The 115,343-nt window shown below is 47.3% G+C and carries 110 protein-coding genes and 2 pseudogenes (1 of these 112 running past the window's edge); 69 read left to right on the forward strand and 43 right to left on the reverse strand.

Features of this window, described 5'->3' with window-relative positions; genetic code table 11:
* Positions 1–256: 256 nt before the first annotated feature.
* The 7 genes from KNO96_RS09830 to dnaA form a co-directional block, all read right to left on the reverse strand.
* Positions 257–1,246, reverse strand: a complete 990-nt coding sequence (locus KNO96_RS09830; protein ID WP_214703525.1) for an HD-GYP domain-containing protein — start codon at positions 1,244–1,246, stop codon at positions 257–259.
* A 59-nt stretch (positions 1,247–1,305) separates the two neighbouring features.
* Positions 1,306–3,873, reverse strand: coding sequence for a DNA gyrase subunit A (gene gyrA, locus KNO96_RS09835; protein ID WP_214703526.1), 2,568 nt, complete (start codon positions 3,871–3,873; stop codon positions 1,306–1,308).
* Positions 3,874–3,895: 22 nt separating this feature from the next.
* Positions 3,896–5,824: a DNA topoisomerase (ATP-hydrolyzing) subunit B gene (gene gyrB / locus KNO96_RS09840; RefSeq protein WP_214700766.1), complete on the reverse strand. Its 1,929-nt coding sequence runs from the start codon at positions 5,822–5,824 to the stop codon at positions 3,896–3,898.
* Positions 5,825–5,873: 49 nt separating this feature from the next.
* Complete coding sequence (recF, locus tag KNO96_RS09845; RefSeq protein WP_026824744.1) at positions 5,874–6,992, reverse strand: DNA replication/repair protein RecF; 1,119 nt, start codon at positions 6,990–6,992, stop codon at positions 5,874–5,876.
* A gap of 1 nt (position 6,993) precedes the next feature.
* Positions 6,994–7,209 carry a S4 domain-containing protein YaaA gene (gene yaaA / locus KNO96_RS09850; RefSeq protein ID WP_015880213.1) on the reverse strand — a complete coding sequence of 72 codons (216 nt, stop codon included), beginning with the start codon at positions 7,207–7,209 and terminating at the stop codon, positions 6,994–6,996.
* Between the two features lie 126 nt (positions 7,210–7,335).
* The gene (gene dnaN / locus KNO96_RS09855; protein WP_026824743.1) at positions 7,336–8,475 is read right to left on the reverse strand and encodes a DNA polymerase III subunit beta; all 1,140 of its coding nucleotides are present in this window, start codon (positions 8,473–8,475) and stop codon (positions 7,336–7,338) included.
* 197 nt (positions 8,476–8,672) lie between these two features.
* Complete coding sequence (gene dnaA, locus KNO96_RS09860) at positions 8,673–10,049, reverse strand: chromosomal replication initiator protein DnaA (protein WP_026824742.1); 1,377 nt, start codon at positions 10,047–10,049, stop codon at positions 8,673–8,675.
* Between the two features lie 763 nt (positions 10,050–10,812).
* Here dnaA and rpmH point away from each other — a divergent pair.
* The 4 genes from rpmH (at position 10,813) to KNO96_RS09880 (ending at position 13,063) form a co-directional block, all read left to right on the forward strand.
* Positions 10,813–10,947, forward strand: coding sequence for a 50S ribosomal protein L34 (rpmH, locus tag KNO96_RS09865; protein ID WP_015880216.1), 135 nt, complete (start codon positions 10,813–10,815; stop codon positions 10,945–10,947).
* A 154-nt stretch (positions 10,948–11,101) separates the two neighbouring features.
* The gene (rnpA, locus tag KNO96_RS09870; RefSeq protein WP_214700767.1) at positions 11,102–11,446 is read left to right on the forward strand and encodes a ribonuclease P protein component; all 345 of its coding nucleotides are present in this window, start codon (positions 11,102–11,104) and stop codon (positions 11,444–11,446) included.
* Positions 11,447–11,551: 105 nt separating this feature from the next.
* Positions 11,552–12,412, forward strand: a complete 861-nt coding sequence (yidC, locus tag KNO96_RS09875; RefSeq protein WP_026824740.1) for a membrane protein insertase YidC — start codon at positions 11,552–11,554, stop codon at positions 12,410–12,412.
* Positions 12,413–12,517: 105 nt separating this feature from the next.
* The gene (locus tag KNO96_RS09880) at positions 12,518–13,063 is read left to right on the forward strand and encodes an HdeD family acid-resistance protein (RefSeq protein ID WP_214703527.1); all 546 of its coding nucleotides are present in this window, start codon (positions 12,518–12,520) and stop codon (positions 13,061–13,063) included.
* A gap of 13 nt (positions 13,064–13,076) precedes the next feature.
* Here KNO96_RS09880 and KNO96_RS09885 read toward each other — a convergent pair whose 3' ends face one another.
* Positions 13,077–13,835: a nucleotidyltransferase domain-containing protein gene (locus tag KNO96_RS09885; RefSeq protein WP_214703528.1), complete on the reverse strand. Its 759-nt coding sequence runs from the start codon at positions 13,833–13,835 to the stop codon at positions 13,077–13,079.
* 170 nt (positions 13,836–14,005) lie between these two features.
* Between KNO96_RS09885 and mnmE the strand changes: the two genes are divergently transcribed.
* The 5 genes from mnmE (at position 14,006) to KNO96_RS09910 (ending at position 19,793) form a co-directional block, all read left to right on the forward strand.
* The gene (gene mnmE, locus KNO96_RS09890; protein ID WP_214703529.1) at positions 14,006–15,385 is read left to right on the forward strand and encodes a tRNA uridine-5-carboxymethylaminomethyl(34) synthesis GTPase MnmE; all 1,380 of its coding nucleotides are present in this window, start codon (positions 14,006–14,008) and stop codon (positions 15,383–15,385) included.
* Positions 15,386–15,400: 15 nt separating this feature from the next.
* A complete protein-coding gene (gene mnmG / locus KNO96_RS09895; protein WP_214703530.1) occupies positions 15,401–17,287 on the forward strand; it encodes a tRNA uridine-5-carboxymethylaminomethyl(34) synthesis enzyme MnmG in 1,887 nt (628 codons plus the stop codon).
* A gap of 4 nt (positions 17,288–17,291) precedes the next feature.
* Entirely contained in the window at positions 17,292–18,008 is a 717-nt protein-coding gene (gene rsmG, locus KNO96_RS09900; protein ID WP_214703531.1) for a 16S rRNA (guanine(527)-N(7))-methyltransferase RsmG, read from the forward strand.
* A gap of 81 nt (positions 18,009–18,089) precedes the next feature.
* The gene (gene noc / locus KNO96_RS09905; RefSeq protein ID WP_015880224.1) at positions 18,090–18,974 is read left to right on the forward strand and encodes a nucleoid occlusion protein; all 885 of its coding nucleotides are present in this window, start codon (positions 18,090–18,092) and stop codon (positions 18,972–18,974) included.
* Positions 18,975–19,010: 36 nt separating this feature from the next.
* The gene (locus KNO96_RS09910) at positions 19,011–19,793 is read left to right on the forward strand and encodes a ParB/RepB/Spo0J family partition protein (protein ID WP_214703532.1); all 783 of its coding nucleotides are present in this window, start codon (positions 19,011–19,013) and stop codon (positions 19,791–19,793) included.
* Here the strand turns inward: KNO96_RS09910 and yyaC are convergent.
* The gene (gene yyaC, locus KNO96_RS09915; RefSeq protein WP_026824733.1) at positions 19,766–20,392 is read right to left on the reverse strand and encodes a spore protease YyaC; all 627 of its coding nucleotides are present in this window, start codon (positions 20,390–20,392) and stop codon (positions 19,766–19,768) included. The genes KNO96_RS09910 and yyaC overlap by 28 nt on opposite strands.
* A gap of 170 nt (positions 20,393–20,562) precedes the next feature.
* Here yyaC and KNO96_RS09920 point away from each other — a divergent pair, with 170 nt between their 5' ends.
* The 18 genes from KNO96_RS09920 (at position 20,563) to rlmH (ending at position 37,353) form a co-directional block, all read left to right on the forward strand.
* Positions 20,563–21,504, forward strand: a complete 942-nt coding sequence (locus tag KNO96_RS09920; protein WP_051545930.1) for a mechanosensitive ion channel family protein — start codon at positions 20,563–20,565, stop codon at positions 21,502–21,504.
* The gene (locus tag KNO96_RS09925) at positions 21,494–21,697 is read left to right on the forward strand and encodes a DUF951 domain-containing protein (RefSeq protein WP_026824731.1); all 204 of its coding nucleotides are present in this window, start codon (positions 21,494–21,496) and stop codon (positions 21,695–21,697) included. Before KNO96_RS09920 ends, KNO96_RS09925 begins: the two co-directional genes overlap by 11 nt.
* A gap of 153 nt (positions 21,698–21,850) precedes the next feature.
* Entirely contained in the window at positions 21,851–22,951 is a 1,101-nt protein-coding gene (gene ychF / locus KNO96_RS09930; RefSeq protein ID WP_026824730.1) for a redox-regulated ATPase YchF, read from the forward strand.
* A gap of 130 nt (positions 22,952–23,081) precedes the next feature.
* Entirely contained in the window at positions 23,082–23,369 is a 288-nt protein-coding gene (gene rpsF, locus KNO96_RS09935) for a 30S ribosomal protein S6 (protein ID WP_026824729.1), read from the forward strand.
* A 37-nt stretch (positions 23,370–23,406) separates the two neighbouring features.
* Positions 23,407–23,922, forward strand: coding sequence for a single-stranded DNA-binding protein (ssb, locus tag KNO96_RS09940; protein WP_026824728.1), 516 nt, complete (start codon positions 23,407–23,409; stop codon positions 23,920–23,922).
* Between the two features lie 43 nt (positions 23,923–23,965).
* Positions 23,966–24,196, forward strand: coding sequence for a 30S ribosomal protein S18 (gene rpsR, locus KNO96_RS09945; RefSeq protein ID WP_015880232.1), 231 nt, complete (start codon positions 23,966–23,968; stop codon positions 24,194–24,196).
* Positions 24,197–24,347: 151 nt separating this feature from the next.
* The gene (locus KNO96_RS09950) at positions 24,348–26,339 is read left to right on the forward strand and encodes a DHH family phosphoesterase (protein ID WP_214703533.1); all 1,992 of its coding nucleotides are present in this window, start codon (positions 24,348–24,350) and stop codon (positions 26,337–26,339) included.
* Entirely contained in the window at positions 26,336–26,779 is a 444-nt protein-coding gene (gene rplI, locus KNO96_RS09955) for a 50S ribosomal protein L9 (RefSeq protein ID WP_214700773.1), read from the forward strand. Before KNO96_RS09950 ends, rplI begins: the two co-directional genes overlap by 4 nt.
* A 17-nt stretch (positions 26,780–26,796) precedes the next feature.
* Positions 26,797–28,149 carry a replicative DNA helicase gene (gene dnaB, locus KNO96_RS09960; protein ID WP_026824725.1) on the forward strand — a complete coding sequence of 451 codons (1,353 nt, stop codon included), beginning with the start codon at positions 26,797–26,799 and terminating at the stop codon, positions 28,147–28,149.
* A gap of 158 nt (positions 28,150–28,307) precedes the next feature.
* Positions 28,308–29,597: an adenylosuccinate synthase gene (locus KNO96_RS09965; RefSeq protein ID WP_026824724.1), complete on the forward strand. Its 1,290-nt coding sequence runs from the start codon at positions 28,308–28,310 to the stop codon at positions 29,595–29,597.
* A gap of 120 nt (positions 29,598–29,717) precedes the next feature.
* On the forward strand, positions 29,718–30,428 hold the full coding sequence (yycF, locus tag KNO96_RS09970; RefSeq protein WP_026824723.1) for a response regulator YycF: 711 nt from the start codon (positions 29,718–29,720) through the stop codon (positions 30,426–30,428).
* A gap of 3 nt (positions 30,429–30,431) precedes the next feature.
* The gene (gene walK, locus KNO96_RS09975) at positions 30,432–32,273 is read left to right on the forward strand and encodes a cell wall metabolism sensor histidine kinase WalK (protein ID WP_026824722.1); all 1,842 of its coding nucleotides are present in this window, start codon (positions 30,432–30,434) and stop codon (positions 32,271–32,273) included.
* A complete protein-coding gene (gene yycH, locus KNO96_RS09980) occupies positions 32,273–33,655 on the forward strand; it encodes a two-component system activity regulator YycH (RefSeq protein ID WP_026824721.1) in 1,383 nt (460 codons plus the stop codon). The genes walK and yycH overlap by 1 nt, the downstream gene beginning before the upstream one ends.
* On the forward strand, positions 33,642–34,466 hold the full coding sequence (locus tag KNO96_RS09985) for a two-component system regulatory protein YycI (protein WP_214703534.1): 825 nt from the start codon (positions 33,642–33,644) through the stop codon (positions 34,464–34,466). The genes yycH and KNO96_RS09985 overlap by 14 nt, the downstream gene beginning before the upstream one ends.
* Positions 34,467–34,479: 13 nt before the next feature.
* Entirely contained in the window at positions 34,480–35,271 is a 792-nt protein-coding gene (locus tag KNO96_RS09990; RefSeq protein ID WP_214703535.1) for an MBL fold metallo-hydrolase, read from the forward strand.
* A 51-nt stretch (positions 35,272–35,322) separates the two neighbouring features.
* On the forward strand, positions 35,323–36,591 hold the full coding sequence (locus KNO96_RS09995; protein WP_214703536.1) for a S1C family serine protease: 1,269 nt from the start codon (positions 35,323–35,325) through the stop codon (positions 36,589–36,591).
* Between the two features lie 37 nt (positions 36,592–36,628).
* The gene (locus tag KNO96_RS14475; RefSeq protein ID WP_084483554.1) at positions 36,629–36,790 is read left to right on the forward strand and encodes a CxxH/CxxC protein; all 162 of its coding nucleotides are present in this window, start codon (positions 36,629–36,631) and stop codon (positions 36,788–36,790) included.
* Positions 36,791–36,873: 83 nt separating this feature from the next.
* Complete coding sequence (gene rlmH / locus KNO96_RS10005) at positions 36,874–37,353, forward strand: 23S rRNA (pseudouridine(1915)-N(3))-methyltransferase RlmH (RefSeq protein WP_214703537.1); 480 nt, start codon at positions 36,874–36,876, stop codon at positions 37,351–37,353.
* A 207-nt stretch (positions 37,354–37,560) separates the two neighbouring features.
* On the opposite strand, the gene KNO96_RS10010 is transcribed toward rlmH, so the two are convergent.
* Positions 37,561–38,139 carry an NAD(P)H-dependent oxidoreductase gene (locus tag KNO96_RS10010; protein WP_214703538.1) on the reverse strand — a complete coding sequence of 193 codons (579 nt, stop codon included), beginning with the start codon at positions 38,137–38,139 and terminating at the stop codon, positions 37,561–37,563.
* 175 nt (positions 38,140–38,314) lie between these two features.
* Here KNO96_RS10010 and KNO96_RS10015 point away from each other — a divergent pair, with 175 nt between their 5' ends.
* From KNO96_RS10015 to KNO96_RS10040, 6 genes are all read left to right on the forward strand, one after another.
* Complete coding sequence (locus tag KNO96_RS10015; protein WP_214703539.1) at positions 38,315–38,857, forward strand: TetR/AcrR family transcriptional regulator; 543 nt, start codon at positions 38,315–38,317, stop codon at positions 38,855–38,857.
* Between the two features lie 84 nt (positions 38,858–38,941).
* Positions 38,942–39,496: a GNAT family N-acetyltransferase gene (locus KNO96_RS10020; protein WP_214703540.1), complete on the forward strand. Its 555-nt coding sequence runs from the start codon at positions 38,942–38,944 to the stop codon at positions 39,494–39,496.
* 171 nt (positions 39,497–39,667) lie between these two features.
* Positions 39,668–39,913, forward strand: a complete 246-nt coding sequence (locus KNO96_RS10025) for an acyl carrier protein (RefSeq protein WP_214703541.1) — start codon at positions 39,668–39,670, stop codon at positions 39,911–39,913.
* Positions 39,910–41,316: an AMP-binding protein gene (locus KNO96_RS10030; RefSeq protein WP_214703542.1), complete on the forward strand. Its 1,407-nt coding sequence runs from the start codon at positions 39,910–39,912 to the stop codon at positions 41,314–41,316. The genes KNO96_RS10025 and KNO96_RS10030 overlap by 4 nt, the downstream gene beginning before the upstream one ends.
* Before the next feature lie 49 nt (positions 41,317–41,365).
* The gene (locus tag KNO96_RS10035) at positions 41,366–42,817 is read left to right on the forward strand and encodes an MBOAT family O-acyltransferase (protein WP_214703543.1); all 1,452 of its coding nucleotides are present in this window, start codon (positions 41,366–41,368) and stop codon (positions 42,815–42,817) included.
* Between the two features lie 21 nt (positions 42,818–42,838).
* Entirely contained in the window at positions 42,839–43,753 is a 915-nt protein-coding gene (locus KNO96_RS10040) for a hypothetical protein (protein WP_214703544.1), read from the forward strand.
* An 8-nt stretch (positions 43,754–43,761) separates the two neighbouring features.
* Here KNO96_RS10040 and KNO96_RS10045 read toward each other — a convergent pair whose 3' ends face one another.
* Positions 43,762–44,019: a hypothetical protein gene (locus KNO96_RS10045; RefSeq protein WP_214703545.1), complete on the reverse strand. Its 258-nt coding sequence runs from the start codon at positions 44,017–44,019 to the stop codon at positions 43,762–43,764.
* Positions 44,020–44,091: 72 nt separating this feature from the next.
* Between KNO96_RS10045 and KNO96_RS10050 the strand changes: the two genes are divergently transcribed.
* The 3 genes from KNO96_RS10050 (at position 44,092) to KNO96_RS10060 (ending at position 46,427) form a co-directional block, all read left to right on the forward strand.
* The gene (locus KNO96_RS10050; protein ID WP_214703783.1) at positions 44,092–44,568 is read left to right on the forward strand and encodes a peptide-methionine (S)-S-oxide reductase; all 477 of its coding nucleotides are present in this window, start codon (positions 44,092–44,094) and stop codon (positions 44,566–44,568) included.
* A 237-nt stretch (positions 44,569–44,805) separates the two neighbouring features.
* Positions 44,806–45,999, forward strand: a complete 1,194-nt coding sequence (locus tag KNO96_RS10055; RefSeq protein WP_214703546.1) for a DUF4317 domain-containing protein — start codon at positions 44,806–44,808, stop codon at positions 45,997–45,999.
* Between the two features lie 14 nt (positions 46,000–46,013).
* Positions 46,014–46,427, forward strand: coding sequence for a hypothetical protein (locus tag KNO96_RS10060; protein ID WP_214700790.1), 414 nt, complete (start codon positions 46,014–46,016; stop codon positions 46,425–46,427).
* Positions 46,428–46,628: 201 nt separating this feature from the next.
* On the opposite strand, the gene KNO96_RS10065 is transcribed toward KNO96_RS10060, so the two are convergent.
* Positions 46,629–48,074, reverse strand: a complete 1,446-nt coding sequence (locus KNO96_RS10065; RefSeq protein ID WP_214703547.1) for a DEAD/DEAH box helicase — start codon at positions 48,072–48,074, stop codon at positions 46,629–46,631.
* Positions 48,075–48,183: 109 nt separating this feature from the next.
* The gene (locus KNO96_RS10070) at positions 48,184–48,555 is read right to left on the reverse strand and encodes a hypothetical protein (protein WP_214703548.1); all 372 of its coding nucleotides are present in this window, start codon (positions 48,553–48,555) and stop codon (positions 48,184–48,186) included.
* A gap of 120 nt (positions 48,556–48,675) precedes the next feature.
* Here KNO96_RS10070 and KNO96_RS10075 point away from each other — a divergent pair, with 120 nt between their 5' ends.
* The 7 genes and pseudogenes from KNO96_RS10075 to KNO96_RS10105 all read left to right on the forward strand — a co-directional run bounded on the left by KNO96_RS10075 (position 48,676) and on the right by KNO96_RS10105 (position 55,218).
* Positions 48,676–49,749, forward strand: coding sequence for an alpha/beta hydrolase (locus tag KNO96_RS10075; RefSeq protein WP_214703549.1), 1,074 nt, complete (start codon positions 48,676–48,678; stop codon positions 49,747–49,749).
* Positions 49,746–52,520 (forward strand): glycoside hydrolase family 3 protein, encoded by a 2,775-nt coding sequence (locus tag KNO96_RS10080; RefSeq protein ID WP_214703550.1) that lies wholly within the window; start codon positions 49,746–49,748, stop codon positions 52,518–52,520. The genes KNO96_RS10075 and KNO96_RS10080 overlap by 4 nt, the downstream gene beginning before the upstream one ends.
* A gap of 245 nt (positions 52,521–52,765) precedes the next feature.
* Positions 52,766–53,032 carry a CD3324 family protein gene (locus tag KNO96_RS10085; RefSeq protein WP_026824703.1) on the forward strand — a complete coding sequence of 89 codons (267 nt, stop codon included), beginning with the start codon at positions 52,766–52,768 and terminating at the stop codon, positions 53,030–53,032.
* Positions 53,033–53,153: 121 nt separating this feature from the next.
* Entirely contained in the window at positions 53,154–53,804 is a 651-nt protein-coding gene (locus tag KNO96_RS10090) for a FusB/FusC family EF-G-binding protein (RefSeq protein WP_214703551.1), read from the forward strand.
* A gap of 125 nt (positions 53,805–53,929) precedes the next feature.
* Positions 53,930–54,070, forward strand: a pseudogene (locus KNO96_RS10095) (nucleosidase); the annotation flags it as partial.
* Positions 54,071–54,167: 97 nt separating this feature from the next.
* A complete protein-coding gene (locus tag KNO96_RS10100; RefSeq protein WP_214703552.1) occupies positions 54,168–54,662 on the forward strand; it encodes an LURP-one-related/scramblase family protein in 495 nt (164 codons plus the stop codon).
* Positions 54,663–54,675: 13 nt separating this feature from the next.
* Positions 54,676–55,218, forward strand: coding sequence for an NUDIX hydrolase (locus tag KNO96_RS10105; RefSeq protein ID WP_214700800.1), 543 nt, complete (start codon positions 54,676–54,678; stop codon positions 55,216–55,218).
* A 124-nt stretch (positions 55,219–55,342) separates the two neighbouring features.
* Here KNO96_RS10105 and mprF read toward each other — a convergent pair whose 3' ends face one another.
* Entirely contained in the window at positions 55,343–57,838 is a 2,496-nt protein-coding gene (gene mprF / locus KNO96_RS10110) for a bifunctional lysylphosphatidylglycerol flippase/synthetase MprF (protein ID WP_214703553.1), read from the reverse strand.
* A gap of 172 nt (positions 57,839–58,010) precedes the next feature.
* Here mprF and KNO96_RS10115 point away from each other — a divergent pair, with 172 nt between their 5' ends.
* The 4 genes from KNO96_RS10115 to KNO96_RS10130 all read left to right on the forward strand — a co-directional run bounded on the left by KNO96_RS10115 (position 58,011) and on the right by KNO96_RS10130 (position 60,897).
* On the forward strand, positions 58,011–58,559 hold the full coding sequence (locus tag KNO96_RS10115) for a bifunctional transcriptional activator/DNA repair enzyme AdaA (protein WP_026824696.1): 549 nt from the start codon (positions 58,011–58,013) through the stop codon (positions 58,557–58,559).
* Positions 58,556–59,449 (forward strand): DNA-3-methyladenine glycosylase family protein, encoded by an 894-nt coding sequence (locus tag KNO96_RS10120; RefSeq protein WP_214703554.1) that lies wholly within the window; start codon positions 58,556–58,558, stop codon positions 59,447–59,449. Before KNO96_RS10115 ends, KNO96_RS10120 begins: the two co-directional genes overlap by 4 nt.
* Entirely contained in the window at positions 59,436–59,918 is a 483-nt protein-coding gene (locus KNO96_RS10125) for a methylated-DNA--[protein]-cysteine S-methyltransferase (RefSeq protein WP_214703555.1), read from the forward strand. Before KNO96_RS10120 ends, KNO96_RS10125 begins: the two co-directional genes overlap by 14 nt.
* A 115-nt stretch (positions 59,919–60,033) precedes the next feature.
* Complete coding sequence (locus KNO96_RS10130) at positions 60,034–60,897, forward strand: DegV family protein (RefSeq protein ID WP_214703556.1); 864 nt, start codon at positions 60,034–60,036, stop codon at positions 60,895–60,897.
* 26 nt (positions 60,898–60,923) lie between these two features.
* Here the strand turns inward: KNO96_RS10130 and KNO96_RS10135 are convergent, their stop codons facing one another.
* Both KNO96_RS10135 and KNO96_RS10140 read right to left on the reverse strand, forming a co-directional pair.
* A complete protein-coding gene (locus tag KNO96_RS10135; RefSeq protein ID WP_214703557.1) occupies positions 60,924–61,466 on the reverse strand; it encodes a histidine phosphatase family protein in 543 nt (180 codons plus the stop codon).
* Positions 61,467–61,494: 28 nt separating this feature from the next.
* Positions 61,495–61,953, reverse strand: coding sequence for a DUF2691 family protein (locus tag KNO96_RS10140; RefSeq protein WP_214703558.1), 459 nt, complete (start codon positions 61,951–61,953; stop codon positions 61,495–61,497).
* 191 nt (positions 61,954–62,144) lie between these two features.
* Between KNO96_RS10140 and KNO96_RS10145 the strand changes: the two genes are divergently transcribed.
* Complete coding sequence (locus tag KNO96_RS10145; RefSeq protein WP_214703559.1) at positions 62,145–63,644, forward strand: malate:quinone oxidoreductase; 1,500 nt, start codon at positions 62,145–62,147, stop codon at positions 63,642–63,644.
* A 270-nt stretch (positions 63,645–63,914) separates the two neighbouring features.
* On the opposite strand, the gene KNO96_RS10150 is transcribed toward KNO96_RS10145, so the two are convergent.
* From KNO96_RS10150 to adhP, 3 genes are all read right to left on the reverse strand, one after another.
* Positions 63,915–64,442, reverse strand: coding sequence for a CarD family transcriptional regulator (locus KNO96_RS10150; RefSeq protein WP_026824688.1), 528 nt, complete (start codon positions 64,440–64,442; stop codon positions 63,915–63,917).
* 107 nt (positions 64,443–64,549) lie between these two features.
* Entirely contained in the window at positions 64,550–64,975 is a 426-nt protein-coding gene (locus KNO96_RS10155) for a MarR family winged helix-turn-helix transcriptional regulator (protein ID WP_026824687.1), read from the reverse strand.
* A gap of 114 nt (positions 64,976–65,089) precedes the next feature.
* A complete protein-coding gene (gene adhP / locus KNO96_RS10160; RefSeq protein ID WP_214703560.1) occupies positions 65,090–66,118 on the reverse strand; it encodes an alcohol dehydrogenase AdhP in 1,029 nt (342 codons plus the stop codon).
* A 184-nt stretch (positions 66,119–66,302) separates the two neighbouring features.
* Here adhP and KNO96_RS10165 point away from each other — a divergent pair, with 184 nt between their 5' ends.
* Entirely contained in the window at positions 66,303–67,052 is a 750-nt protein-coding gene (locus KNO96_RS10165; RefSeq protein ID WP_214703561.1) for a hypothetical protein, read from the forward strand.
* Positions 67,053–67,099: 47 nt separating this feature from the next.
* Here the strand turns inward: KNO96_RS10165 and KNO96_RS10170 are convergent, their stop codons facing one another.
* The 3 genes from KNO96_RS10170 to KNO96_RS10180 all read right to left on the reverse strand — a co-directional run bounded on the left by KNO96_RS10170 (position 67,100) and on the right by KNO96_RS10180 (position 69,311).
* The gene (locus KNO96_RS10170; RefSeq protein ID WP_214703562.1) at positions 67,100–67,936 is read right to left on the reverse strand and encodes an aldo/keto reductase; all 837 of its coding nucleotides are present in this window, start codon (positions 67,934–67,936) and stop codon (positions 67,100–67,102) included.
* Between the two features lie 78 nt (positions 67,937–68,014).
* Positions 68,015–68,977, reverse strand: coding sequence for an HAAS signaling domain-containing protein (locus tag KNO96_RS10175; RefSeq protein WP_214703563.1), 963 nt, complete (start codon positions 68,975–68,977; stop codon positions 68,015–68,017).
* Positions 68,964–69,311 carry a PadR family transcriptional regulator gene (locus KNO96_RS10180; protein WP_026824682.1) on the reverse strand — a complete coding sequence of 116 codons (348 nt, stop codon included), beginning with the start codon at positions 69,309–69,311 and terminating at the stop codon, positions 68,964–68,966. The genes KNO96_RS10175 and KNO96_RS10180 overlap by 14 nt, the downstream gene beginning before the upstream one ends.
* 128 nt (positions 69,312–69,439) lie before the next feature.
* Between KNO96_RS10180 and KNO96_RS10185 the strand changes: the two genes are divergently transcribed.
* A complete protein-coding gene (locus KNO96_RS10185; RefSeq protein ID WP_214703564.1) occupies positions 69,440–69,841 on the forward strand; it encodes a hypothetical protein in 402 nt (133 codons plus the stop codon).
* 38 nt (positions 69,842–69,879) lie between these two features.
* Here the strand turns inward: KNO96_RS10185 and ahpF are convergent, their stop codons facing one another.
* Positions 69,880–71,403 (reverse strand): alkyl hydroperoxide reductase subunit F, encoded by a 1,524-nt coding sequence (gene ahpF, locus KNO96_RS10190; RefSeq protein ID WP_214703565.1) that lies wholly within the window; start codon positions 71,401–71,403, stop codon positions 69,880–69,882.
* An 11-nt stretch (positions 71,404–71,414) separates the two neighbouring features.
* Positions 71,415–71,978 (reverse strand): alkyl hydroperoxide reductase subunit C, encoded by a 564-nt coding sequence (gene ahpC / locus KNO96_RS10195; protein WP_214700819.1) that lies wholly within the window; start codon positions 71,976–71,978, stop codon positions 71,415–71,417.
* 318 nt (positions 71,979–72,296) lie between these two features.
* Between ahpC and KNO96_RS10200 the strand changes: the two genes are divergently transcribed.
* Positions 72,297–72,983: a BglII/BstYI family type II restriction endonuclease gene (locus KNO96_RS10200; protein WP_214703566.1), complete on the forward strand. Its 687-nt coding sequence runs from the start codon at positions 72,297–72,299 to the stop codon at positions 72,981–72,983.
* Between the two features lie 13 nt (positions 72,984–72,996).
* Here the strand turns inward: KNO96_RS10200 and KNO96_RS10205 are convergent, their stop codons facing one another.
* Entirely contained in the window at positions 72,997–73,443 is a 447-nt protein-coding gene (locus KNO96_RS10205; protein WP_214703567.1) for a very short patch repair endonuclease, read from the reverse strand.
* A gap of 55 nt (positions 73,444–73,498) precedes the next feature.
* Positions 73,499–74,869 (reverse strand): Sau3AI family type II restriction endonuclease, encoded by a 1,371-nt coding sequence (locus KNO96_RS10210; RefSeq protein ID WP_214703568.1) that lies wholly within the window; start codon positions 74,867–74,869, stop codon positions 73,499–73,501.
* Between the two features lie 159 nt (positions 74,870–75,028).
* On the opposite strand from KNO96_RS10210, the gene dcm reads away from it, so the two are divergent.
* Positions 75,029–76,363 carry a DNA (cytosine-5-)-methyltransferase gene (gene dcm / locus KNO96_RS10215; RefSeq protein ID WP_214703569.1) on the forward strand — a complete coding sequence of 445 codons (1,335 nt, stop codon included), beginning with the start codon at positions 75,029–75,031 and terminating at the stop codon, positions 76,361–76,363.
* A gap of 147 nt (positions 76,364–76,510) precedes the next feature.
* Positions 76,511–77,200 carry an HNH endonuclease gene (locus KNO96_RS10220; protein ID WP_214703570.1) on the forward strand — a complete coding sequence of 230 codons (690 nt, stop codon included), beginning with the start codon at positions 76,511–76,513 and terminating at the stop codon, positions 77,198–77,200.
* Between the two features lie 34 nt (positions 77,201–77,234).
* Here KNO96_RS10220 and htpG read toward each other — a convergent pair whose 3' ends face one another.
* Positions 77,235–79,103 (reverse strand): molecular chaperone HtpG, encoded by a 1,869-nt coding sequence (gene htpG / locus KNO96_RS10225; protein ID WP_214703571.1) that lies wholly within the window; start codon positions 79,101–79,103, stop codon positions 77,235–77,237.
* Between the two features lie 302 nt (positions 79,104–79,405).
* Positions 79,406–80,032 (reverse strand): TetR/AcrR family transcriptional regulator, encoded by a 627-nt coding sequence (locus tag KNO96_RS10230; protein WP_214703572.1) that lies wholly within the window; start codon positions 80,030–80,032, stop codon positions 79,406–79,408.
* Positions 80,033–80,155: 123 nt separating this feature from the next.
* Between KNO96_RS10230 and KNO96_RS10235 the strand changes: the two genes are divergently transcribed.
* Entirely contained in the window at positions 80,156–80,905 is a 750-nt protein-coding gene (locus tag KNO96_RS10235; RefSeq protein WP_026824673.1) for an SDR family NAD(P)-dependent oxidoreductase, read from the forward strand.
* A gap of 32 nt (positions 80,906–80,937) precedes the next feature.
* Here KNO96_RS10235 and rluF read toward each other — a convergent pair whose 3' ends face one another.
* Complete coding sequence (gene rluF / locus KNO96_RS10240) at positions 80,938–81,648, reverse strand: 23S rRNA pseudouridine(2604) synthase RluF (protein ID WP_026824672.1); 711 nt, start codon at positions 81,646–81,648, stop codon at positions 80,938–80,940.
* A 92-nt stretch (positions 81,649–81,740) separates the two neighbouring features.
* Between rluF and KNO96_RS10245 the strand changes: the two genes are divergently transcribed.
* Entirely contained in the window at positions 81,741–82,565 is an 825-nt protein-coding gene (locus KNO96_RS10245; RefSeq protein ID WP_214703573.1) for a hypothetical protein, read from the forward strand.
* On the opposite strand, the gene KNO96_RS10250 is transcribed toward KNO96_RS10245, so the two are convergent.
* Positions 82,531–83,181: a C39 family peptidase gene (locus KNO96_RS10250; RefSeq protein ID WP_214700825.1), complete on the reverse strand. Its 651-nt coding sequence runs from the start codon at positions 83,179–83,181 to the stop codon at positions 82,531–82,533. The genes KNO96_RS10245 and KNO96_RS10250 overlap by 35 nt on opposite strands.
* 73 nt (positions 83,182–83,254) lie before the next feature.
* Positions 83,255–84,622 carry a YjiH family protein gene (locus tag KNO96_RS10255; protein ID WP_214703574.1) on the reverse strand — a complete coding sequence of 456 codons (1,368 nt, stop codon included), beginning with the start codon at positions 84,620–84,622 and terminating at the stop codon, positions 83,255–83,257.
* Between the two features lie 259 nt (positions 84,623–84,881).
* On the opposite strand from KNO96_RS10255, the gene KNO96_RS10260 reads away from it, so the two are divergent.
* From KNO96_RS10260 to KNO96_RS10275, 4 genes are all read left to right on the forward strand, one after another.
* Entirely contained in the window at positions 84,882–85,874 is a 993-nt protein-coding gene (locus KNO96_RS10260) for an LLM class flavin-dependent oxidoreductase (protein WP_214703575.1), read from the forward strand.
* A 139-nt stretch (positions 85,875–86,013) separates the two neighbouring features.
* Complete coding sequence (locus KNO96_RS10265; RefSeq protein WP_214703576.1) at positions 86,014–89,184, forward strand: EAL domain-containing protein; 3,171 nt, start codon at positions 86,014–86,016, stop codon at positions 89,182–89,184.
* 31 nt (positions 89,185–89,215) lie between these two features.
* Positions 89,216–90,073 (forward strand): MBL fold metallo-hydrolase, encoded by an 858-nt coding sequence (locus KNO96_RS10270; protein WP_214703577.1) that lies wholly within the window; start codon positions 89,216–89,218, stop codon positions 90,071–90,073.
* A complete protein-coding gene (locus KNO96_RS10275) occupies positions 90,070–90,501 on the forward strand; it encodes a GNAT family N-acetyltransferase (protein ID WP_214703578.1) in 432 nt (143 codons plus the stop codon). Before KNO96_RS10270 ends, KNO96_RS10275 begins: the two co-directional genes overlap by 4 nt.
* Positions 90,502–90,524: 23 nt before the next feature.
* Here KNO96_RS10275 and guaC read toward each other — a convergent pair whose 3' ends face one another.
* The 7 genes from guaC to KNO96_RS10310 all read right to left on the reverse strand — a co-directional run bounded on the left by guaC (position 90,525) and on the right by KNO96_RS10310 (position 102,871).
* Complete coding sequence (gene guaC, locus KNO96_RS10280; RefSeq protein ID WP_214703579.1) at positions 90,525–91,508, reverse strand: GMP reductase; 984 nt, start codon at positions 91,506–91,508, stop codon at positions 90,525–90,527.
* Positions 91,509–91,694: 186 nt separating this feature from the next.
* The gene (locus tag KNO96_RS10285; protein WP_214703580.1) at positions 91,695–93,755 is read right to left on the reverse strand and encodes a PAS domain S-box protein; all 2,061 of its coding nucleotides are present in this window, start codon (positions 93,753–93,755) and stop codon (positions 91,695–91,697) included.
* A gap of 112 nt (positions 93,756–93,867) precedes the next feature.
* Entirely contained in the window at positions 93,868–95,052 is a 1,185-nt protein-coding gene (locus tag KNO96_RS10290; protein ID WP_214703581.1) for an MFS transporter, read from the reverse strand.
* Between the two features lie 163 nt (positions 95,053–95,215).
* Positions 95,216–97,225 (reverse strand): catalase, encoded by a 2,010-nt coding sequence (locus KNO96_RS10295; protein WP_214703582.1) that lies wholly within the window; start codon positions 97,223–97,225, stop codon positions 95,216–95,218.
* 133 nt (positions 97,226–97,358) lie between these two features.
* Positions 97,359–98,012 (reverse strand): hypothetical protein, encoded by a 654-nt coding sequence (locus tag KNO96_RS10300; protein ID WP_214703583.1) that lies wholly within the window; start codon positions 98,010–98,012, stop codon positions 97,359–97,361.
* A gap of 47 nt (positions 98,013–98,059) precedes the next feature.
* A complete protein-coding gene (locus tag KNO96_RS10305; protein ID WP_214703584.1) occupies positions 98,060–99,262 on the reverse strand; it encodes an NAD(P)/FAD-dependent oxidoreductase in 1,203 nt (400 codons plus the stop codon).
* Between the two features lie 102 nt (positions 99,263–99,364).
* Entirely contained in the window at positions 99,365–102,871 is a 3,507-nt protein-coding gene (locus KNO96_RS10310) for a lamin tail domain-containing protein (RefSeq protein WP_214703585.1), read from the reverse strand.
* Between the two features lie 372 nt (positions 102,872–103,243).
* On the opposite strand from KNO96_RS10310, the gene KNO96_RS10315 reads away from it, so the two are divergent.
* The 6 genes from KNO96_RS10315 (at position 103,244) to KNO96_RS10340 (ending at position 108,358) form a co-directional block, all read left to right on the forward strand.
* The gene (locus tag KNO96_RS10315; RefSeq protein ID WP_214703586.1) at positions 103,244–104,005 is read left to right on the forward strand and encodes an alpha/beta hydrolase; all 762 of its coding nucleotides are present in this window, start codon (positions 103,244–103,246) and stop codon (positions 104,003–104,005) included.
* 132 nt (positions 104,006–104,137) lie between these two features.
* Positions 104,138–105,793, forward strand: a complete 1,656-nt coding sequence (locus KNO96_RS10320) for a glycoside hydrolase family 13 protein (protein WP_026824657.1) — start codon at positions 104,138–104,140, stop codon at positions 105,791–105,793.
* A gap of 54 nt (positions 105,794–105,847) precedes the next feature.
* A complete protein-coding gene (locus KNO96_RS10325; RefSeq protein ID WP_214700843.1) occupies positions 105,848–106,186 on the forward strand; it encodes a hypothetical protein in 339 nt (112 codons plus the stop codon).
* A gap of 57 nt (positions 106,187–106,243) precedes the next feature.
* Entirely contained in the window at positions 106,244–106,447 is a 204-nt protein-coding gene (locus KNO96_RS10330) for a YwbE family protein (RefSeq protein WP_015880320.1), read from the forward strand.
* 1 nt (position 106,448) lies between these two features.
* A complete protein-coding gene (locus KNO96_RS10335) occupies positions 106,449–106,616 on the forward strand; it encodes a hypothetical protein (RefSeq protein WP_015880321.1) in 168 nt (55 codons plus the stop codon).
* A 269-nt stretch (positions 106,617–106,885) separates the two neighbouring features.
* Entirely contained in the window at positions 106,886–108,358 is a 1,473-nt protein-coding gene (locus KNO96_RS10340) for an alanine/glycine:cation symporter family protein (RefSeq protein ID WP_214703587.1), read from the forward strand.
* A 48-nt stretch (positions 108,359–108,406) separates the two neighbouring features.
* Here KNO96_RS10340 and KNO96_RS10345 read toward each other — a convergent pair whose 3' ends face one another.
* Positions 108,407–109,207 (reverse strand): formate/nitrite transporter family protein, encoded by an 801-nt coding sequence (locus KNO96_RS10345; protein WP_026824654.1) that lies wholly within the window; start codon positions 109,205–109,207, stop codon positions 108,407–108,409.
* Positions 109,208–109,300: 93 nt separating this feature from the next.
* The gene (locus KNO96_RS10350; protein ID WP_214703588.1) at positions 109,301–109,690 is read right to left on the reverse strand and encodes a VOC family protein; all 390 of its coding nucleotides are present in this window, start codon (positions 109,688–109,690) and stop codon (positions 109,301–109,303) included.
* Positions 109,691–109,769: 79 nt separating this feature from the next.
* Between KNO96_RS10350 and KNO96_RS10355 the strand changes: the two genes are divergently transcribed.
* From KNO96_RS10355 to KNO96_RS14435, 4 genes and pseudogenes are all read left to right on the forward strand, one after another.
* The gene (locus KNO96_RS10355; protein ID WP_214703589.1) at positions 109,770–110,888 is read left to right on the forward strand and encodes a GTPase; all 1,119 of its coding nucleotides are present in this window, start codon (positions 109,770–109,772) and stop codon (positions 110,886–110,888) included.
* A gap of 14 nt (positions 110,889–110,902) precedes the next feature.
* A complete protein-coding gene (locus KNO96_RS10360; protein ID WP_214703590.1) occupies positions 110,903–112,045 on the forward strand; it encodes a YcjF family protein in 1,143 nt (380 codons plus the stop codon).
* A gap of 48 nt (positions 112,046–112,093) precedes the next feature.
* Positions 112,094–113,056: a 2-hydroxyacid dehydrogenase gene (locus tag KNO96_RS10365; protein ID WP_026824650.1), complete on the forward strand. Its 963-nt coding sequence runs from the start codon at positions 112,094–112,096 to the stop codon at positions 113,054–113,056.
* Between the two features lie 318 nt (positions 113,057–113,374).
* Positions 113,375–113,488, forward strand: a pseudogene (locus KNO96_RS14435) (hypothetical protein); the annotation flags it as partial.
* Between the two features lie 226 nt (positions 113,489–113,714).
* Here the strand turns inward: KNO96_RS14435 and KNO96_RS10375 are convergent.
* From KNO96_RS10375 to KNO96_RS10385, 3 genes are all read right to left on the reverse strand, one after another.
* On the reverse strand, positions 113,715–114,320 hold the full coding sequence (locus KNO96_RS10375) for a YflT domain-containing protein (RefSeq protein WP_026824649.1): 606 nt from the start codon (positions 114,318–114,320) through the stop codon (positions 113,715–113,717).
* A gap of 12 nt (positions 114,321–114,332) precedes the next feature.
* The gene (locus KNO96_RS10380) at positions 114,333–114,848 is read right to left on the reverse strand and encodes a YflT domain-containing protein (protein WP_026824648.1); all 516 of its coding nucleotides are present in this window, start codon (positions 114,846–114,848) and stop codon (positions 114,333–114,335) included.
* Positions 114,849–114,963: 115 nt separating this feature from the next.
* Positions 114,964–115,343, reverse strand: the end of a protein-coding gene (locus KNO96_RS10385) for a hypothetical protein (RefSeq protein WP_251125163.1). Its footprint extends 523 nt past the window's final position; only the last 380 of its 903 coding nucleotides appear in the window; the start codon falls outside the window, past its right edge; it ends in the stop codon at positions 114,964–114,966.

Genomic DNA, 115,343 nt, shown 5'->3' on the forward strand with positions numbered 1-115,343 from the left:
CGTCCTGAGCCAGGATCAAACTCTCCAAAGAATTTGATATAGCTCTTAAATTGACGAAGCTTGCGCTTCATTCAAAAATTGTAAAACTTATTTTTGCCTCATCGTTCAGTTTTCAAAGTTCGTCTGCCGCTCTTAGCGACTCATTTATAGTAACACCTGTATTTATATCCGTCAACTATAAAAATAAAGTTTTTTGAAAAAGAATAAATAAAGACAATTCCCATCTATTTTTGTGAAAGGAATCGTCAGTTTCTTCTTATTGGAACGCTACAATCCGAACTTCATTCAAACGGGATAAATCATATTCTTTTTGATTCGTATTTTCTATGACGATAGGCTGATCGATACAAGTCGTATATGCATGAATCTTCCCACGCACCCCGCTACTTAATAAAACGGATCGACCAATCTCATAAAATCCTAGTAAAGTAGCAATATGCGACAGCGCTTCTTCATCATATGCTTTGTTCTGACACATATAAAAATATGCTTCTTCTGGAGAGAGTGGTTTTCGAAACGTTCTTTGGGCCGTTAACTGACAAAAGCGGTCCGCTACAATAAATAGAGGAGAAGCTGGATTTAGTTCGCGCTCAGTTAGACGTTTCGGAAACCCAGCTCCATCTAATCGTTCATGATGTTCTTCGATTAATTGATACACGCGTCCTCGTAACGTTTGAGTGCTTGGCAACATCGCTGCTGAGACAAGCGGATGTTGATACAAAAGTTCCCGCTCCATTTTTGTGAAATAACGCATATGAGACCATTTCCGAATTTTAGCATAACTTGCATCCGCAAAATAAGAAGCGAGTCCATAATCAAATTGAAGTTGATGCTCATCACCTCGATACTTCGATAAGGCATGAGAAACGAGAGCTCGATAGATTGCATGATAAATAACATGGTTCTTTCGTAAGGGCTGATCTGTAAAGAAATGAACAACTGCTGACAACGGTACTTCTTGACGAAAGAGTTGATGAATGAATTCTAGAGCCTCATAAGGATTAGGGGCAATCCGTTCTTCCCATTGATTGTAATGCTTTTCATATTGAAGCACCTGGCCATATAAAATATCCTTTTCTTTTGAAGTGAGGGTCGTTCGTTCTACAGGCGCGACATCAATCTCTTCGATTTTTAAGAAACGGAGTAAACGAAGGTGTTCATTCGTTAAGTGAATTCCGGCCTCTAAGGAAGAAACTGGTGACAATAAAGTCATGCCAACATGTACAGTAGATAAGTTCAAACGCACGCGAATCCCTCCTATATATAGAAAAAAGGTCGAACGGAAACACCGCTCGACCTCTCGTCTTACTCATTCACATTAGACGATTCGTCAGGTTTAGGTGCTTCATCCTCAAACCCATTCTCCAAATCGACTGCTAATTCCTCTTCTAATTCATCTTTTTTCAGTTTAGCGATAGTCGCTAAACGATCGCCTTCTTCAATGTTCATCACTTTTACACCACGTGTGCTTCGACCCATCTGAGAAATCGTTTGCGAATCGATACGAATCGCGACCCCATGTTCTGTCATCAACATAATGTCATCATCTTCATCTACGACACGCATACCAACGACTGTCCCACGGTCTGTCTTGATTCCAATGATTCCGGAACCACCACGACCTTGTGTGCGGAATTGCTCCATGGCCGTACGTTTTCCGTATCCTTTTTCCGTGATGATCAAGACATCTTGTGTTGTTCGAACGATTTCCATTGAAACGACCAAATCGTCTTCTTTCTTCAAACGAATCGCGCGTACTCCTCGTGCCGTACGTCCCATCGAGCGAACTTCTCCTTCAAGTGGGAAGCGAATCGACATTCCTTGGCGTGTGACAATCAACATCTCATCATCACTCTTCGCAAGACGGACCGTGACGAGTTCGTCTGTCTCATTCAAGCTAATAGCGCGGAGACCGTTTTTGTTGATTCGAGCGTATGCCGAGAGTGGGGAACGTTTGACCAAGCCCTCTTTTGTGATAAACACAAGAGACAACTGCTCATCTGCCACTTCTTCTGATTCATCCTCTGCCTCTTCTACTACCGTTTGGTTAGCCAAGTAACTGTTGAAATCGACCGGAATCATTGTTTCGACTTTTTCACCCTTGTCGATTTGAAGCAAGTTAATGATTGGCATTCCTTTCGCGGTACGGCTCATCTCAGGAATTTCGTATCCTTTGAGACGGAAGACGCGTCCAAAGTTCGTAAAGAACAGGATGGTATCGTGTGTCGATGCTGAAAGCAAGCGAAGGACGAAATCTTCATCGTTCGTTCCCATTCCTTGTTTTCCACGTCCTCCGCGGCGCTGTGTCCGATAAGAATCCGATGGAATCGATTTGATATAGCCTTCACTCGTGAGCGTGATCATCATGTCACGAACCGGAATCAAATCCTCATCCTCAAGCTCGACGATATCTGTACGAATCACCGTACGACGTGCATCGCCATATCGTTCTTTGATTTCAAGCAGTTCGTTGCGGATGATATCGAGGAGCAACTCCTCATCTCCAAGAATCGCACGAAGTTCTTCAATCAACGCTTTCACTTCACGATATTCGCCTTCAATCTTCTCACGTTCCAATCCAGTCAAGCGTTGGAGGCGCATATCTAAGATTGCTTGCGTCTGTTCAGTCGAAAGTCCAAAACGGGCAATCAACTTTTCACGAGCCTCGTCACCTGTACGCGTACTACGGATGATGGCGATAACTTCATCCAAGTGATCCAAGGCAACACGAAGACCCTCTAAAATGTGAGCACGTGCTTCCGCTTTGTCCAAATCGAATTGCGTACGACGACGTACGACCTCTTTTTGGTGTTCGATGTAGTAATAAATCGCTTGTTTGATGTTCAACGTTTTTGGACGACCGCCTACAAGGGCGAGCATGTTGACCCCGAACGTCGTTTGCATCGGTGTTTGTTTGTATAAATTGTTTAAGATGACACTCGCATTCGCGTCGCGGCGAACCTCAATGACGATTCGCATCCCGTTCCGGTCCGATTCATCTCGTAAGTCTGTGATGCCCTCAATCTTTTTATCGCGGACCAAGTCGGCAATCTTTTCAACGAGACGTGCTTTGTTGACTTGGTAAGGAATCTCGTGCACGAGAATGCGCTCACGGCCATTTTTCAACGTCTCGATTTCGGCTTTCGCACGCATCGTAATCGACCCACGTCCGGTTTCATACGCACGACGAATTCCGCTACGTCCCAAAATCTCTCCCGCTGTCGGGAAGTCAGGACCTGGGATGTGTTGCATCAATTCAGCAATCGTAATGTCTGGATTGTGAGAAAGGGCCAAGACGCCATCGATGACTTCGTTCAAGTTATGTGGTGGAACGTTTGTCGCCATCCCAACGGCAATCCCGCTCGTTCCGTTCACAAGGAAGTTTGGGAATCGAGCCGGGAGTACGACCGGTTCTTTTTCTTCACCATCGAAGTTCGGTTGATAATCGATTGTGTTTTTTCCGATGTCTCGTACGAGTTCCATCGCAATTTTAGACATCCGTGCCTCGGTATAACGCATCGCAGCGGCTGAATCACCATCGACTGAACCAAAGTTCCCGTGACCGTCGACTAATTCATAACGATAACTGAAATCTTGAGCCATACGGACCATTGTCTCGTAAACGGCTGAATCACCGTGAGGGTGGTACTTACCGATTACATCCCCGACGACGCGCGCCGACTTTTTATGTGGCTTGTCCGCACGAATCCCAAGTTCGTTCATCGCATATAAAATACGACGGTGAACCGGCTTCAATCCATCTCGCACGTCCGGAAGGGCACGTGATACGATGACACTCATCGCATAGTCCATGAATGACGTCCGCATCTCTTGGCTAATATTTATATCCTTGATATTTTCTTGTTCTGCCATTCGTTATTGCCTACCCTTCTTATTAAATATCGAGGTTCTTCACGTAATGGGCGTGAGATTGAATAAAGTCACGGCGTGGCTCGACGTTGTCCCCCATGAGTGTTTCGAAGATTTCATCCGCTTCAATCGCATCTTGAAGATCGACACGGAGCATCGAACGCGTTTCTGGGTTCATTGTCGTATTCCATAACTGCTCAGGGTCCATTTCTCCAAGACCCTTGTAACGTTGAACGCTATAACGTGCATTTTCAGGAAGTTGTGCAATCGTAGCTTGCAACTCACGCTCGTTTTGAACGTAGGTTGTTTCTTTACCATGCTTCACACCATAGAGCGGTGGTTGTGCGATATAAACATATCCACTTTCAACGAGTGGGCGCATATAACGATAGAAGAACGTCAACAATAGCGTCCGAATGTGTGCACCATCGACATCGGCATCGGTCATGATAATCAATTTGTGATAGCGCGCTTTTGATAAATCGAACTCGTCCGCAATCCCTGTTCCAAGAGCCGTGATGATCGTCCGGACTTCTTGGTTGGCCAAAATCTTATCAAGACGTGCTTTCTCGACGTTGATGATTTTACCTCTAATCGGCAAAATCGCTTGGAAGTGACGGTCACGTCCAGACTTCGCTGAACCACCCGCCGAGTCACCCTCGACGATGTACAATTCAGACTTCGATGCGTCTTTTGAAGAACAGTCGGCCAATTTCCCTGGCAATGAACTGACTTCGAGTATTCCTTTACGACGCGTCATCTCTCGTGCCCGCTTCGCTGCAAGGCGTGCGCGTGCCGCCATCAAACCTTTATCGACAATGAGACGACCGACCGATGGGTTCTCGAGCAGGAATTGTTCGAACGTATCGCTGAACAACGTGTCCGTTGCCGTCCGTGCATCGGCATTCCCGAGTTTAGTTTTCGTTTGCCCTTCAAATTGAGGAGAAGGGTGTTTGACCGAGACAATCGCCGTCAATCCTTCACGGACATCGTCTCCGGAAAGACTACCATCGGCTTCTTTCATCAATCCGAACCGTTTCGCATAATCGTTGATGGAACGTGTGAGGGCTGTTTTAAATCCAGTCTCGTGTGTTCCCCCCTCATGCGTCGGAATATTGTTCGTGAACGAATAGATGTTACTAGCAAAACCTTCGTTGTACTGAAGTGCAATTTCCACTTCGATTCCATCTTTTGTACCGTGTACATACACAGGTTCTTCATGAATCGAAGCTTTCGAACGGTTCAAGTGCTCAACGTAAGATTTGATTCCACCCTCATAGTGATAATTACGCTCGATCGTCTCATCACTACGATCATCTTTTGCAACGATTCGTAGTCCCTTATTCAAAAAGGCAAGCTCACGCAGACGTGTCGCCAACAGATCAAAGTCATACTCGAGAGTTTCTTGGAAGATGTCCCCGTCTGGGAAGAAGCGGACAGTCGTCCCTGTCGTATCTGTCGTCCCGACGATCTCGAGTTCACCCTGTGGAACACCTCGCTTAAACGCTTGGTAATACACATTTCCATCGCGACGAACGAACACTTCAAGCTTTGTCGATAAGGCGTTAACAACCGACGCCCCGACACCGTGAAGACCTCCAGATACTTTATATCCGCCACCGCCGAACTTACCACCCGCATGCAACACTGTGAATATAACTTCAACGGCAGGTCTACCTGTTTTCTTTTGAACGTCGACTGGAATTCCGCGCCCATTATCTTCGACAACAATCGAGTTTCCTGGCTCAATCGTCACTGTGATTGTGTCACAGTAACCTGCAAGCGCCTCATCGATGGAGTTATCGACAATTTCCCATACTAAATGGTGGAGACCGCGAGAGCTTGTGGAACCGATATACATCCCTGGACGTTTACGAACAGCTTCTAAGCCTTCAAGGACTTGAATCTGATCGGCGCCGTACGCTTGCAATTCTTTTTCATTTTCATTACTCATCGGTTATTTTCACCTACTATACATGTTTTGGTGTTCCTGTTTGACACGATCACATTGACTCTATTTCAACTTCACCTTGTTTCACGTGAAACACTTTGGCTTGTTGAATCGTTTCATGTGCAATCCCATCAATGTTTGTTGTTGTCAAAATTGTTTGTACTTTCCGTCCCATCGTATCGAGGAGATGGGTTTGGCGATGATCGTCAAGCTCAGATAACACATCGTCTAATAACAACAGAGGATACTCGCCTACTTCTTCATGAATCAACTCAATTTCAGCTAGCTTCAATGACAAGGCCGCCGTTCGTTGCTGACCTTGTGAACCGAACGTTTGAACATTTCGATTGTTGACGTACAATTCAAAATCGTCGCGATGTGGACCAAACAAGGTCACACCTCTTCGTCGTTCGTTCTCTCTTATTTTATCAAACTTTTGACGATACGTTTCAAACATCTGTTCTTTTGAGAAGCGTTCTTTTTGGAACGTATCCGAAACGTATTGAATTGTCAGTGTTTCCAGTTCTCTCGTAATCCCAGAATGAATCGGATTAGCCCATTTTTCGAGCTGGTCGATGAAATGATAGCGTCTCATCACGATTTTCACAGCGAGTTCAATCAATTGATCCGTTAACACCTCGAGTAACGTCTCATCGCCACCTTTTGCAGATAACTGCTTCAACAAGGCGTTTCGCTGTTTCAGCGTCTTCAAGTATTGATTGAGTTCATGTAAGTACACCGGACTGACCTGACCGATTTCCATATCTAAAAATCGCCGTCTCCCTTGTGGACTGCCTTTCACGATGGCTAAGTCTTCAGGCGCGAACAAGACGACGTTAAATGCGCCGACATAGTCACTGAGACGACGTTGTTCTAAATGATTGAGCTTTGCTTTCTTTCCTTTAGGAGAAAATGAGAGACTTTGTACTGCTTCACCAGTACGTTTATGAATCCGTCCTTCGATACTCGCAGCGTCAGCTTCCCATCCGATTAATTCACGGTCTTGTGTCGTCCGATGCGATTTCGCCAGCGCAAGTACGTAAATCGATTCGAGAAGATTCGTTTTCCCTTGGGCATTCTCACCAATTAGAACATTTGTCTGTTCTGAAAAATCTAGCTCGAGGGTTTCGTAGTTGCGATAGTTTTGCAATCGGATCGACTTTAAGTACACGTCAATTTCCCTCGATTTGATATTCCCCGAAGCCTTCGACTTCGATTGTATCTCCATCTCTTAATTTACGGCCACGGCGTTGATCTTGCTCACCGTTTACTTTAATCATGACATCCTCTAAAAAGAACTTCGCTTGTCCCCCACTCGAGATGATGTCTGCTAATTTTAAAAATTGTCCGAGTGTCACATACTCGGTTGTAATCGACACTTTTTCCATGTCGTCACTCCCTTTCCCATATGCTGATCTGAAAAAATCGCCATACATATTAGTTTATCGAAAATCGTCGAATAAGGCAAAAAGAGGGATGATAAGGTAAGACACCTCATCATCCCTATCCGCAGCTTACGATGTACGGACTGGCAAAATCAGTTGAAGAACGCTATCTTGTTCAACCGGTCGTAAAATGAACGGTCGCATCGAACCAGTGAACTGGATTTCGATTTCAGATGCATCGAGTGCCCGAAGTGCGTCCATCACGAATTTTGAGTTAAAGGAAATTTTTAGTTCTTCCCCTTCAAGCGATAAAATACTGACACGTTCAGACACTTTCCCGACTTCTGGTGAGTGTGAAGACACTTCAACTGCCGTTGTATCTTCCGCTACAAATTTAATGACGTTGTTGCGGTCTGCACGTGCCAAGAGTGAAGCACGATCAATGGCTTGTAAGAATTCTTTCGCGTTCATGCGTACCGCAGTACGATATTCTTCTGGAATGAGACGTGACGTATCAGGATACGCACCGTCTAACAAGCGAGAGAAGAATGAGATGTTCTTCATTCGGAACAAAATCTGTTGATCTGTGAGGACGATCTCAATCGGTAATTCTTCGCGGTCGAGTAACTTTGCCAATTCGTTAAGTGAACGACCTGGAACGACGACATTTTGGAACGTTAAATCATTATCCGTCTCAAAGCGGGCACGACGAAGTGCCAATCGGTGACTGTCCGTTGCGACACATGTAAGGAATCCTTTCTCAGCTGAGAAGTTGACTCCAGTTAATACTGGGCGTGTCTCTTGTGATGAAACAGCAAAACTCGTTTGACGAATGATCGTCTTCAAAAGATCGGCCGGTAAGTAGAACCGACGGTCACTTGCAAGTTCCGGTAGACGAGGATATTCGTCCGGGTCGAGTCCATTCAAGTGAAACTCCGCCTGTCCAGACTCAATTCGAGTCATGAAGTTCGGAGATACTTCGAGGGTGACTTCATTTGTCGGTAACTTCTTCACGATTTCTCCTAAGAAGCGAGCGTTTAAAACGACGCTTCCCGCACGTTGAATTTGAATGAGTTCAATTCCACCCTCTTCGATTGGAATCAAGCGTTCAATCGAAATTTCGGTGTCACTTCCTGTCAGTGTCAAACCGTCCGCATGTGCTTCAAGTTTTAATCCTGTCAAAATTGGAATTGTTGTACGTGAAGCCACAGCTTTTGATACATCTTGTACTGCTTGCATAAATACATCTCGTTGAATCGTTAAATGCATGTGGATAATTCCTCCTAAGGTGAAATGAGTCAATTTCCTAATGATAATAATAGTATTAATTAAGTCATAATAGTAGTAAGGGCTGTGGATACTGGGGATAAGTCCCTTTAAGCCTACGTATAAAGCCATTCCGCTTGTGAATAACTTGTGGATAACTAAGGTGGTTTATCCACAGGATATCCACAGAGAATTCTTCATTAGTTAGACAGTGCCTTTTTCAACGTTTGAATCGTCTCTTGCATTTCCACATCGTTTTTCAGGAGTGTACTAATCTTTTCATGGGCATGAATCACAGTCGTATGATCGCGTCCTCCGAACTCCTCCCCGATTTTAGGCAATGAACTCTCCGTCATCTCTCGAGACAAATACATCGCAATCTGGCGTGGAAATGCCAGTGTTTTAGTACGCTTTTTCGAATTTAATTCTTCTACTTGAATGTTGAAGTGTTGACTGACAATTTCTTGAATGTCACGAATGACTATCTTCTTCGCTTCCTGAACGGGCATGATATTATGAAGCGCTTCAGCTGCAACGTCCGGATCAATTGGTCGTCCGACTAGTTTTGCGTAAGCGACGACACGTGTCAATGCCCCTTCTAGCTCACGAATGTTCGTATCGATTTGATTAGCGATATAAAGCATGACTTCATTAGAGATATCAAGACCTTCAGCAGTCGCTTTTTTACGAAGAATCGCAATACGTGTCTCGAGGTCTGGCGGCGTGATATCCGTAATCAGCCCCCATTCGAAACGCGAGCGCAGCCGATCTTCTAATGTTGGAATTTCTTTCGGTGGTCGATCACTTGAAATCACAATTTGTTTTTGATCGTTGTGTAACGCGTTGAAAGTGTGGAAAAACTCTTCCTGAGTCTGCTCTTTCCCTGCTAAGAACTGAATATCATCAATGAGCAGCACATCGATATTCCGATAGCGATTACGAAACTCACCGGTTTTGTTGTCCCGGATCGAGTTGATAAATTCGTTCGTAAATTTTTCAGAGGAAACATAGGCAATTCGAGCTCCCGGTTTTTGAGCTTTTACGTAATGACCGATTGCATGCATCAAATGCGTCTTCCCAAGTCCGACGCCTCCATAAATGAATAGTGGATTATACGCGCGTGCAGGTGCTTCGGCGACAGCGAGAGATGCTGCATGGGCAAATCGGTTCCCTGAGCCGATGACAAATGTCTCGAAAATGTATTTGTCATTCAGTTGTCCAAGATCCCCTTCCTCTTTTGAAGGTAATGGTAAGGGTTGTTCTTTTGTTTCTGTCACAGCAATTGATTCGTGAGATCCATCAGCTGGAGCATACTTGTGTGCTTGAGATTCTTCAATAAAATGAATTTCAAGTTTGTTATTTGTGATCTCTTCGACTGTATCTTGTAAAAGAGATAGATACTGCCGCTCTAACCATGTAACGATAAAACTAGCAGGTGCCGACACGACGAGTGTCGTTCCCATCAAGGATATTCCTTCGGTTGATTTTAACCACATGTCAAAACTAGCTTTTGGCGTTCGCTCTTCTTCTTCGATTACCGATAAGACATTTCTCCAAATCTCGCGAGCATTCTTCAATAAAAGACCTCCTTTACTCACATGTTAGGTAAAACTTATTCACACGATATACACATACACTATTTTATAGTAGAAACTAGGGTTATCCCCAAAGAACAAAAACTGTGGATAAAGTTATCCACATGGTGTTCATTATGGGGATAACATTTATCCACAGCCTGTGTATATCTTGGAATCACGAATTGTTCATCCACAAGTTTGTGCACATTCAGTTTAGCAAAATAAAATAGACGTGGCAATGCTTTTTGGTATTTATCCACAGATTAAGAAAAGTATCCACACCCACTTATCCACATGCTGTGTAGTTTGTGGATAACGTGTGGATATGTTGTGGATAACGATATATTCGGGTATGAAAGAATAAAAAAGTTATACACAAAAGAGGAAGAAGGAAACTGTAGAAATGTTTTTGTAAAAGAAGAAAACGAAAAAATGAAGAATTTAATTATGAAAAAAGAGGAGTTATTCACATATAAATGTGGATAACTTCGAGTGATTGTGGATAAAATGGCTCAACATCAATATTTATAAAGACCATTTATAAAATGTGTAAAGGTTGTGTATGAATTTTTCCTCTACTAGCATATGAACTAGATCAATTTCACCTTCAAGTAGAGATTCCAGAACGCTTCCTTCGTTGAATTCGAAAACTGCTCGAAAATACATTGACAATTGGTGAAACGATTTATATAATCTTAAAGACTGCCTTAAATGAAACTATAACTTGCTAATAGAGCGTTAATCTTGAGGAGGTGCTGTAACCATGAAACCAACTTTCAATCCTAACAACCGTAAGCGTAAGAAAGTCCACGGATTCCGTGCACGCATGGCGACTAAAAACGGTCGTAACATTCTTGCTGCTCGTCGTCGTAAAGGCCGCAAAGCCTTGACTGTATAATTTCGAATAAAAATTGCCCGGGGATCCTGTCCTCGGGCAATTTTTTAGTTCGTCACAGAAACGTAGCATTTCATCGATTCTCCCTCGTTCAAATGATGCGGATATGATATGATGTTAGTTGACGATTTTTGAAGCGAAGGATGGAGTGAGAATTTTGAAAAAAGAATACCGCCTGCAAAAGAATGAAGAGTTCCAAGCGGTGTTTCGCGAAGGACGCTCCGTGGCCAATCGTCAGTTTGTCGTCTACACGCTCAAAGCGGATCAAGCGCATTTCAGAGTGGGCCTTTCCGTCAGTAAAAAGCTTGGCAATGCTGTGGAACGGAACCGTATGAAACGATTGATGCGTGAGTCGCTTCGATTGCTCGAACCAAACGTTGCACCAAATGATTATGTCATCATCGCCCGGAAGCCTGCGACTGCATTAACGCAGTCGGAAGTGACCGAGAGTTTGAAACACGTATTCAAACGGTCGAAAGTTTGGCAAAAGCAAGGCCGGTGACCATGACAATCTGAATTTGTTCTCTCATATAATCAGAGTCTTATAAGATTGCCCGATCGACGTGTGCGTTAAAAAAGAATTGATAATGAAAGTGTAGGAGGAACTATGAGCAAAAAGCTAAAATTAGGATTACTCGCTGCCATGACTGCGGTCATCATGCTGATGGCAGGCTGTGTGGATCCGTCTACCATCCAAGCCGAACCAGTTACGGCTGACACAGAAGGTTTTTGGTCGAAGTACTTTGTATGGCCGCTCGCATGGCTTTTGAAGGAAGTTGCTTACTTAGTAGGTGGCCCTTGGCAATACGGGATTTCAATCATCATTGCGACAATCATCGTTCGTTTGTTGATTCTCCCACTCATGATCAAGCAGACGAAGAGTATGGGGGCAATGCAAGTGTTGCAACCAGAAATGCTGAAGCTTCGTGAAAAGTACAGCTCGAAAGACCAAGAAACACAACGTAAACTCCAAGAAGAGATGATGAAACTTTATCAAGAGTATCAAATCAACCCGCTCGCAGGGTGTTTGCCAATCTTGATTCAAATGCCAATTCTCTTCGCGTTCTATGATGCGATTCGTCGTACACCTGAGATTTTTGAGGCGAACTTCTTATGGTTTGACCTCGGTGCTCCGGATCCGACATTTGTTTTGCCAATTTTAGCGGCAATCTTGACGTTTGCACAACAAAAAATCTCAATGGCGGGTCAAGAACAGAACCCACAATTGAAGATGATGCTCTATATCTTCCCGGTCATGATCTTTATCATGTCAATCAACCTTCCAGCTGCCCTCTCATTGTACTGGGTAGTCGGATATATCATCTCAATCATCGTCACGATGGCAATCATGCTCCCGATGCGTGAGAAGATGAAGGTAGCAGCAGAAGCGAAAATCGCTGCGAAAGAAGCAGAGCGTGCAGCTCTTGCTGAAGAAGAAAAGAAAAACAAAAAGAAAAAGCGTAAATAATCATTAAGCTGGGTGTCTCATGACACTCAGCTTTTTTTTGTGGGGTTGCGTGTCGATGAGACGGGAATAAAGAAAGAAAGGAATAAAAAAAGGAGGTGTAGAAAAATGGAAGCATTCATTCACCGCTTGGAGCGATCGACATTATGGCAAGCTGTCATTTATTTTGTGCTCGGTGTTCTTATTCTGCTGTACCCTCGATTTTTCTTTGATGTTATGGTGTATGTGATTGCTGGATATTTGGCCATTATGGGTATATGGATGGTTTTTCAAGGCATCCGCAGACGACAGGAAGGTTTACCACCATCTTTCTTTATGGGGGTAATTTATTTGATATTGGGGGCGATTGTCTTCTTCTTCGCAGAGACGTTAGCGAGCCTTCTTCCGATTTTAATCGGAGCACTGTTTTTATTTGGTGGAATCATTCGCCTGATTCAAGCGCGTGGATACCGTCAATCAATGGCAGGACGATGGCTCTGGTTTTTGATTGGAAGTATATTGTGGATTGGTGTTGGGATTCTCATGTTGACGAATCCATTTAGCAGTCTGCTCGTCCTGTTCCAACTGTTCGGTGGGATTATCATCGCTATTGCTGTGCTAGAACTCGTTCTCTATTTCACGATTCGCTCGACGAAACGGCAAACACGTTACTAAAGAACAAGCCGCCCTATACACGGGGGCGGCTTGTTTCTCGTTGAATCAACTGTTCCATGAACGGTCCGAATACGTCGTAACCGGGTAATGTCGCGAAGAACGGTTGCTCCTCTTTGAGTCGCTCGATATACATGCGGGCGGCCTTTTCGTGCGAAGCGGGGGTCAATTGGTCATAAAACGAATGTAAATCGATTGTTTGTCGTTGTGCCACATCTTTTAAGCCGAGCGATGCCCGTTCAGGTGTGTGGTGGGCGGCTAACACATATGCGAAATGAACCATCCCTTGCCGAAGCATCTCGGTCGCCCAGATGCCGTTACCTCGATTGCGAGATTTCGTATATTGGAAAAAGAACCAAATCGTATCGAACGCATGCTCACCCGTCGACACATCATCTAACTGCAAAGAACTTTCATGCGCGCAGAGAAGGTGAGCCGGATCATAGAGCACATGAATCGAGTCTTGATGATTCAACGAATCTTTCGTGACGGTGAACAGGTCGACGTGAAGAAAATCATCGTATACGACAATGAGTTGTGGGGCGACGATGTGAATCTCATCTTTCAACAAGACTGGGCGATACGCAAGGAGGTGCTCGAGACGTCTTGACAGGAAGGATATCTCTTGGTCAGGCTGAACCATTACATAGAGGTCCACATCGGAATGTTCATCTTCTTCTCCTCGACCGAACGAACCTTTCATAAAGACGGCTTGAACCGCTTCGTCCTGCTTAAGTCGTTCGGTGATAACTTGAATCGCTGTCTGTTGTTTCACATCCATACCCTCTCTTCTATGTAAATATATTCCTTTATTGTACGAAAATAATGGGAAGATTCGCAATGACTTTATTGATGGACGAACGCTTTCGTTCAAGTCGAATATCGTGTATAGTAGGTTCGTTATGCATATGATAGAAGAAGATGTTTAGGTTTGGAGGGAGAAAGATGCTAGAGTTTGACACGATTACAGCGATTTCGACACCGATGGGTGAAGGTGCCATCGGGATTGTCCGATTATCGGGCGATTTGGCGGTCGAAACGGTGAACAATGTGTTTTCTGGAAAAGACTTAACAACAGTCGATTCACATACGATTCATTATGGAACGTTGAAATATCCTGATACGGGCGAGGTCGTCGATGAAGTCATGGTCAGTATTATGCGCGCACCGAAGACGTTCACACGAGAAGATGTCGTCGAGATCAATTGTCATGGGGGCGTCGTGGCGGTCAATCGTGTCCTGGAGCTCATTCTCGACCAACCCGACATCCGCTTAGCAGAACCAGGCGAGTTCACAAAACGCGCCTTTTTGAATGGTCGTATCGATTTATCTCAAGCAGAAGCGGTCATGGACCTGATTCGAGCGAAGACGGACCGGGCAATGAACGTTGCGATGTCTCAAATGGAAGGACGATTATCACGACTCGTTCGTGAGTTACGCCAACAATTACTCGAGACGATTGCGGCAGTCGAGGTCAACATCGACTATCCGGAATATGATGCAGAAGAGATGACACAGGCCATCGTCGAAGAGAAGGCTGGCGAAGTCAAGCACATCCTTGAGCAGTTGCTTGAGACAGCAAAGCAAGGGAAAATCTTACGTGAAGGTTTGGGCACGGCGATTATCGGGCGACCGAACGTCGGAAAGTCCTCACTCATGAATACGCTTGTTCAAGAGACGAAGGCAATTGTCACAGAAATCGCTGGGACGACGCGTGATACGATTGAGGAATACGTCAATGTGAAAGGCGTTCCGCTCAAATTGATTGATACTGCAGGGATTCGGGAAACAGAAGACATCGTCGAACGAATCGGTGTGGAGAAGTCGAGGAAGGCATTGGAAGCTGCGGACTTGGTCCTTCTCGTCTTGAACGGTCATGAAGGATTGACAGTTGAGGATGAGGCGTTGTTTGAAGCGGTCAAAGACATGAATGCCATCATCATCATCAATAAGACGGACTTGCCACAAAACATGGATTCTTCTAAGCTAGAGAAACTAGCGGCAGGACGTCCGATCGTGGCGACGTCGCTCTTACTAGATGAGGGAATCGATGCGCTTGAAGCGGCCATTGCAAACCTCTTCTTCGCAAAAGGCGTCGAGTCGCAGGATATGACATATATCTCGAACGCTCGACACATTCAGTTAATCAAACGAACGATTGGCCAAATTGATGAGGCGCTCGGCAGTGCCGTCATGAATATGCCGATCGATATGGTCCAAATCGATTTACGTCGTGCGTGGGATACGCTCGGTGAAATCAATGGAGATACCGTACAAGAGAGCTTGATTGACCAGCTCTTTTCACAATTTTGTCTTGGGAAATAATAAGGAGGAACGAATATGGCTTATACGGCAGGCGAATTTGACGTCATCGTCATCGGGGCCGGGCACGCAGGGATCGAAGCGGCACTCGCATCGGCTCGAATGGGTGCGAAAACAGCGATGCTGACGATGAATCCAGACATGGTCGGGTTCATGTATTGTAACCCTTCAATCGGTGGACCGGCGAAAGGGATCGTCGTACGTGAAATCGATGCGCTCGGTGGTGAGATGGGTCGTGCGATTGACGCGACATACATTCAAATGAAGATGCTCAACACATCGAAAGGTCCGGCGGTACGTGCGTTACGAGCACAGGCGGACAAATTCCAATACCAAAATCATATGAAGAAAGTGCTAGAAGACGAGCCGAATTTACTTCTTCGTCAGGCACTCGTTGAACGCTTGTTGATTGAGGACGGGGTAGTACGCGGCGTGGTAACGAACACGGGTTCAGAATATCGCGCGAAAGCTGTCATCGTCACAACGGGAACGTTCATGCGTGGTCAAATCATCATCGGTGAATTGGCTTATGAAAGCGGTCCGAACAACCAAATGCCATCGGTCGAGCTGTCGAAGCATCTAGAAGAGCTCGGTCTCGACTTGGTTCGATTCAAAACGGGGACACCACCACGAATCGACGGAAAGACAATCGATTACTCGAAGACGGAGATTCAGCCAGGAGACGAGAATCCATCATTCTTCTCGTACACATCGACGGATTTGAACCCGATCGAACAAATTCCATGCTGGCTCACATACACGAGTGAGCGCACGCATCAATTGATTGATGAGAACCTTCATCGTTCACCGATGTATTCGGGCGCGATCAAAGGGACGGGACCACGTTATTGCCCATCAATCGAAGACAAAGTCGTTCGATTTAACGATAAACCGCGTCACCAAATCTTCTTGGAGCCAGAAGGTCGCGACACAGAAGAAATTTACGTCCAAGGCTTCTCGACGAGTATGCCAGAAGATGTGCAGCATCAAATGCTTCGGACAATCCCAGGTCTTGAAAACTCAGAGATGATGCGTCCGGGTTATGCGATCGAGTACGATGCGGTCGTACCGACTCAACTTTGGCCAACTCTCGAAACAAAAGCAGTCCCAGGTCTCTTCACAGCGGGACAAATCAATGGGACGAGTGGTTATGAAGAAGCGGCCGGACAAGGCATCATGGCGGGAATCAACGCCGCATGCAAAGTGCTCGGTAAAGACTCTGTCATCTTGGACCGTTCGCAAGCGTATATCGGCGTCTTGATCGATGACCTCGTGACGAAAGGGACGAACGAACCGTATCGTCTACTCACTTCGCGTGCCGAATATCGTCTCTTGTTGCGTCATGACAACGCGGACTTGCGACTTAGCGACATCGGGTATGAGATCGGATTACTTTCAGAAGATCGTCATGCCCACCTCAACGAGAAGCGTATAGCGATTGAAAAAGAAGTGAAGCGACTTGCGTCACTTGTCGTTAAATCGACACCTGAAGTCAATGAGATGCTCGAATCACTCGGTGCACACCCGCTCAAAGAAGCGACGCATGCCAACATCTTGTTGAAACGTCCGGAAGTATCTTATGAAGCGCTCATGACGGTCGTTCCATCCGCGGAAGAATTGTCGTTTGAAGTGAAAGAGCAAGTTGAGATTCAAGTGAAGTATGAAGGCTATATTTCCAAACAGCTTGAACAAGTCGAGAAGATGCGTCGTATGGAAGAAAAACGAATCCCAGAAAACTTGGATTACGATGCAATCGGTGGTCTCGCGACAGAAGCAAAACAAAAACTAAAACAAGTTCGTCCCCTTTCGATCGGACAAGCGTCACGCATCTCAGGCGTAAATCCGGCAGACGTGTCAATCTTGCTCGTCTACATCGAACAAGGACAATACGCAACGGTGGAGTGAAACGATGAACGAATCTCAATTTATTGAAGCGTTACGAGCTGAAGGGTTTGAATTGAATGAGACACAACTCACTCAGTTCAAACGCTACTTCGAAATGCTTGTCGAATGGAACGAAAAAATGAATTTAACAGCCATCACAGATCAGGAAGAAGTGTATTTGAAACACTTTTATGATTCGCTCAGCGCAGCGTTTCACTTCGATTTCACGAAAGTCGAAACGGTATGTGATGTCGGGGCGGGGGCGGGATTCCCGAGTCTTCCTCTTAAAATTTTATTCCCGCACTTACACGTCACAATCATCGATTCATTGAATAAGCGCATCACGTTCTTGAACGAGTTGGCCCTTGCCCTCGGACTAGAAGGTGTCGCTTTCCATCATGGGCGGGCCGAAGAGTTCGGGAAAAATAAAAAGTTCCGTGAACAGTTTGATGTCGTCACAGCGCGTGCGGTTGCCCGCATGACCGTGTTGGCGGAATACTGTTTACCACTCGCGAAATTAGGCGGAAGCTTCGTCGCGCTTAAAGCGGCCAAGGTTTCTGACGAGATGGCAGATGCCAAAAACGCTTTAGCTGTTCTAGGCGGAAAAGAAAAATCGACATACCAGTTCCTATTGCCAGGAGAGATGAGTGAGCGTAATATCGTAGTTGTAGATAAACTACGAAAAACGCCCGGGAAATATCCGCGTAAAGCGGGGACGCCGGCGAAAGAGCCACTTATCTGATGATGTCGTTTCACGTGAAACAAAAGCAGATTCCAGTGGTGGAGTCTGCTTATTTTTTTACATAAAAAGGGGTGCCCGACGTTGAAGAATAGATTTGCGAAATTGTTCGGTGTGAATCGAAAAGACGAAGTTGCCGTGACTCAGATTGCGGAAGTTCGAGCGGATGACACGGTACAGGAACTCTCGTTATCACGATTACGTCCCAACCGTTACCAACCACGAAAAGTGTTTGAACCGGCTAAAATTGAAGAACTGGCAACGACGATTTCGGAACACGGGCTGCTTCAACCAATCGTGGTCCGAAAGGCAGACGGGGACTGCTATGAAATCATTGCCGGAGAGCGTCGCTTCCGAGCGGTGAAATCTCTCGGTTGGTCAGCAATCCCGGCAATCGTTCGCGATATGGACGATGATACGACAGCCGCACTCGCCCTGATTGAAAACTTGCAGCGTGAGCAGTTGAGCCCAATCGAAGAGGCAGAAGCATACGATCGTTTACTTGCCTTGAACGGCTTGACTCAAGATGCGCTCGCGAAGAGTTTAGGGAAGAGTCAGTCGACGATTGCCAATAAGTTGCGTTTGTTGAAATTACCTGAGGATGTAAAACAGTCGCTTCGCGATCGTCGGATCAATGAACGACATGCGCGTGCACTGCTACCGTTAAAAGAAGAAGGATTACAACTCCAAGTTCTCGCTGAAGTATTGGAGCAAGACTTCAACGTCAAGGAGACGGAAGAGCGAGTCGCCTTTTTGACAACGCCAATCGAGGAAGAAAAGCGTAAACCAAAAAAACAACGTCGTCGGACGAAGAGTTTTGCGCGCGACACGCGAATCGCCATTAACACGATTCGTGACTCAATCGATTTGATTGGGAAAACAGGGATTGATGTCCAAACTGAAGAAGTAGACGAAGAGGAATTTGTTGAAATTCGAATTCGCATCCCGAAAGCGCGGCCTCAAAAATGAGTCCGTGCTTTTTCATACGATGAAGGAGGTTTGTAGATGGAACGATTAGCCTTAAAATTCATTCGCCCAAACCCGAATCAGCCCCGGAAACAATTTGAGGTGGAAAAACTCGAAGAATTGCGTCAATCGATTGAGCGCTACGGGGTATTACAGCCGATTGTCGTTCGAAAAGCGACTGGATACTATGAAATCATCGCCGGAGAAAGGCGATTTCAGGCTGCGAAACTCGCCGGGCAAGAAGACATTCCCGCTTTAATCGTCACGGCCGACTCGGATCGGGTCATGGAACTAGCTTTGATTGAAAACATACAGCGAGCAGACTTGAACGCGATCGAAGAAGCGGTCGCATATGAACAATTGATGAAGACGCTAGGACTGACGCAACAACAGTTGGCAGACCGTGTCGGGAAAAGTAGAAGCCACGTGACGAACAGCTTACGTTTGCTTCGCTTACCGAGTGCGGTTCAGCACGCGGTCATGGTCGGAGATTTAACGATGGGTCATGCGCGGGCCATTACAGGTGTGAAGTCGGAACAATTGATGGAACAGATCGCAAAACGCGTCATCACCGAGCATTGGACGGTCCGACGCCTTGAGCGTTACTTACAAAAAGAGCGCACAGAAAAAAAGACGCTGAAGCAATCGAACGCCGATATCGAAGCGGTCGAAGCGGTGCTTGCAGAGCGTCTTCAAATGGATGTATCGATTCGCCCACGCAGAAAAGGGGGCGTCCTCGAGTTGAAGTATTTTTCACAAGACGACTTGGAACAATTGTTGACGTTATTATCACCTCAAGACTTTGACTCGTCCCGTGACTGACGAAGTCGTGTGATGGCGGCCTCTTCATGATGAAGACGTCCGATGCGTGCATCAAAGTCGACGAACCCGTCTGTAATGAAGCGTGCGAGTTCATAAACGAGATGAAGGCGGGTATTCTGCAAAATCATCATTTCCATGAACCCGCTCACGTTTACGACGGCTTTTATATTATAAGCGCCTACTGCCGGAAGTTCTTTTTGAACACCCGCGCCAGGGGCAAGTGGCCCTTCTGAGAAAAAGACATACCCGACACTCGACAAACGACCGAGGCAAGCATCAATAGCAATAATGAGCGGCTGATGAAAGCGTGTTTGAATCTCATGCAACGTTTCCACCAAGTTAAGCGCATGTACGGGCTTGGTTAACGTGCCGTAAACGTGTAAATTCCGGATGTGACGTTCTTCCAAGAACGTCCCGACGAGGGGACCGAGAGAATCACCGGTCGAACGGTCCGAACCGATGCAAACAAGGACGATGGGGCGATGGGCTTCATTGGCCAACTGTTCATGAAGCTGGTCCGCAAGCAGTCTGGATCCACTCCGCTCAGTGTGTTCAATGAAGAAGGAGTATGGTTTATGAGGTTTTAAGCGAAACGGCATGAATCTCATCCTCTCTTCTAAGCTGCCTATTCCTAGTTGCGATGGGGGATTGATCTCGTATTAAACCATTCCCAAAAGTGGAAAACATCTAAACTTCCGAATGCAGTGTTTGAGAAAAGTCACGAAATGTGTTTTGATGATTTAGAATCTACGACTTTTGAGGTGAAAAGATGGCTTCGCAAAATACAGAAAAAGATTTAAACACGGTTGCGGATGAAACGATTGATAGCGTGAACCGATTCGTGGAATATTTCAAAGATACGGACATGTGGATTGGGCTTGGGATTAAACTCGCCGGTGTGGCGCTCATTATCCTTGGTTTATACATCGCGACAAGAATCTTGACCACGATGGTGGAACGCGTGTTTACGCTCCGAAAAATAAAAGAAAATGACATTGTCGCACAACGACAGAACGAAACGTTATTGAAACTGGCACAAAATACGATTCGTTATGTCATCGGATTGATCATGGTCCTGACGGTGCTTGGGCAATTCGGCGTAAATATTGCCGGGTTGATTGCTTCGGCCGGTGTGGCAGGTCTCGCTATTTCATTTGGTGCCCAAAGTTTGGTGAAAGACGTCATCACCGGTGCGTTCATCATTTTCGAAAACCAGTATAAAAATGGGGATTACGTCAGCTTGAACCAAGAAGTTGAAGGGATCGTCATCGAAGTCGGCATCCGGACGACAAAGTTAAAAGGATTGAACGGACAAGTATCCATTATTCCGAACGGACAGATCATGCAAGTGACGAACTACTCACTTGAAAACAGTGTGGCGGTCGTCGATGTTGGTGTTGCTTATGAAGAAGACATGGAACGCGTTGAATCGGCGATTAAAGAAATCGCAAAAGAAGTTGAGGCAAAATATCATGACCTCTTCATCGAACCGATTACCCTTGCTGGCGTGCAATCGCTCGGGGCTTCAGAGGTCGTCTATCGCTTGATGGCAGAAGTACCACCGACCCAACATTTCACAGCCGGCCGGATTCTGCATAAAGAATTGAAAGCCGGATTCGACAAACGCAATATTGAAATTCCGTACCCACGTACGGTTATGTTACCCCCTAACCCGACTCCTAAAGGAGGAGAAGTAGAAAATGCACAGTAAAACTTATGCGTTGAACGATATTGTGGAAATGAAAAAACCACATGCCTGCAAGACGAATCGCTGGCAAATCACACGTGTAGGGATGGACATTCGCATCAAATGTCAAGGTTGTGGAGCAAGTGTGCTCATGCAACGCCGGGACTTTGATAAGCGATTCAAGAAAGTGCTTGAGCAAGGCAACGCCGCGGAATAAGCGGCGTTTTTCTTTAGGTTATGAACGTGAGTTGCGGTTTAATCGTGGACTATCTATAATTGTGAAGGATGTGACGGTGTGGTGTACTGAATGTACCCACTCCACAGACGGTTTAACATTTCCCGGGAAACACCGGATGAGGAGGAACTATTAGTGGGATTAACAGCAGGAATTGTCGGATTGCCAAACGTCGGGAAATCGACATTGTTTAATGCGATTACACAAGCAGGAGTCGAAGCGGCTAACTATCCGTTCGCGACGATCGACCCGAATGTCGGCGTCGTAGAAGTACCAGATGCACGCCTTGATCGATTGACAGAACTCGTCAAACCAAAAAAGACGGTTCCAACAGCGTTTGAATTTACAGATATCGCCGGAATCGTTAAAGGGGCTTCAAAAGGTGAAGGACTCGGAAACAAGTTCTTAGCGAATATTCGCGAAGTCGATGCAATCTGCCAAGTCGTTCGTTGTTTTGAAGATGAGAACATCACGCACGTCGCGGGTCGTGTCTCACCAATAGACGACATTACGACAATTAACCTTGAATTGATTTTAGCCGACCTCGAGTTAGTTGAAAAACGGATCACGCGTGTTCAAAAAATGGTCAAATCAAAAGATAAAGGTGCCGCACAAGAACTCGAGGCACTTGAAATCGTGCAAGCCGTCTTAGAAGAAGAACGTCCTGCCCGTGTCGCAGAGCTCACGGATGACCAATTGGCAATCGTGAAGCACTTCCAACTATTGACGATGAAACCGATGTTGTACGTGGCAAACGTCAGTGAAGAAGAAGTAGCGGATGCGGATGCAAACGAACATGTTCAAGCCGTCCGTGATCACGCGACAACAGAAGGGGCGCAAGTGATTGTCATCTGTGCACGCATCGAAGAAGAAATTTCAGAACTCGAACCTGAAGAACGTCTTGAGTTCTTACAAGATCTCGGCATCGAAGAGTCTGGACTCGATCAATTGATTCGTGCGGCTTATTCGACACTCGGTCTTGCAACGTACTTCACTGCAGGTGAAAAAGAAGTTCGTGCTTGGACGTTCAAACAAGGGATGAAAGCACCACAGTGTGCTGGTGTCATCCACTCAGACTTCGAACGGGGCTTTATTCGTGCCGAAGTCGTCTCATATGACGATCTTTCAACGGCTGGCAATATGACGATGGTAAAAGAACAAGGGAAACTTCGTTCTGAAGGAAAAGAATACGTCTTCCAAGACGGCGATGTTGTCACATTCCGTTTCAACGTATAAGTTGATTTTCGGAAACGTATTGTAAAAGTTAAGTAAGTTTGATAGTATATTATGACGTGAGTAAAACAATTGTTTGCTCCTTGCTCCTGCAATTGGTAGGGGCCGCTAGTCCAAGAGGAGGTGAAAGATAATGCGTAAATACGAACTTCTTTACATTATCCGTCCATCAGTTGATGAGGAAGCGAAGAAAGCTTTAATCGAACGCTTCAACAACGTCATCACTGAAAACGGTGGTACTGTTGAAAAAACAACAGACATGGGTAAACGTCGTCTCGCTTATGAAATCAACAAGATGCGTGAAGGACACTACGTTCTTCTTAACATCGTTGCTGAACCTAAAGCGATCCAAGAAACAGAGCGTCTCATGAAGATCTCTGACGACGTTGTCCGTCAAATGACAACAAAAGACGAGCGTTAATCCTTAACGTTTCGTATCGTGAAAGGGGATCTTGGAGATGATTAACCGAGTTGTGTTAGTTGGTCGATTGACTCGCGATCCGGAAATGCGTTATACGCAGAGCGGAATCGCCGTAACACGCTTTACTCTCGCTTGCGATCGTCCATTTGCTGGGCAGGATGGGAAGCGCGAGACGGACTTTATTGATTGTGTCGTTTGGCGCAAACAAGCAGAGAACGTAGCACAATACTTGAAAAAGGGCAGCATGGCCGGCGTTGACGGTCGCCTTCAAATCAGTAGTTACGAAGGACAAGATGGCCAACGTCGTTACCGGGCAGAAGTAGTCGCCGACAGCGTACGCTTCCTTGAACCACGCGGAGCTTCAGGGCAACGTGAGCAAGCACCATCTGGAGATGTCTTCAGTGGTGGTGAGTCAAGTGGATCAGGATGGGGCGCAGGAGCTGCTTCGACTTCATCTCAGTCCTCAAACCAGTCTTCAAATAAAGGTTTTGATGCAGATCCGTTCTCGGGTGGCAACAAAATTGACTTGTCAGATGATGATTTGCCATTCTAATCATCGTTGACATGAAAAACTAACTTATAAAGGAGGTCTTCACATGGCACGTCGTCCAGGAGGTCGTCGTCGTCGTAAAGTATGTTTCTTTACGTCGAACAACATCACTCATATCGATTATAAAGACGTAGAATTACTCAAACGCTTCGTTTCAGAGCGTGGTAAAATTCTTCCACGTCGTGTGACTGGTACTTCAGCGAAATACCAACGTCCACTTACTGTCGCTATCAAGCGTTCACGTCAAATGGCTTTGCTTCCATACGTTGCAGAGTAATGTTTGACGAACGACTTATCCTTTTGGATAAGTCGTTTTTTTGTATTTCATCTCGTCTGTAAGTGTGTAAGTGAAACCGACGAATATGGTATGATAGAGCAGAAACCTTTACGATTCCATGGGTGAACATTACTCATTTTAGGAGGCATACATGCACAGTGGTGAAGCATTAACATCCGTGAAGAACCAATACGCGCGTCACATGGTTCCATATGTGATTGGAGTCCTTGTCTCGTTAGGATTGGCGTTCTACAATATTGTGGCGGCAATCACCCTGTTTATGGGCACGCTGATTTTCTTCATCTATCAGCAAGTAACAATGCGACGGGAGCGTAAAAATTGGGAACAGTATGTCCTCTCACTCTCTCATCAAATCGAAGAGGTCGGGAAAGAAGCGTTGACGACGATGCCGATTGGAATTTTAGTCTTTGATCAAGACCGGCGCATCAGTTGGTTTAACGAACAATCGCGATTGATCTTCGAACTCGATATGGCGATTGGAGTCCCGCTCGACGCGCTCCATTCTGCATTCGCTGAATTGATTGAAGAGGAAGAGGATGAAGCCACGATTGAAGTAGGCGATCGTGTCTACCGCGTCTACTACAATCAAATACATCAAACCCTTTATTTATTTGACATGACCGAGGAAGCAGAAATTGAGCAAAAGTATGTGCAATCGCAAACAGTCATTGGTATTTTGTACTTGGATAACTATGATGAGATGTCGACTGCGGTGGATGAACAAGTGCGTAGTGAGATCAATCGTCGTGTGACGGTACTTCTCAATCAATGGGCACAGCAGCATCACATCTACATGCGCCGTACAGCGGCGGATCGCTTTTTCCTCGTCATGAACGAGCGAACGTTATCTGAACTTGAAAACAACAGATTCTCAATTTTAGATGAAGTACGTGAAGCGACGAAAGAGCAGAGGATCCCGTTGACGTTATCGATCGGGATTGGATGTGGAGAGACAACGCTAACGGAGCTCGGCAACTTATCTCAGTCAAGTCTAGACCTCGGACTTGGTCGTGGTGGTGACCAGGCTGTTGTCAAACGTCACAACGGAAAAGTACGTTTCTTCGGAGGGAAGACAAACCCGACCGAAAAGCGGACGCGCGTCCGGGCACGTGTCATCTCGAACTCGATGCGTGACTTGATTCGAGAATCGAGTCGTGTTCTCATAATGGGACATAAAAATCCAGATATGGACTCACTCGGGGCGTCCATCGGGATTATGAAATTGGCTGAGTTTGTCGGACGTGAGGCGTATGTCGTGATTCCGTCTGGCGAAACGAGTATCGGAATTCAACGCCTCGTCCAAGAAGTAGAGAACGATGACGCGTTGATTAGCCAGTTCCTAACCGAATATGAAGCACAACCCCTCATTGATGAGCAGACGCTTCTCGTCGTCGTCGATACACACCGTCCATCGCTCGTCATTTCAAAAGATATTCTCTACCGAGCGGAACGAGTCGTCGTCATCGACCATCACCGTCGCGGGGAAGAGTTTATCGAAGATCCGGTCCTCGTTTATATGGAGCCATACGCGTCATCAACATGTGAACTTGTCACGGAGCTGATTGAGTATCAGGCGGGAAGCCGCAAGCTTTCCATTTTGGAAGCGACATCGCTTCTTGCAGGAATCATGGTCGACACGAAAGGATTTACGCTCCGAACAGGCTCGCGTACGTTTGACGCGGCATCTTTCTTACGAATTCAAGGGGCGGATACGGTTCTCGTACAGCATTTTATGCGCCAGGACCTCGATGCTTATATCGAGCAGTCTCAGATTTTGAGAAACACCGAAATTTATGCAGGCGGCATGGCGATTGCGGTCGCTTCTGACGATGAGGCGCATCATCAAGTGTTGATTGCCCAATCGGCAGACCAACTGTTAAATATGGAAGGCGTGAAAGCATCATTCGTCATCGCGATTTTACCGGATGGACGAACAGGGATTAGCGCAAGATCCCTCGGTGACGTCAATGTTCAAGTCATCATGGAAATGCTTGATGGTGGTGGACATTTGACGAATGCGGCGACGCAGCTCGAAGTGAGTCGCGAACAAGCGAATGCCATGTTGAAAGAGGCAATCGATCATTATGTAACAGATGAAACTGAAGGAGAGGAATTAGAATGAAAGTCATTTTGAAAGTAGATGTAAAAGGGCAAGGAAAAGCTGGAGAAGTGAAAAATGTGGCAGACGCTTACGCGAAAAATGTCTTGTTCAAGAAAAATTTGGCGGTAGAAGCGACACCTGGGAACCTAAAAGCGTTCGCAGCGAAAGAACGTCGTGCCGAAGAGGCCGCAGAAGAAGAGTTGAACGAAGCGAAACAACTAAAAGAGAAGCTTGAAAAAGAGACGATCGCCGTCACGACGAAAGCAGGGGAAGGCGGTCGCGTGTTCGGGTCAGTCACAAGCAAACAAATCGCGGATGCCCTTAAAACAATGGGCTACAAGATTGATAAGCGTAAAATTGAACTCGAGCACCCAATCAAGGCGCTCGGCTTCACGAAAGTGCCTGTGAAGTTGCACCATGACGTCGTCGCGACGTTGAACGTACATGTACAAGAAGCTTGAAGGTGAGGTAGAGACGGATGAGTGATGCGATTCAAGTCAATACACCACCGCATAGCGTGGAAGCGGAGCAAGCCGTCTTAGGGGCAATCATCCTCGATTCGGATCGGTTGATCACGGCCTCAGAGCGCGTCGACCCGGACGACTTTTATCGTGTCAGCCACCAACGCATCTTTGAAGCGATGTTAAAGATCAATGACCGGGGCGAACTCGTCGACTTAGTCACGCTCAGTTCAGAGTTACAGGCTCAAGGCATTCTTGACGAAATCGGCGGTCTCAACTATTTGGCAGAAGTCGCTGAATCTGTACCGGCCATTGGAAACATCGGCTATTACTTGAACGTCGTCGACCAAAAAGCGGCACTCCGTCGCCTGATTCGAACAGCGACCAATATCGTGTCAGACGGTTATGAGCGCCAAGATGAGGTCGATTCCGTGCTGTCAGATGCCGAACGGAATATTTTAAAAGTATCGCAGCGAAAAGGACAATCGAGTTTCCATCCAATCGGATCGGTTCTCTCGGATGCATATTCAACGATTGAAAAACTACATCAGTCGAGTGGTGAAATCACTGGAATTGCGACCGGCTTCACCGATTTGGATAAGATGACGGCCGGTTTCCAACGAAACGATTTGATTATCGTGGCCGCTCGTCCATCTGTCGGGAAGACCGCGTTCGCTTTGAACATCTCGCAAAACGTTGCCGTCCGTACGGGCGAGAACGTCGCCATCTTCAGTTTGGAGATGGGTGCCGAGCAACTCGTTATGCGTATGTTGTGTGCGGAAGGGAACATCGATGCCCAGCGTCTCCGGACCGGTCGTCTCGAAGCAGAAGACTGGGGCCGTCTGTCACTCGCAATGTCGTCGCTTTCGCAAGCAGGCATCTACATCGACGATACGCCGGGTCTCCGTGTCAACGAGATTCGAGCGAAGTGTCGTCGTTTGAAACAGGAGTACGGCCTCGGGATGATTATGATTGACTACTTGCAGCTCATCGTCGGGAACGGGAAACCGGGCGAGAACCGCCAACAAGAAGTATCGGAGATCTCGCGTACGCTCAAAGCGATTGCGCGGGAACTGCAAGTACCGGTTATCGCCTTGTCACAGCTCTCGCGTGGCGTAGAGAGTCGTCAAGACAAGCGACCGATGATGTCGGATATCCGGGAATCGGGAGCGATCGAGCAGGATGCCGATATCGTCGCCTTCCTCTATCGTGATGACTATTACGATAAAGAGAGTGAAGACGCCAATACGATTGAGATCATCATTGCGAAACAACGTAACGGTCCGACCGGTACGGTCAAGCTCTCCTTCCGGAAAGAGTATAACAAGTTCGTCAATATGGAGACACAAGCCTTCGCACCACCGATGTAACGTCGGTGGTGTCTTTTTTTTAATAGGTGATTTAAAAAATAACGAACGAATAGTTACATCTTATATAAAACGTTCGGTATTAGATTGACTTTTTCACTTTTCAAGTGTACACTTACGGATGGTTTGAACAGAACGTTGATTAATAAGGAGGATTCATTATGTCATCAGTAGTCGTAGTGGGAACGCAGTGGGGCGATGAAGGAAAAGGAAAGATCACCGATTTCTTATCGAAACAAGCCGAAGTCGTCGCGCGTTATCAAGGGGGAGACAACGCTGGTCACACGATCGTCTTCAATGATACGAAATATAAACTTCACCTCATTCCGTCTGGGATCTTCTATTCGGACAAAACGTGTGTCATCGGAAACGGAATGGTCGTCAACCCGAAATCACTCGTGACCGAACTCGCTTACTTACATGAGCGCGGTGTGAGCACGGATAACCTTCGGATCTCGAACCGGGCGCACATCATCTTGCCGTATCACCAGCTTCAAGACCGTCTAGAGGAAGACGCAAAAGGTGACGCAAAAGTCGGTACGACGCTCAAAGGAATCGGTCCGGCATACATGGATAAGGCGGCACGTATCGGGCTTCGCATCGCTGACCTTCTTGATAAAGAAGTGTTTGCGGAGAAACTAAAGACCGTGCTTGAGTTGAAAAACCGCATGTTCGTGAAAATGTATGAGGTCGACCCGATCGAGTTTGATGATATCTTTGAAGAGTACTATGCGTATGGCCAACAGTTCGCTAAATACGTGTGTGATACATCGGTCGTCTTAAACGATGCACTCGACGAAGAAAAGAAAGTTCTCTTTGAAGGGGCACAAGGGGTCCTTCTCGATATCGACCACGGAACGTACCCGTTCGTCACATCGTCGAACGCCGCGTCAGGTGGCGTATCGAGCGGTGCCGGAATCGGACCATCGAAGATTCATCACGTGGTCGGTGTCTGTAAAGCATACACGTCACGTGTCGGTGACGGTCCGTTCCCGACAGAACTTGACGATGAGATCGGCCATACGATCCGTGAAGTCGGTAAAGAGTACGGGACAACAACAGGTCGTCCCCGTCGTGTCGGCTGGTTCGACTCGGTTGTCGTACGTCACTCACGTCGTGTCAGTGGAATCACAGATCTTTGCCTCAACTCCATCGATGTATTGACAGGTCTTGAGACGCTCAAGATTTGCACATCGTATGAGTACGAAGGGAAGCATCTTGATGAGTACCCGCCGAACTTCCGCGTCCTCGAGAAGTGTGTACCAGTATACGAAGAACTTCCGGGTTGGACAGAAGACATCACGGGTGTCCGCAACTTCGATGACCTTCCGAAGAATGCACAGCGCTACGTTCGTCGCATCGAAGAATTGACAGGAATCGAATTGTTGACGTTCTCGGTCGGACCGGCTCGTGAACAGACGGTTATCTTGCGTGATATTTACGAAGCATAAGAAAGGGAGCCATCGGGCTCTCTTTTTCATTTCCGCGGAAATGGACCACGCTTTCTAAGCTGTATAAAAAGAGTTACAATGTAGGCATGTACGTTTAATGATAAGAGGAGGACTCACTGAATGGATCGTACGATTTTAGTGGTAGATGACGAACAACCAATCGCAGATATATTGAAGTTTAAACTTGAAAAAGAAGGTTATCAGGTGCATGTCGCCTATGACGGTGAAGAAGCCCTCGTAAAAGTAGAGGAGATTCAACCGGACCTCATCTTACTCGACATCATGCTTCCGCTCAAAGACGGCATGGAAGTATGTCGTGAGGTACGGAAGAAGTATGATATGCCGATCATCATGTTGACGGCGAAAGACTCCGAGATCGATAAAGTACTCGGGTTAGAGCTCGGAGCGGATGACTACGTCACGAAACCGTTCAGCTCACGTGAACTGTTGGCTCGTGTCAAAGCGAATATGCGACGTCACGCGACGGCGCCGGCGCCAGAAGCGAAAGGGGCGAATGCGAACGATATCGCGATCGGCGACTTGACGATTCATCCGGATTCGTACATGGTGACGAAACGGGAAGAGAAAATCGAATTGACGCATCGCGAGTTCGAATTAATTCATTACCTCGCGCAAAACATTGGACAAGTGATGACGCGTGAACACTTGCTCCAAACGGTATGGGGCTATGATTACTTCGGTGACGTACGTACCGTGGATGTTACAGTACGTCGTCTTCGCGAAAAAGTAGAGGATAACCCATCGACGCCGACGTACATCATTACGCGTCGTGGCGTCGGATATTATTTGAAGGCAGGAGAAGAAGACTAAACGATGAAACGGACGAACTTCTTTAAATCAATCCAGTGGAAGCTCGTCGTCATCTATGCGCTGCTCATTCTCGTTGCGATGCAAGTCATCGGCGTGTACTTTGTACGTTCTTTGGAACGACAATACATCAACAACTTCTCGCAGTCACTCGTCGACCGGGCGAACCTACTGAGCTATAACGTCAGTGAGGGAATCGCAGCGAACGAGAGTGACTCGACTACGGACCAGCAGTTGAACCAGTTACTGGATCAGCTGCTGTCTGAATTTACAGAGAGCACGACGCTAGCTGACGACATTCGGGAAGTCCAAATCATCGACACGAACAGTGTCGTGCGGGCGACCTCGAATCAAAATAATCAAAGTCTCGTCGGACAACGGACGGCGAGTACGTTTATCCAGAAGTCATTCGCGACAGGCGGGGCGCAGGAGACGCTCGTCTATGAGGATTCGAATGACCGAATGCGCGTCGTCGCCGTTCCGATTAAATCAGAAGTGGATGGGACGACGACCGGGATGATTTATATCGAGGCATCGATGAAGTCCATCTACAACCAGATGGAACAAGTGACACGTATCCTCGCAACGGGGACGTTGATTGCACTCATCATCACCTCGTTCCTTGGTATTCTCTTATCGCGCACCATCACGCGACCGATTGCCGACATGCGCAGGCAGGCCGTAGAGATGCGGAAAGGGAACTTCTCGCGGAAAGTTAAAGTGTACTCGGATGACGAGGTCGGTCAACTCGCGTATGCGTTCAACGAATTGACAGACGAATTGATGGAAGCAAATGCGACGACGGAAGCGGAACGACGTCGCTTGACGAGTGTCCTTGAGAACATGTCGGACGGGGTGGTCGCGACCGACCGCTCGTTACGCGTCATCTTGATGAACGACCAAGCGCGCGACATGATCGGGGTTGCGGAGGAAGAGGCGATGGGGACGAATTTACAAAGTCTCCTCGCGTTCGAAGAGGAAATCGTTATTCCAGAAGATGGGACGATGCCGACGAAGCTGATTGACCTCAGTACGGATGAAGAATTGTTCCTCGTCCGTGCCTACTTCTCACCGATTCAAAAGCACAGCGGACCGATCACAGGTCTCATCGTCGTCTTGCATGATGTCACGGAACAAGAACAAGTCGAACAGGACCGCCGTGAATTCGTGGCGAACGTCAGTCACGAGTTGCGTACACCGCTCACGACAATGCGCAGCTATTTGGAAGTCCTCGCGGAAGGCGCTTATCAAGACGATGAGTTGGCGCCACGCTTCTTAGAGACGACACAAAACGAGACGGAGCGGATGATTCGCCTCGTCAACGACTTGTTGCAACTCTCGAAGATGGACAGTAAAGAATACAAGATGCAGAAAGTGAAGTTCGACTTCGTGCAATTCTTTAACGACATCATCGACCGTCACGAGATGACGAAAGGAGAGGCGATTCAATTCCGTCGCAAACTGATGAAGCGTCGTGTCTACGTGCATGCCGACCAAGATAAGATGACCCAAGTCATCGACAACATCATCACGAATGCCATCAAGTTCTCACCAGAAGGCGGGACGATCACGTTCCGGACGATGCTTCGGGCGAAGCGCCTCGTCATCGGGATCAAGGATGAAGGGGTCGGGATTCCGAAGTCGAACTTGAAGAAAATTTTTGAGCGCTTCTACCGTGTCGATAAGGCACGGGCGCGTAACATCGGTGGAACCGGACTCGGTCTATCGATTGCCAAAGAAGTCGTATCCGCTCACGGGGGCGACATCTGGGCAGAGAGTGAGTTTGGCCGCGGTACGACGATTTACTTCACCATCCCGTTCGATACGATTGTGGAGGTGAATGATTGATGAAACGGTTTACGATTGCAAAGCCGGAACTGTGGAAGTCGTTCATTTTGCTCACGTTAATCGTCACGTCGATTGTTCAAACCATCATCTTGTGGGATTACCATCCCACGTATCAGGCCGTTCAATCGGAGACGCAGCTCACGACGGTGGACGAGTCCCTGCAGCGCCGGGCGAATCAGGTCATCATCCCGACTCAAGCGGTCGTACATGACAACAATGCCGTCTTCGCTTCGAAGAATACGCCGAAGCAACTGATGCGCGTCATTCGGGATTCGTTTGAAGCGAGTGAGTTCAAACCACTCGCCGTGAAAAATGTCCCGAGCTTCTATACGGATATCAACGAGGGACTCGAGTTGATCTTACCAGAGGCCTACTATGCGGATACGCTCAGCTATATGTTGCCGGGAACGTATAGTCTGTCTGGGAAAATTCCACAACGGATCCTCATCTATATGGACGAAAATGCGTTCAACATTCGCACCATCATGAGCGACCAATCGATTTGGGAAGGAAAGTTGACGAAAGTCGGAAACGGCGATGTGAACAGTCTCTTCTTGAAAAATTCGAGTCGAACGATGAAGCGGGTGACGTACACCGATGAGCGGGTGAATTACATTCCGGTCATTGGACCTGAGATGAATGAGTTGTTTGCTTACGACGTATCATCGATTCAAATCGATACCCGTCTTGACTGGATGCGGGACACGTTCTTCCCGGGCGACCCGAATGTTCAGGAGGTCGACCCGGCAAGTTCGATTGGAGCCTTGACGAATGGTGTCAGCGTTGGGGAATATGATGCGACCCTGAACGCCAGTCGTTACCGAAACTTGTCTCGGAACAGTACAGAACGTGACACGGCACTCGGATTAGATTCGATTGTAGAATTCGTGAACTTCCACGGTGGATGGGTCGATGAAGCTTCTGAGAATCAAGGGCTCTCACTTCGCTTTGATGCCATCACACCTGCAAATAAAGGTTTTGAAACGACTGTGTTCCGTTTTCATGTGAAAGGGTATCCGGTCTTTAGTCAGCGCGAGGCATTTATCAACAACGATGCCATCGACTTATCCACATTACGTGTGGAAAACGACGGGGCACAGGTCCGGTCGATCACACGTCACCACTTGGAAATCGATCGGCTGATCACGGTCGGTACGACACAGTTGGCTAATGCGAACGAGGTGCTCAGTACCCTCATCAACTCCGGACGGTTTGAGAACGTAACGGAGATTCGAATCGGTTATGAAATCGAATATAACGAAGATACGAGCCGCTACGTGACGTTCTCACCGAACTGGTTCGTGCGTGAGGCGGGGCGTTGGGTCCCATATAATCAAGCAGACGGTTGGACAGAAAGGATGATGTATCGTGGATTGGAGTAAAGCGAAAACAATTTTAATCTTCGCCTTCCTCGCCTTGAACATCTATCTATTGTTCCAATTGTTGACGGAAACGTGGGCGACCGAAGTCGTGACGAATGACAACACGTCGATTGCACAAATTTTAGATCAGCGGAATGTCGATCCGGCAAAATTGCCACGAATGGGTCGCGATATCGGATATTTGACGGGATCGTCTGAAGAGATGTCCGCCGCGATGATTACAAAGAATCGGGAAGCGCAGCTAGCGACGACGCTCGATAACATGCAACTTGAAGTCGAATTGAAGCAACCTGTGCCACTCGATGCGAAAGATTTACGAACGACCGCTTCGACGTTTGTGGCGGAATATGTTCCGTTCGGAAGCGAGTATGCCTACTGGCGATACGATGAGTCGACGAAACAAATCGCCTTCGTGCAAACGTTCGAGGAGAACAAGATTTTTTCAACACCTGAAGTCGAGGGGGACACGGAAATGTATATCGGTCCGTCCCTCATCCTCATTCAGTTGAACGAGGCATTTGAAGTGACAGATTATAAGCAGCGTCATTTAAAAAACCTGTCGTCGAAAACGCAAGACGACCTCGTGTTGACGGCGAGCGAAGCGATTTCTCAACTAGCATCCCGGAAGTATTTTCAGCCGAACCAAGAGATGCGAGCCATCAACACCGGGTTTTATAGCTTGCCGCTCGATAGCTCGGGCAGTTTGATTATCATGCCTCCGCTCTGGTCGATTGGGATAGATGATCAAGTCTATTTCGTCAATGCGATCGATGGAACGGTCGAGCACGTCGAGTTTGAAAAGAAAGAATGAAAGGAGTGATCGCGTGACTTTACAGTATAGTGTATTAGCGAGTGGATCGACCGGAAACGCACTCTATATCGAGACGGAACGGACGAAGCTGCTCGTCGATGCCGGATTGACCGGAAAAGCGATGCAGCAACGCATCGAAGCCATCGGTCGGTCGTTTGAGGGGATCGACGCACTACTCGTCACCCATGAGCACTCCGACCATATTAAAGGTGTCGGTATATTAGCACGAAAGTATAACTTACCGATTTATGCGAATGCGAAGACATGGACGGCGATGGAAGCGAACATCGGCAAGATTGATCCCGCCTTGAAGTTTCAAATCGAAGTCGGAGATGTGAAACAGTTCGGCGATATCGAAATCGAGACGTTCAACGTGAGCCACGATGCGGCAGACCCGATGTTTTATCAGTTTGCCCATGACGGGAAACGTTTGGCTCATATCACCGATACGGGTTATGTCTCGGACCGGATGAAAGGAGTCATCCGTGGAGCAGACGACTTCATCTTTGAGTCGAATCATGACGTCTCGATGCTGCAGATGGGGCGTTATCCATGGAGCGTCAAACGACGAATTCTTGGCGATTATGGGCACGTCTCGAACGAAGATGCGGCCATTGCGATGAGTGAGGTCATCGGTGACAGTACGAAACGGATCTATTTGGCCCACTTGAGCAAGGACAACAACATGAAGGAGCTCGCGCAAATGAGCGTCTCGCAAACACTCGGTATGCGAGATATCGATTTAAATCGAATCAAATTGTGCGACACGGACCCGACAAACCCCACTTCACTCGTTTCTTTATAAGGAAACTTGGGAAAAGACAGGTATCACACTGTCTTGAAGGGGGGACGCGTCGTGAACGAAGAGAGACACCATGAGTATGAACCTCAAGACGTCGAACCTGAAGCACACGAAGCAAATGAAACAAACGAACAACAATCGACGTACCCATCTCGGAGCGAATGGCGACCGAAGCAAGAGGAGCACGTACGCCATAAGCCGAGACCAAATATAAAACCGTTGTTACTCGGAGGGGTTGGCGGATTCTTAGGAGCGGCTTTGTTTTTTGTCATTGTGATGCTCTGGGATTCGCCGACCTCTCGTTTTGTGACGAATGAACTGACACGGACCGAACAGGCCGTCACCGTCACAGAATCGGACGTCACGACGGCCGTACTTGGTGCCAAGACGTCCGTCGTCAGCATCACGAATATCCAGCGCGCCTTCACCTCGGACTCGCAGTGGGAGGCGGGTGCCGGCTCTGGCGTCATTTATAAAGTAGAAGGAAACACGGCCTATATCGTCACGAACTTCCATGTCATCGAAGAAGCGGACGAGGTCAACATTGCCTTTTCCGATGGTCAAATCGCATCGGCAACCATTTTAGGCGAAGACCCGCTCAACGACTTGGCTGTCGCCGAAGTTGAACTGCCGAAAAATATCGATGTGGAGCCGATTGTTCTCGGTGACTCTACCGTCCTACAGGCCGGCGAGACCGTCATGGCCATCGGAAATCCGCTCGGTGTCTTCTCAAACTCGGTCACCCGTGGTATCGTCAGTGGTGTCGAGCGGACGGTGCCGGTCGATACGAACAGCGACGGCTTGATGGATTATAACGCGGAAGTCATTCAGACGGATGCGGCTATCAACCCGGGGAATTCGGGTGGTGCCCTCATCAACATTCGTGGAGAGCTCGTCGGAATCAATTCGATGAAAATCGCCGAGGCGAGCGTAGAAGGGGTCGGATTCTCCATTCCCGTCAACGTGGCGCTACCGGTCATTGACATGTTAGAACGCGACGGTAAGGTGACACGGGCTCAGCTCGGGGTCACGATTCAGGAAGTCATCGCCGTACCTGGTAACATCCGGGAAGAGTATGGAATCTCATTCGACCAGGAAGACGGTGTCTTCGTCGAAGAGGTGACACCGGGTAGTCCGGCCGAGGAAGCAGGACTTCGGGTCGGCGATGTCATCACAAAAATCGGAGACCGGGAGATCAAACGATACGTCGATTTACGTGATGCGTTGTATCGTGACGCGACGGTCGGTGATACGATCTCCATTGAGTATTTACGTCGCGGGGAAGCAAGAGAAACTGAGGCGACATTAACTGAAGCAACATAAAGAAGCGGCGACGCTTCTTTTTTAAGGAGGAAAAACTGTGGAAAAAAAAGTATGCAAGGAACATGTTGAAATCGCTTTAGACATCATTGTGGATGAGACGGGGGAGTACCCGTTACTAGAGGAATTATCCACAAGTGGACAAGTGGCATGTGAGTTCTGTGATGCCGATGCAACATATGTTGTGTCAAGCAAAAACTAATTATCAACATGTGGATTTGTGGATAACTCTGTGGATAACCCTATGGATAACTCCAAAAAAACTGTGGAAAAAGGAAGAATTGGATGAATATTTCAATTATCACGGTCGGCAAACTGAAAGAAAAATATTTAAAACAAGGAATTGCCGAGTATACAAAGCGGCTTTCCGCCTACGCAAAAGTGCAGGAAATCGAGGTGTCAGACGAAAAAGCACCCGAGCATTTGAGTGAGGCAGATATGTTACTAGTAAAACAAAAAGAAGGCGAGCGTATTTTGGCGAAGATATCCCCAGATACGCACGTCATCGCCTTGGCGATTCAAGGAAAGCAGCGGACGAGTGAAGAGTTCGCCCGTGAACTCGATCAACTCGCGACGTATGGAAAGAGTAAAATCGCCTTCGTCATCGGAGGATCACTAGGATTATCCGATGATGTAATGAAACGAGCGAACGATACGATCTCGTTCTCGAAAATGACATTCCCCCATCAACTCATGAAGCTCGTATTGTGTGAGCAGATATATCGGGCGTATCGAATCAATCGGAATGAACCGTATCACAAATAAACGTTATTTCTCAGGTACAGATATTAACGAACCCTCTTCTCTTTGTTATTTACGTGAAGCAAATGAATTTAACAAAAGCGAAGAACGTGACTATTCATGAAAATCATCTAAGTTGGACCTCAAATTTATGTTGCTACTGGCTATTAATACAAAATTTGAGGTCATGGATGATATATGAATCACAAAAGTTTGGTTGTGCACTGTAGATTACACTGAAATACGCTTCGCTACTCTATCTAAAAATCTTTTTCTTCGATGATCTTTCCCACTACTCGTAAACGGACTATTCAACCATTTCACATTTTTAAGTCCAATCCCTTTGAATGTTCTACGAATAAGAGTCCCTTCAATGGGATTCCCGGCCAGATATCTTAAATACCACGTTGGCACTTCCGAAGTAGAAATGACAGTGGTTTTTTTAATATGAGTTAGTAATCCTTTCAATCCAGTAGATTCCTCTACATAGGCAAAATTTTTTAACATGACCTTGTCAAAAAAACCTTTTAAAATGGCTGGAACATCAAACCACCAAACAGGGAAGATAAAAACTAACTCATCACTGTCACTTAGCATCTTCTGATATTGATTCACTAAGGGATCTTGGGATTGACCTTTCGAGTAAAGAGATAAATCAGATTCACATAATACAGGATTGAATTGATCCTTATTTAAGTCAATGATTTGGTAATCTTTTTTCCGACGGACTAACTGTTCAATTGTTGTATCCATGATAGATTTATTGAAACTACCATGCCATGGATGAGCAAGAATGATTGTTGTTTTCATAGGTAACCCTCCTACTATTTTTAGAATTTAAATAACCTTTAATTTGAGCATATGCTTTTATTTGAACAATTGCTCAAATAATATATCTGCAATATAATGTTAGTGTAGACGCTAGGTCAATAAGTAGAGAGGTATTTATACAAATCCCTCATTTTGTACAAATTAAGGAGTACTTATGCTAAAACAAAAACCAATAAACACGAATTCTAAGAGATCAATCAATCTTTTAGTGGATACTATGTTGGAATTAATGCGTCGAACGAACTTTACGAGTATCACCATATCAGAACTTACGAAAACTGCGGGATTGGCGCGAAATACATTTTATGCTCACTTTGATACGAAAGAGGATGTACTAACCTATCATATGTATCAAATATTTAGACAGAGGATTCAACTTGCATCAACAGAAGCAAAACAAGAGCAACTTGATTTCGATACGTTGTATTTTGAGATATGGAGTGACAATCTTGAATTTTTGAATCTTCTAAAAGAAAATGATTTACTTCCGCTTTTGAATCGCTTTGAGGAGCATTTTGATTTACTTTGTACAGATTTTCAAATTTATGAGAATTGTAATGTATCTGAAAAAGCGGAAGCATATGCGAATGCGATATACGCGGATTCATTGGCAAGCATTATGAAAAGGTGGATGAAGACCGGCATGAAAGAAACTCCACAAGAGTTAAGTGAGATTTTTAAAGAGTTTATTCGGTAAACGTTGTTTAAAGTTTGCTCGGAATTGACGCAGGATTCACATATTCAGTTTCACAAATAACGAATCAAAACATAGGAGCGCTTTATGAACCACACCATCAATCTTCTTACAAAAAGAATAAATCAAGACTTTTTAAACACTTTCGAACGTTTCCAGGAAACGCATCGCATCTATGCCGTGGATTCGAGCGGCGAACTTTATCAAAAAGACGAGCATTACATTGATGAATGGGACGATGCGAAGAAACAACAGGTCATTGAGATTCTCAACTACTACATCGACCGTGGCGGAGTTGTTGTGGCAATCCAAAAAGGCGAGACGCTAATCGGTTTTGCCGGACTAAATGGACGACCGCTCGGAAAAGAGGGACAATATCTGAACCTCGGTTTCATTCATGTGAGTCGTCCTAATCGCGGACATGGGCTTGGGAAAGTACTGTTTGAACAAGTCTGTCAGGCAGCGGTCGAACGAGGCGCGAAAAAGTTATACATCGGTGCGAATCCGGCTATTGATACGTATCATTTTTATAAAGCGATGGGGTGCACATTAGCCGAGGAGATTGTGTCAGAAGTGTACGAAGAAGAACCACTCGACTTACAACTCGAATATGTCTTACCGTCTCCTGAGACCACATCGTAACGATGTGGTCTTTTTCTTGTCAAAAGCGCGCAACTCCAAGCGTTATCCCATAAAGTGAATTGACTGATTTCGAAAAATTGTGATAGAATCACAAGGCAAATGATTATCATTATCAGTCGATAAGGATAGATGAAATCGAACAGGTTGAGTGAATGTGAAAGGATGAATACAATGAGCAAGCTTGAAGTATATAACATGGCATTTCGAAATGGATTGGAATTAGAGGGCGATGTGGTCCTTGAAGAGATGAAGCTCGGGGAATCCACAGAATGGGATTCCATCGGGCACATGACGCTCATCGCAGAGATTGAGGATGCGTTTGACGTCTATATCGACTCGGATGAAATGACAGAGTTCCATTCGTACAAGTCTGGTATCGCGTTGTTGCAGCGTCTCGGTATGGACATTAAATCATGACGCTTTTTCAAACACTCGAGCAGTATGCGAATCGTGAGGCGGTCTATGCGGACCGCTCTTATTCATATAGAGAGATGCTGGAAGTCGGGGATTCGATTTGTCAGGAAGTCGGCGAACGGTCACTCGTCTTCTGTTTATGTGCCAACCGAGTCGAGTCGCTCTTCGGATATATCGGCTTTCTCCGTGGGCGGGTCGTCCCGGTCTTACTCGATGCAGATATTCCAGTAGAACAATTACAGAAGTTGATGTCACGCTATCAACCGACTCACGTCTGGGCTCCTGAGTCGAGAGAGGATTTGGCGAACTCATTGGATGTCTTCTATGGTTATGGTGGCTACGCCTTATTTGAAACCGAAACATCGGTTCACCACCAACTTCATGAAGAATTGGCCCTTCTGCTGACGACATCAGGTAGTACCGGAAGTCCGAAACTTGTTCGCCTCACATACAAAAATCTGACGGCGAACGCTTCATCGATCATCGACTATCTCGAGATCGATCAGACGGATAAGCCAATCACGACACTTCCGATGAACTATTCATATGGGCTCTCCATCATCAACAGTCATCTGTTGAAAGGGGCGACCCTCATCCTGACAGATCGCTCGATCGTTCAAAAAGAGTTTTGGGAGCTGTGTCGTGCCGAGCAGGCGACGACGTTTGGTGGGGTCCCGTTTCATTATGAGATGTTGAAACGATTGAAGTTTGAGACGTACGACCTCCCAAGTCTGAAGAAGTTGACGCAAGCCGGTGGCAAGTTAGATCCGAAGCTTGCGCAGCACTTCTCAACAGTATGTGAAGAAAAAGGGATTCAATTTTTCATCATGTACGGTCAGACGGAGGCGACGGCCCGGATGTCGTATTTACCGGATCGGATGCATGCGAAAAAAGCCGGTAGCATCGGAATTGCCATCCCTGGTGGAACGCTCACGTTGCGTGACGAAGCCGGAAATGACATCAAAGAGGCGAACGTGACGGGCGAATTGGTGTATCAAGGCGACAACGTGTCGTTTGGGTATGCGACCTTGTTAGCGGACCTTTCAAAAGGTGATGACAATCACGGTGTTTTACGAACAGGTGACATGGCGTATCGCGACGAGGATGGATATTTCTTCATCGTCGGCCGAATCAAGCGCATGATTAAACTGTATGGCAGTCGAATCAGCCTAGACGAAGTCGAGGCGCTCCTTCGAGAGCATGGACATGATTGCGTCTGTGCCGGGGAAGACGACCGACTATATGTGTATACGTTACAGGACGACGTTACGCATATAAAAAAAATCATGAAAGAACAAATCAAGGTGAAAGGTGTTCGGGTGATGCAGATTGACGAGATTCCGCGTAATGCGTTCGGAAAGATTCGTTATGCCGCGTTACCGAAGCGAGAACTTGTGACCACCTGATTGTCAGGAATCGGTACATCATCAAGTTTCATAGCATCAGGTGGTAAATATGACTTTTATTTCGATTGAATTTCTCTTATTTTTAACACTCATCGTTGGAACGTACTATATGATTCCACATCGATTCCGTTGGATACTCCTTCTCCTGGCGAGCTATGTCTTTTACGCCACGTTGAGCATTCAATTCATACCGCTCCTGCTGATCAGTACCGCTTTCACCTATGTGATTGGAATTCTGATTGAGAAGCAGGAAAAGAAAGGGCAGAAGAAACGACTCATGTGGGTCGGTGTCTCGGGGCTCGTCTTCTGCCTCGGCTGGTTCAAATATTTTAATTTCGTCAATGACTCGCTTCGTTCGTTCGCTGTATGGAGCGGGTTTGATTATGATGTTCCGTATAAAGAAATCGTCTTACCATTGGCGATTTCCTTTTATACGTTCCAGGCCATCAGTTACGTCGTGGACGTCTCGCGAGGGAAGCAAAAAGCAGAGCGTCATTACGGCTATTTCTCGGTCTATTTTGCCTTCTTCCCGCAACTCGTGGCGGGTCCGATTGAGAGGGCGAAAAAGCTGCTTCCGCAACTGAAGACGGAGCAACATCTCGACTACGACAATATCAGCTATGGGATTCAGCGCATCATTTGGGGATTCTTCAAGAAGACGTTGATCGCTGACCGATTGGCCCCGATTGTCGCAAGTGTGTTCAATAGCCCGGACCCGACTGGTTCGGAGATTGTGCTCGCGACGATGTTGTTCTCGATTCAACTGTTCGCCGACTTCTCGGCATGCAGTGACATCGCCATCGGCTGTGCACGCTTACTCGGGATTCGCTTATCGGAAAACTTCAAGCAGCCACACTTCGCCGTCTCAATCGCCGACTTCTGGAACCGCTGGCATATCACGCTTTCGATGTGGCTACGGGATTATATCTTCATGCCGCTCGCAAAAGGAAAGAAGAAGCGCGAACAGATTTATGGTGCCATCCTTGCGACGTTTTTAGTAAGTGGAATTTGGCACGGAGCCGCGTGGAACTTTGTCTTATGGGGACTCATTCACGGAATCTATCGCGTGTTCGGAGACCATACGAAACAGCAACGTGAAAAAATGGCGTCATGGGTCGGGTTTGACCGCGTGCCGACACTGCATCGGTGGTGGAAAATCGCCATCACGTTCCAGCTCGTCTGTTTCTCGCGCGTCTTCTTTCAGTCGCATTCGATGGCAGAGGCGTTCTCACACGCCAAACTATATGTGACACCTTCTTCATGGTCACCGTCAGGCATGGTGCAGGCGATTCAAATGTTCTCGTTACTCGATTTGATCATCTTCCTCGTCGTCTTTGTCGTCGTTCATCTGTTCCAACATATCGAGCGGACGAGAGGGTCGGCGTGGGACTGGATGGCACGTCAGTCTGCCGTGACGAGCGTAGCCATCAACTTGTTCTTGATTGTCTCGGCGTTCTTGTTCGGTGTGTCGAGCCAAGGATTCGTATACGGTGGGTTTTAAGGTGAATGGAAAGGAATTAGCATGAAGCGTTTAGGAATTAAAATCGTCGTTGTGTTACTCGTCATGATCGCCATCTTCATTCCCGTTAACGAGTTTGTGAAAGATTCGTGGGAATATAATAATAACCGAGCTGTCCTAGCGTTTAAAGAAGACCCTCATCCTGTCGACATCATCAATTTGGGGACGTCCCACGCGATGTACGGGTATTATTTTAAACCGACCGGATTGTCGCATCTCGATTTGGCGTTACCGAGTCAACCGATTGAATATGACTTGAAGATGTTAAAAGAATACGATGAGCACCTGAAGCCAGGTGGGGTCGTGATCGTGTCCTTATCTCAAATCACCTTCAGCAACTCGGACGTCGGACGGAAGGAAATCTACTACCGTGTATTGGAACGGGAAGACTTGGAGTCGGTCAGTTGGTTCAACTACTATACACACGAACGCTTCCCAGCATTGAACAGCGGAAGTGCCTATGCCGCCATTTCCCGGGAAATCCGAGATTTTCGCTTTGATGCGCATAAGCCATGGGAGAATGGTGGACTGAACTACTCAGAGCGTAAGTATGAGGAAGTGGCCGCTCAATATGAGAACGCTGTGAACAATCATGAGATTGAAAAAAACATGGCACATTTACAAGACATCATCGACTACTGTAAACAACAAGGGTATCGTGTCGTCTTGGCGATGGAGCCGGTCCACGCGTCATACCATACGTATTTTGATGAAGAAGTCATGGAGCGCCTCGTGTTTCAGCATTTAGAGAAGCTGGATTTAGATGTCCCGTTCCTCAATTATATGGGGGATGAACGATTCATTTATGAGCAGTCGTTCTTCCATAACCCTGACCATTTGAACGGGGACGGACGGGAGTTATTGTCTACGCTTGTCTATGAAGATTTGAAGCGATTGGGATATGTTCAAGAAAAATGACTTCGTATTCAATCAAAAAGAATGCTCGCAAAGGTCCAAAATACTACTAGTATCGACAGGAACGAGAAGAATACTGTCTTATTCGATACCCGTTGCTCCGCAAAGCGTCGAAATAATGGGATGGCTATCGCTTGACCGATGACGACCGCTAAAAAGATAATCACCATTTCAGTGAATAGAGAAAAGTCGTTAAGGGCAGTAAATGTAACTACTATAAAGATGATAATAGAACTGACCAATGAGATGAAGAAACGTTGTTTATTCAAGTGAACCTCTCCTTTCTCTCATCAATACGTGTATGCTTTAGAAAAGATTCAAATAGACGGGGAGTGATTCAAATCGAAACGATCTATTTAGCGGGCGGATGTCTATGGGGTGTCCAGGCATTTGTGAAGACATTACCTGGCGTCCTTTCAACTGAAGCAGGACGCGCGAACGGTACGACCGATACGTTAGACGGAGAGTATGACGGTTACGCGGAGTGTGTCAAAACAACGTTCGATCCGGACGTAGTGACGGTCGAAGATTTGATGCATTACTTGTTCGAAATCATCGACCCATACAGTATCAATCAACAAGGGATTGATGTCGGGGAGAAGTATCGAACGGGTGTCTACAGTGAGGAGTCACGACATTTGCTCGAGGCGCAAGCGTTTATAGATCAACGCGCGGATGCAGAACGAGTCGCTGTTGAAGTCAAACCGCTCACGAACTATGTGCGAAGTGCGGACGAACATCAGGACCGTCTGACACGTTGCCCGGACGATTATTGTCATATCCCGAAAGACGTGTTAATAAAATATCAGACCATATAGCCATTGAAAGCGTCTCTTTTTGAGGTGCTTTTTTAGATGAAAAAGTAAAAGAAGTAGTCTTTCACTCGAATTGAACTGAACCCAGAAAGGGGCACATTTATAAAAATTGCCCCATTCGTGAATATTCATGAGCATCTGAGTGACTGTTCAGCCTCCTATTGTTTCTTTGGAACTAGTAACCAATCAGGACTGGTATAATGGGTGACATGGATTGATAGAAAAGAAGAGGTGGATGGAATGAACAAGAAAGAGATTGCGGCGATTCGCCGACAGTTTAAAGTAAATGCGACCAAACTCAAGATTGCTGATCTATATACGATTTACATCCGACAGGAAACGAATGAGATTTATTACGAAGAGTTGCGCCCGTTCCCGTTCCTTGAAGAAGAACAGCAAGAACTGTTTTTGACGAACTTCAAAAAAGTGCTCGGCGGGAAGCTAGATGAAAAGTTGTTCGAAGTGAAGTTCCAATATCCTGAGGAAGGTCAAGTCGACCATACGCAAGGGTTGCTCTATGAAGGACTCCGTACGGAAGAGACAGACGTATGGACGGACTATATGCAGCGCATCGCGTTGAAGATGGTGAAGGACACGCCGTTTGAGAAAGACATGGTCGTGACGTTCATTCGGGGGAATTACAATAAACCGACGAACCGACATTCGGAAGAGTCTGAGATTCACGCGAACGATGAAGTGTATACGACGAAGTTCATCCTCGGCAGTATCAGCCCGACAGAACTTCCGAAAAAGTCACTCGTTTTTGACTTCGTCGAGCGGGAATTCAAAGCCAGCTTGATTGTAAATCCGATCATCAAACTCGAGGCGCCGATCGGTGGATTCTTATTCCCGTGTTTCACGGATAACGCGGCCGATGTGAACCATGTGCTTTACTCGGCGCATAAAGCGCATCAACCGGATATGACGTTCATCGAGAACGTGTTGAACGGTTCGGAAATCGTCACGGCAGTTGAAGAGAAGGCTGTCTTTGAAGAAGTCATCAAAGCGGTCATCGGCGAAGAAGTTAATTCCCGGACACTCGCGACCGTTTACGATGAGATCAATCAAATCATCGTCGCCGAGGAAGAGAATGAGCAAGAAGAAGAGACGGTGGCCATGCTCGACTCTCGGGCGGTCGAGGTCGTCTTACGGGCGAGCGGTGTGGAAGATGTGACGACGGAGAAGGTCGAGCAGGCGTTCAAGCAAGTCGTGGATGACACGAAATATGAGATGAAAGCGACGAGTGTCGTTCCGAAGTATACGTCAAAATCAATCAAGATCAATACAAAGGTCGCCAATATTTCGGTCAGTCCACAAGATTTGAAATACGTGAAGCAAGTGAATTATAAAGGAAAACCATGTCTCTTAATCGAAGTGGAAGAGGAGACAGAAATCGAAGGGTTCAAGCTCATCTCTGAAGAGTCGTTAGACTGATTGGGGGAAAATCGATGCATCCGATCGAGTTGATTGAATATGTTGCATTTTTCATCCTGGTTGCTATCCCACTATTACTTGCGCTAGCATTGCGTGGAAAATGGAGACTCGGTATGGTTGGCGTTGCATTGCTGATTGTTATGACGTACGGTACGTTCTATTTTTCACGCCCTGTTCTTATAGCGGAGCGGGTCGCAGAAGACAAGCACCTCGTTGACATGTATCTCGCTGAGCAGTATCCGGACGAAACATACAGCATAAGAACAATCCCGTTTCGCGCGGATGGTTTCGAACACACGAATCCGTATACGATCTACGTCACATTTACAAATGAACCGAACGCAGAATACTACTATCGCGTCGATGAAAAGAATGACGTGTCGATCTCGGGATTCACAGGGAACGTTCAAGATTTTCGATTCAAGTGAAGGGTCCAAGGCTTAAACCTTGGGCTCTTTTTTGACAATCAAGTGAGGAAGGTTGAATTCAATCTTTGATACAGGTATGATGCAGATGAAAACGTTTTCTAAAAACTATATTTTTTTACCGTTTATCGAAAGCGCTTTCGATGTTTGTCGAATAACGAAAAAGCCTCAAAGACGAACATCATCTTTGAGGCTGGGTATGCATTATTTATAAGCTTTGCTTACTTTAAGTTTCTTCCCTTTGATTGGCGTCGTTTCCATCGCCTGAAGGACGATCGAACCTTTTCCGTTGAGGATATCGACGTACGTCATCTGGTCGTTGATTGTGATGATTCCGATGTCGTCAGCGGATACTCCAGGGATTTTTGCAATCGTTCCAACGAAGTCGACGGCACGAAGTTTTTTCTTCTTCCCGCCACTGAAATGGAGCTTCATGATGTCTTGATTGATGCGAGCCGTCTTGTTGTTGCGAACGACGCGTCGTCCGCTCAACTTTTGCTCAAAGGCATCTTGGTTAGCCGCTACTTCCGCTTCTGTCGGAGCATCGATTATCGGAATTTCGAATTGAACGTAAGATTCGATGGCTCCGATGAGGCGCTCTTCCTGACGGGTCATGAGCGTGATGGCCGTCCCTTGTTTGCCGGCACGTCCGGTACGACCCGTACGGTGCACGTAACTTTCTTTTTCGACAGGAACGTCATAGTTGACGACGAGCTCGACGTTATCGACATCGATTCCGCGCGCTGCGACGTCTGTCGCCACGAGATAACGGAAGTTGCCCATCTTGAATCCGTTCATGACGGCGAAGCGATCCTCTTGCTCGAGTCCACCGTGAAGACGTTCAGTCGAATAGCCAGCTTTGTCGAGCTCGGCGTACACCGTGTCGACGTTCTCTTTCGTTCGACAGAAAATCATACAGCTGTCGGGGTTCTCGACGACCGTGATGTCTTGAAGGACAGCAAGTTTCTCATTCCGATGAACCGGGAGGAGACGGTGTTCGATTGTCGAAGCGGTCATGCCGGTCGATTCGATGGCGACACGCGCAGGAGCATTCATATGCTTCTGACAGAGGCGTTCGATATCTTGTGGGAACGTCGCTGAGAAGACCATCGTCACGCGTTCGTTTGGCAACTGCTGAAGAATCTTCTCGACGTCAGCGAGGAAGCCACGGTTGAGCATCTCATCCGCTTCATCGATGATCAAGTATTCGATACGGTCGAGTGAGAGGGTTTCGCGCTCGATGTGGTCCATGACGCGTCCTGGCGTACCGACGACGATATGTGTCTTTTGCTTCAACTCTTCACGCTGTTTCGAGAACGGTTCTTTCCCGTAGACGGCAGTCGCTTTGATTCGTTTGAAACGTCCGATGTTCGTCATATCTTCTCGGACTTGAACGGCGAGTTCGCGTGTCGGTGTCAAAACGAGCACTTGGGGTTTATTTTCAGCCCAGTCGATGAGCTCGATGACCGGAATCCCAAAAGCGGCAGTCTTTCCGCTTCCTGTCTGTGCTTTGACGATTAAGTCTTCGCGCTCGAGCGCACGGGGGATGACCTGCTGTTGTACTTCGGTAGGTGATTCGTATTTCATAATGCCTAACGCACGAGTGATCTCGTCGCTCAGGCGATAATCAGTAAATTGCTGTTTGTTCATGGGTAACCTCATTCTTTCGTGAAAACTTCTGCTACAGAAAATTTCAATGTCTATTTGCAATACAGTCCATTATAGACCGAAAGTTGGTAGGAAAGCGAATGACAATCCATTATCCGAAGTCAGGCAGCGTCGGATCGGGTTGAATTGCATAAAAAATAAATTGATCATGAACATCTTCTAACTGGTCAATCAACTCTTCATTTTGTTGTCGATATGCGTCTAGTAGTTGAGGGCATATGTAGTGGATGGTTCCATCTTCTCGAGCCAGACTAGCGGTCTCTTCCGCATCATATTGTAAAACTAACGGTTGTTGGCATGCTGTGCAACAACCAATCTCCATCTTGTTAAAACCGATTTTCGCTCCTTCGATGAAACAAGAATCACAATAATGTTTGATTGGATCACCAAAGTGACCGAGTTCATCTGTATGGATGACGTCATGTTCGTTCAATGATTTGTTGCAGCTAACGCAGTTGTACATCAATAACACTCCTTTAGTGATCTGTTCCAACAACGTATCATGCGATGAGTCGATGTACAACTTTACCCATAAACAATATTTTTACAGGCTAAAGAATATCGAAAGAAAGGGGCTTACATAATGGAATCCGATTATGAACATCTCGTCCAACACCTTCAACAAGACCAATATCGAACATACGCGAACCACCTCGAAACCATCATCAAACCTATTCCAGATTCAGACCGTACTGGAGACCTCGATCCACGCGTGTTCGCGACACTGGCCATGAATCATTCAGATGACGAACCGGACGTGGCGTTCAATCTCGAGGCAGCACGCGCCGGCATGGGCTGGCCAAATCAGGATCAGACAACGATTGAGATCGCAACGGAATCTCTACTCATTCCAAGTGAGGACGGCGACATCCGGGCCCGTCTGTATCGTCCGCATCATACTGAAGCAATCCCGGCCATTCTCTTCTTCCACGGCGGTGGATTCTTCGGGGGGACGCTTGAGACGATCGAGAATCCATGTAAGCTACTCGCGGAACGGGCGAATGCGGTCGTCATCTCTGTTGATTATCGTCTCGCCCCGGAGCATGCGTTCCCAGCCGGATTGAATGACTGTTACCGCGCCTTTGAATGGGTGTATGAAAATGCGACTGAGTTGAACGTCCATCGCGACCGAATCGGCGTCGCCGGTGACAGTGCCGGTGGCAACTTGGCGACCGCTTGCTGTCTGATGGACCAAGAACGAGGGGAACATCGAATCAGTTATCAAGCGCTCGTCTATCCCGTCGTCAATCTAGGATCGATTCCGACAGATGATTTTGAATGGACATTCGATGCGTACGCCATCTCATACCACCACGATTTGATTCGTGGTGTCGTGCTTGCGCTTGCGGATCCAGATTCGCTACTAAATGATCTCTATCTTCAAGGGAAGACGGATCTCAAACATCCCCTCGTATCGCCGTTGTTCGCAGACGATGTCTCGGGTCTACCACCGACTTTGATTGTGACGGCCGAGTACGATTATTTACGACTTGAAGGTGAAGCCTATGCACGGAAACTGTCGAGAGCAGGTATTCCGACACGGCTCATTCAATATCGAGGGATGGACCATGCTTTCATCGATAAGTTGGGAGACTATCCACAAGCAGAAGATTGTATGTATGAAATCGCAAATGGACTAAAGGAGCTGACGAAATGAAACAGTATACATTAGATTGGACACGTTATGAGGAATTGTCCCGTCAAGCGGTCGCGGAAGGCGTCGTGTTAGTCAAAAACGAACAGAAGACCCTCCCGTTACAGCCTGAAACAAAGCTCGCCGTATTTGGTCGTAGCCAGTTCCATTACTATAAGAGCGGTACCGGATCAGGCGGGATGGTGAACGTCGGACACGTCACGACACCGCTCGAGGCACTACGTGAGCGTACGGACATTCACATCAATGAATCGCTCTATGCGACGTATGAAGAGTGGGTGACGGAGAATCCATTTGACCAAGGTGTCGGTTGGGCGGGTGAACCGTGGTCGCAACAGGAGATGGACGTAACGGACGAACTCGTCGATCAAGCCGCACAAGAGTCAGATGTCGCGCTCATCATGATTGGACGCACGGCAGGGGAAGACCGTGACAACACGGCCGACCCGGGTAGCTACTTGTTGACGGATATCGAACACGCGATGATCGAGTGCGTCACGAAACGCTTCCAAAAGACAGTCGTCGTCCTAAACGTCGGGAACATCATCGACATGAAATGGGCAGAGCAACCGAGTGCCATCCTCTATGCTTGGCAAGGCGGGATGGAAGGTGGAAAAGGACTTGTCGACGTTCTCGTCGGAGACGTGACTCCTTCCGGGAAACTGACAGATACGATCGCTCGTTCGATCGAGGATTATCCGTCGACAAAGAACTTTGGTCACGCAGACAAGGGAATTTATCAAGAAGACATCTATGTCGGCTATCGCTATTTCGAGACGTTCGCGAAGGATGATGTCTTGTACCCATTCGGATTCGGACTGTCTTACACGACGTTCAAAACGGAGGTCAAACAGACTAAAGAAGTCGATGGCGTCCTAACGGTTGACGTGGAAGTGACAAACACGGGTGACTGTGACGGGAAAGAAGTCGTTCAGCTCTATGTCGAGAAGCCACAAGGGAAGCTCGGGAACCCACTCCGGTCAATGGTCGCGTTCGAGAAGACGTTGCTTCTTGAGCCAGGTGAGCGACAGACACTTTCTTTCACCGTCCACATGACTGACTTTGCGAGTTATGACGACTCTGGCGTGACGGGTCATGAATCGAGCTTCGTTTTAGAGGCGGGGACGTATCGGTTATATGTCGGAACAGACGTGCGTTCGGCTGCACTCGCTTTTGAGGTCGAGCAGCGTGAGCAACGTGTCCTTGAGACGTTGAGCGAGAATATGGCACCTGTCCTCCCGTTCGAACGGATGAAACCGATTCAAGGCGAACGAGGGTTTGAAGTGAGCTATGAGTCGACACCGCTTCGCGCCGTTGACGTCGAGACACGTTATTTGGAAGAACGCCCTGAGACGCGAGCGTTCACGGGTGACCAAGGCATCAAATTGAGTGATGTGTACCACGGGAAGGCGTCGCTCGACGCATTTCTAGATCAATTGACGGATGAGGACTTGGCTTGTATCGTCCGCGGACAAGGGATGAACTCACCACGCGTCACACCGGGAACGGCCGCTGCGTTTGGTGGGGTGTCCGACCGATTGAACGAGCTTGAGATTCCAGCGGCCTGTTGTGCCGATGGTCCATCAGGGATTCGCATGGATATCGGGATGAAGGCGTTCGCGCTTCCGAACGGCACACTCTTGGCGTCCACGTTCAACGTCAATCTCGTCGAAGACTTGTTTGAGATGACAGGACTCGAGATGCGGAAAAATCGCGTCGATACGTTGCTTGGACCAGGGATGAACATTCACCGAAATCCGTTGAACGGACGTAACTTCGAGTACTTCTCGGAAGACCCACATGTGACTGGGAAGATGGCAATCGCCCAACTAAATGGGATGCATCGTGTCGGCGTGACGGGCACACTCAAACACTTCAGCGCCAACAACCAAGAGGCACATCGTCACGATATCGATTCGGTCGTCTCGGAGCGGGCATTACGCGAGATTTATTTGAAAGGCTTCGAAATGGCGGTGAAAGAAGGACGTGCAACGTCAATCATGACGACTTATGGCGCGGTCAACGGAATCTGGACGGCTGGACTGTATGACCAAAACACGCGTATCTTACGTGACGAGTGGGGCTTTGAAGGGATTGTCATGACGGACTGGTGGGCAAAAGTGAACTTCCGTGAGGATGAGTCGGCCAACCGTAAAAACACGGCAGCGATGGTTCGTTCGCAAAACGACTTGTATATGGTCGTCGACCGCCCGGACCTCAACTCATTCGAGGACAACACGATGGCATCGGTCGAAGAAGGCGTGGTCACACGAGGCGAGTTGTTGCGGAGCGCGCGCAACATTTGTTCATTTATCTTGAAATCACCAGCGATGGAGCGTCTGCTTGGGATTCATGATGGTTCGGTCGAGGTGCTCGGCTTTGAAGACGAAACGAATCAACAGGATGCATTTGAGTTGGACTATCAACATCTCGAAAACGGGGAACACGTCGATTTGTCAGGAATCGATACCTCGACAGGGAACACGCACGTCTTCGCCATCTCGGTCGACCAGACCGGAACGTATGACATCACGTTGACTGCCCGTTCGAATGCGGGAGAATTGGCACAGATGCCGGTGACGTTGTTTGCGAACAATATCCCAGGTGCGACGTTCACGTTTAACGGGACGGACGGAGAATGGGTGACGCAGACGAAGCAGGTCTTCTTCTTGAACCAGCATAATTATCTCCAGCTCTATTTCGCGTTGAGCGGATTAGAAGTGAAGGACGTGTCCTTCACGCTCGCAGATGAATTCAGTATGAAGAACGGCTGAGTCGCCCTTTTGCCGATTCATTGAATTCGGTATAATTGAAGGAACGACACATCGCAAAGGAGGCGCATACCCGTGGAAAATCGGCTTCGATTTTCTAGGTCTTCACGCACTCATGCAAAGCCATTTGGACGAAAGGCGATCACTTGCATGGGGCGAAACGAATACCTTGATCGCTTGATTTAACGTAACCCACTTGGCTTTGCTCCCTTATCGAATTGGATTCATTCAATAAGGAGCGAGGTATGATGAAGTACGTCAATGCGCAACACATTCTGCCAGAACGATTGTTGCAAGAGGTGCAACAATACGTACAAGGTGAAACGTTATATGTGCCGACCCCGACCGACACGAAACGGAAGTGGGGAACGGTCAACGGAGGGAAACAATTACTTGAAAAACGAAACGAAGCCATACGCGCAGCGTTTCGGAACGGAGAGCGAATCGAAAGTCTGGCTATATCCTATCATTTGGCGACGCACACGATTCGAAAGATTGTATACTGCTCGACATGAAGGAGGTACGACTAGTTCGCTAGTCGTACCTTTTTAGGTCGACTATGTTTCTTAATCAAAGTGTACACAGTAAGGAAGCGTCGTCTCCTGTAAACTGAGGATTGAGGAAGGGGGCGACAAAATGTCAGATCCATTTATTCAAAACGAACAATATAATCTCATCAAAGAACAAGTGAGGCTCGTCAAAGAGAGTCGAATGCAAAGCTTGCCGCCTTCTGTTTTGCGGGCAGTCATCGACTTGGCACAGTCGAAAGTGATTTATGCATTCCCTGAGGCAACGACTGAACAATTGAAGCTTTTACAGTTCTCGACGTTACAGACGAACGAAGCGTTCGAAGAGTACATGCAACAATTACGAGAATGGGTTCAACCATTTCCCGTCGTATCTGCCGAGCAGCTGAAGGATTTGTTCCCGAAACAGAAGAAGCTTCGCTTACCGGAGCTAGCCGATGTTGATTTTGGACGACTCACTTATTTGAGTTGGAACGATGAACGTTCCAAGCAAAAGTTGATGATTTGTCAACATGAAGGTCGATTGATTGGCATCGTATGTAAACCGAGCACGAATACGAAGAAAAACATATGTGCCTTCTGTAATCAGTTCACGGACGTGACGTACTGCGTTACGATCACGAAAGCGAAACAAGCGAAAAATCCGGACTATTACAAAGCCATCGGCACATACATATGTGTAGACAGTAAGACGTGCAACGAACACATCACGAGCCAAGAGGCTTTGCATACTTTTGTTCATAAAGCGTTACAGGCCTGACGAGGGAGTCAGGCTTTTTATTTTTCATAAAATACTGTACAACCTTTCCGATATCCCTTTAGATAGAATCCAAGAAGTTTCAATCTAGAAAGAAGGGAATGAATGAAACACGTAGTCATTTTTGATATGGAATGGATCGTTGGATTACAGAAACATATAGCATTCAACAAATCGAAACGTTGGATAAGGGCGATTTAGTGTCAGAAATCGTGAAGAAGTATGAACTGCCGGATGGCTTCGTGGTAGGTGACCGATTATCGGAAGTTCTCGAAACTGTATCAAAAGAAACTGTTTCGTGATAAGTGAATCGATTTCAAGATTGGACTCGTACGTAAAGGACTACATAAAATCGGAGGGATCATCATGCACACGCTTTACATGAAACAAAAAGTGTTCAGTTTACGCGGGCGCTTCACCATCAAGGATGCAGACGGACATGACCATTATTTCATCGAGGGTAGCTTTATGAAGTTTCCAAAATCATTTGAAATCAAAGATATGAACGGTCAGACGGTCACGACGATCACAAAAAAGACGTTCAGCTTTTTGCCGAAGTTTTTCGTAGAAGTGGACGGCACAGATATGATGACCATCTCGAAAGATTTTTCATTCTTCAAACCGAAATATTCCATCGATGCAGCTCGGATTGATGTCCAAGGCGATTGGTGGGACATGGATTTTGATGTGACGAAGAACGGACATTCTATCGGAAGTGTTCAAAAGAAATGGTTCACGTGGGGAGACAGTTACGAGATTCGTGTCGAAGAACCAGAGATGGAGCACCTTCTCATCTCCATCGTCGTAGCCATCGATTGTGCGAATGCCGATCAAGCAGCAGCATCTAGCGCCGCAACATAAAGGGGAGGATCTAATGGAATTTTGGGACGTCTATACGGTGAACCGAGAAAAAACCGGTCGCACGTGGCAACGGGGAAGTCGATTGCCAGAAGGCGAGTATCATCTTGTCATTCACGTGTGTATCTTTAACCAGAAGGGCGAGATGTTGATTCAACAGCGCCAACCGTTCAAGGAAGGTTGGGCAAACATGTGGGATATCACGGTCGGAGGAAGTGCCACGGTAGGGGATACGAGTCAGCAAGCCGCCATGCGGGAACTCGAAGAGGAGATTGGGCTCAAGCTTGATCTATCTCAGACACGACCGCATCTGACCGTCAATTTTGATGAAGGGTTTGACGACATTTATCTGGTCGAAATGGAAGTGGATTTGAATGAGCTGACGCTACAGGAATCTGAAGTGCAAGCCGTGAAATGGGCGGATGAAGCGGCGATTCTGCAGATGATTCAACAGCAAGAATTCATACCGTATCACACACCGATGATACCGTTACTTTTTGCCATGCGAGGGCAATGGGGAGGAATCAATCATAAAGCTGCGGTGAAAGTAGATTCGTGAATAACATGAGATCTGATTCGTATTGAAGAATCAGATCTCTTTTCTTTGAGTTGATTTTGAATCAAATAGACCTCTAGTTTTACATGTAATTTTTTGAAAATGAGTCGATGAGCGGTATCTCTCGTTATGATTTTTTCCGACTAATCAACCGCGCTGTCCGTAAAATCGAGGGCAACAACTTCCGACGTTGACGGAATGCGAGATAGCGTCCTTCCCACGACGGTTTGAACTTCTGTTTGAACTGTCGCAAGCCACTGAACGGATAGATGTAGCTGATATTTTCAAAAATATCGGCGGCGACGCGCTCTGGCCAGTGCGAGAACGTCTGCCCCCCGACGGCCGCAAGTGGTGCCACGCCGAGTCCGACATGTTCATAACCTTCCGCACGCGCCCATTCGATGATGTGAAGAATCAATACTTCGATTGCTCCAGATGGCGCATCATTTTTCGAACGCATCAAATCGATTGAGATGGCTCCGTCTCCTCGGAGTAACGAAATGAAAGCTACGACGACACCGTCCGCATCTCGTAATAAGGCAATCGGATAACGGGTCAACGTTTCATAGTCGAAGAAACCGAGGGAGAAGCCTTTCTCATTTCGATTGCCAATCCACTCATCTGAGATGTCTTTTAACTCTTGTAACAGAAGGAGGCTCGGTTCACAGACGATGTCGAACGTGATGCCCTTCTTCTCAAACTGATTGTAGAGAGAGCGCATATTTGCACGCTTCTTCCCGGATAAGGAGAAGGTCGAGACGTCAATCGTCGCCTCTTCCCCTAGTTTGAAGAACGTGAAGCCGGCATCATGAAGGCGCGGCATCCAATTCGGTGTAATTTGATAAAATAAAGGGATATACCCGATTCGGTCCGCATCCTCGATGAAACGTGTCAATAACGCAGTCGCCGCCTGTCGCTCACCTTGGATATCACCAAGAACAATCGCATGGTTCCGCGCTGTCGCAAACAACAGACACGCATCTCCGGCCTCGGTCATGTAAAAGCGCTTATCTGCCATATGGGCCAAATCAAAGCTACTTGATGTTTGTTGCGCCGCTTGGAACTGTCGGATTCGATGTTCATCGTATGCCTCTCCAAGCGCCGGGCGTTTCCAACGGTCGAATAAGAGCAGAAGCGCACTTGCTACGATCGAAGTCAATAACAAGACAAACGTCGTCAACCAGCCGGCTTGATGAGATGTGAAGAATAAGTCATCCGTACCCGCGAATGATTGCAACAAGAGGGCCTGGGTGCCGACATAGAGCAGGACGTAGATCAAGCTTCGAATGAGACGTCCTGTCGTTAAAATCGAGCGGTATCGGACGTGTCGTTTACGTGTCAACCAGACGAACATCGCAAACCCGATGACGACGAAGGTCTCAAACAGGTTTAAACCACGAGCGATGACCCCGATGGTCGCCAAGATGAAGGCAGTGTTGAGTAACCAGAGTGTTCGTTTAGTCCGCACATACATGCCATAGACGGACAAAAACATGAGAAGTCCGGCACTCAATATGAAAAGGGTACCGACCCATTCAAACCAGCGATTCACTTCATAGAGCGGCGTCACGCTCGGGAGAAGCGTCTGGAACCAAATCAACAGACTGCTCATGAGTGCGATGAGACTTCCGGTCAATCGTCCAATCTTCGCAAGCGTCCGCGAAACGACGCGCCAGACGACGGTCCCAATCTCATACGATGACCCGATGATTGGCCGATACTCGATTTGTTTGACGACCTGGTCCCCAAACGCGATAGCCGCGAGAAAGAGTCCAATTAAAAATGGGACGACAAAATAAACGAATCGGTAGATGATTAGTGAAGACAAAACGATGTCTTGATGAATCCCAAGTTGAGTCATCCCAACGAGATACAGTAAGTCAAACGTTCCGGCACCCCCAGGTACGAGAGAGACGACACCGACGACCGTCGCGACGATGAATACTCCGAAAAGTTGCACGAACGAGGCCGAACCGTCTAGTAATGTCAAAGCATAGATGGCGACGAATCCAGCGGTGACCCATTCTGCGAGCGAGGTCATCGTATACCCGAGCAGAGTGGACCACCCGACGTTTGATCGGCGTGAGGTGACGAACAAATAAAACGGGAGCATCGCACTCACGGCGAGTAACACTGGCCAAATCCACGGTTTCGTACCGACGAGCCCACCGGCCGGGAAGATACCGAGGAGCACACCGATGGAAAGAATGGACAGACCGCTGATAAGTGTCGGAGTCATCCACCCGATGGCACGGAGCAAGCGTTTCGTGTCCGTATAGGGACGATAGAGCGAGGTACGAAGCGCGATCCCGATCACGCCGCCGAAGCCGAGCAACCCGTTCATCGAGTTCGTGATCCATGCCGTTTGAACGATTTTTCGTTTCGGTAGCTCGATATGTAAAGAGCGTAGCAAGAAATAGTCATAGCCCGTCATGGTCAAGACAGCGAATCCACCGAGTAGGATGAGTGTGAACTGTTCCCAACCGGTCAGTTGTTTCAGTGTCGTGAAGGCGGTCGCGAGCGAGAGGTCTTTCAACTCTTGTCCGCTCTGAATCAAGATCAAACCGATTAATGCTATAGGGATGAGCCATTTTAATTGTTTCCATGAAAAACGAGTGCGCATGAGGTTTTCTCCTTATCTGTCATATGACTGACAGTGTCTTCTAACTAAATCGTACTATAGGATACGATTGAAATCTGTAAAACGTTTCAAAAACAGGGGATTGTAAGCGCAAGAAAGAGGACGAAATGTTGATTTTAGATTTGCTACAGTGTAAGGAGAAAGGGGTGTGGAGATGCTGACATTTGAAGAAAAATGGGCGAAAGTGCTCGCTTGTGATGCGACGTATGACGGGCTATTCTATACGGCCGTTAAGACGACAGGAATCTATTGCCGACCATCATGCCGTTCCCGCAAACCGAAAAAAGAGAATGTCGATTTTTATATGACGAGACAAGAGGTGGAAGCGAACGGATTCCGACCGTGCAAGCGATGCCAGCCGGAAGTCGAGCATGCTCCACACCGAGCGCTCGTACAACAGGTGACAGTGTATCTGATGGAACATTATAAACAGCCGATTCGCCTCGAACAAATTGCCGAGCATGTCCAGCTGAGTCCGTTCCATTTGGAGCGAACGTTCACCCAAACGACAGGAGAGACGCCAAGGCAACTATTGGAGCGACTTCGTATCGACAAGGCAGCTTATTTATTACGAACGACCGCGATGAGCAATCTGACAGTCTGCTATGAGGTCGGGTTTCAAACACCGTCGAACTTTTACCGCGTGTTCCGTCAAGTGAAAGGTTGTACACCAAATACGTATCGAAAAGGAGAGGACGTATGACAGAGATGCTAATCGCTGTACAGCAGCCGTTTGATTTTCAAGAGTGTCTCGTCTTTTTAAGTCGGTCAAATCAAGAGGTGCTCCATGTCACGACGGACGAGGCGATTCAAAAGTTGATGCGAATCGGGGAACGCCTTATCCTCGTCGAACTTCAAGGAGAGCAGGGTCACATTCGTGTGGTGTTCCCAGTCGATGACGTTTCAGAGATGGAGATGGAAAGCATTGAACGTGAGGTGCGTGACTGGTTAGACCTCGATCGTGACCTAACACCGTTTGAGGCGATGGGGGCAGAGGATGAATTACTGGCTCCTTTGATTGAAGTGCATCGCGGGTTACGGATGATCGGCTTCCCAGATTTGTTCGAGGCACTCACGTGGGCCATCATCGGGCAACAAATCACGTTATCCTTCGCCTATACAATCAAACGTCGGTTCGTCGAACGATATGGAGAACAGCGAGTCGTCGAGGGAAGAACGTATTGGACGTTCCCACGGGCGGAACGAATCGCCTCGCTCGAACCGGAAGCGTTACGTGAGCTTCAGTTCAGTCGAAGGAAAGCGGAGTATATCATTGATATTGCACGGGAAATAACAGGTGGGACATTATCAAAATCGGCTCTACAATCGCAATCTTCAACTGATACCCGTCAACGGTTACTCGCAATCCGGGGTGTCGGAGAATGGACGGCAGACTATGTGTTGATGAAGTGTTTCCAAGACGCCTCAGCATTCCCAGTCGCAGATGTCGGATTGCATCAAGCGATTCAACATCGTTTAGGGACGACTGAAAAGCCGACGATTGAAGAAGTGAGACGTTACGGTGAGTCCTGGAAGGGTTGGGAAGGATACGCGACATTTTATCTGTGGAGGTCATTATATGGAAACGTATAGACTAGACGTGGAGACACCAATTGGCTTGATCGAAGTCGTTGGGACAGAGAAAGTCATTCAATCAATCTTATTCGTCGAACGCGAAGCGGCGCAATTACCTGAACCGAATGTACCTGATGTGTTGCGACAGTGTAAGGATGAACTCGATGATTATTTTCGAGGGGAGAGGATGACGTTCACCTTTCCGATTGAACAAGTGGGCACGCCGTTTCAGCGGGATGTGTGGAGTACGTTACAGAAAATTCCTTATGCGGAGACGGCTTCTTACCGAGAACTCGCCGAACGAGTGAAACGACCCGCGGCTGTCCGCGCGGTCGGAGCAACGAACGGACGCAACAAGCTGAGCATCGTTGTGCCATGTCACCGTGTCATCGGATTAAACGGGAAATTGACTGGCTATGCCGGCGGATTATGGCGAAAAGAATGGCTCTTACACCACGAGAAACAAGTCGCACATCAAACCCAGTAAAAAAACATTTCCCCCTCCAAATCTGCTACACTAGAAGAGGTCCTATCGTGACGTCGGAATCGACGAAGTTATAGGATGATTCCCGTCACTTATGGAGAAAGTTTTGGAGGAATGCATGATTAAATTATTAGCAGATTCAACGTGTGACTTATCGGATGAAGTGCTTGAACGGTACAACATCGGGGTCGCGCCGTTGATCATTACCATGAACAATATGTCTTACCAGGACCGGGTGGATATCCAGCCGGATGATTTTTATGGAATGTTGGAAGCGCTCCCGGAATTTCCGACGACGGCAATGCCGAGCCCGGCGACGTTCTTACGATTGATGGAAGATGCGGTCGCTGCCGGTCATGAGGAGATTTTATGCATTTGTATGTCGAGTGGCACGAGCGGCTCGTATCAGTCGGCGATCATCGGAAAAGAGTACTTCGAAGAGGCGCATCCTGACTCGACTGTTAAAATTCACGTTGTCGACTCCCGTTCGATGAGTCACGGGAGCGGCTGGCTGTTGCTAAAGAGTGCGCAGATGCGTGAAGCCGGTGCGACGTTCGAACAGCTCGTTGACTTCAATGAGACGTACAAGACGAAAGTGAAGCATTTCTTATCCGTGGACGACTTGGACCATTTGATCAAGAGCGGACGAATCTCGAACACGAGTGCCATCATCGGAAAGCTACTTATGGTCAAGCCGATTATGAGCATGAAGAACGGCAAAGGTGCGATTGTTGCCAAGGAACGAGGTACCCGTAAAGTGCTGAAGCATTATACGGACGAGTTCGTGAAACGCGTGAATCCGGATATCACGAATTTTGTGATCATCGGGTATACATCCGATCAGCGAGTTGCCGAAAATTTAAAAGCGAAGATTGAAGCAGAAACAGATTTCACAGGCGAGATTTACCTCATGCAGATGGGGGTTTCGGTCGGAACGCATGTCGGACTCGGTGCCATCTCGATGTTTTTCGTAGAGAAGTAACAAAAGCCGTCTCATCGCGAGACGGCTTATTTGTTTGGCCAAATATGCTCGATGGACGGTGTGCTGTCGTGATAATCGAGACGATAGACGTCTGGGTTACGCATCGTGCGCCATGTCTCAAAGTCATATTGCGGGTCGAGATGTTGCAATAAGAGTGCGAGCAGATTGCCGTGCGTCACCAATAGTGTCGCGGCATGTTGAGATTGAGCACGCTCCACAACTTGTAGGATGCGATTCGTCGCTTCTTGGCTAGATTCAGCATCAAGTAGTTTGAAAGTCGGGTCGATGAATGACTGACGTAATGGGGTCAGCCAGTCTTCGAGCGGTTCGTGAGACAGGATGCGTTCTCTCAGTAACGGTTCACGCTCGATTGAGAGGTGATGAGAATCGGCGAGTGACGTGACCGAAGCGACCGCACGGATATAATCGCTTGAGATGATCCGACCAATCGAGATATCACGAAAAAAGTCGTGAAGCAGGAGAGCTTGTGCGTGACCTGCTTCCGTGAGCGGGGCGTCAGGTTCTTGGCCCGCGGCTGAGCAGTGGCGAATCAAATAGAGTGTGGGCATGATGGATTCTCCTTATTTAAATGTGTAATCACCAACATGATAGGTGTGTCCTCGAGTCATTGTTACTTGTGATGTATGCGGTATCCTCGAATCCATGCAACATAGCATTTTGATAGAGCGAGCCGAGCATCTGTTGATCTTTACAATAGATTGTCACGTCTTGACTGTCCGTCACAATTAGTGCAAATTCGCACGTGCTACGTAGAAAGTCTTCATACGTTTCGATTTCCGTAGACACGTTAGGGTGGAACGCTTTGATATCAACGAAAATCAAATAGTGTTGTTGAATAATCAGTTCATTGAGTTGACGACCATCGATTACGGTCGAATCCAAAAATAACAGACGATCGAGTTGCTCATCTTTCACAATGTAGGATTCCTCATCCACCACCTTCCATCGGTATTGGTCAAGAGGGATTGGACTCAATATCACTTGCAAAAACTGCCCGTATTGATTGGGTATTTTAAAACGTATGCCACGTCTCAAAAGAATACCTCCTTCGTTTCAAGGAATCATCCCATTTTCATAAAAAGTTTCAACACAAAAAATCATACATAACCCTTATCATTCATCACAAAAGAGTTATAATCGGTATAACGATTATAAAATATACGATTGAGGAATGGGGATTCTTCGATTGTATGACAAAAAATTCAGGGGATAAGGATGGGGTTTTCATGAGCAGTACGCAAACGAGAACAGACGTCATTTTAATTGGGGCAGGCATTATGAGCGCAACGCTCGGTTCACTCTTTAAAGAGCTTGTACCGGAGTGGAACATTAAAGTGTTCGAAAAGCTCGATGCAGCAGGGGAAGAAAGTTCAAACGAATGGAATAACGCAGGTACGGGACATGCCGCACTATGCGAATTAAACTATACAACTGAGAACGCAGATGGGACGATCGACATCTCCAAAGCAGTCAACGTCAACGAGCAGTTCCAAATCTCGCGCCAGTTTTGGGCGCATCTCGTCAAGCAAGGATTAATTGAAAACCCAGAGGCCTTTATTCGTTCGATTCCACATATGAGCATGGTCCAAGGGGAGCAGAACGTCGACTTCTTGAAGCGTCGTTTGGAAGCGCTAACAACGAATCCGTTGTTTGAGGGGATGGTCTTATCGGACGACCCGAATCAATTACAGGAATGGTTCCCGCTCATCATGGGAGGTCGGACATCGGATGAACCGATTGCCGCAACGAAAATCGATTCAGGGACGGATGTGAACTTCGGTGCATTGACACGTATGTTGTTTGAGCATCTCACATCAAACGGGGTCGAGGTCAACTATGGTCATAGCGTCGAGGACGTGAAGCGTCTCGACAACGGTCATTGGGAAGTGAAAGTGAAAGACGTGTCTCGGGACACGATTGAGACGCATACGGCACCATTCCTCTTTATCGGAGGCGGGGGTGGTAGTTTGCCGCTCTTACAAAAGACAGGGATTCCCGAGTCGAAACAAATCGGAGGATTTCCGGTCAGTGGGCTCTTCCTCGTCTGTAAAAATCGAGAGATTATCGAGCAACATCACGCTAAAGTTTACGGAAAGGCGAAAGTCGGGGCACCGCCGATGTCGGTACCGCACCTCGACACACGCTTTATCGATGGACGCAAAGAATTGCTGTTTGGACCGTTCGCCGGCTTCACGCCGAAGTTCTTGAAAACAGGATCAAACTTGGATTTGATCCGTTCGGTCAAGCCGAATAACGTCATCACGATGCTTGCGGCAGGGGCGAAAGAGATGCCGCTCACGAAATACTTAATCGAGCAGGTACTCTTGTCACACGACAAGCGTATGGATGAACTTCGCGAATTCATTCCGAACGCCAAGAACGAAGATTGGGAAATCGTTGTGGCTGGGCAACGGGTTCAGGTCATCAAAGATACACCGCAAGGAAAAGGGACACTCCAGTTCGGAACAGAAGTCGTCAGCGCGGAAGATGGATCGGTCGCGGCACTCCTTGGTGCTTCTCCAGGTGCATCGACAGCTGTTCATGTCATGTTGAAAGTGCTCGAACAGTGCTTCCCGCAACAGTTGCCGGAATGGGAAGCAAAAATCAAAGAGATGGTTCCATCGTATGGCTTGAAGTTGTCGGAACATCCGGACCTGTTTAGAACGATTCACGAATCGACAGCGCTCGCGCTCGGTCTAAAAGAAAAAGATATGGTACACAATTAATTTACTTGGAGCGAGTATACAATCGTATGCTCGCCCTTTTTGTATAGAACAAGTGATTACTCTTTCACCATTTTTTGGACTTTCGGACCTATCTAGTATGTCATCGATGCGTTTGACGATTCCTTAATTGTTGTCGTTTGTTTCTGTGATGGAGAGAGACTTTTTTCGAGAGGTTGCGTACCCTTGTTGCGACGATATTGAACCTGTGCCGATGATGGCTCGTCCGTATTGATGACATCACAAAAAAAAGACCGCTTCCACAGGAAGGGGTCAAGGTGTGAGTGTCGTCATACTTTCATGTAAATACTCAGATATGCTACGATCAATGTCGCTTTCTGAACGATTGAGAGCAAGCGAGATTTCTTTTACCAAAATGGTTTTGGCGTTCTCTAGAATCTTACGATCTTGTTCGTATAGCTTTTTATTCGCATGGAGCGCCTCAATATGTCGACGACTCAATGTATTGACGACTTGAGCGATATCGTGACGGTTCCCTGAATGGACGACATTCAAAAATTCGCGATTGCGATTGTTGGAATGCGGGTTCCATTCAACGCCAGGCGAGCGGAACGACTCTAAAATCTCTAATGCCTCGTCTGCTTCGAGCAATGTCAACATCATCACATTATCGTTATCGACCGGGATGCTGATCTGTAACTTCTGTGCATTGTTGATCGGGTGAAGCGTGTAGTATGATTTCGTTTCTCCTGCGACCGTTTTGTCCGAAATGTCGTCGATGCGACATACGCCATGGGTCGAGTAGATGATTAAGTCTCCAGCTTTAAACAAGTCGATCACCTCTTCCTTATCCATAAGCATAGTCGTTCAGAAGGTGAAATGTCAACTCGGTTGACGTTTGGGTTCATGTATGCATATAAAAACCGTGCCGATTCTATCCGACACGATTACAGCTTCCAGTCCATGCGCAGAATGATTTTCAGTTGCTCGAAGGCATCTTGTCCAATTCCTTCTCGGATACGTTGCTCGAGTTGCGCTTTGAGCGCCTCGTTTTGTTCATAACAAGTATGGCCGAGCGCAGTCAGTTCGATGCATTTGTCTTTTCGACTCTGTGGATGGTCCGTTACGAGAACGAGTGCTTTTCCTTCAAGGTTCTTAATTAGTTTATGGATGGCTTGTCGAGAGATATGGACATTTCTTGTGACTTCGGCAATAGTCGTGTTCGATTGGTAAAGTGTTGCGAGAATATACCATTCAGAGTTTGAGATGAGGATGTCACTCTGTTCATTCCAAGATTGTTCACTCATCCGTCGAACTTGATTGTTTCGTTCTGTCAGCAAATCAAGCAGACGGGTTGACGTTGATGGAGTCAAATCAAGTCACTCCTCTTTCATTTTCGGCTTTTTGGACGTTCCTAACTATACAAAAGCAACTATACCCCGTCAACGTCAAACTAGAACAAAACGAGGCACATGGCCTCGTTTTAATTAACAGTCTTTATTTTTGAAGTCGATGACCATGCGTCCTTGAATTTTCCCTTGCTCCATCTCTTCAAAGATATCTTGCACTTCGTGAAGACAACGTTTGTGAACAACAGGCACAACGAGTCCTTCTGCTCCGAATTGGAAGGCTTCCTCTAAGTCTTTACGTGTCCCGACGAGAGATCCGACGACTTCGATTCCATCGAGAACGAGACGAGGAATATTCAAATCCATCGTTTCAGAAGGAAGACCGACTGCTACGACTTTCCCACAAGCGCGAACCGCATTGACAGCTGAGTTAAATGCGACTTTAGAGACAGCCGTGACGACTGCAGCGTGTGCACCACCGAACTTCTCTTGGACGATGTCTGCCGCATCTCCTTCGGTCGATGGATTGATTGTCAAATCAGCGCCACTCTCTTTGGCAAGTTCAAGCTTATCATCGTTCAAGTCGACGGCAATCACATGCGCATTGAATACATGCTTCGCATATTGAATTGCCAGGTTGCCCAGTCCCCCACAACCATAGATGATGACCGTCTCACCAGGTTTGACGTCTGCCACTTTGATGGCCTTATACGTCGTGACACCGGCACAAGTAATACTTGATGCCTGTGCAGGGTCTAATCCTTTAGGTACTTTGACGGCATAATCGGCGATGACGATACTTTGTTCGGCCATTCCGCCATCTACGCTATATCCGGCGTTTTGAACGTTTCGGCAGAACGTTTCCCGTCCCGTCGTACAATATTCACAGCGACCACACGCATGATACATCCAAGCGATACTGACGCGGTCTCCGACTTTTAAACTCGTGACATCATCCGCAATTTGAGACACGACTCCAATTCCTTCATGACCGAGCACGCGACCTTGAACATCTCCAAAATCACCACCGGCGACGTGAAGGTCCGTGTGACATACCCCACAGTACTCGACATCGACGAGTGCTTCTCCTGCTTGTAATGGACGTATTTCCTTTTCAACGATTTCGATATTGGCTTTGCTTGCTGAATTGACAACGACTGCTTTCATGTCTCAACACACTCCTTGTGAAATGTTATAAAACCTAAGGAATTCTTTCTTCAATCACAACGTCAGGATATCACAAAATATGGAATGGAAGCGCTTTATTTTTATATAGCATTTGTCTGAAACATGAACTTTTTTCACATGAAGATTTGGGGGAATATAGATAGAAGTAGCAAATGGAAGGGGTATGGTTCAGGTGACAAGAACAAAATTATTTCACACATATAAATCAAAAATCTTGCAGCTATCTGATTTAGAGGAAGAGAAGTTAAAAAGTGAAGATTTTTTGTTAGACCGTGATGAAAAGAAACAACTCGATATCTATTACGCACCGTTTGAATATATCAATCCGGATGCTAAAGTCGTTATCGCCGGGATCACGCCAGGCTTGTATCAGATGCGTCAGTCGTTCGAGGCGATTCGCGATTTGAAAGGTGCTTCTGATGAAGAAACACTGCGAGCCGTCAAACAACGAGGAAGTTTCTCTGGTCCGATTCGTAAGAACTTGGTGACGATGCTGGACGATTTGGATTTACATCATCATTTGGGAATCGAATCATCCCTTGATTTATTTGGGTCGGCGAACCATCTCGTACAAAACACGGCGGTTCTCCCTTATCCCGTTTTCTATAAAGGTAAGAACTATAACGGGTCGAGCCCGGATATGATTCGGACTGAACTGTTTCGACCTTACGTGGAAGGTGTATTCGCTGAAGAGATGGCACAGCTGAAAGATGCCCTCATTCTACCGATGGGCGTGAACGTGAGACGAGCCGTGGAGCTGTTAGTGGAGCGCGGTCTCTTGGACCAGGAGCGGGTCGTGAGCGGGTTTCCGCACCCATCCGGCGGGAACGGTCATCGTCACCGCATCTTCGCCGAAAATCGAGACGCGATGAAACGACACATTGCTGAACATTTCAAACGACATCCACTCTGAACCGTATAACGAAAAAAAAGATTGAGCCTCCGTTGGCTCAATCTTTTTTAGTACTCTTCGTATTCACGCGGATCCTGGTCATCGATGCGACCATCTGGTTTCGTCAACGCATTAAGCGTCTCCATCTCTTCATCTGTCAATTCGAAGTTGAAGATATCGAGATTCTCTTTTTGGTGCAACTCGCTAGACGAGCGGGCGAGCGGGATGACCCCAAGTTGCATATGCCAACGCAAGATGACTTGAGACACACTCTTTCCTTTTTGTTTGGCGAGCTCGGTGATCTTTTCATCATGGATGACCGTACGGGCGCGACTGAGTGGGCTCCACGCTTCTGTGATGATGCCTCGCTCCTTGTCGGCTTGACGCTGTTCGACTTGAGAGAAGTACGGGTGTAGCTCGATTTGATTGATGACCGGTGTTTCTCCCGTCTCTTCAATCAAACGATCGAGATGTTCCGGCATAAAGTTCGAGACCCCAATGGAGCGAATCCATCCGTTTTTCTTTGCTTGAATCAAGGCACGCCATGCCTCGACGTATTTATCCTGCTTCGGATTTGGCCAATGCAAGAGGAACAAATCCCAATAGTCGAGATTTGCTCGGTAAAGGGACTCCCGAATCATCTCGAGTGCCTGATCGTAGTCATAATATTGCGCGCGCAATTTAGATGTTAAGAAAAGCTGTTCGCGCGGAATGCCGGATTGACGAACCGATTCACCGACCGTGCCTTCATTGTCATAACGAATTGCCGAATCAATTAGCCGATATCCGTTTCGGATGGCACACGTAATGGCGTCAACCCCTGCCTCACCTTTCAAATAAACCGTCCCGAGTCCAATGGCTGGAATCTCATGGCCGTCATGTAACTTGATTGTTGGAATACCCATCAAATGCCTCCCCATTCAAAATCGGTTCTCTAGTCCCGTATTCCACTTTCCTCGGAAATGAAACGTTTGAATGTGAGATCAACGCCGAAATGCTTTGTAGAAACCTTCACCTAAATCAATGATACACACGATGATGATGGCGAGCAATACACTCCAGACGCCCCAGCGACTAATCGTTTCGATGTCGATATTGGTTTGATCGGCAATCAACGAAATGGCGTCGGATGAAATCAAATCAGGTTGCAGTAAAATGAGCGCCGTGACGACAATCCAGACGACATTGAAGAGGGCGTTCCACAAGGCGAGCGGCTTCGTCCAGTGTCGAACCATCCATTTATAAATAGCGATGGCGATTCCAAAGACGGCCAAGGCGATGACAAACGGGAGGAATCGATCCAAGACAGACGGATTCAACAACGGATAGGATTTACCATTCATGACGACTCGAATCATCTGCTCGGCGTTGACGTACAATACGACCATCAAAACGGTGGCGACAAAGTCAAACAAGATGGAACCAAAAGAAATCGAGGTCGAACGTGGTTTCACTTTCTTGAGTTGTTCAGGTTTCCAACTAGAGAAGGGGACTTCACCTTCAGGCACAGTGCGTTCGATGATGAAGAACGTAAGCGTAATCCAAAATAGCGTCTGGACGACGACGTTGAAGATGGCCGCCCCGACTTGAAGGAGTCCTTGAATCAAGAATGGAAGCCAAGACGTGTCGTCAATCGAGTTGTTCAGATAACCGATGACTGAGAGGATTGTGATGACCGTGACGGCAATCGGTAAGACGATCTTGATGACGTTCACGTATTGTGTGAAGAGGGCAGGGCCGATCAGGTGGAGCGGTCGGTTCGCATAACGAGCGGCGAGAATATGAGGGTCACCGAGTTGGCGCAACGCTTCAAACAAAGTCGCTTCAGACGGGTCATTTCCAGTCATGTCATCAATGGTCGACTCTAATTCGAGTGCGACATCTTGCCGCATCGACTCAGGAATTCGAGAGGTGACTTCATCAATATACACATCACGAAGATTCATGATCATTTCCTCCTTCAATCAAACGGGTCAATGTTTTCGACATGTTCATCCACTCCACGTACAACTCATTCAAAATATCCAATCCGTCCGGGCTGAGCACATAGTACTTTCGTGGTCGACTCTCCGTCGTGTCCCAGGAGCTCGTGACGAGTCCTTGTTTTTCAAGTCGACGCAAGAGGGGGTAGAGCGTACTCTGGTCAATGTTGATGTCGGCATCAAGTAGCGCTTGAACGAGAGAATAGCCGTATTGAGGTGTCTTCAACTGGCTGAGCACCGCAATCGTCAACGTGCCGCGTCGCAACTCTGTCACTAATGAGGCTTTTACATCGGACATTTTTTCGCCTCCTTCATTCGTTTATTTTTATACTGTATATCATACACTATAAGTTATCATACATCAATGTGAATAAAAGATGTTGAGTTATTTCCTTATTTTGGGATAATGAAAGGGAGGTGATGTGGATGAAGTGGTGGTGGATGATTGGCGGTATAATAATTGTCGTGTTGATGGAAGTGAACGTTCGAGTATATGGGGGAGCCGCAACATTCGGGGTACCGATTGGCTGGATGATCACGCTATTAGTCATGACCCAATTTCGAAAGCCGACATCGACTCCGTGGGCGGTGTCAGTCGGAGTGATGAGTGTAGGGGTGGCGATATTGCTCTCGATTCCGAACTACTCGTTAGCTGCAGCGGAAGAGACGTTGAGCAAAACGTACGATGGCGTGACGTACATCGAGAGCGTTCCGACGACCGGGGGAGAATGGAATCCATTTACCCCTCGAGTAGGCTACCGGTTTGAAACGGAGAGTGGGGACTCGATTTTGTTCATCCCGGACTTGGGGAAGACGTTTGAACTATAAAAAAGACTCGCTCTCATGATAGAGGGCGAGTCTTTTTGTTAGTTGCGAATCATGTAGTCGAAGGCGCCGAGTGCGGCTGTCGCACCAGAACCCATCGAGATGATGATTTGTTTGTAGGCGCTGTTCGTGCAGTCTCCTGCCGCGAACACACCTGGGACGTTCGTCGCGCCATGACGGTCGACGACGATTTCCCCGAAGTTGTTGCGTTCGACCGAGTCGAGCCAGTCCGTGTTCGGGACGAGACCGATTTGGACGAAGACGCCTTCAAGTTCGACGTGATGTGACTCGTTCGTTTCACGAGACACATACGAGATGCCGTTCACTTTGTCCGTGCCCGTAATTTCTGTCGTCTGAGCGTTCGTGATGACAGTCACGTTCGGGAGGCTGTGGAGACGGTCTTGAAGCACTTGGTCCGCTTTGAGTTCAGGAGCGAACTCGAGGACCGTCACGTGCTTGACGATCCCGGCGAGGTCGATGGCCGCTTCGATGCCGGAGTTACCGCCACCGATGACCGCGACTCGTTTCCCTTCGAATAGAGGACCGTCACAGTGTGGGCAGTAAGCGACCCCTTTGTTTTTGAACTCCGCCTCACCTGGGACGTTGACGTTACGCCAGCGTGCACCGGTTGAGAGGATGACACTCTTACTTTTCAGGACGGCACCGTTCTCGAGTTCGATTTCGACGAGGTCATTTTTCTCAAGGCGCTTCGCGCGTTGGAGGTTCATGACGTCGATGCCGTACTCTTTGACGTGCTCTTCTAGACTTGCGACGAGTTTTGGACCTTCTGTATAAGCGGTACCGATGAAGTTCTCGATCCCCATCGTGTCCATCACTTGGCCGCCGAAGCGCTCCGCGATGATTCCGGTACGGATTCCTTTACGAGCCGCATATACGGCGGCACTTGCACCAGCTGGACCGCCACCGACGATGAGGACGTCGTACGGGTCTTTATCCGAGAATGCAGAGGCGTCAGGACCTGTACCGAGTTTCGCTAAGATCTCTTCGAGTGACATCCGACCGTTACCGAACGATTCGCCGTCCAAGAAGACCGTCGGGACAGCCATGATCTCTTTTGCTTCCACTTCATCCTTGAACGCGGCTCCATCGATCATCGTGTGAGTGATGTTCGGGTTGAGGACGCTCATGACGTTTAGCGCTTGCACGACGTCAGGACAGTTGTGGCAACTGAGGCTGATGTATGACTCGAAGTGATACGAGCCTTCGATATTTTGGATCTGTTTGATCGTGTCCGCATCGACTTTCGGTGCGCGCCCGCTCACTTGGAGGAGGGCGAGGACGAGTGATGTGAACTCATGTCCGAGTGGAATCCCCGCAAAGACGATTCCTGTCTCTTCAGACGGACGATTCACGCTGAAGCTCGGTGTACGCTCGAGTGTCGCGCGTTCGACCGAGATGCGTGATGACATGCTGGCGAGTTCGTTGACGAGCTCGAGCATCTCGTTTGAGACGTTGTCTTCCCCAGCGCTCACACGGAGGACGACATCGCCCTCCATGAGCTGGAGATATTGGTCGAGCTGTTGTTTAATCGCTGCTTCTAACATGCAATCGCTCCTTACAATTTACCGACGAGGTCAAGGCTTGGGCGGAGTGTTTCAGAACCCTCTTCCCATTTCGCCGGGCAGACTTCGCCTGGGTTGTTGCGTACGTATTGTGCTGCTTTGACTTTGTTGACGAGCGTGCTCGCGTCACGGCCGATGCCGCCAGCGTTGATCTCGACAGTTTGGATGACACCGTCTGGGTCGATGATGAACGTACCACGGTCTGCGAGGCCGTCTTCTTCGTTCAAGACGTCAAAGTTGCGTGAGATGACGTGTGATGGGTCACCGATCATGATGTACTCGATTTTTCCGATTTTCTCAGATGTTTCGTGCCAAGCTTTATGTGTGAAGTGTGTGTCTGTTGAGACAGAGTATACTTCTACACCGAGGTTTTGAAGTGCAGCGTACTCATTTTGAAGGTCTTCAAGTTCAGTTGGGCAGACGAATGTAAAGTCAGCTGGGTAGAAGCAGACAACGCTCCATTTACCTTTAAGGTCGTTCTCAGTAACTTCGAGGAATTCACCTGTTTGGAATGCTTGTGCTTTGAATGGTAGTACTTCTTTGCCGATTAATGACATGGGTTATGTCCTCCTTGTTTTTTTACTCTAGCGTTTCTATCTCGACTAGAATAATTATAATGTAATACTAACTTCATATAACGAGCTAGAATTGTCAAGGCGTTTGCATGCTTTGAAATGTGTTGAAATAACTTATGATTATAAGAGAATAGCTTAATATCAGTAAAGAAAACGATTACAATAATAATGTATTTTCTTTGGATAAGTAGTATCTTTACAAAATATTAAATGAGTCACAAATTCGTTTGGAAGATAGAGATTATATCGTTATTCTCGTCTTTCTGTTCGTGATTATCATTTACAGACAGGGGATTTGTTATGAATTATCGAGTTCATTCTCATCGATTCGGTGAGACTATATTGAAGAACGATGAAGAGTTCAAGGAGATCTGGTCAGAGATTCATGACATCATTCAGTCAATCAGCGACAATGACATCATAAAGGTATTTAATGAAAAATATGCTGAAAAGAACAAGAGTCTATCAAAAGCTTTGAATGAACTGTTCAGGCTGGAATTTTTGAGAAGAGGATGGATGAGTGAGAGTCCGATTTTTCAGGATCGTGATTATTCAGAGAATGTGTGGCGTCTTGATTTTGCCAAGGACAACATCTCACTCGAGGTCGGATTTAACCATGCAGGCACCATCGCTTGGAACTTATTGAAACCGGTCATCGCAAGCGAACTGAACCATGTCGAAAAGGCGATTCAAACACGAATTGGAGTCATCATCTGTGCGACTCAACGATTACAGCGAGCTGGTAATTTTGATGGCGCCATTGGGACGTATGAGAAATATGTCCACCATTTGAAACCGTTAAACACGCAACTAACCGTACCAATCGTCATTATCGGACTTGAAGCACCTGATACGTTCAAAATCGTTGAATACTTAAATGAAAAAGGCGAAAAAAGAGGCCGCGTAGAGGAATTTTACGCGAACCTGCTTGTCGATGAAACGACCGAGACCTATGATGAACCGATGTTCGATGGAGATTTAGACTGATGTACTTTTAAATTCAGCCACTTCGTATGTGTCGGTTTTGCTTGGCCATGTCAACGAAATGAGTGATGGTATAAATCACATGATTAAAATCATCATTGACCTGGTGTTCCCAAAATCGAAGGATGATCCAACCTTCCTCTACATAATGTTGTGTGACATCGGCATCTCGTTCGATGTTACGTCCAATCTTTTGACGCCAAAAATCGGCATTCGTCTTCGGCAATTTGAAGTGGAGGGGACAGCCGTGCCAATAGCAAGAGTCCAGAAATACGACGACGCGTAATCCAGGAAACGAGATGTCGGGCGTCCCGTAAAGTTTGCGGTTGTTCTTGCGGTACCGATATCCGGCCGCCCACAGCGCTTTTCTGACTTTGACTTCCATCTTCGTATCTTTCCCGCGGTTGCCGCTCATCGTCTTGAACACGGATGGACTTGATGCTTTCGGTACGTTTTTGGCCATACCCCTCACCTCCCTCTACTAGGAAGATTCCACTGCAGAGGGAGAAGTACTCATGTTAAGCGTCTAGAATCTGCTGAATGTAGTTTCGATCTAACCAAAATGCCTGCTTTGTGATCCATTGTCCATCGGGGAGGCGGACTTTGTCATCTCCATCCGCGCCTTTTGAACGTACATGTGCGACTTGATTGAATTTCGGCCCAGGAAGGTTATTCTTTACTCTATTTTTCATAGGTGTCAGCTCAACCCCTTCTCTGACGACCTTTCGAGCCTCAGACCACATCTCATATAGTTCGCCATCGATTGTCTCGAGTGGCATGTTCCACAGTCGAATGCCTACAAAGCGAGGGATTCGCTTTTTCTTAGGGACGTATTCTTCGTCATATTGAAATTCCAAGAAAAGATATTTCTGTTCTGCGAATGTATCATATAGGTCTGAATCTTCCCAGTCGCTTTGGCATAGGTTTTCAAAATCGACTTTGCCGAACGACATATGTTCGCGAATCTTTCCGTCGGGTTCTCGTGCGACCGTTTTGAACTTGATGTTTGCCTTCGCAAATTCTTCGATACCGGAAAGGTCTGTCTTTTGGACTCCTAACAGTTTGGCCATGACATGAGGAATCATCGCCTTGTTTCTAGGATTGTATGGAACTTTCGTTTCTTCACATAAATCAATCAGTGTCTTGCCATAGTGTGGTGAGAGTCGGGTTTCGAGAAGTTCATCGATAGACATTTCGTTTAACTCACCTTGGTTTGCGATAGATTCCAGTAGTTCCGGTGTTAAATATTTACGAACCAACCCGGACATATAGGATGCTTTCAAAGAGAAGGCACGCGGTTTGGCAGGTTCATCTGAGAAGGGTTGAGTACGCACAATCGAACCGTTCGCCCCTTTTGTACAGGCGGACAGATACATCGTATCTGCCTCCGAAATGAGATGAGCCTCTCCATTCTTGATTTTGGTAACGATTGTTTCCCAATCTTGTCGCATCACGGCTAAATCTTCCTCCGAGAACTCGTTTAAGAATGCCTTATAGATGCGGTAGTCATCCATTGGGATTTCAGGTTCATATTGATAGAGCATGATGAGCATACTTGTGGCTTTCGATAAAAAGCTTGAAGTTTCAAACGAGTATCGATGCTCGCTATGGTAATCAATCATATTCAAGACGAGTCGTTCTTTCGAAGAATATGTACCGTTTTTGTTTTTCTTGAAAGGAGTGACCTTTAACTCGATACCAAGTTCCTCAAAGTCTGGTCGGGCATCTGAATTGATTGGGTATCCGAAGTGGCTCTCTTCAATAATGTGACCGAGTGATCCCTTGGAGCGAACATTTTTAATCCGTCCGGTCGTATCAATCTCGCCGAATGTCTTGCCCTCAGCCTCACTTGCCTTATCCATTAATTCTTGAATCGTTTCGTAACGCAATCGAATACCTCCTATAAATTTACATATGTAAGATGAGTATAACGTAGTTGTTGATCCCATTCACCTTTTCTGTTAAACTAATTTCATCGAGCTAGTTCGGTTGTGATAGGACCTAAAATAGCGTAAATTTAAGATAGAAAATACGAAAGGGTGTTCCCATTGATTAAAGTAGTTGAGTTATTTGCCGGTGTAGGAGGTTTCCGCATCGCGCTTGAAGGAATCAAAGATGTGAATGCCAAGCCTACATCTGACAAATTCGATGTGGTTTGGGGCAATCAGTGGGAGCCGGCGACGAAGGTGCAACCGGCCTTTGATTGCTATGCTGAACGTTTTAAAGGACGTGGCCAACACGTAAATGAGGATATCGCGCTGTCATGGATGGAAGCAGGACCACACCATTTGCTCGTGGGGGGCTTCCCATGCCAAGACTACAGTGTGTCGCGTAGCTTAAAGAATGAGCAAGGGATTCAAGGGAAGAAGGGTGTCTTGTTCTGGGAAATCATGAATATCATCGAACAGGAAAAGCCGCCTTACGTTCTTCTCGAGAATGTCGATCGCCTAATGAAGTCACCTGCGAAACAAAGAGGGCGTGACTTCAGTGTCATGCTTCGTGCGTTTGCCGATCAAGGATATACGGTCGAGTGGAGAGTCATCAATGCTGCCGATTACGGTTTTGCCCAACGCCGCCGTCGTATCTTTATCTTTGCGACGCGAGCGGATTTAAAGCATTCAACCCGAGCGGGGAAAGCAAATCCTGAGCAGTGGTTGTTGAAAGACGGATTCTTTGCACCGACTTTCCCGGTCATGGAGATGCCGAGCGAGAAGCATCCAGGTTCGACGTTCGAGTTGCCGAAAGACATCGTCGAAATCTCGGACACATTCTCTGCGACTTATCGAAATGCGGGTGTCATGACGGGGGATCAAGTGACGACGCTTGAGACGCTCCCGGTTCGCGAGACAGCTAAGACGCTCGGCGAAGTCGTTCAAGAGGTTTATGAGCAGTTTGGTCCTGCCCCGGAACACTATTATCTGGATACAGAGAAGGTTAAAAAATCTGGACGTACGGAAAAAGAGGAATTGGCTTACATGAAAGGGCCGAAAAAAATCGAACGTACTTCTGCGAGCGGTCACGTCTATGTATATGCTGAAGGAGGCATGTCCTATCCGGATTCGCTAGACCTCCCAGGTAGAACGATGTTGACAAGCGAAGGGACGTGCAACCGTTCAAGCCATGTCATCGAAGATCCGCATACGAAAAAATTGCGCTATTTGCGTCCAGAAGAATGTGAAGGATTGAATGGCTTCCCATACGGATGGACCGCGACTATGACAGACCGCAAGCGATACTTCACGATGGGGAATGCTCTCGTCGTCGGATTGATTGAGCGGATGGGCCATCGAATTGCGGAGATTCATGAGCAAGAGGACGAGAAAAGTCTGTTGCATGAAGTGAAGCAGATGCAGCTGTTGGGGACGTACAATAATTTCAAATAAAAATAATCCTCTTTCTTCGTTTCGATTGATTTAGAATTCAATTACTGAATTCAATAAATTTTCGTAGCGATAGTGAGAGGATTTTTGTTGTCCTTAGGCAAATACTTGCGTTAGAAAGAAACAAATAATTTATAGGAGGCTCGACATTTGAATTTACCGATTTTACAACCAAGTGGAAGAGGAAGAGAGTTTAATTCAGTTGACGATTTAAAAAAGTATCGAGTATTAATTGCTTATCTTATCGATGGTCTTAGTCATAGGGAAATCGAAAATAGAATTCTAAAGCCCACTTCTAAAAAATCAAATGGTTTTGAATCGATGAATATTTTAAGGTATCTAGGCCTGAGTAATGAATTCAAAGGTATTTTTATAAATTATTCAGTAGATGGAATGATTGAAGAGCTTACTGCTCATATCGGATATGAGGAAATAGTACGTATTCTTAGTTCTGTAAGTAAAAAATTAGAATATGTAACAGAAGAAGATATAAACGCCGAGGAAGTAGAAGATGGAGGCATGGTTTTAGAAGGGCAGGAACATTATTACTACGGAAAGCGATATGAGCGGGAAGCTTCGAATCGGAAAAGAGCTATTGAAATTCATGGTGTGAATTGTATCGTATGTGATTTCAATTTTGAAGAAGTGTATGGCGAACGTGGTAGAGATTTCATTGAAGTGCACCATTTAAAACCATTAAGCACTTTAGATGAGGCTGTGATGGTGAATCCTAAAACTGACTTAATTCCCGTCTGTTCTAATTATCATCGGATGATTCACCGGAAAACTGAACAAATACTATCACCAGATGAGCTACGGCGGCTGATGAACGACAGATAAATGAAAAGACAGAGGTCCCCCTCTGCCTTCACCGTTACTCCGCCATCAACGCACACACCGCATTCGAATACGCTACCGGATCTTCAATCGGTAACCCTTCAATGAGGAGGGCTTGTTGATACAAGAGGTCTGTGTATTGTTTCGCTTTCGCTTCATCTTCCTTATACACACGTTGGAGCGTCTGGAAGATGGCATGGTCAGCGTTCACTTCGAGCACTTTCTCCGCTTTCATACCGCCACCGTTTGGCATCGTGTTCAAAATCTTCTCCATCTCGATTGAGACGTCGCCGGCGACCGTCAGACAGACCGGATGTGACTTGAGGCGTGTCGAGGCACGCACTTCTTTGACGCGGTCCCCGAGCTCTTCTTTCATGAAGGTGAACAAGTCTTGGTTGTCTTCGTTGAGCGACTGCGCTTCCGCGTCATCGAGACCGAGGTCACCGCTCGCAATCGATTTGAACTCTTTGTCGTCATATGACTGAAGCATCTTGATCGCGAACTCGTCAATCTCTTCTGTGAAGTAGAGGATTTCATATCCTTCTTCTTTCAAGCGCTCCGCTTGTGGCAAGAGATCGATGCGATGGATCGATTCGCCTGTCGCGTAATAGATATACTTCTGATCTTCTTTCATCCGCTCGACGTACTCTTTGAGCGAGACGAGTTTCTTCTCGTGAGAAGAATGGAAAAGAATCAAGTCCTTCAATTCGTCTTTCGCTGCGCCAAACTGGTCATACACGCCGAACTTCAATTGGCGACCGAACGATTCATAGAACTTCTCATAGTCCTCACGCTCATTTTGGAGCATCTTCTCGAGCATCCCTTTGATTTTTGACTTCACGTTTTTGGCGATCACGCGAAGCTGGCGGTCCTGTTGCAACATTTCACGGGAAATGTTGAGGGAGAGGTCTTCAGAGTCGACCATTCCTTTGACGAAACCGAAGTAGTCCGGCAAGAGATCGGGTGACTTCTCCATGATCAATACGCCGTTCGAGTAGAGCTCGAGCCCTTTCTCGAATTCTTTCGTGTAATAGTCGAACGGAACCGTTGACGGGATATAGAGGATTGATTGATAACGAATCGTCCCATCGACGTTCAAGTGAAGGTGCTTGAGTGGCTCATCAAAGCCGTAGCGCTTCTCATGATAGAACGCCTTGTAATCCTCATCGGTCAACTCGCTCTTACGCTTCCGCCAAATCGGTACCATGCTGTTGACGGTCTCTTCTTCCTTATAGTCCTCGTACTCTTCTGAGTCCTCTTTTTGACGATGTTTCATCACATCGAGTTTGATCGGGTAACGGATGAAGTCCGAATGTTTCTTGATGAGCGAACGGATCTCATACTCTTCAAGGAATGAAGAGTACGCGTCATCTTCTGTGTCTGCTTTCAAGTGGAGCGTGATTTCCGTACCGATGTCCGCCTTGTCTGTCGGCTCGATTGAATAGCCATCTGTGCCTTCTGACTCCCATACGTAGCCTTGATCACTGTCAATCGAGCGAGTCCGTACGGTCACACGGTCAGCGACCATGAACGCAGAATAGAATCCGACTCCGAACTGGCCGATGAGGCTATGGTCTTCTTCCATCTTCGTCGCTTGCTTCATGGCGAGTGAGCCACTCTTGGCGATAATTCCAAGATTCGATTCGAGCTCTTCTTCTGTCATCCCAATCCCTGTATCGCGAATCGTGATCGTCCGCGCCTCTTTGTCGAGTTCGATTTTGACGAAGTAATCGTCTTTGTTGAACTCGATACTTTCGTCGGAGAGGGCACGATAATACATCTTGTCGATGGCGTCGCTCGCGTTCGAGATGAGCTCGCGCAAGAAAATGTCCTTATGTGTATAAATTGAGTGGACCATCAACTCTAAAATTCGTTTCGATTCGGTTTGAAACTGTTTCTTTGTCATGATCGTTCTCCTTTTGATGTCTGTATTTTGGCACTCTATAATTAAGAGTGCTAACACTCTTAATTATCCTAATTTTTAGGAAGATGTCAACCGAGATTGAAGAAAAGATTGACGAGGACGTAGGTTTCGCATATAGTTGAGTACATGCGATGAGCTGGTCTATGTAAGACGGCGGACATTCCCTTGAGGAGCACGTTGTGGAGCGTGGTCCGTCGCGGTAGACTTTCGAGAGCACCTCTAGTGAGAGGTGCTCATTTTTTATGTATACAATTAGCCTCCCTTCAAGCGAAGGGAGGCTTTTCTCATGCCCGAATGGATGCGAGTAACATCTCTTTCAACGCACGCAATTGAACGGCCGGCTCGATATCGTCTTCTAAATAACTGATATGTGACTTCAACATGATGTTGTTTCCGAACGTCCCGAACGTATTGATGATTGTGACGACGGTCACCTTCACATCGATATCCGAGCGGAATGATCCGTCTCGTTTCCCGTCTTCAATCAAGGGTTCGAGCGTCTGCATGATTTGTCGCTGCACGTCAATATAAGTCTCGATCCCAGGAAGGGGCGTGGCGACGAACGATGCATAGCTTTCAAACGCCTCTCGGAAACGGGCGTGGTTCGACCGCTCCAACTGCATCTCGAAAAAGTGGTTCAAGATGGCTTCAAGCCTTTCATAGGCGTTTCCCTTCTCATGCATGAATTGTTCAAATCGCTCGAGTGTCGGTTGTAGATTCTTGACTGCCGCTGCGACGATCAATTGGTCTTTCTTCGGGAAGTAGCGAAATAGCGTCGCCACCCCAATTCCTGCCGCATCCGCGATATCCTGCATTTGAACTTTCTCAAAGCCGTTCTCTAAAAATAAGCGCTCTGCCTCTTTGATAATCAGTTGAATCCGTTCTTCTTTGTTTTGTTGTCGTTTACTCAATTCCATCACCTCATTGTCTTTCCTTAGTATATCGTCTTCGAGCAGTTTCGTTGAGATTAATGTCACATCCAATTATGATTATGATAGTTAGACTATCATAATTTAAAGAATGGAGCTGGGACAATGCGTTTACAGGGGAAAGTAGCGGTCATCACAGGGGCAGGAAGCGGTATGGGAGAGTCGACGGCACGTCTATTCGCCAAAGAAGGAGCGACGGTCGTCGCGACAGATATCAATGAACAAGGTGTAAACAGCGTGGTCGAATCGATTCGTGCACAAGGCGGTGAAGCCATCGCGGTGAAGCATGACGTGACATCGCGTTCGAGCTGGGAAGACGTATTCGCAGAAGTGGAAGCGACGTGTGGCAAATTAGATATCCTCGTCAATAATGCCGGAATCGCACTTGCGAAACCGTTCTTGGAACAGACAGAAGAGGACTGGGCACGGACGTATCGAATCAATATCGATGGCGTCATGTTAGGGACACAATATGCGATTCCGCTCATGACCGAGAATGAGGGAGGATCAATCGTCAACATCTCTTCCATCTCTGCATTGACCGGTATGGCGGGTGCAGGGGCATACACAGCCTCAAAAGGTGCGGTCCGTTCTCTTACGAAAGCAGCGGCCGTCGATTACGGGAAACAAAACATTCGCGTCAACTCGGTACACCCAGGGTACATTGTGACTCCGATGAGTGCGCCGCATATGGAACATCCGGACTATAAGCAGCATTTCTTGAATCAAATCGCTTTGCCGAATCTCGGACAAGCGGATGAAGTGGCGGCAGCCGTTCTCTTCCTCGCGTCAGACGAGGCGAATCATATTAGCGGGATTGAACTTCCGGTAGACGGTGGCGTGACAGCGAAATAAAAAATAAGCCTAGACGCGCGTCTAGGCTTATTTTAGTACCATTCTTTCGGTTCGTAATTCAATTCGCGGAACAATTGTTCCCGTTCTTTTTTCGAAAGGTCGCGCCATTGTCCAGGTGGGAGCTTCCCGAGCGTGATGTTCATGACACGCACACGTTGGAGGCGGAACACTTCATAGCCGAGCGCCTCACACATCCGACGGATCTGACGGTTGAGTCCTTGGGTGAGGGTGATGTTGAAGTCAAACTTCGAGAGCGGACGGACTTTACACGGAAGCGTCTTCTGTCCGAGGATTTTGACGCCGGCTTCCATCTGTTCGACGAACTCTGGTGTGATCGGCTTATCGACCGAGACGATGTATTCTTTCTCATGCTCGCCTTCTGCACGGAGAATCTCGTTGACGATATCGCCGTCGTTTGTCATGAGGATAAGACCTTCCGAGTCTTTATCGAGACGACCGATATTGAAGATGCGGAGCGGGTGGTTGACCATGTCGACCAAGTTCCCTTTTACTTTCTTCTCTGTCGTACTCGTGATCCCGACCGGCTTATGGACGGCGATGTAGACGTTGTTTCGTGCGACACGTGCGGCCGAACCGTTGACGAGGACTTCATCGCCCGGTTTGACCTGGTCGCCGATTTTTGCTTTTTTCCCGTTGATGGTGACGCGTCCCTCTTCGACGAGACGGTCGGCTTGGCGACGGGACGCCTTGCCTGATTCACTAATGAATTTATTGATGCGCATGTATACACGTCCTTTATTTGGCTTCGTCCTCTCACTATAACGCATTTTATAAACTCTCGAAAGCGGGAAACGAACGGGAGAGGAGGGATGACATGGAGGCAGTACGACTGTTACAAGACGCGATTCGATTTCAAGCAACGCTATGTGATACATCATTCGGAAAAGAATTAATTTCGGAGGCGTCGCCTGTCCTTTGGTACGGTCGACCTGGTCTGAATCAATGGCTGACCATCGGGACGAATCCGTCCCGCGGCGAGTTTTTACATCGTGACGGGACGCCGAGAATGGGGCAAGCCCAAAAGTTCTATTGGCGGGACACACTCTCGTTTGAAGATTACCTCGGAAATGAAGAGGCGCTGAAACAAACGCTCGAACGGACATCGGTCTATTTCGAGTCGGGTCGCGCAACGACGAGCTGGTTCGGGAAACCAGGTGGCGCCAAACTCGAGGCGCTCCTCAACGGGATGGGGCGGTCGTTTTATGACGACCCTAACGCTGTCATCCACGTCGATTTTTTTAAATTTGCGACGTATGAACAGATGGGGAAGATGAGGACGGGGCGCGACTGGATGGAGCATCCGACCTCAATCGAATTGTTGGAGCGGACGATTGCGTATATTAAACCGAGCCGTATCATCGTGCTCGGGCGAGACAACTGTCGTGCCTTGAACGAGTTTTCAACAATAGGAAGTCTGTCTACGTATCCTGCCGTCACTTATGAAATCGGACGTCATGAATCAGGTATCCCGATGATTGGCCTCCATATGAAGCCGTCAGAAGTGTTCGTCGGGCTCGGGAATGGGTATGACTCAAACGGGCTACATTACGGGTCATACGCCAAGCGCGAGCATCTTTTAAAAATCGGTCAAGCGATTGAAACGATTACGGACGAGTGGTTGGTGGATGGACGCGCGTGATGCTTCCCCAAAAGTTGAATTCGTTGAAGTCGATATAGCGCACGTCTTTCGACCGGTTGTCGAGCACGGCCAACAAGACGACGTCGGGAAATCCCCGTTTTTCAAACTGTAAATAGCCGACCCCCGTGACGGAATGATTCTTATAGAAGCCGTTCGCCATATTTAATACGAACGGTCGACCCGCTTTCAGTTCCCGCTCGAACGTCGACCACTTCCATAGATAGCGGGAACTGCCTCGACCGTCATACCCGTATCGTTTCCATAATTTCGTGATGATGGTGGCGATTTGAGTCGGTGGCGTCCCTTTCTCATCTTTGAAATGGTGCCTGAAGGCAATCTCGCGCATATCCTCCTGAATCTGCGTTACATCGTCTGGGATATTAGTGAATCCGTGATTTCGATAAAAGCGGAAGATGGCGGTGATCGATGTCAACGTACAGTTGTTCTTTCCGTTCTCGAATTGTCGTTGGAGCAAGACAGGCACGCCTTCGATCTGTACAGAGCGCTTTAATGTCCAGCGTCCATGGTAACGATCGTTCACATAAGCTTCCGGGTCGATGATACCGGCATAACCGTTGTTTGCGACCTCGAGTTGTCCTGCGAATGGGTGCTCCATCTAGATTTCCCTCCTTTTCTTTTAGTATACAAAGGACGCCCCATCTCATAAAAGAGAAAGGGCGTCGTTTTCGTTAAAACACAAGATGTGCAATTCCGACGATGATTGGAAGTGTGATGAATGTACGTAACAAGAAAATCAACACGAGATCGAAGAACGAGATTGGGAGTTTCGAACCAAGCAACAAGCCCCCGACTTCAGACATATAGATGAGCTGGGTGACGGACAACGTGGCGATGACGAAACGCGTCATTTCACTCTCGATTTCACTTCCGAGTACGGCCGGCAAGAACATGTCCGCAAAACCGACGACCATCGTCTGTGCGGCCGCTGCCGCTTCCGGCACTTGTAGGAACATTAAAATCGGCTCGAACGGCTTTCCGATGATTGTGAAGAACGGTGTATATTCGGCGATGACGACAGCGATTGTCCCGACAGCCATGACGACCGGAAGGACACCAATCCACATATCGAGTACGTTTTTAAAACCATCTTTTAATGTTTCCAAGAAACTCTTACTTGATTGTGACTTCTTCAAAGCTTGGGTCAGCGCCCATTTACCGAGCGACATGTTCGCCGGAACATCTTCTTCCGGTTGAAGCTCGATTTCCTCATAAGCAGTATCCGCTTTTTTAGATAACGGATAAATTCGCGGCATGATGAGGGCTGCGATTAGACCTGATAAAATGATGGCACCGTAGTACGGCAGGAAGTATTGATCGAGTCTCATATACTGCAGGACGACGATTGTGAAAGTGATGGAGACGACAGAGAATGTCGTTGCAATAATGGATGCCTCTCGTTTCGTATAATAACCTTCTTCATACTGTTTTGTCGTAAGTAGAATTCCAATCGTTGCATCTCCGACCCATGACGCGAGCGAGTCGAGGGAAGCGCGTCCTGGCAGACGGAACAACGGACGCATGATTTTCATCAGGAATGTGCCGACGAACTCGAGAAGTCCGAAGTTCAATAGGAGCGGTAACAACATACCCGCAAAAAAGAATGTCGCAAACAAGATTGGAATCAAATCAAAGAGTAGCAAGCCACCCGTAAATTCCGACGTAATCATCTCTGGTCCGACCGCGAGTAGCGTCATGACACCGGCGATGAAACCGATGATGCGCATAACGAACCAAAACGGTGTCACGCTAAACAGTGCGTTGATTGATGGTCGTTCCACTATAAAGGCAGGACGTGCCGTAAATAATAACAACGAGCCAAGGATTGAAATTCCCATCATGATGACGGCGAGTGCCGGTACGATGGCGCCAATCCAATCAATCAATAGATTGGATAAGAAGGCGATTGGAATCGTGAAACCTTCCTCAGATGAGATTGGTACGATAAAAAACATAATGCCGATGAGCGATGGAATCAAAAACTTAAAAAAGTCTCGACTCGAAAATTTCTTTCCGTCTGGTGTTGATGAACCATTCATGATGCATTCCTCATTTCCCCGAAATGTTTTTGCTGTCTATCTATCCCCATTACACATCCAGCCACGATTAAAACCTCTTTCTTTATCAGTATAAAAAATATGACTAGGTACTATCAACCAAATGCGTGAATTTTCTAAAAATATTGGATGTTGACTAGGCAAAACATTCGTATTCTATAGAGCCATTTAGTATGATGACGGCGAGTCCAACAAATTCAAGATATTTAGAAACTTCATTATAGAGATAGGAGAATGCATGATGAGATTGAGTGTGTTAGATCAGGCGCCGGTCACGTCGGGTCATACGGGAGAACATGCGCTGAAAAGTGCGGTCGAGCTTGCACAAGTCGCAGAAGAGTTAGGATATTACCGCATGTGGATGGCGGAGCACCATGGAGGCATGTCGTTCGCTAGTTCGGCTCCTGAGGTCATCACAGCCTATCTGGCAGCCAAAACAAAAAAGATTCGTCTCGGTTCAGGTGGCATCATGATGATGCACTATTCGCCACTCAAGATGGCGGAGGTGTTCAAGACGCTCAGTGCACTTGCGCCTGAGCGAATCGACTTTGGTGTCGGACGTGCACCTGGAGGTGACTCGAACGCGATCTATGCGATGTCACAGGGACAAAAGCCGATGATGGATGGGCTTTATGAAAAATTAGATACGACGCTTCAATTGATTAAAGACGAGGCACCTGAAGAACGTTGGTATAAGAATACGCCGGCTGCGCCGACAGGCATCACCCTTCCAGAGGCATGGTTACTCGGTTCGAGTGGGAACAGTGCCATTCAAGCTGGACGGATGGGGCTTGGCTATTCGTTCGCTCAATTTTTCAATGGCCAATTGAGCGCCGAGACGCTCGATACGTATCGTCATCACTTCACACCGTCTGACTTTATGGAAAAACCGGATATCAGTGTCACGTATTTGGTGACGACGGCGGAAACGGAAGAAGAGGCTGAGTATTTGGCTCGACCTTCTGATTTGTCGCGTCTCTTCTTGATGCGAGGGCAGTTGCGACAGCTATTGAGTCCAGAGGCGGCCCATGACTATCCGCTCACGGAAGTCGATAAAATTCATATCGCCAACAACCGGGCGATTCACCTCGTGGGGACGCCGAAACAAATCGCGGAACAGTTGCGTGATGAGTCGGAACGTTACGGCTTCGATGAAGCGATGATCTGTAGTATTCAGCATAAGCAAGAGGACCGATTAAACGTCTATCGCCTATTGGCAAACGAATTACTTTAATCCGACAGACACCTTCTCAAGACAGGGAAGGTGTTTTTTGTACGGACGAAAAACGTTTTCCCATTTTTTCAAAGGTTTTCTCCATACTTAGCACGAAACCAACTACACTATAAGAAAAAGGAACGGGTGGAGGGATACGATGCAACGGATGAAAGGGGACCCACATTATCTGTTCGAGTTGTTCACACGTTTGTATCGAATGGTATTTCTAATGGAAGTGTCAGATGAGGGCTATCGTTACGTTCACGTGAGCAATCAGGCAAAACTTGCTTCTTCACTCCCGGATGATGTGGAAGGGCATTATTTACATGAAATGTATCAATCAGAGGTGGCCAATGAGCTGATTGAGCATTATGATTCGGTCGTTGAGACAGGCGACCCGGTCTATTTCATGTCGAAGATGAATATCGAATCCAATACGGCCCGATTTGCGTCGTCTATGCTTGTACCAATCGAGGATGAGGCGGAGACGGTTCGTTATATACTTAGCTTGACGACCGATTTATCGGAAGAGGCGGAAATTAAACTACTTCGAAGTATCGAGCACATGGACTATTTGACGGGAATGCCGAATTTGATGAAAGTGAAATTGGAGCTCGATCAATTGTTCGAGCAACAGAGTTCAGAAGAAACGAGCGTCATACGTCTGCACATCAATCGTTTCAAGATGATGATGTCACTTCAAGGGGTAGAACGATCGAATCAGTTGATTAAAAATATCACACGTCAATTGGCGAACACACTTCCAAAAGGGTCCATCATCGGTCGGGTGGACAGCGAGGACTTCATCGCGGTTCTGCCATATGTGCCGATTAAAATCGCTTATATGTATGCTGAACATTTGCTTGATGTGATTGCGAGTCATTCCTACCAAGTTGCGGAGGCAGAATTCCCATTATCGAGTTGTATCGGAATCGGAGCGGGGACGACAGACGCCGACCGTATCATTATGAACGCTTCGACTGCTTTACTCGAGGCGCGGCAGACCGGGAGTCAGACGATTCGTTTATATGAGCACGATGAGTACGTACAACGCTATATCGATGAAATCATGATTGAGACGGAACTCGTGAAAGCACTCAAACAAGACGAACTGTACATGGTGTATCAGCCGAAAGTATTGATGGATGGAGCAATTCATTTTGAGGCGCTCATTCGTTGGGAAAGTCCGGTGCTCGGTATTGTTTCTCCTGAAATGTTCATACGGGTTGCGGAGCAGTCGCTACTGATTGAGGACGTGACACAGTTTGTACTGAATCGGGTGTGCCAAGAGGTGTCAACACATCCCGAGCAATTTGAAGGGCGCCGTGTGGCCGTGAACGTGTCGCCGAACTTGTTTCATGAGAACCATATGAATGAACTCGTTTCCATCATTTCATCGTACGGTCTTCAACCTGAACAGTTTGAGTTTGAAGTGACAGAGCACACGTTAATGCATGAACCAGTCGCTACGATCAAAATAGTCGAATCGTTAAAACAGCAAGGCTTTCGACTGATGATTGATGATTTCGGAGTCAGTTACTCCTCTTTAAATTATTTGAAGCTATTCGAAATTGATGGAATCAAGATTGATCGATCGTTCGTTGCTCAACTCGATCAAGAGAGTGGACTAAAAGAATATGAAATCGTCAAACTGATTGTGTCGCTGGCAAAAAAATTAGACCTAGAGGTGACGGCAGAAGGGGTCGAGACGGAAGAACAATATCGTATTTTACGTCAACTCGGCTGTGATGAGATTCAAGGTTATTTCTTTAGTCGCCCGATGCCGCTCGGAGACTTGGATGAAGCGCTCGATATCTTATATTCCCATCAAGCGATGTTGTCGAAAATCGAACAGCCGTCACAGTTACTTCAACCTTCTCTAGACGACCGTGAAATAAAACGCTTAAAAGCGATTCTGAGATTGGAGATTTTAAATACACCTCAAGAGGAACGTTATGACCGAATCTCACGTTTGGCCGCACAAACTTTACAGATGCCGGTCGCCTTCATCTCCATCATGACGACGGATCAACAGTGGCTCAAATCATGTGTCGGGATTGAACTCGAATCTGCGCATCTTAAACGGGAATGGACGTTATGCAATCGGGTTATCACATCCGAGCGTCCGGTCGTCATTGAAGATGTCGTGTCAGAAGCGATTGAGAGCGATAGTCCTTGGCTCGAGCGTATTGGGTTTTATGCAGGTGTACCACTTCGTACAAAACAAGGTCATGTCATCGGTACGCTTTGTGTAGTCGACGAGCAGGCGAGAACGTTCACGGAAGCAAATCTACAAACACTTGAATCGTTTGCGCATTGGGTCATGACAGAAATTGAGCATACAGAAGTTTTAAGGCGACAAATCAATCGTCAGCAAGTTGTAGAAGCATTGTATGAAGCGACGGCATTACGCCTGCCATTTCAAGACCAATTGGAGCGGGTTCAAGAAATTCTATTGGAATGGGTCGGTTATTCACACGCGGTCATCTTCTCGATTGAGACTTTCAACCGACTCTTGGTAGAGAATGGGGTATCCCGTTTGACGTGGGGAGAAGAAGAACTTCAATCCCTCCATCAACTGACGACAGTCGGTTCACAAACGCTACAAGAAGGCGAACTTATTGTAGACGGCATTGAATTCACCACGCTCATCAGTTTTCCTCTGACACATAATCATCAAGTGTTTGGCTGGATTGTTTTATTGGCGGAGCAAGGGAATTTAAATGATCAACTCGACGAGAATACCCTTCAGGAATTGACCGACACGATACGATTGCTCGCGAGGTGGATGGAGAGCGGGATTCGAAAAGAACGGAAACAACGCGAGATGGTTCATATCGCGAAACAGGATCAATTGACGAAACTATGTAACCGTCACACCCTCACGACTGATTTATACAAGCAATTGCAACGCTCGCAACCAATCACATTACTATTAATTGATTTAGACGATTTTAAACGAATCAATGATCAATTCGGTCATTTGATTGGGGATGAAATGTTAATTGAGATGGCTCAACGATTAAATGAGTTTGTACAGCGTGTTGGTGGTCAGGTGTATCGATTTTCTGATAATGCATTCATTGTGATTCAGGATGGCTCTCCCCGCAGGTTAAAAGATATAAATGAAGTCATTTCCCGGGGAATAACTGCGTCGAATGGAGAAGTGATTCATCTTACGGCGAGTGTCGGGGTCACCATGGTGCAAAGTAGTGACACGATCGACGCGATTCTTCATCAAGTCGATTTGGCCATGCACATTGCAAAAAACAATGGAGGCAATCAATGGTTCCGGTACGATGTATATTCAGATGGCGAGGAACTTTAACTGATTTAGTAGAAGAGGAGTTTATTTGTTCATGCAAACTTTGATCAAGCACTCGGAACGTTTTTGGTACATGACACCTGTCGACCGTACAGACCGACCGATTCTCGGTGTCCTTGTCGGCGATACGCATACGCTGCTCATCGACGCTGGTAATTCTGTGTCGCACGCGTCATTCTTTTTAGAACAGCTAGAAAAACAAGACCTCCGTGCGCCTTCGATGGTCGCATTGACACATTGGCATTGGGACCACATCTTTGGTTTACCGGCCCTAGAAGGGGTGTTATCGATTGCAAGTGAGGCGACAAAACAAGGTATGGAGAAGCTCGTCCCGTACGATTGGGACGATGCGTCTCTTGATGAACGGGTGGCGCAAGGGATTGAAATCGCATTTTGTGCGGAGGCGATCCGAGAAGAATATGGGGACGCCCGCGACATCGAAATCGTGTTGCCGACGCTGACGTTTCAAGAATCGCTGACGCTCGACCTCGGTGGGGTTCACGTTGTGTTGAAACATGTCGGGGGAGACCATGCAAAAGACGCTGTCATTCTATATTTTGTAGAAGAGAAAATCTTATTTTTGGGAGACGCGTTATACGCAAATCTATACGCTCCGACATGGCGGATGACACCGGAAGAGACACTTCGATTGTTGGATGTGTTGGAGACATTCGATGCCCAACAAATCGTTTGGTCACATGGTGAGATGGTGAGTCGTGAAGCGTTCGCAGAAGATTGCCTCGCATTAAGACGAATCGCCACCATATCAAATGATTTCCCAGGAAATATCGATGGAATCACTCGGTCATACGCTTCACTCGTCAATCGTGAAATCAACGAAGAAGAGAAAGAATTGATTACGTTTTTTGTGAACGGGACGATGGGAAGATGACACATATCACAAGAATTCACGAGGAGGACGAGACGTTCCAACAGTTTTTGACCACTCAATTGCGTGAGTATAACAACGTTCATTCGATTCATCATCGTGATATCCGCGAAGCGAACGTGCCGCTCATTCAGTTAAAAATCGAACAAGAAGGACAGGTGATCGCCGGATTGTATGGGAGTGTGTATTGGGGATGGTTCGATTTGGATCGCCTGTGGGTCGATGCAGACTTTCATGGTCAAGGCATCGGTAGTCAAATACTTGTAGAAGGGGAGGCGTTAGCGAAGTCGCTCGGTGCGACGCGTGTGAAGTTGACGACGTTCTCGTTTCAAGCAAAAACGTTTTATGAACGATTCGGTTATACGGTCGCGGGTGTGCTACCGGACTATCCACCTGGATCGGACTACTACATGATGATGAAAGAACTATAAAAGGCGACACGAGGTCGCCTTTATTAATATACTTTATCCCCATTGAAGATTGAGTTTTTCACCATGACATAGTCTACTGTGCGCAATGCCTCGAGACTGTCACCACCCGCGTAAGAAATCGCCGATTGGAGGTCTTGCTCCATCTCGGTCAATGTATCTTGTAGTGCCCCTTTGTGTTCGACAAACATCTTTTTCCCCTCGACGTTTTTCCGCTCACCTTTTTGAAACTCGGAAGCCGAACCGAAATACTCTTTCAATTGTTTCCCGTCTTGCTCGAACGTTTCCCCCGGTGATTCATCGTGTCCGGCAAATAACGAGCCAATCATGACCATCGAAGCCCCGAAGCGAATCGATTTGGCGATGTCACCATGTGTCCGGATCCCTCCATCCGCGATAATCGGTTTTGTCGCCGCCTTGGCACACCATCGCAGTGCAGCCAATTGCCAACCCCCTGTACCAAACCCAGTCTTGATTTTCGTGATACATACTTTACCGGGTCCGATTCCGACCTTCGTCGCATCCGCTCCGGCGTGTTCTAATTCGCGAACAGCCTCTGGCGTCCCGACGTTCCCGGCGATGACGAATGAGCCGGGAAGATGGTGTTTGATGTGTTGAATCATTCGAATGACCGCATTTGAGTGTCCGTGTGCGATATCGATCGTAATGAATTCTGGCGTATGACCGGTCGATTTAAGCATCTCGATAAAGGCATACTCTTCTTTCTTCACCCCGACACTGATGGATGCATACAATCCACGCTCATGCATATCTTGGATAAACGCAAGACGCGTCTCTGGATTGAAGCGATGCATAATGTAAAAGTAACCGTTCTTGGCCAGCATCAGTGCTACTTTTTCATCGATAATCGTCTGCATGTTAGCCGGAACGACCGGTAAACGGAAAGTAAAGCCACCAAGCTCGACGGTCGAGTTACATTCTGAACGACTGTCGACAATACATTTTGCAGGAATCAATTGAATATCTTCGTAATCAAATACTTTATCCATATGTCACACCCCTATTCACGAACATTAACGTCTTAAATAACAAAAAACTTCGCCCATTCGGTAATATAACGTGAATAGAACACAAAGTCAAAGGATATCTAAATAAATTAACTTAAATATGAATATAATTCGATAAAATACATTTAATCGTTCGGTTTTTGATGTTTCACGTGAAAAAAGGACCACTCATTCGTGGTCCTTTGCGAGTACATATTGGTTTCGTCCGCCAGCTTTCGCTTCGTAGAGAGCAAGGTCGGCGCGTTTTAATAACTGTTTGGTCGACAAGCCTTTCACATAACGAGCGCCCCCGACACTTGAAGTCGTGATGAATGTATGATGGTCAATTTCCCATGGACGTTGCAATGCCTGGATGACTTTCTCTGCGACACGATGTAGAGAACAGAGGTCGTTGAAGCGAATGAGCACGGCGAATTCATCACCTCCGAGTCTAGCGATCATATCTTGTTTTCGAAGCACGGATGTCAATCGACGTGCGAGTTGGCGCAAGAGCTCATCACCCACATCATGACCGAACGTATCGTTTATTTGTTTGAAGCGGTCAACGTCAAGTGCGAGGACGGCCAATTCGCCCTGTTCGAACTCGGTTCGATCAATCTCTTCTTCGAGATAGGCGAGGAAGAAGCGGCGGTTCGGCAAATCCGTCAACGTGTCGTGATACGCCAAATGTTTCAATTGTTTCTCGAGTGCTTTTCGCTGCATGATTTCACGGCTGACCGTCAAGTAGTGAAGGAGACGTCCAGATTCATCATAGATGGCCTGTATTTTCGTTTCGAGCCATATCCAGCGCTGATCGGCGTGAAAATGACGGAACTCAAGTGTCAACGAGATGTCCTGTTGCTGCCTTTCTTTCAATTGCTCCCTGACGATATGGATGTCGTCAGGATGGATATAGTCGAGCGTATTCTTCCCTTCGTAATACCCGGCCGCAAAGCCGAGCACGGTACGGTGGGAAGGGGATGCATAACGAACGGTACCGTCCCGTTCTAACATACAAACGAGATCACTCATGTTTTCTGTGATCAATCGATATTGTAACTCGCTTTGTCTCAAGGCTTGTTCCATTTCACGTTTTTCTGTGACATCACGTAAAATCGTTAGGACGGCCGTTTCGCCCTCGTAGTCGATGAGGAGACTACTGATATCCATCTGGAGCTTGTCTCCACTCGGCGTCACGATGGCCATTTCCGTATCCTTCACAGGGCCTCCAAGTTCAAGGGATGCGAGTCGTTTACGGGTGGATAGATGATGCTCTTCTGCGATGAATGAAAAAATCGATTCACTCTCGAGGTAAGTTTCACCAATTGTGGCGAGCGCCATCGCGTTCGCGTATATAATTTTCCCGTCTTGATGGACGATGATGCCTTCTGGAATCGTCTCGATCAGTTGACGATAGCGGCGTTCACTTTCGACCGTAGCACGTTCGGCGTTCTTCTCGGGCGTCAAGTCGATGATGATTGCAAATAGGCCGGTAATGTTACCACCGACCTCGATTGGAATGTTGAGGACTGACAAGTCGAGTCGTTCACCGGATTGATGTTCAGCATAAACGGAATATTTGTGTGGAATCCCAGAAAGCGTGAATTGTAATCCTTTCCGTACACGAGACCGTTCACTCTCAGGAAGCCAATGCAAGAACGGATGGTGAAGCATGTCCTGTTCCGCATAACCCGTGATGGCCGTGACGGCCGGATTGACTGATTTAATGTTTAGATGATGATCGAGCACAAAGATGCCGTGGGGAGAATAGCGTCGCAGCGACTCATGATGATCTTTTAGGATTGAGAGTTCGAGCTCACGACGTTTTCGTTCTGTCACTTCACGAACGACGGAGACGATATGTGTGCAGATTCCCTCATCATCAAAAATCGGAGTTACTTCTGACTCGAAGTAATGAAGTGGAAGCGTCAACACATCATTAGCCTCTACGGTATCCGTATAAAAGGAGTCGGCAAGAAGATAGTCTTCATAGACGACACTCTTTTTTGTTCGGATTGCTTCATCGTAATACTGTGAGATAAGAGCGGCCGTCTCAATCGGAACGAGTTCATCAATCTTCTTCCCGATATCCTCATCCGACCAATTGATGGCACGTTTTCCGGGTTCGTTCACGAAGACGTATCGATAAGCTGAACCATCAACTTCCATAAAGAATACATAGTCTGAAATTTTATCGAACGTCCGTAGTAAAATCGATGCGTTGGATTGAAGTGTATGGTCAGCTTTCATCTCGTCTCCCTCATTTCGTTCATTCTATTTTTTACACGTCATTTTTATTTTAACGTATCCACCACAGAAATGTGTGAACTTTCAAAAAAAGACAGGATGCATATACATCCTGTCAGGCAGCTTCGTTCAGTTGTTTTTGTTCGTTCCGTCCATTCATAGCGTAATACAAGAAAATGGTAAAGAGAACGACGCCAGAGAGGATCAGGTATAACGTCGAGAAACCGGTCAACGGAATGAGTAGTCCGATGAAATAAGGTCCAAACCCGAGACCTGCATCGAGCGCAATAAAGAACGTGGATGTCGCCATCCCCATCCGGTGGGGTGGTGAAGCCTTAACGGCAATCGCTTGTGTACCAGACTGTATATTTCCGAAACCTAGTCCAATCAAAGCACCTGCAAGCAAAAGCATCCAGCCGCTATTCGCCTGGCTGAGTACGAGAAGTCCGACAGCGAAGATGGCGATTGCCGGATACATGACGACGTTTGCTCCACGCGCATCCATCAATTTCCCAGTGATTGGACGTGATAATAGGACGGCGATCGAATAGACAAGGAAGAAGATACTTGCCGCCTCAATCAAGTCGAGTTCACTTGCATAAAAGTTGATATAGGACAAGACACTCGAATAGCTTAGTGCGGCCATGCCGATGATGAGGGCAATCGGTAACGCCCTCGGTTCGACGAATGATTTCAATGAGAAGCCACGAACGACTTCAGGAGCATCGACTTCAGGTACGTTGACGAAGAACGTACTCGCTAAACTGATGACTCCAATCACGAAACAAAGAGCGAATATGACGGTAAAGCTCGTATATTGGCTAAGGAGCAATCCGACGAACGGCCCGATGGCTGTCGCCAGAGTGGAGCTCATGCTGTAATAGCCGATGCCTTCACCTTTCCGGGTCGCAGGGATGATTTGCGCTACGATGGTCCCGGTTGCCGTACTCGATAATCCCATCCCGAGACCGTGAACGAACCGGGTGAGCAATAAGAAGCCGATGCCCCAATGGACGAAGTACAATAAAATCGTGGTGGTGAAAAAGACGAGCCCGATATAAAGCGTCTTCTTCCGACCGATCGAATCAATGAGTCGACCGATGAATAATCGTCCGGTCAACGTCCCGATGATGAAGATACCGGTGACGAGTCCTGCTTGACTCGTCGTCGCTCCGTACGACTCGACGGCATGCACTCCGATTGTGACCATCAATAAGAAAAAGATAAGCGTCAGGAAGAAGTTGATGAGCGAGATGATCAAGAAGTCTCGCGTCCACAGTTTTTGAATAGGTTGATGCATCGAACACGACGCCTCCTTTTCTTCAAAGTCGAATAGTTAATAAACATAACTAAAAGAGTATACCAAATCAAATTAGGATTGTCTGAGATGATGCACTACATGCACTGAATGACAGACATGAAAAAAACTCGACTCGGGAATCGAGTCGAGTAAAGTAACGTCGTTAGGCACGGTCCCAGAAACGGGCTGTCGCAATCCCATCGATGAACGCATCGAATCCATCGAGGTTGTGCTCGTCAAACGTGAAGACGCCAGGCTGGTCTGTCTTCACGCGACATGTGGCGAGTGCCTCTTTGTGATGCACGTGCAAGGCGAGCGGCTTATAGTGCTTATACGTGTTCTCGATAAACTCGAGGACATCATCTTCGACCGAGGTTGCGGCGCTCACTAAGAAAGCGGCATCGAAGAGACTCGCGTCGACTGTGTCATACGTCTCTTTTACTTTCAAATCACCGAGCATATGCGCTTTTTTTCCGACGAGGCTATAGTTGACATTGTGGTCGGCGAGCGTCTGCACCCATTGTTTCACCTGATTCGCGTCCACGTCACCGGCGAGGAGGAGGGCGACACTCTTCGTGTCCGGTTTTTTAATCGTGTTGGCCATCGAGAGGGCAGGGGAGCTCTTATCTGACTGGACCTCATTATTCTCTTCTGGCACTTGTACCCCTAAATTGTCCGCGACGACTTCGGCGAGGTGACGATCGATCCGATTCAATAAATCGACGGCGTTTTCTTTCACCATGTCGGACTCACATTTTCCGAGTTCAAAACTACAGGCGTCTTGAATATGTTGCTTCTCGACATCGGTCATGCTGTTGTAGAAGAGCTTCGCCTGTGAATAGAAATCAAGGAAGCTGTCGCTACGGCCGCGAATCTTATGCCCGTCCACCTTTTCTTGATAATGCTCGAAACCACCTTGGTCGGCCGGTACGGGTTCCGGCTGGTTGTTGTTGAGCGCATTTTTGTGATAGCTCGTCTGCCCTTTATGGACGGCCATTTGATGCATCCCGTCCCGCTGATTGTTGTGGAACGGACAAACTGGTTTATTGATTGGAATCTGGTGGAAGTTTGGTCCACCGAGACGCGAAAGCTGCGTGTCCGTATACGAGAACAGACGACCTTGCAAGAGCGGATCGTTCGAGAAGTCGATTCCTGGAACGAGATGACCCGGGTGGAACGCGACTTGCTCAGTTTCCGCGAAGAAGTTGTCGACGTTTCGGTTCAAGGTCATCTTCCCGACGAGTTTGACCGGGATTTCTTCTTCCGGCCACAGTTTGGTCGGGTCTAAAATGTCGAAGTCGTACTTGAACTCGTCTTCTTCAGGGATGAGTTGAAGTCCGAGCTCCCATTCTGGATAGTCGCCTTTATTGATTGCTTCATACAGGTCGACACGGTGGAAATCAGCATTTTTCCCGGCTGCTTTTTGGGCTTCGTCCCATACTTGTGAATGCACCCCGAGCTTTGGCTTCCAATGAAACTTAACGAAGTGCGCTTTTCCTTCAGCATTTACGAGACGGAACGTATGCACCCCGAACCCTTCCATCATGCGTAGACTACGCGGAATCCCCCGATCACTCATCGCCCACATGACCATATGAGCCGTCTCGTGATTTTGTCCGACGAAATCCCAGAACGTATCGTGCGCGCTTCCCCCTTGCGGCACTTCTGTATGTGGTTCAGGTTTCACGGCGTGGACGAGGTCCGGGAACTTGATTGCATCTTGGATAAAGAAGACCGGGATGTTATTCCCGACTAAATCATAATTCCCTTCGTCTGTGTAGAACTTCGTCGCAAATCCACGGACGTCCCGAACGGTGTCACCGGAACCGCGTGACCCCTGAACCGTTGAGAAACGGACGAATACGGGTGTTGTCTTCGAAGGGTCATTCAAGAAATCCGCTTTGGTGAACTCGGCAAGCGGTTCATACACCTGGAACTCCCCGTGTGCTCCGACTCCACGCGCATGAACGATGCGCTCCGGAATCCGCTCATGGTCGAAGTGAGTCATCTTCTCACGGAAATGGAAGTCCTCGATTAACGTCGGACCACGACGTCCTGCTTTCAGCGAGAATTCGTCTTCCGCCATCTTCAGACCTTGGTTTGTCGTCAAGCCAGCTTGTTGTTCGTTATCAATCGTATGTTGTTTTAACTGCTCTTCTTTCTTGTTCCCCATGTGATTGCCTCCCTTAAGTATGACTGACCGTCGTAAGTCACGATTTGACCTACTATATCGGTGTTCCCTAACCTAAAATAAAAAAATCCCTCTTTTTCAAAAAAAGAGAGATTTCACACAAAGTTAAGGTTATTCATAATGCGGCCCATACATGTTGTTTCAATACGATTTGTTGCACCACTTTAGGGTCGAGTTCGTATTCCGTGGCAATGACACGCGTCACTTTCGCTTTCGCATCGGGGTCATCAGGATTCTGCTCCGTATACTGGTCTTGCCATGATCTCCAAATCTGTATCTCTTTGTCGGTCAATTTGGTCGTCCATTCTTTTTCCCGAAGTTGCCAGCCGAATATCATGTCGTCTATTTGACCGGGTTTCACCCAATCGGCAAGCGCGTAATCACCTTCCGGAGCGAATACGGCTTCACCGAGTGGGGGTTCCGTCCCGATATACGCGGCATCATCATAAAATCGTAGCAAGGCGGCCTGAAACTGATCAGACTGTTGTACGTCATCGATGACGTCATGACTGATTGATTGAAGCTCATCCGTACTCCGTTCCCCATGTACCACGACATCATATTCATATCGAGTGACGCCGTCTTCTTCAATGGGTGTACGTTCTTCAATCGTGTATATTTCCTCGGAAATAGAGGCTTGTTCAGACTTCAATTGTGTGGTGGGTGTCGACTCCTGCGGCCAGAACCAGACGGCCAAGCCGAGCGGGACGAGAAACACGGCGAGACGCCGGAGTTGATATACCCAATTTGCTTTTCTTTTTTTCTTCAACCAAAAAACACTCCTTCAATATGTAACAATCCCCGAGATGTCGGGGATTATGTTCGATCTAGACGAACGAGGTCCGCATCGGGATGCGACTGACCGCGAACGAGGGCACTTAAAATACGAGAGCCGAGCATGCTGTACACCGTCCCATTTCCCCCATATCCAAGTAAGTAAAACAAGTTCGGTTGATTCGGGTGCTCTCCGATGAACGGGAGTTGGTCCACTGATTCTCCGAACAAGGCGACCCAGGCATAATCGATTTCAAGGTCATACATCGGGAAGAGCTCGGCTATTTTTTCTTTCACCCGTTCTGCCCGATCATTCATGAGCGTCTCGTCGTGAGGTGTCTCCGCTTTGTCTTCATCGAGACCGCCAGCGATAATCCGACCATCGGGAGTCGTACGTAAATAGAGATACGGGCGTTTCGTTTCCCAAATGAGGGCACGTCCTTCCCAATCACTGAACTCAGCGATCGGATTCGTGGCGATGGCGTATGACCGATTTAAATCGATTCGATGGGAGTCGAGTAGGGGGGCTGGCCCATAACCCGTCGCAAAAATAACTTTATTCGCTTTGAATGTCCCGTTTGAGGTGAAAACGACCCATCCGTCACCGTCGGACACGACCTCATCCACCGACGTTTCTTCAAAAATTGGGACGTGTTGTTTTGATAAATGGCGAATGATTTGACGGCTTAGCGTGAGCGGATTGACCTCGGCATCGCCTTTGGTGATGAGGGCCGCCGGTTTTTCGAATGGGAAGCGTTCGCGTAATGTCTCACGATCCAACCATTCCACGTCAAAACCGTACTTTGACAGCATTTCATACTCACGTTTCAATTTGGCAACATCGGTCTCATCACTCGCAAAACAAAGACTGTCCCGTCGAATATATATATCGGATGCACCGACATCTTTTGCCACCTGGTCGAGCGATTCGACCGCATCGAGACACAATTGATAAAAGCGAACAGCTGCCGCCTCTCCAATTTTTTCTGCGAGTTCATGTAACATGATGTCATTTGAATATTGAATTAACCCGGTATTTGCTGATGTGCTTCCTGTCCCGACTTTGCGCGCATCAATCACCGCAAAATCGACACCGTCCTGTTGTAGCGTATAGGCCGTCAATGTCCCGGACATGCCAGCTCCAATGACGAGCACGTCGTAGCGTTCCTTTTTTTCAGGTTGTTGCAATACGACGTTATCTGATTCAGTTGTTGGCCAATACAGTTCTCCGTTATACAGTTCCATAATTTCTCCTCCACGATTCAGCTTCTTCCTTTTTATCCCCGCTTCAGAAAAGGCAAAACCTAAAAAACCGCAGACAATGTGTCTTGTCTGCGGTTCAAGATGTCATTTCTTGATAATGATTGATGAAGGAGAGGCACCTTTCGTATACGTGATGCGTTGGACGTTCTTCGCACCATGAATCTCAGCAAGGTTTTTCCCGTCAACGATGACTTCCTTCACTGTTGCACCTTTGAAGTCGATAGTGGCACCAGCTTCTTTTGGTTTCACTTGAACGACGACGTTTTTTAAAGCGTCACCAGTCAATTCCGTGTATATACCACGAACGAAGATCCCATTTTTGAAGTTTGTACCTTTTCCGATCGTCACACCGATATAATCCTCTTGAAGGACGAGACGTGCAGCTTTATGGTTTTCCACGGTATAACGCGTCAATTCCACTTCTGGTTCCGGTGTGAAGTCGATTTGTGCAAGGACTGGATCGTGGTCACTCGCACGTCCTGACATCTCTGTGAAGTCTGCGTTGACGTGAATCATGTCGATCTTCGTAGAGTTCGCTAAGCGGTTCGACACGAGGATATGGTCGAGTACTTGCGAATTCCCTTGATACACATAAGAGTAACGGTCGACAGCCGGGACTTTCTCGACCATGTTCGTCATTAAGTCACCTTTGAAGATTTGAAGTGCATCCGAGAATTCGAAGTCGTTGAAGTCTCCAAGTGCAACAACGTTTGCTTCTGGGTTCTTCGTCTTCACGTCCGACACGAAGTTGTGGACGACTTGTGCAATTTTCTTACGTTGCACTTCACTTCCGAGTACGACCGGCTGTTGTGAGCCGAAGAACCCAGTATCGCCGCCTTTTGAGTTCCAGTGGTTCGCGATGACGATGACGTTCTCGCCTTGGAAGTCGAATTGAGCCGCCAACGGTTTACGTGAGCGATCGAACGCTTCGTTCGTTGGGTCGATCCGTCCCGGGTTGTGCGTCAATTTCCCGTCAGCGTATCCGACTGCCGTCGTCGCATCACCGGCAGGAATTCCGTCAGTCAATGACACGCGCTCAGGGTCGTATAAGAAGCCGACGCGGATGTTGGCATCCGGTGCGCCACCATCCTGGTTGTTCTCTGGGTCGATGTTTGCGTACTTGTATGTCTTCCCGCCGACAGCAACAATGTTGTCAATCAAGCGTTGATAACTTTGATCAGCGGCAGAACCTGCCCCTTTGTCCTGTCCGTCGTTGTCTTGTACTTCTGTCACGCCGATGATGTCAGGGCTGTTCAATTCATTGACGAACGCTTTCGCCAATTTGAGTGCCTTCTCATCTGATGTTTCTTTGATGTTGTTCGAGAAGTTTTCTAAGTTATACGATGCAATCGTTAATTGATCTTCCTCTGCCTCGATGAACGTCTTCTCACGCTGCGCATCCCCTTTGACGAATGTAGCCTTCATATCCTCAAGTGAAGCTTGAATCTTATAGTTACCGAATGAATAGCCGACGACACCGACAATTGGTCCGTTGAAACGGTCGCCTGTCGCGACATCAAAGTCACGTGCTTCAGCGTTCGGTTCGAGACGGAACTGAATGCGTTCTGGGTTCGCGTCGTTCTTTTTCAATAAGACGCCGCCATTGTATGTCTCCGTTGGCGTATCTTCGAGAACAGTCACCAAATCACCGTACTCCTGCGGTCCGACCGACTTCAAATTGTTCGTTTGAACGCGCATCCCTTCAAGGCTCTCCCAGAAATCGATTGCGTCCTTCTCCGGGTTGAAGACGGCGAGATTATCACTGTCGATATACTCGGTTGGGAGATTTGAAGCGTCAATCGTGATCGGGGTAGGAAGTGTTACACCGCTCTCGAGAACTTCAACTTTTCCGTTACGCGTATCGATTTGTGTCATCTTCATATCTGTCTGTTGACGGTCGCTGTATCCTTCAATCGCGTACTCGCTCACTTTTCCGTTCACTTTAACGAGGTCACCGACTTGAATACCAGCAATTGAACGTCCGCCGTAAAGGACAATCCCTTCAGATGTGCGTGCATCATTATCGGCTTCCGTGTCAGGAGTTTGAATGAAGTAGTAGGTCGTTCCGCTTGAGACGAAAGTAGACGTGACGATCCCTTCGATACCTTCAACCGTCTGTCCGTTCATCGGAGCGGTATGGTTCGCACCTTGGATGTCGTGAATGCGAATTTTGTCTGTAATCTTGTAAGAGAATGTCGAGATGGCACTGAACGCATCTTCCGTTTTCACGACCGTCTTCAATGTCATCGAGTTTTCGATGCGGATTGGATTTTCGTAACGAAGACCATTCTCTTTCGGATCAGATCCGTCGAGCGTATAGAAAATCTCGGCGTCTGCTGTCGTTGTCGAGAGCGTGACGTCTTGTGGTCCGACGAACGTACCGGCACCTGGTTTTGCGACGGCAGGGCGAAGAACAGACGTATCGATGACTGTATCTGCTGGGTCACGAGGGATGATTTGGTACATGTTATCAAATTGCTGGACGATTCCTGTAATCGATGAATAGTTCACGTCTGTCTGCAAGTCGAGGATGCTTCGCTCGTCACGAACGATGAACTCTTTTGTCCCATCTGTTGCCGTCAAGTTCTGACCGCTACCTGTGAGCGTGACATTTTTGACGGTGACGAGTTCTGATTCGACGTTTTCGTTGATTTGTTCACCTGTCACTACTTGTGCAACAGGAAGCGTCGATTCCTGTTTGGAGACGACGACGGCACTGTTCAATTGAAGTAGTTCACGATATGAACCGACGACCCCTGTGACGACAACCTCATCCCCGACATTGACCGCAAGTGACGTTGGACGGATAGACAGACCTCCCGTCGCGTCTTGGATGGAGATCGTGTTTGCTAATTTAGCCGTGACGATTCCTTTTACCGTGACCGTCTCGTTTTCTGCTTTTGTCCGCGCGTCAGCAATTGAAATCGGTGTGATTGGTGCAGGCGGTTCAGTCGTGCCACCATCTCCGTACTCGACACCTTGGAACGTATGTAACCCGAGGTTATCGAACGTGTCTTGTGGTGTCGATATCCATTCGATAGACGGGTCGAACGTGTCGCTGCCTTCACTGTCTCCACGCGTCACCGTATCTTTACGAATGAGCGACTGATCGGCAGTCGCAACGATCGTTCCCCATTTTGTCCCCGGGTCGAAACCGAGTTGACCAAAGACATCGAGAATAGTGTCTCCTTTTTTCAAGATGATTGTGTCATCCCCATTGAAGTTCGTCACGGCGCTCACCGTGTTCGATTTTTCTTTCAACGCGTCCGATGCACTGCCGTTCACGATGACATATGTAGCTCCCGGTGCGAGTGTGCCTGTTAAATTCAATGTGTTTCCGGCAGTCGTGCCTCCGTTTGAATACAATTCAATCTTGTAAGCAGAAAGGTCAATTGTCGCGTTCGTTCCGTTAAATAACTCGATTGCCTTGTTATTACTTGATCCTTCAACATATTCTGAAATGAAGAGGTCTGAAGCGTTCAACGTTTCGGCGTGTACGTTTGCCGCGATCGGCGTCATGCTGCTGACGATGAGTCCTGCTGATAAGGCAAGGCCAGTGACTGTCTTAAATGATTGTGTTGGTTTCCCCATGTGTAAGTCTCCCTTAGATGTAATGGTCTAATCCGATTTCCCCAATTCGTGTCGTTGATTAATGGTGAATATTCGTCCCCCTTTTTCGAAAAAACGACGTGATAGCGCTTACATTACTTCTCTTGTGACGAATTTCTTGAAAAACATTCGTGTATTGTCAAAATTAACACGTTCATTTCCCAAGTTTTTAACTACATGTTAAACATAACCAAGCAGACGTCAGAACTCAATCTACTAAATACGAAGTTATGATTACATTTTGATGACAAGGTAAATGAAACCTGAAGAACTTGACGATTGCTTCGATAAAATTTACACTCTTCTAATACTAATTAATTATATCGGTTAAGTGTGTATTAAGAGGAGGAAGAAATGAAAGAAACCGTTTATCCAGTTATTCCTGGAGCAGGCGCATTTTATTATGAAGGAAACGAGATTGGAATTTTACTTTGTCATGGCTTCAACGGGACACCTCAAAGTGTGCAAGATGTCGGGATTGAACTGATGAAACAAGGGTTTACTGTTTACGCACCACGTTTGAAAGGGCATGGGACAGACCCGGAAGATTTTCGATGTTCAACGCATCGATGCTGGTATAAGAGTGTGATCGAAGGAATTGAACGATTGCGTGAATCTTGTCAGACTGTCATCGTTGTCGGTCAGTCAATGGGTGGAACGTTGGCACTCAAAGCAGCTCTTGGAAGAAAAGCAGACGCAGTCGTAACAATCAATGCCGCACTGTCCGTACCGGGATATGCGTGCCATGCGTCGGATACCGAGTGTCGATTCATCGACGAAGACGCGCCCGACATCTTAGCAGAAGACGTATATGAGATTGTCTATGACCGCGTGCCGACAAGAGCAATCCGAGAATTGCTTTCGCTGATTGACGAGGTGCGACCTCACGTCGAATCGGTGGATGTGCCGACATATGTGATTCATTCAGCTGTCGACAACGTGGTTCCACCTTCCGACTCCATCTGGTTGTTTGATCAGCTACAAGGAACAAAAGAATACGCCGTGCTTCCAAACTCATATCACGTCGCGACGATGGACCATGATTGGAAACACTTATCGAAGCTCATCACGGCCTTCTGTGAACAAGTGGGGGCGCATCATCAAAATGCAGTGTAAAAACTGCATTTTTTTATGGACTGATTCTTTGCAAACGCTTGCACTAGTGCTATGGTAGATGTGAATCATACCTTATTGTAGGAGGCACGGTGCCGTATGGAGACGTTGTTCAGCCAAACGAAACAAACAAAAATAAGTCGTGTATGGTGGAAAGAGGCGATTGCCTATCAAATCTATCCACGAAGTTTCAAAGATTCGAACGGGGATGGGATTGGAGACCTTCGTGGAATCATTGAAAAGCTTGATTACTTAGAAGACCTTGGGATTGATGTCATCTGGATTTGTCCGATGTATAAATCGCCGAACGATGACAACGGATACGATATTAGTGATTACCAAGATATTATGGAAGAGTTCGGGACGATGGAAGATTTCGACGCCTTGCTAAAGGCTGTACATGCGCGTGGGATGAAGCTGTTGCTCGACCTCGTCGTCAACCATACGTCGGACGAACATCCATGGTTCCTAGAGTCGAAAAGTTCGAAAGACAATCCGAAACGGGATTGGTACATTTGGCGAGATGGTAAAGAAGGTGCACCACCGAGCAACTGGGCGAGTATCTTTGGCGGCTCTGCCTGGGAATACGATACAGAGACTGATCAATACTACTTACACGTCTTCTCGAAGAAGCAACCTGATTTGAACTGGGAGAATCGTGAAGTACGAACGGCTGTTTACGATATGATCAATTGGTGGCTCGATAAAGGCGTCGACGGATTCCGTGTCGATGCAATCAGTCACATTAAAAAGATGCCGACGGGGACGATGCTTCCATCTCCGGACGGCAAACCGGTCGTCACGGCGTTCTCGATGTATTCGAATATCGATGGAATCCATGACTACCTTCAAGAGATGAAGCGGGAGACTTTCTCGAAATACGATATTATGACCGTTGGTGAAACGAACGGGATTGAACCGGAAGCAGCGGATCTTTGGATGGGACCGGAAAATGGCGCGATGAATATGGCGTTTCATTTTGACCATGTCGATATTATGCGACGGTCACGTCTTGCCCCGCTCGATGTCGTCGAGTTGAAACGAATCTTTGATAAATGGCAACAAGGTTTACTCGAAACCGGTTGGAACGCACTATACATTGAAAATCATGATATGGTGCGAGCGGTCTCGCTCGTTGGGGATGAGCAACATTACTGGCGTGAGAGTGCCACGGCTCTTGGGATGATGTATTTCTTTATGCACGGCACACCATTCATCTATCAAGGACAAGAGATTGGGATGAAGAACGTGCCCCTCCCGTCCATTCATGACTATGATGATGTCGCGACAAAAAATGAGTATTTCGAACGGATTGCGAACGGGATGAGTGAAATCGATTCGATGCAACAAGTATGGGGGACCTCACGTGACAACGTGCGAACGCCGATTCAATGGGATGCGTCGCCTCATGCTGGTTTCTCGACGAAAACACCATGGATGCCGATTCATGAAGAGTATGAGACGCTTAACGTCGAGGCGCAGCAACACGATCAACACTCAATCCTATCATTCTACAAGGAGATGATTCGACTTCGCCGAGCCGAAGAGACGTTTACGTATGGTCGTTATCGTGACGTCTTGCCAGAGCACAAGCAAGCCTTCGTCTATGAACGTTCATTTGAGAACAATCGATTTTTCGTGGTCGTCAACTTGACTGCCAACCCGGCAGAAGTGACAATTCCAGAAATAGCGGGCGCTACGCTCGTCATGACGAATGAAATTGATCCGGAGACGATTGAGACCGAGACATTTATGTTGCGACCATTCGCAGCCCGTCTATATCGTTTATGATAGAGAGGTACCTTCTGAGGAGGGTACCTCTATTGAATGTGAGGTGAGATGAGGATGCATACGATTGAATTTTCAAATGGGAACGAGGTAGCACGAGTCGTCATCATAAGCGCGAGCCGCGAACAAGTAAACTTGATGATGGATGAGCAACGTGTTGTAACCACTGTGACAACGTATCTCGATTTTGGAGAGGCGTTCGCCTCGGCCTTCCATTCCCTTCAAGGAACGGCGACGCTCCATGATATCGATGGAAATACGATCATCAACGTCATCTTTTCGCATCGAGGAGTCAGCTTGCAATTCCATCATCCGCTTCCCGAGAAGACACTACAGACCGATCAAAGTTACATGACGGAAACGATGCGACAAATCGGTATATGGAATAGACTGTGACAAATACGGGAAAAGAGCATATGATAGAGATTGACTAAATGGAAAGGGGTGTCGGGTATGGATGGAACGAAACGTGCTGACATTCGCCCAGGGCTCCATGTCCAAATCGTTTTGAAACAAGATCAACGAAGCGGAAAGTTGACGAAAGGCGTCGTTCAGGATATATTGACGAACTCGCCACGTCATCCGCACGGAATCAAAGTGCGTTTGAGCGATGGACAGGTCGGTCGTGTGAAAGTGATCGAAGCTGGAGGTGAGTAAGATGAGTGAGAAAAAATTATCTTTTCAAGAGGCGATGAAACAAAAGCTAGCAGAAAAGAAACAGAACCAGACAAAGGTTCCGACAGGTTTACATGGTACGAAACAAAAACCATTAACGAGTCAATTGACGAAAAAACCAAATAACCAGAAGAAACGTACTGGTATTTAAGACGACAGCTACTCGAAAAGAGTGGCTGTTTTTTTTGAATATTCGTTTCATGGTCATCAAAAACAATCATGATTTAATATTTCTAAACATTATTATTGTAAGCGCTTTAAATGAGTTTGTATAAGGAATCATGATTCATTGATGTGAAAAAACAGTGAAGTAACCTATAAAAAAATGGTTGATAATTTTCAGAATATTTGTATAATTCAGAACTAAGACATCATAAAAAATCTCAACTTCAGATTCACACAACAGGGAGGAACTTATTCATGGAAGCGATTCAAGGTTTGCTACAAGGAAGCGTCGACTTTTTGAACAACATCTTATGGTCGTACGTATTGATCGCCGTACTCGTTGGAGCCGGGATTTATTTCACAGTCAAAACACGATTTATGCAGTTCCGGTACTTAAAAGAAATGTTCCGTGCGGTCACGGATAAGTCGGACGTGACACCATCAAAAGATGGCAAGAGTATCACACCAATGAAATCATTTTTTATCGGTGCTGCGACTCGAATCGGTACAGGTAACCTTGCAGGGGTCACGGTAGCCGTCACACTCGGTGGACCGGGAGCGGTCTTCTGGATGTGGATCGTCGCCCTTCTCGGTGGCGCCACAGCCATGATTGAAAGTACATTGGCTCAAGTATACAAAGTGAAAGACGATGTCGCTTATCGCGGTGGCCCAGCGTACTACATCGAAAAAGGTTTGAATAACCGTGCACTAGGAATCGTATTTGCGGTTCTCATCGCCGTCACATTTGGCCTCATCTTCAACTCTGTTCAATCGAACACGATCGCTGCAGCATTCGATAACGCATTCGGTGTCGATGCAGTCATCGGTGGAGCAATCTTGGTTGTTCTTACTGGTCTCGTCATCTTCGGTGGAGTACAACGTGTCGCTAACTTCTCGGCAATCGTCGTACCGGTCATGGCCGTGTTGTACCTTGTAATCGCGCTCTACGTTGTTGTTGTCAACTTTGCTGAACTCCCAGCCGTCTTCGCGATGATCTTCCAAAGTGCATTCGGTTTAGACGAAGCAGTCGGTGGTTCAATCGGTGCTGCGATTTCTATGGGTGTTCGTCGTGGACTCTTCTCGAACGAAGCTGGTATGGGTTCTGCGCCGAACGCTGCAGCAGCAGCTGAAGTATCACACCCTGCGAAGCAAGGTTTCCTTCAATCACTCGGTGTATTCTTGGATACGTTGATTGTTTGTACAGCAACTGCAGCCATCATTCTTCTCTCAGATAGCTACGCTTCAGGGAATGGTGAAGGGATTGTCCTCCTTCAAAATGCCTTGACTGAACAAATCGGAGCACTCGCCCCGGCATTTATCGCCATCAGTGTCTTCTTGTTCGCATTCAGCTCGATTGCAGGAAGCTACTACTACGGTGAAACGAACATCGAATTCATCAAGAAGAGTAAAGGTGCAGTCCTTGGATTCCGTCTTGCGACAATGGCATTCGTCTTCATCGGAGCGGTTGCGAGCCTCGGATTCGTTTGGAGCCTCGCTGATCTCTTCATGGCAGGAATGACATTGATCAACATCACAGCCATCACATTGCTTGGTGGTGTTGCCTTCAAAGTTCTTAAAGACTACGAAGAGCAACGTGCTCAAGGTCTCAACCCACGCTTCTCAGCTCGTAAACTCGGTATCGAAAACACAGAGTGCTGGGACGTCGAAGAAGACGAAGTGGCACAAGGTTCTGTTCAAACAGCCGCTGCTGACGTTTCAAAATCATAATGCATCACGCAACAAACAGGGACCCTGCTAATTGGGGTCCCTGTCTTTTTATGCACGTTGACGGATTGGCTTGACGGCTTGTTCCATTTCAGTTTTATTTAAATACAAGTAACTTCCGGCCACGAACAACGCACCCCCGACAATGTTACCGAGTGTGGCGAAGAATAGATTGTAAAGGGCGCCACTAAAGTTGATGAGTTCTGACGGCACATAGTGAAGCGCAAGTGCGAAGACACCCATGTTCGCAATCGAGTGTTCGAACCCGGCAGCAAAAAATACGACGACTGGAATCATCGTTAGCATGATTTTTGCGACGTCATTATTTGTTTTTAGTGGCATAAAGATAGCCAGACAAACGAGAATGTTACACAAAATCCCTTTTAGGAAAATCGCAAGGGCATCTCCGCCGATTTTTTTCGCCGCGACGACAGCGAGCAAATGATCACCCGTTACCTCGCCCATACTGTGAGCTCCGATGACGAGAAGAGATAAAATGACGGCGCCAATCAAGTTGCCGATCCAACTGATTCCCCATATTTTCGCTAAGTCTAACCAAGCGACACGTCCCCGTTTTGCCCCTGTGTAGAGATACATCGTATTACTCGTAAATAGTTCTCCACCCATCCAAACGATGAAGACGAGTGCCACCGAGAAACTAGCACCGGCAATGAGCATCGTTCCGGGGACATCGATGAACATGTTTCCGACTGTGAATGAGAAGACAACTCCAATGCCAATTAAAAAGCCGGCGATAATCGACCGTAACACATATTTAGAAAATGAATGCTGAAGCAACGATGATTTTTTAAATGCGGCTTCTTCCATATAATCGATGACTTGCTTTTCCATAAGAAGACCTCCTTTAGACCCTTTCAGTCTAGGAGGTCGACGTAGAGTTTGCAATTGTTTTCACAAACTTTCAATAAGTTCTCACGAAACCGTTCACATCGTTGCCACGAGTTCAACTTTGATGCGATCTGGGTCTTCGAAAAACAGCGCTGTATAGTCCGGACCACCTGCATGGGGAAAGCGGTCTCCGTAAAGCTCTTGGAAGCCGTGTGACGTCAGCTGTTGACGAATATCTTCTAGTTGTGTGAGTGAGGTAGCATGAAACGCCAAATGATTGAGACCGGTCTTTTTTCGGTGATAGGACGGAGTGAGATGGTCTTCTTCCGTCTGTACGAATACGAGATATGTATCGCCGAAACGATAGCTTCGACCTTCCGGCCAAGATTGATAGAGCGTGTATCCGAGTTGGTCACATAGAAGCCATTCCCAAGCACGTACACTGTCATTTAGGTTTGATACGTACAGTTCGACATGGTGAAGCATGAGAATCATCCTTTCGATGGACGTTTGAAATCGGTCCGTTCGGTATAATTGAACTATACAACGTACGGGGAGGTAGCGTATGGATCGGACAGGGCTCGTCTCGAATATTTTGATTGCCGGAAAGACCGGCGTTGGAAAGAGTGCGTTCATTAACTATATATACGGACACGACGTCGCTGAATCGAGGGCCGGAAGTCCGGTCACCTCAGAAGGACTTCATGAGTACGAGTATTACGACTTAGAGCGGGGCATCTTGTTTCGGTTCTTTGATACATGGGGGCTTGAGGCAGACCGTTCCGAGGAGTGGCACCAAGCAATATTATCTATCGTCCATGAGCGCGAAGGGGCGCTCGATATCGCAGAGTGGTTTCATACGATTTACTATTTGCTGTCGGTACAGTCGGGACGAGTCGAGGCATACGAGCTCGAGTCGATTTTAAAACCGCTATATGCACGAGGTAGCAACGTCACTCTCATTTTAACCAACTTCAATGAAGAAGATCCGATGAGTGTACAGAAAGCCTCGGCGATGGAACAAGTGTTGCTGCGTGAACTTCCGATTGAAGAAGAGAACATCATCCGGGTGAACAGTGTCGAGAAAACGTTACTGACGGGAAAGCGCATCCCGGTGAGCGGATATGAAGAGGTGTGGAAGCGTAATCGGACGAACCTTTGGAGAGACATCGAACGAAAGCTTCCAATCAATCTAACGAATCATTTGGTGGAAGAGTTAGAGGATTGGCGAATACGCAGCATCACTTCGGCGGAAAAAATTCGCATGCTGACGCCACAAGCGATGATCAGCTGGAAAGCGCGTAACATCGAGAAAGACTTAGAAAAAACGCTCGAACAGGCTGCCCTGACAACGGAAGATGCGATGGCAGAAGGGGTACGTCATTACATCCAACTCATGCAACGGTACCCGTTAGTCGGTGAACAGGCAAATCAACTATTCAAGACAAGGCGAGTCGAACTCGGATTTGACTATTCGTTCGGAAAGACGGTGCGAAAGATGGTCCTCGGTATGGTTCCTGGAGTGCACTTCATTTACTGGGCATTCAAGCGTCGAACGGCAGAACGAGGCATTAAAAAAGCCATCGAGCAGCAATATGCATCCGTCAGACAAACGATTGAAGAAGAGATTCGACGTGGTTTTGAGCGCGAGATGCGCCAGCTGGGACAAACGCTTAACTCATAAAGGGGGAAATGAGAATGGAATCGACGAAGCGGTTTGATTTTAAGGATTATGATTTAAAGGCAGAACTTGAACGACTGCGTGGAAATGTGAAAAAACCAAATATCCTCATTGCTGGAGCGACGGGAGCGGGAAAGAGTTCGGTCGTGAACTATGTGTTTGGACGTGATTTGACGAACGTGGCTGCCGGAGAACCGGTCACAAGAGGGATTCATCAATATAAAAATGATGACATTGCGGTCACCTTGTTTGACAGCGAAGGGTATGAAATCGGAAGTGCGCGACAGCAACATTACGAGGAAGAAGTCATCGGTTTTGTGGAGAATAATAGACGAAAGGAAGCGTCTGATCGAATTCATCTCGTGTGGTATACCATCAATGCCGCAACGAAGCGCGTCACACCTCTCGATAAAACGCTCATTCGTCGCCTAAATGAATCAACGGCTGTGGCTGTCTTATTTACTCAAATTGATCAAGTAGACCTGGATGAACTGACAGCACTACGAAATGAACTGAATGGAATAGTAGTAGAGGAATCCATCTTCCAAGTGAGTATCGCCCCAGAAATCATAAACAACGAAGCGTTGCGACAACATGTAGATTGGGAGCGATTGATTGTTTGGTCGGTCGAACAGTTAGATGCATCCTTGCAGGAAGGACTCCTGATGGAAATTCAGGCAGAAAGTGAGGCGATGCTTAAGCTAAAGCGTAAAAAGGCGAATCGCATCATTTCAGGTTATGTGGCGAGCGCGGGAACAGCTGCTGCAGTACCACTTCCATTTGCAGATGCGGTGGCGTTGACACCTATCCAGGTGACAATGAGCGTTCATTTATTCCGCTATTGGGGTGTGAAAGCGAGTGACGATTTACTGAAGACACTCATCGGAAGCACAATCATTCCACAAATCGGTCGAACGTTATCGAAGACTCTTCTGTTAAATGTAATGAAATTTTTTCCTGGGGCGAATATGGCGGCCGGCGTCATTAACGCGACCGTCGCATCAGGCATCACATGGGCAATTGGTCTGGCCATCAATGAAATCGCTTATCGAAACGCAATGGATTCTTCGAAAACGATTGAGCAGTTGTTGAATCAAGAGTTCGGCTCACTGTTCGAACAGTTCTTGAAACAAAATCCGAAGACGGATAAACCGTCATAACGACTCTCATTTGTTAGACTACAAGTAAGTGTAGAGAGGGGGAGAAAGTTGAAAAAACGAATCTATATTACACGCCGATTGCCTGAAGAGGCAGTCGAAACACTTCGTGACCACTATGACGTACGCATGTGGGAACATGAGGGACAAAGTGTCCCACGTGAAGTTCTTCTAAAAGAAGCCGCCGCGGCACATGCACTTTGGACGATGCTTAGTGACACAATTGACCGTGAAGTGTTTGAAACAGCAAACAATTTAGAAGTCGTCTCAAACTTGGCTGTCGGATATAACAATATCGACTTGAACGCAGCGAAAGAGAACGGGGTCATCGTGACGAATACTCCGGACGTCTTGACGGAAACGACAGCGGACCTGACGTTTGGACTGATGATGATGACGGCCCGACGTCTCGGTGAGGCCGAACGTGATTTACGTGCTGGCGAGTGGAAGTCTTGGCTTCCGATGGGATATGTCGGGATGGATCTCTATCAAGCGAAGCTCGGCATTATCGGCATGGGACGGATTGGTGAAGCGGTCGCACGCCGGGCGAGAGGATTTGATATGGATGTGCTCTATCACAACCGGACACGTCGTCATGAGTCAGAGTCGATGTACGGCTTCACGTATGCAGAGCTCGATGATCTGTTGGAGCAATCTGACTTCGTCATCGTTCTCGCACCGCTCACGGACGAGACACGAGGTATGCTCGGAGCTAAAGAGTTTGCCAAGATGAAAGAAACATCGATTTTCATCAATGTGGCTCGTGGAGAGATCATCGATGAACAAGCATTGTATGAAGCGTTAAAGGCGAAGAAGATTTGGGGAGCAGGGTTAGATGTGTTCACTAAAGAGCCCATCGATCTTGATCATCCATTATTGAAGCTTCCGAACGTGACAACATTGCCGCATATCGGAAGTGCCTCGATTCGGACACGTCTGGCGATGATGGCATTGAATCGAGAAGCGATTGAGAACGTGCTCGAAGGGAAAGAACCGAAGAATCGATTGACGTAAGAAAGCCTGACGCGCACGCGTCAGGCTCAGGCTGTTGACTAACATGAATAATATCGCTCGCCTTTCCGGCGCCCACGCTTTCCGCAGGCAATTCCGGAGCCGCATCGCGACTTGGGTCGCTGCGGGGTCTCCGTCGGATTGCTTTCCTGCAGGAGTCGGGGCGCCGTCGGGCGAGCAACGCAAACGGTCGTCATCTGGCGGCCGTTTGTCTTTTTCTGAGGCCTCGATGGCCGAAGAAAAAGCCCGGTACATACTTCGAATCTGTCCAAAAGGGGAAAGGGACGGTAAACACCGATCCCACCCGTCGTCGACGAGAAGGTGCCCGACCATTCGACGATCAGCCAGGCCTATCGGCTTCGTCCACAGACGGTCGAGCGCTCAATTGCCGACGGGAAAGAGCTCCACGGGCTCCGTTTCACCTTCTACAGGGGGATCAAGAAGGTCCAACGCGCCAATCTGGTGGCAGCCACCGCACAAAAAATGAAGAAACTGGCCAATCTGTTGGCCAGAAAAGACTGTCTACATAGCATTTCTTCAATTTTATGGGGGCAGAACGCCTCAAGAAACTGGGAACCACAAAAAAGGACGAACCAGGTCGCAAGATGCGACCTGGTTCGTCAACAAGCTGAGCCTGACGCGCACGCGTCAGGCTTTTTTATTAAAAGCGTCGGATATTATCTGGATCTTCTACATCATTACGGTAGGCACGATCATCGAGCCCACGTAGTTTTTCTTCACGATCACGTTGCTTTGTTTCTTTATCAATTTTATCTTGCTCAGGGTCTACCGGATGACTCGGGTCGACGGTTTGAGTTTCTTGATATGGTTTTGAGTCGATTTCTAAACCATCGTCTGTGTGACTACCGAGATGTGTTGACGATGCGTCTTGATACGGTTTCGCGTCGACTGTCACACCATCTTGGTGACGGCGTTCAAAGTCTTCATCCACGTAGACGAGAAGTTTTCCGGCTTCAACATCGTCATAGTGACGTTTCACCTCATCTTCACTGAGTCCCATGTTACGCAAACCAGCATGAACGTCTTCATGTCCACTCAAGAAAGCCCGAACTTTATCGAACCAGCTCGCCTGATGAGTCGACTCTGTATGAACGTCCGTATCACGTCTCAAGATTGACACGTTGTCTTCATGTTTCGTCACGACGTAAATGTGTGAGTCTTCATATCCTTTTGCCCGTAACTCTTCAATTTTTCCAAGTGCTGCGTCTTGTGTATCGTGCATACTGATGAATCGTTTCTCATTCATAATCGTTCCTCCTTATAATCGTCGGTGATCTTCTAATCCAGAATGACCGCGTACAATCGGGTCCTCTTTTGTTCCTTTTGGTTTCTTGTCATGATCATTGAATGGTTTCGCATCAAAGGCAATCCCATCTGCCTTTTCTCCTTTATCATGATCGAGTTCGCTATCTTTTTTATACATATTTGGATAACGGTCATACGAATGGCGATCGATATAGAGTAAAATCTGTCCTTCATCGATGGCATCATAGTATTGCTCTGCCTCTGCGTCATTGAGCCCCATGTTGCGCAGTTCATCACGGATTCGGTCACTGCCGTGTAAGAATGCTTTAACACGATCGAGCCAATTCACGTCTCGAACTCCGGATTCGGCGTTCACATCCGTGTGGTCACGTAGCGCGGAGATTTCGCCGTCTCGCTTGGCGACGACGTGCATATTTTTTTCAGCTTCCCCTGCAGCCTTCAACTCTTCTACTTTGTGTATGACTTCCTGTTCCGTCTGAAACAGACCAATCATTTTACGATCTGACATCGAATACCCCCTTTAAAAATTCGACAATCTCCAACAAGCGTCACAATAGGAGTAATTTCCGTTCTATCGACGATTGAAACAAAAAACGCCATCCCTTTGTAGGAATGGCGTAGATTTAGTAATAAAGCATAAGCGAATCGTCACCGAGTGAACAGCGTGTGCTCTTCCATACGAATTCAATCAATGTCCAAATTGCCATGAAGCTACTGATTGCTAATAAAATGAGCGCATACAGTGGACTTAATTGAATGACGAATGACCAACCGAGTGTGATTAAGAGCGGTTGAATCAAAAAGATGGACGTGATATAGACAACGACAATGAGGGATGCGAATGCGATGCGTCTTCCAAGCGTCTGAATATGGTGACGAAAGCGGGTCAATATGCCGAAAATGGCACCGGTCACGAGGACAGGCAGCAAGAAGGCTAAATAGTCGACCGGATATGTCGACATGGGGGCACTGAACAAGCGCCCACTAAATACATCATCGATGA

Origin of the sequence: Exiguobacterium sp. s89 (assembly GCF_018617735.1) — a bacterium.
Classification (GTDB): Bacteria; Bacillota; Bacilli; order Exiguobacteriales; family Exiguobacteriaceae; genus Exiguobacterium; species Exiguobacterium marinum.

Coding starts and splice junctions, on each gene's coding strand:
- gyrA (WP_214703526.1), bottom strand. CDS start 3,873: ATGGCAGAACAAGAAAATATCAAGGATATAAATATTAGCCAAGAGATG.
- gyrB (WP_214700766.1), bottom strand. CDS start 5,824: ATGAGTAATGAAAATGAAAAAGAATTGCAAGCGTACGGCGCCGATCAG.
- yaaA (WP_015880213.1), bottom strand. CDS start 7,209: ATGGAAAAAGTGTCGATTACAACCGAGTATGTGACACTCGGACAATTT.
- dnaN (WP_026824743.1), bottom strand. CDS start 8,475: ATGCATTTAACGATTCAACGAGATGTATTTATGCAAGCAGTACAAGAT.
- rpmH (WP_015880216.1), top strand. CDS start 10,813: ATGAAACCAACTTTCAATCCTAACAACCGTAAGCGTAAGAAAGTCCAC.
- yidC (WP_026824740.1), top strand. CDS start 11,552: ATGAGCAAAAAGCTAAAATTAGGATTACTCGCTGCCATGACTGCGGTC.
- KNO96_RS09880 (WP_214703527.1), top strand. CDS start 12,518: ATGGAAGCATTCATTCACCGCTTGGAGCGATCGACATTATGGCAAGCT.
- mnmE (WP_214703529.1), top strand. CDS start 14,006: ATGCTAGAGTTTGACACGATTACAGCGATTTCGACACCGATGGGTGAA.
- mnmG (WP_214703530.1), top strand. CDS start 15,401: ATGGCTTATACGGCAGGCGAATTTGACGTCATCGTCATCGGGGCCGGG.
- rsmG (WP_214703531.1), top strand. CDS start 17,292: ATGAACGAATCTCAATTTATTGAAGCGTTACGAGCTGAAGGGTTTGAA.
- KNO96_RS09910 (WP_214703532.1), top strand. CDS start 19,011: ATGGAACGATTAGCCTTAAAATTCATTCGCCCAAACCCGAATCAGCCC.
- yyaC (WP_026824733.1), bottom strand. CDS start 20,392: ATGCCGTTTCGCTTAAAACCTCATAAACCATACTCCTTCTTCATTGAA.
- KNO96_RS09920 (WP_051545930.1), top strand. CDS start 20,563: ATGGCTTCGCAAAATACAGAAAAAGATTTAAACACGGTTGCGGATGAA.
- KNO96_RS09925 (WP_026824731.1), top strand. CDS start 21,494: ATGCACAGTAAAACTTATGCGTTGAACGATATTGTGGAAATGAAAAAA.
- rpsF (WP_026824729.1), top strand. CDS start 23,082: ATGCGTAAATACGAACTTCTTTACATTATCCGTCCATCAGTTGATGAG.
- ssb (WP_026824728.1), top strand. CDS start 23,407: ATGATTAACCGAGTTGTGTTAGTTGGTCGATTGACTCGCGATCCGGAA.
- rpsR (WP_015880232.1), top strand. CDS start 23,966: ATGGCACGTCGTCCAGGAGGTCGTCGTCGTCGTAAAGTATGTTTCTTT.
- KNO96_RS09950 (WP_214703533.1), top strand. CDS start 24,348: ATGCACAGTGGTGAAGCATTAACATCCGTGAAGAACCAATACGCGCGT.
- rplI (WP_214700773.1), top strand. CDS start 26,336: ATGAAAGTCATTTTGAAAGTAGATGTAAAAGGGCAAGGAAAAGCTGGA.
- dnaB (WP_026824725.1), top strand. CDS start 26,797: ATGAGTGATGCGATTCAAGTCAATACACCACCGCATAGCGTGGAAGCG.
- KNO96_RS09965 (WP_026824724.1), top strand. CDS start 28,308: ATGTCATCAGTAGTCGTAGTGGGAACGCAGTGGGGCGATGAAGGAAAA.
- yycF (WP_026824723.1), top strand. CDS start 29,718: ATGGATCGTACGATTTTAGTGGTAGATGACGAACAACCAATCGCAGAT.
- walK (WP_026824722.1), top strand. CDS start 30,432: ATGAAACGGACGAACTTCTTTAAATCAATCCAGTGGAAGCTCGTCGTC.
- yycH (WP_026824721.1), top strand. CDS start 32,273: ATGAAACGGTTTACGATTGCAAAGCCGGAACTGTGGAAGTCGTTCATT.
- rlmH (WP_214703537.1), top strand. CDS start 36,874: ATGAATATTTCAATTATCACGGTCGGCAAACTGAAAGAAAAATATTTA.
- KNO96_RS10010 (WP_214703538.1), bottom strand. CDS start 38,139: ATGAAAACAACAATCATTCTTGCTCATCCATGGCATGGTAGTTTCAAT.
- KNO96_RS10015 (WP_214703539.1), top strand. CDS start 38,315: ATGCTAAAACAAAAACCAATAAACACGAATTCTAAGAGATCAATCAAT.
- KNO96_RS10020 (WP_214703540.1), top strand. CDS start 38,942: ATGAACCACACCATCAATCTTCTTACAAAAAGAATAAATCAAGACTTT.
- KNO96_RS10025 (WP_214703541.1), top strand. CDS start 39,668: ATGAGCAAGCTTGAAGTATATAACATGGCATTTCGAAATGGATTGGAA.
- KNO96_RS10030 (WP_214703542.1), top strand. CDS start 39,910: ATGACGCTTTTTCAAACACTCGAGCAGTATGCGAATCGTGAGGCGGTC.
- KNO96_RS10035 (WP_214703543.1), top strand. CDS start 41,366: ATGACTTTTATTTCGATTGAATTTCTCTTATTTTTAACACTCATCGTT.
- KNO96_RS10040 (WP_214703544.1), top strand. CDS start 42,839: ATGAAGCGTTTAGGAATTAAAATCGTCGTTGTGTTACTCGTCATGATC.
- KNO96_RS10055 (WP_214703546.1), top strand. CDS start 44,806: ATGAACAAGAAAGAGATTGCGGCGATTCGCCGACAGTTTAAAGTAAAT.
- KNO96_RS10060 (WP_214700790.1), top strand. CDS start 46,014: ATGCATCCGATCGAGTTGATTGAATATGTTGCATTTTTCATCCTGGTT.
- KNO96_RS10065 (WP_214703547.1), bottom strand. CDS start 48,074: ATGAACAAACAGCAATTTACTGATTATCGCCTGAGCGACGAGATCACT.
- KNO96_RS10070 (WP_214703548.1), bottom strand. CDS start 48,555: ATGTACAACTGCGTTAGCTGCAACAAATCATTGAACGAACATGACGTC.
- KNO96_RS10075 (WP_214703549.1), top strand. CDS start 48,676: ATGGAATCCGATTATGAACATCTCGTCCAACACCTTCAACAAGACCAA.
- KNO96_RS10080 (WP_214703550.1), top strand. CDS start 49,746: ATGAAACAGTATACATTAGATTGGACACGTTATGAGGAATTGTCCCGT.
- KNO96_RS10085 (WP_026824703.1), top strand. CDS start 52,766: ATGAAGTACGTCAATGCGCAACACATTCTGCCAGAACGATTGTTGCAA.
- KNO96_RS10090 (WP_214703551.1), top strand. CDS start 53,154: ATGTCAGATCCATTTATTCAAAACGAACAATATAATCTCATCAAAGAA.
- KNO96_RS10100 (WP_214703552.1), top strand. CDS start 54,168: ATGCACACGCTTTACATGAAACAAAAAGTGTTCAGTTTACGCGGGCGC.
- KNO96_RS10105 (WP_214700800.1), top strand. CDS start 54,676: ATGGAATTTTGGGACGTCTATACGGTGAACCGAGAAAAAACCGGTCGC.
- mprF (WP_214703553.1), bottom strand. CDS start 57,838: ATGCGCACTCGTTTTTCATGGAAACAATTAAAATGGCTCATCCCTATA.
- KNO96_RS10115 (WP_026824696.1), top strand. CDS start 58,011: ATGCTGACATTTGAAGAAAAATGGGCGAAAGTGCTCGCTTGTGATGCG.
- KNO96_RS10120 (WP_214703554.1), top strand. CDS start 58,556: ATGACAGAGATGCTAATCGCTGTACAGCAGCCGTTTGATTTTCAAGAG.
- KNO96_RS10125 (WP_214703555.1), top strand. CDS start 59,436: ATGGAAACGTATAGACTAGACGTGGAGACACCAATTGGCTTGATCGAA.
- KNO96_RS10130 (WP_214703556.1), top strand. CDS start 60,034: ATGATTAAATTATTAGCAGATTCAACGTGTGACTTATCGGATGAAGTG.
- KNO96_RS10135 (WP_214703557.1), bottom strand. CDS start 61,466: ATGCCCACACTCTATTTGATTCGCCACTGCTCAGCCGCGGGCCAAGAA.
- KNO96_RS10145 (WP_214703559.1), top strand. CDS start 62,145: ATGAGCAGTACGCAAACGAGAACAGACGTCATTTTAATTGGGGCAGGC.
- adhP (WP_214703560.1), bottom strand. CDS start 66,118: ATGAAAGCAGTCGTTGTCAATTCAGCAAGCAAAGCCAATATCGAAATC.
- KNO96_RS10165 (WP_214703561.1), top strand. CDS start 66,303: ATGGTTCAGGTGACAAGAACAAAATTATTTCACACATATAAATCAAAA.
- KNO96_RS10170 (WP_214703562.1), bottom strand. CDS start 67,936: ATGGGTATTCCAACAATCAAGTTACATGACGGCCATGAGATTCCAGCC.
- KNO96_RS10175 (WP_214703563.1), bottom strand. CDS start 68,977: ATGAATCTTCGTGATGTGTATATTGATGAAGTCACCTCTCGAATTCCT.
- KNO96_RS10180 (WP_026824682.1), bottom strand. CDS start 69,311: ATGTCCGATGTAAAAGCCTCATTAGTGACAGAGTTGCGACGCGGCACG.
- KNO96_RS10185 (WP_214703564.1), top strand. CDS start 69,440: ATGAAGTGGTGGTGGATGATTGGCGGTATAATAATTGTCGTGTTGATG.
- ahpF (WP_214703565.1), bottom strand. CDS start 71,403: ATGTTAGAAGCAGCGATTAAACAACAGCTCGACCAATATCTCCAGCTC.
- ahpC (WP_214700819.1), bottom strand. CDS start 71,978: ATGTCATTAATCGGCAAAGAAGTACTACCATTCAAAGCACAAGCATTC.
- KNO96_RS10200 (WP_214703566.1), top strand. CDS start 72,297: ATGAATTATCGAGTTCATTCTCATCGATTCGGTGAGACTATATTGAAG.
- KNO96_RS10205 (WP_214703567.1), bottom strand. CDS start 73,443: ATGGCCAAAAACGTACCGAAAGCATCAAGTCCATCCGTGTTCAAGACG.
- htpG (WP_214703571.1), bottom strand. CDS start 79,103: ATGACAAAGAAACAGTTTCAAACCGAATCGAAACGAATTTTAGAGTTG.
- KNO96_RS10235 (WP_026824673.1), top strand. CDS start 80,156: ATGCGTTTACAGGGGAAAGTAGCGGTCATCACAGGGGCAGGAAGCGGT.
- rluF (WP_026824672.1), bottom strand. CDS start 81,648: ATGCGCATCAATAAATTCATTAGTGAATCAGGCAAGGCGTCCCGTCGC.
- KNO96_RS10245 (WP_214703573.1), top strand. CDS start 81,741: ATGGAGGCAGTACGACTGTTACAAGACGCGATTCGATTTCAAGCAACG.
- KNO96_RS10250 (WP_214700825.1), bottom strand. CDS start 83,181: ATGGAGCACCCATTCGCAGGACAACTCGAGGTCGCAAACAACGGTTAT.
- KNO96_RS10255 (WP_214703574.1), bottom strand. CDS start 84,622: ATGAATGGTTCATCAACACCAGACGGAAAGAAATTTTCGAGTCGAGAC.
- KNO96_RS10260 (WP_214703575.1), top strand. CDS start 84,882: ATGAGATTGAGTGTGTTAGATCAGGCGCCGGTCACGTCGGGTCATACG.
- KNO96_RS10265 (WP_214703576.1), top strand. CDS start 86,014: ATGCAACGGATGAAAGGGGACCCACATTATCTGTTCGAGTTGTTCACA.
- KNO96_RS10270 (WP_214703577.1), top strand. CDS start 89,216: ATGCAAACTTTGATCAAGCACTCGGAACGTTTTTGGTACATGACACCT.
- KNO96_RS10275 (WP_214703578.1), top strand. CDS start 90,070: ATGACACATATCACAAGAATTCACGAGGAGGACGAGACGTTCCAACAG.
- guaC (WP_214703579.1), bottom strand. CDS start 91,508: ATGGATAAAGTATTTGATTACGAAGATATTCAATTGATTCCTGCAAAA.
- KNO96_RS10285 (WP_214703580.1), bottom strand. CDS start 93,755: ATGAAAGCTGACCATACACTTCAATCCAACGCATCGATTTTACTACGG.
- KNO96_RS10290 (WP_214703581.1), bottom strand. CDS start 95,052: ATGCATCAACCTATTCAAAAACTGTGGACGCGAGACTTCTTGATCATC.
- KNO96_RS10295 (WP_214703582.1), bottom strand. CDS start 97,225: ATGGGGAACAAGAAAGAAGAGCAGTTAAAACAACATACGATTGATAAC.
- KNO96_RS10305 (WP_214703584.1), bottom strand. CDS start 99,262: ATGGAACTGTATAACGGAGAACTGTATTGGCCAACAACTGAATCAGAT.
- KNO96_RS10310 (WP_214703585.1), bottom strand. CDS start 102,871: ATGGGGAAACCAACACAATCATTTAAGACAGTCACTGGCCTTGCCTTA.
- KNO96_RS10315 (WP_214703586.1), top strand. CDS start 103,244: ATGAAAGAAACCGTTTATCCAGTTATTCCTGGAGCAGGCGCATTTTAT.
- KNO96_RS10325 (WP_214700843.1), top strand. CDS start 105,848: ATGCATACGATTGAATTTTCAAATGGGAACGAGGTAGCACGAGTCGTC.
- KNO96_RS10330 (WP_015880320.1), top strand. CDS start 106,244: ATGGATGGAACGAAACGTGCTGACATTCGCCCAGGGCTCCATGTCCAA.
- KNO96_RS10335 (WP_015880321.1), top strand. CDS start 106,449: ATGAGTGAGAAAAAATTATCTTTTCAAGAGGCGATGAAACAAAAGCTA.
- KNO96_RS10340 (WP_214703587.1), top strand. CDS start 106,886: ATGGAAGCGATTCAAGGTTTGCTACAAGGAAGCGTCGACTTTTTGAAC.
- KNO96_RS10345 (WP_026824654.1), bottom strand. CDS start 109,207: ATGGAAAAGCAAGTCATCGATTATATGGAAGAAGCCGCATTTAAAAAA.
- KNO96_RS10350 (WP_214703588.1), bottom strand. CDS start 109,690: ATGCTTCACCATGTCGAACTGTACGTATCAAACCTAAATGACAGTGTA.
- KNO96_RS10355 (WP_214703589.1), top strand. CDS start 109,770: ATGGATCGGACAGGGCTCGTCTCGAATATTTTGATTGCCGGAAAGACC.
- KNO96_RS10360 (WP_214703590.1), top strand. CDS start 110,903: ATGGAATCGACGAAGCGGTTTGATTTTAAGGATTATGATTTAAAGGCA.
- KNO96_RS10375 (WP_026824649.1), bottom strand. CDS start 114,320: ATGAATGAGAAACGATTCATCAGTATGCACGATACACAAGACGCAGCA.
- KNO96_RS10380 (WP_026824648.1), bottom strand. CDS start 114,848: ATGTCAGATCGTAAAATGATTGGTCTGTTTCAGACGGAACAGGAAGTC.